Source organism: Acidovorax sp. BL-A-41-H1, assembly GCF_051942715.1.
This window is the reverse complement of record NZ_JBPVJQ010000001.1, coordinates 1-110246: the sequence shown is the minus strand read 5'-3', so window position 1 is coordinate 110246 and position 110246 is coordinate 1. Positions and strand designations below refer to the sequence as shown.

The following is a 110246-nucleotide window of genomic DNA, read 5'->3' as shown; positions in this document are numbered from 1 at the left end:
AGTGTGTGCTCTTCAACGGCAACGAGTGCCTGGAGAGACCGCTGCTGAACCTGCATCCAATCCGTTCCGCCAGCATCGCTTCTAGCTTCTATTGTCCGCCAGGTAATGAGGCAGTCTGCAGGCCTGGAGATGTTTTTGCGCGTTGAGGGAGCCATGGCCCCAAAGCCCCGCACCGCATGAACGGTAGTGCCCAACCGACGGGCGGTATTCGGTCTTTTGACAGATGTTGCGGCTATCGGATGGCATCCACCGCCTGTCCCTTTTCCGCTGTCTGGATGCGCACACAGCCAAGCCCCGGCGATAGGCTTGCCCCCCAACTCGATGGGCAGCGGCAGCCACGAATCGGGTTCAAAAACCAACACCCAACACACCGAGGGACACCCATGATGACAAGGACACCTGACTGCAACTCTCCACGGTTTTTTCAACCCAGGCCGTGGGCCGTTGCCTTGGGGCTGTGCCTGGGCGGAGCCACAGGCCAGGCACTGGCGCAGACCAACCACACTCCACCGGCAGGCTACAAGCTGTGCGCCACTGAGGGGCAGAAATGCAGCTTCAGCGGCACCGCCAACGTGGTTTACGGCGCCGGCACGACCTGGACCCGTCCCCGCAGTTTCACCAACGGGGTCGGTTGCAGCAACGCCACCTTTGGCGACCCCGTGTGGGGCGTGCAGAAGGCTTGTTATGCCAGTGCGCCATCACCTGCTCCAGCTCCGGCGCCCGATCCCGTGCTGACCGCACCTCCACCCGGCTACACCTTGTGCGCTGTTGAAGGCCAGCAATGCAGCTTCACCGGCACGGCCAAGGTGGTCTATGGGGCAGGCACCACCTGGACTGCCGCGCGCGCTTTCACCAACAACGTGATGTGCAACAACGCCACTTTTGGCGACCCCTTGCGGCAGGTGAAAAAGGCGTGCTACGCCAGCAGCCCCGTACCAACGCCCGCCCCTCCCCCACCGCCGCCCGCCCCCCCGGCACCGCCTGCTCCCCCGGCACCTGCGCCAGCACCGGCTCCGGGCGGCTCCGTGACGTACTACTTCTCGGACTGCCAGGCGGGTGCGGCCATCGGTTGTGTGCCTGGGAGCAATTCCAACCCGGGCACCCAGACGGCCCCCAAGCAGAACCTCACGGGCATCAATGTCAACGCCCTGCCTGCGGGCGCAGCACTGCTTTTTGCGCGCGGCGGTGCCTGGGTGGTAGGCGTCACCACGTTCGAGAACACGAACGTTCGCGCAGACGCCCCCCTCACGCTCGATGCGTACGGCGCAGGGCCCGCCCCCTTGCTCACCACCAACAACAATGCCATTGCGCCCTTTGAGCTGGGAGGGCGTTACGCCAACACCACGAACGATGGTGGCTACGTGTTCCGCAACCTGCGCATCCACGGGTCCAACAACTCGGCCTGGGGCTTTTGGCTCAGCGGCAATGTCCGCGACATCGTGATCGAGAACGTGGAGATATCCGGCTTCCAGATCGCCATTCACTCGCAGGCGCGCGCACCGCATGGCGTGAACAACGTGCTGATCCGCAACAACCACATCCATCACAACGGGAGCATGGGCATCTTGGGCCAGTTCCGCAACAGCGTGATCGAAGGCAACCTGATCGAAGCAAACAACTTCAGCGGCAGCGGCTTCAACCACGGCACCTACCTGTCGGGCAGCAACGGACTGAGCGGCACCAACATCACCCTGCGCAACAACCGCTACATCCGCAACTCGGTGGTCAACGGCGTCTGCCAGGGGGGCAACATGACCTTCCACGGCCAGATGGACGGCGTGCTGATTGAGGGCAACCGGATCGAACAGGATGCTGCGACAGAGGGCTGCTGGGAGATGTCGATCACGCAGGGATATGACACAGCCGAGTGGTTCCGCAACTTCGTGGTGCGCAACAACAAGCTCATCAATGCCGGCAACACAGCCATGGCGGTGCAGTCCGCACCCGGCATCGTGATTGAGGGCAATGTCATCATCAACACGCAGACGACCTTCCAGACAGCCATCAATGTGGGCCACACCGAATTCCAGAATGGCGATGTACCCGATGGAAACGCTGTGGTGCGCAACAACATTGCGTGTTTCCCCTCACCCCACGCGGGCAGCACGGTGGTGCGCGTGATTGCACCGAACAGTGTGGTCACGAACAACACCATGGTGACCGGGGCAGCCGCAACGACCGGGGTGTGCGCCCGCTAGAAAAATTTCCTCCGCCTCATTTCGGCCGACCGGGGCCTCGCAGCACGCTGCGAGGCCCTTTTTTGTTTGCACACACCATTTGGGAAGGCAACAAACCGCCCGCCGCTGCAGGCCCCATCAAAGCGGCCCGCACCCTGAACGCCACTGCGCCTGCAAATACGCACTGAGCGCGTGAGCTGCGCGACAAAAAGGGGCCGCATTGTGCACCGTGTTGGAGCACCCTAAATCAGGGATTGCCTGTACAGGATGGAAGACCTGCACAGTGCACGCAAAACAGCATGCCGGTGTACATGGACGAGGCATGGCGCGACTTCCAGAATTCGCCCATTCCTTCATTTCGTGTTCAACCCACCCACCGCCATGCAGCAAGACCGCCACTTCACCAACGCCGCCCTCCTCACCCGCCGCCACGCCGCCGTGGCCCGGGGCGTGGGACAGGCCCACGACCTCTTCATCCAGAAGGCCCGCAACGCCGAGCTGTGGGATGTGGAGGGCCGCCGCTTCATCGACTTTGCCGGTGGCATCGCCGTGCTCAACACCGGCCACCTGCATGCCGGCGTGATTGCCGCCGTGAAGGCGCAGCTCGACCTGTACACCCACACCTGCTTTCAGGTGGTGGCGTACGAGCCCTACGTGGAAGTGTGCGAACGCCTGAACACGCTGGCCCCCGGCGCGTTTGCCAAGAAGAGCCTACTGCTCACTACCGGCGCCGAGGCGGTGGAGAACGCCATCAAGATCGCCCGCGCCTACACCAAGCGCCCCGGCGTGATCGCCTTCACCGGCGGCTACCACGGGCGCACCAACCTCACGCTGGGCCTCACCGGCAAGGTTGCGCCTTACAAGATCGGATTCGGCCCCTTCCCAGGCGAGACCTACCACGCCCTGTTCCCCAACGCGCTGCACGGCGTGAGCGTGGAGCAGGCGCTGCATTCGGTGGAGCTGATCTTCAAGAACGACATCGAGCCTGAGCGCGTGGCGGCCTTCATCGTCGAGCCCGTGCAGGGCGAAGGCGGCTTCTACGTCGCCCCGCCCGAATTCATCAGCGGCCTGAAGGCGCTGGCCGACCGCTACGGCATCCTGCTGATTGCCGACGAAGTGCAGACCGGCGCAGGCCGCACCGGCACCTGGTTTGCCAGCGAGCAGTGGCCCGTGGCGCCCGACCTGATCACCACCGCCAAGTCGCTGGCGGGCGGCTTCCCGCTGGCGGGCGTGGTGGGCCGCGCCGATGTGATGGATGCCCCCGCCCCCGGCGGCCTGGGCGGCACCTACGCAGGCAGCCCCGTGGCCTGCGCTGCCGCGCTGGCCGTGATCGAGGCGTTTGCGCAAGAGAAATTGCTGGCCCGCAGCCAGGACATGGGCGCGCTGCTGGTGCGCGGCCTGAAAGACATCGCAGCCAAGGTGCCCGCCATTGGCGATGTGCGCGGCCTGGGCGCCATGGTGGCGATTGAGTTGTTCGAGAACGGCGACCTGAGCCGTCCCGATGCCGCCCTGACCAAGCAGGTGGTGGCCGAGGCCGCGCGGCGTGGGCTGATCCTGCTGTCGTGCGGCACCCATGGCAACGTGATCCGCATCCTGGTGCCGCTGACCGCGTCGGACGAGTTGCTGCACGAAGGTCTGGCCATCTTGGCCGACAGCCTGGAGGCCGTGGCTGCGGCCACGAACTGACATGCGCCCGGCCCTCCACTCCACTTACCAGGCACCGCCCGCCATGAACCAGCCTGCCGAACCCCTGGTGCGCTTTACCGGCGTGCAAAAGACCTACGACGGCGAACAGCTGGTGGTGCGCGCGCTGGACCTGGACATCCAGCGCGGCGAGTTCTTGAGTCTGCTGGGCCCGTCGGGCTCGGGCAAAACCACCACGCTGATGATGCTGGCCGGGTTCGAGTCACCCACCGCAGGCGACATCCTGCTGGACGGCAAGCAGATCACGCGCACGCCACCGCACAAGCGCAACTTTGGCATGGTGTTCCAGAACTACGCGCTGTTCCCCCACTTCACCGTGGGCGAGAACGTGGCCTACCCGCTGACGGTGCGCAAGGTGCCCAAGGCCGAACAGGCCGAACGCGTGAAGAAAGCGCTGGACATGGTGCGCCTGGGCGGCATGGCCGACCGCTTGCCCGCTCGCCTGTCGGGCGGCCAGCAGCAGCGGGTGGCCCTGGCGCGCGCGCTGGTGTTCAACCCGCAGCTGGTGCTGATGGACGAGCCCCTGGGCGCGCTGGACAAGCAGCTGCGCGAGCACATGCAGATCGAGCTGAAAGAGCTGCACCGCCAGCTGGGCGTGACCTTTGTGTACGTGACGCACGACCAGGGCGAGGCCCTGACCATGAGCGACCGCGTGGCCGTGTTCAACGAAGGCGTGATCCAGCAGCTGGCCGATGTGGAGAGCCTGTACGAAACCCCCAGCAACCGCTTTGTGGCGGGTTTTGTGGGCGACAGCACCATGCTCTCGGGCACGCTGCAGGGCGCGGGGGCCGACGCCGCCATCCAGATGCCCGGCGGTTTTCTGCTGCCCGGCATCAACGTGAACCAGGCCCCTGTGGGCGCGCGGGTACAGGCCTGCGTGCGGCCCGAGCGCATCGTGCTGCACCCGCAGTCCGAATACCCCCGGCCCAACGCCATCCCGGCCACTGTGGCACGCACCATTTACTACGGCGACCACCTGCGCCTGGTCTGCGAGCTGGGCCACGGCCAGGAGCCGGCCACGGTCAAGCGGGCCTTGTCGCCCCTGGGCACCAGCCACGCGCAGCCGGGCGATCGGGTGCTGCTGGAGTTCCCGCCCGCTGCCACGCGCATCTACGCCGTGTGAGGGTGTTGCACAACCCCGCTGCCCCCTCACCGCCCTCTCTTTTCCCTCTCAATTCCCTGTCCCCGTCCCTCCACTACCCAAGGAAATCTGCACCATGAAAAAGAGCCTCATCGCCTGCGCATCCCTGGCTGCCTGCCTGGCCCTGCCCAGCTTTGCGCAACAGCAACTCACCGTCGTGAACTTCGGCGGCGCCAATGCCAACGCGCAGAAAAAGGCGTTCTATGAGCCCTACGAAAAGCAGGGCACCAAGATCGTGGCCGTGGAATACAACGGCGAGCAGGCCAAGGTCAAAGCCATGGTCGAAACCAAGAAGGTCACCTGGGACGTGGTGGAGGTCGAATCGCCCGACGCCGCGCGCGGCTGCGACGAGGGTCTGTATGAAAAGCTCGACTACAGCAAGATCGTTCCCAAGGCCGACCTGCTGCCCGCCGCGGTGAACGAATGCGCCGTGGGTATCTTTGTGTGGTCCACCGTCATGGCCTACAACGGCGACAAGCTCAAGACCCCGCCCACCAGCTGGGCCGACTTCTGGGACACCAAGAAGATCCCCGGCAAGCGCGGCATGCGCAAAGGCGCGCGCTACAACCTCGAATTTGCGCTGCTGGCCGATGGTGTGAAGCCCGCCGATGTGTACAAGGTGCTGGCCACCAAGGACGGTGCTGACCGTGCGTTCAAGAAGCTGACGGAACTCAAGCCCAACATCCAGTGGTGGGAGGCCGGTGCCCAGGCGCCCCAGTTCCTGGTGGCGGGTGATGTGGCACTGACCACGGTGTTCAACGGCCGCATCGACGCCGCCAACCGCGAAGGCCGCAACCTCAAGATCTACTGGCCCGGCGGCATCTACGACCTGGACTACTGGGCCATCCCCAAGGGCACGCCCAACAAGGACGCGGCAGTGAAGTTCATCGCCTTCACCATGCAGACGCCCCAACAGGCGGCCTACGCGCAGAACATCGCCTACGGCCCGGCCAACAGCAAGGCGCTGGCGTCGCTGGACAAGAAGGTGCTGGACGACCTGCCCACCTCGGCCACCAATGCCAAGGAAGCGTTGCAGTTCAGCGTGGGCTTCTGGGCCGACCAGGGGGAGGCGCTGGAGAAGCGCTTTGCCGCCTGGGCCACGCAATAAGCCTCCTGTGTTGCGCCTTTGAAGATGCCCTTGTGAAACGCTGAGAGCAGGACACCCGCATGCAAGCCACCCTGGCCCATCCCCACGCCATTGCCCCCGAAGGCAGCCCCCCCGGCGCGCTGCGCCAGGCCCTGGCGCGCGCCGAGTCGCGCCGCAAATGGCGCGCCTTTGCGCTGACCTTGCCCCTGCTGGTGTTCCTGCTGCTCACGCTACTGGTGCCCATTGCCGCGCTGCTGCAGCGCGCGGTGGAAAACCCCGAAGTCGCCAACGCCCTGCCCGCCACCATGCGCGCGCTGGACGGCTGGGACCGCAAGGACGCCCCCGGCGCGCCCGCTTACTCCGCGCTGGTGCAAGACCTGGCCCGCCTGCCCGACAGCTCCGACGCCGGGGCGCTGGCGCGGCGGCTCAACACCGAAGTGCCCGGTGCGCGCTCGCTCATCATGGGCGCGTACCGCGCACTGCCCATGGAGGGCACGCCCGACGCCATCCGCGCACAGCTGCTGGACAAGGACCCGCGCTGGGCCGAGGCCCCGCTGTGGCAGGCCATTGCCAAGAACGGCGCCCGCTGGACGCCCGACTACCTGCTTGCCTCGGTGGACCTGCAGCGCGACGCACTGGGCCACATCGAACGCATGCCCGAGGAGCAGCGCGCGTTTGGTGGCATCCTGCTGCGCACCTTCCATATCAGTCTGGTGGTCACGCTGGTGTGCCTGCTGCTGGGCTACCCGCTGGCCTGGTGGCTGGCCACCCTGCCCGCCCGCCCGGCCAACGTGCTGATGATTCTGGTGCTGGTGCCGTTCTGGACCTCCATCCTCGTGCGCGTGGCCGCATGGATCGTGCTGCTGCAGTCCGAAGGGCTGGTCAACCGGGGGCTGATGGGGCTGGGCCTGATTGAGCAGCCTCTGGCGTTGCTGTTCAACCGCACGGGCGTGGTGATTGCCATGGTGCACATCCTGCTGCCCTTCATGATTCTGCCGCTGTACAGCGTGATGAAAAGCGTGCCGCCCACCTACCTGCGCGCGGCGGTGTCGCTGGGCAGCTCGCCGGTGGCCGCGTTCTTCCGGGTGTATGTGCCGCAAACCTACCCCGGCATCGGCGCGGGCGCGCTGCTGGTCTTCATCCTGGCCATCGGCTACTACGTCACCCCCGCGCTGCTGGGCGGGGCGGATGACCAGATGCTCAGCTACTACATCGCCCGCTACACCAATGTGGAAGTGAACTGGGGCATGGCCTGCGCCCTGGGCGCCCTGCTGCTGGCGGCCACGCTGGTGCTGTATGGCGTGTACCGGCGCTTTGGCAAGGCCGAGTTGAGCCTGGGCTGACCCCAGGTGGACCCATCTTCTGACGCAGAAAGCCGCTGACCATGTTTCGCCTTCCCTCATTCCCCTTGTATGCCACGCTGGCCGACAAGCTCGGCTGGTGGGCCGTGCGCGCGCTGTGCGTGGCCGTGCTCGTCTTCTTGCTGGCGCCCATTCTGGTGATGGTGCCGCTGTCGTTTTCCGAGAGTTCGTTCCTCGCCTACCCCATCCACGGCTGGTCGCTCAAGTGGTATCAGAACCTGTTCGGATCACCCGAGTGGGCGCGCGCCACGCGCAACAGCTTCATCGTGGCGCCTGCGGCCACGCTGATTGCCACTGTGCTGGGCACCCTCGCGGCCGTCGGGTTGTCGCGGGCGGACTTCCGTTTCAAGGGGCTGCTCATGGGCATCCTGATCGCGCCCATGGTGGTGCCCATCATCGTGGTGGGCGTGGCCACCTACCTGTACTTTGCGCCGCTCGGGCTGGCCGACAGCTACCTGGGTCTCATCGTCGTGCATGCCGCGCTGGGCGCCCCGTTTGTGCTGACCACCGTGCTGGCCACGCTGGCAGGCTTCAACCACAACCTGGTGCGCGCCTCGCTGAGCCTGGGCGAGACACCGCTCAACACCTTCTTCCGCATCACGCTGCCGGTGATTGCGCCGGGGGTGATATCGGGCGCGCTGTTTGCGTTTGCGACCTCGTTCGACGAGGTCGTGGTCACGCTGTTCCTGGCGGGCGCCGACCAGTCCACCCTGCCGCGCCAGATGTTCAACGGCATCCGCGAAAACATCTCGCCCACCATCGCCGCCGTAGCCACGCTGCTGATCCTGTTCACCACCAGCCTGCTGCTGGCGCTGGAGTGGCTGCGCGGCCGCCGCGCATGACCGTCATGCTGCCGGTGACTGCCACCTTGGCGACCAACGCAATACGTCCGGGCGTGCTAGCCTTTGGCTAGACCTCGGCCCTGAGGGCAAACGCGTCAAGCTTTTTAGCGCCTGGCTTTCCTTTCGTCTTTCCTTCGTCACGCCCCTCTTTCTGGAAGCACTCCCATGGACATGAAGACCTCCCCCCTCGCCCTGCTGAACGACCCCACACTGCTCAAGACCGACGGCCTCATCAACGGCCAGTGGGTGGCAGGCAGCAGCCGCTTTGATGTGAACGACCCGGCCACGGGCCTGAAGCTGGCCGACGTGGCCAACCTGGGCCCAGCGGACGCAGAGGCCGCCATTGCCGCCGCCAATGCCGCCTGGGGCCCCTGGAAGACCAAGACCGCCAAGGAGCGCAGCATCATCCTGCGCAAGTGGTACGACCTGCTGATGGCCAACCAGGACGATCTGGGCCGCATCATGACCGCCGAGCAGGGCAAGCCCCTGCCCGAAGCCAAGGGTGAAGTGGCCTACGGCGCGAGTTTTGTGGAGTGGTTTGCCGAAGAGGCCAAACGCATCAACGGCGAGACCCTGCCCCAGTTCGACAACAACCGGCGTCTGCTGGTGCTCAAGCAACCCATCGGCGTGTGCGCGGCCATCACGCCGTGGAACTTCCCACTGGCCATGATCACGCGCAAGGTCGCGCCCGCGCTGGCTGCAGGCTGTCCGGTGGTCATCAAGCCTGCCGAGCTGACGCCGCTCACCGCCCTGGCTGCAGCCGAGCTGGCGATCCGCGCAGGCATCCCGGCCGGTGTGTTCAACATCCTGCCCGCCGACAGCGACAACTCCATCGCCATCGGCAAGGTGCTGTGCGCGAGCGACGTGGTGCGCCACATCAGCTTCACGGGCAGCACCGAAGTGGGCCGCATCCTGATGGCGCAGTCGGCCCCCACGGTCAAGAAGATGTCGCTGGAGCTGGGCGGCAACGCGCCCTTCCTGGTGTTTGACGATGCCGACATCGACAGCGCTGTGGAAGGCGCCTTTGCCAGCAAGTACCGCAACGCGGGCCAGACCTGCGTGTGCACCAACCGCTTTTACGTGCAGGAAGGCGTGTACGACGAGTTCGTGGCCAAGTTTGCGGCCAAGGTCAAGACAGCCAAGGTGGGCAACGGCTTTGAGGCCGGGGTGAACCAGGGCCCGCTGATTGAGGAAGCCGCTCTGGCCAAGGTGCAGCGCCATGTGGATGACGCGCTGGCCAAGGGCGGCCAGGTGGTCGCGGGCGGCCAACGCCTCACCGCCCTGGGCTCGGGCCAGTTTTTTGAACCCACGGTGGTCGCCAACGCCACGGCCGACATGCTGTGCGCCCGCGAGGAAACCTTCGGCCCCTTCGCCCCGGTCTTCAAGTTCAAGACAGAGCAAGAAGCCATTGACGCCGCCAACAACACCGAATTCGGCCTAGCCAGCTACTTCTACAGCCGCGATGTGGGCCGCATCTTCCGCGTGACCGAGGCGCTGGAATACGGCATGGTCGGTGCCAACGTCGGCATCCTGGCCACGGAGCATGTGCCGTTTGGTGGCGTCAAGCAGTCCGGCCTGGGCCGCGAAGGATCGCACTACGGCATGGACGACTATGTGGAGATCAAGTACCTGTGCCTCGGGGACATCCAGAGCGGTAAATAGCCCTGCCCTGTTCACCGTGCCTCATGGTCAAATGCTACTATTTTTATAGCTAATTAGGTAGACGGGGTAGGCGGAGAAGGCTAAAAAAATCAAGATTGGGGTCACCTGAAACCGCTGCGCACCTACACGCAGCGGTAGGCCACTTCAAACCGGCTGACCTGCACAGCCAGCTCCGCCTGCAGGCCATACCGCGCACAGTGTTTGTCGGCCGCCTGCTGGGCACCATCCGGGCCCAGCGTGGAGTTTTCCCAGTTGATGGACACCACCTTGTCATTGCCCACAACGATGAACGGCGCGGGCGGTGAATAGGCGCAGCCGCACAGGCCTGCGGCCATCACCACCAGCCAGCGCCGGGCCATCGGGGTCATCGTGTACGTGCGGGTGCTTGTGCAGGTATCCATGCGGGCCGCAGTGTATCGGACGGCCCTTCACGGCTCTCCTCAGCGCCCGGCGGGCCACAGCCGCTTGAGCCGCAGCCCCGCCCACACGGCCACAAACACGGCCACCCCAAAAACCCAGCCCGACAGGGCCCCCGCCATGCCACCCGACAGCAGCGTGCCGATGGTGCAGCCCAGCCCCGTCATCGCGCCCCAGCCCAGCAGCACGCCACCCGCCAGGCCCCGCATGGCATCGCGCCAGGTGGGCCAGCGCGGCGCAAATTGGCGGCTGGCCAGGGCCGCAACAAACGCCCCCGCCACTAGGCCGGCCAGCAGCAAGGCATTGGGTGTGAACCAGGTGGACTGCGGCGCGGTGGCGCAGCCTGCAAAACCATCCAGCCCCTCCAGCCGATCGGGAATCCAGCCCTGCCCCTGCGCCCACTGGCGCGCCGCACTGCCCAGCGTGGCTGTCACGCCCAGCGGCCGCATGCGCACAATCGCAAACGCACCGATCAGCCCCACCGCCAGGCCCCCGACCCAGTAAGGCCAACGCCCGGCCCACAAGCTGCGCCACACAGCGCCCAGGCTGGGCACCGCGCCCCTTGCCGCCGATTCAGCCGCCGCCTCGCGTGCAAAGCCGCGCCACAACCAGGCCGCCACCAGCGCGAGCCCGCCCAATTGCACCAGCAGCGCCCCGCCATACCCCAGGTGCGCGGGCAGCCAGACCACGGGGGCATCGGCCACGCTCAGGCTGTACAAGGGGTTCCAGGTGATGAAGCCCAGGATGAAACCCAGCGCCGAGCCAATGAGCGCAAACGGCGACACTGGCGAGCCCTCGGCCAGCCGGTACCAGTGCGCGCTGATGCACGAACCCGACACCACCATGCCCGCGCCAAACGACAGCCCCGCCGCCACCAACACCCAGCTCACCGGGCCGATGTGCATGTCGGGCGGCAGCTTGCCCGGCTGGGGCACGGGCAACCAGCTGCCCAGCACCACGGTATAGCCCACCACACCCACAGCCAGCGCCAGCACGATGGCCAGCAGCCCGCGCGGGTTGCCATCTTCAAACCAGTCGCGCGCGTGGCAGTAAAAACAAAACCGCGTGCGCTGCAGCACCAGCCCCAGCACCCCGCCCGTGGCCAGCGCAAACGCCAGCGTGCGCCCGCCGGGCAGCGCCTGCACTGCGTGGTCTGCCACCCCCAGCGCCACCAACAGCGCCAGGGCGCCCGCGTGAGAAAAATTGATCTTGAACGCCATGAACCTCCCAGGCATAAAAAAAGCCCGCATGAAGCGGGCTGTAAAAAGAGACCCCCTACCAAAATCAGAAACTCTCTTTGTTTTGCATTGCACCTTCTTCCCAAAAGGTTCTGTCGGCAAACCCCATCACTTGGCGGCCCAGATGGTGCCCGCCGGGTTGGTGATGGGCACGCCCACCGCGTTGCCATATTCGGTCCACGAGCCGTCGTAGTTCTTCACGCTGTAGCCCAGGATCTTGGACAGCGCAAACCAGGTATGGCTGGAGCGCTCGCCAATGCGGCAGTAGGTGATGATGGGTTTGCTGCCGTCCACGCCTGCGCTGGCATAGAGCTTTTTCAGATCCTCGGCCGACTTGAAGGTGCCGTCCTCCTTCACCGCCTGGCCCCAGGGCACATTGGCCGCACCGGGGATATGGCCTGCACGGATGCTCAGCTCGGGCACACCCGCAGGCGCAAAAATCTTGCCCGTGTATTCGTCGGCCGAGCGGATGTCCACCAGCTTCGCATTGCTCTTGCCTTCGGCAGCCGCCAGGGCGTCGGACAGACGGGCGCGCAGGTCGGTGTTCACCTTGGTCACCTTGTAGCTGGTGGCTGCAAATTCGGGCACGCGGTTGTTCAGCGGCTGGTTCTCGGCCTCCCACTTCTTGCGGCCGCCGTCGAGCAGCTTCACGTTCTTGACGCCATAGATGTCAAACACCCACGCGCCCCAGGCGGCAAACCAGTTGTTGGTGTCGCCGTACAGCACCACCGTGGTGTCCTGCTTTACCCCGGCTTTTGAGAGCAAGGCCTCGAACGCCTCCTTGCCCACGATGTCGCGCCGCACCCGGTCGTTCAGATCCTGGTGCCACGAAAAGTTGACGGCGCCCGGTACATGGCCTCGCTCGTACAGGCCCGGGTTCACGCTCACCTCGACGATGCGCACCTGCGGGTTGTCCAGGTTTTGCGCCAGCCATTCGGTGGTGACCAGGGGGCCTGCGGGGATGGGGGTGGCGGCCAGCAAAGAACCGCTGAACAGCACCACGCCCCCCGCCATGCAGGCGCGCAGCCATTGGCGCCATGGGACTTGCGTTGAAGAACGGTGTGGTGTGGTCATCGGATTCCTTTCGGTGTCTGTGGAGTGCCTGCACCGCAGGGCAGGTGAAAGGAATTTAGAGCCCAAAGACCCTGCGCCCAACCAACAAGATCGGCTATGCATATGCGGTTTGCGCACTTGCACGAACCGCTTTCAAGCTGGAAGCCGGATGCTGCCTATAATCCGAGGCTTCGCGGGTGTAGTTCAATGGTAGGTATTCATCCCTAAATGAAAACACCACCACTCCGCAAAAAGCTACACCAAAAGCTACACCACTTCAGGCGATCAACTCCACCTGCTGCGCCGGATCCTTCGCCCGGTGCACGAACAGCTCCAGCGGGGGCACCTTGATCAGCGCCTCGGCCTGCTCGATGGTGCCGTGCAACCAGGCATCCCAGTCGCCCTTCTCCAGCGGCACCACAGTGCGCTTGTCCTGCATATCGGGCGGGCGCTTGGGGTCGGGCCGGTGCATCAGGTTCAGCACCGGCACGTCGTCGCAGTTCTGGGTCACCATCGTGTAGCTGGGCAGCACCTCACCCGTGGCCGGGTCGGTCCATTCACTCCACAGGCCTGCCAGGCCCCAGGGCTCACCATCAGCTCGCTCAAACTGCCAAGGGATGTGCTTGCCAGTGCCCCAGTAGGGCTCCACGTACAGCTGCGCCGGGATGATGCAGCGTTGCCCCTTGCGCCAGGGGCCGCCGTAGGTCCATGACTTGGCCATGCCTTCGCGCCGGGCGTTGACGGTGGCCAGGCGCTTGCCATCCTTGCCGGTGGGGATGTGCGTTTTGGAGTGCGGCGGGATCATGCCCCACTGCCCCACCACCAGCTCGCGCCCTGCTTCGCCCTTGGCCCGCAAGAACGGCCCACGGTACAGCGGGCTCATCTTGTCGCGCCATTCCTCTTCGGGCACGTCGCCGAAGTGCAGCACCAGCTGCTCGCGGCCCGGGACTTCGTAGTAGGTGCACATGGCAACATCCTGGCAGTTGGATTTATACTGTGATTATGCACAGTGTTTTTGATTCCCCGCTCCCGGTGCCGCTGGACACAGCGGCCCAGGCGCTCGCGCTGCCAGTATGCGGCGTGAGCGTGCGCGCGGGGTTTCCGTCGCCCGCCGATGACTTCGTAGTGGAGCGGCTGGACATCATGCAGTTGCTGGTGAAGCACCCCCAGGCCACCTACTTCTGGCGCGTGCGGGGCGACTCGATGCGGGATGCGGGCATTGATGACGGCAGCATCATCGCGGTGGACCGAGCGATCAAGCCCAAGCACAACAGCATCGTGGTGGCCATTGTGGACGGCGAATGCACCGTGAAGTATCTGCACCAGCGCGCCGGCCGCATCAAGCTGCGCGCGGCCAACCCCACGTACCCCGACATCATCCCCCGCGACAGCCAGACCATTGAGGTGTGGGGCGTGGTGAGTGGGTGCGTGAAGCTGTTTCCCAACTGAGCAGATGGGAGGCCAGCATGTACGCGCTGGTGGACGGGAACAACTTCTACGTGAGCTGTGAGCGGGTTTTCCGCCCCAGCCTGAACGGCCGCCCGGTGGTGGTGCTGAGCAACAACGACGGCTGCGCCATTGCCCGCAGCAACGAGGCCAAGGCCCTGGGCATCAAGATGGGGGCGCCATGGTTCCAGATCCGGCACATGGAGGAAACCCACGGCCTGGTGGCGCTGAGTGCCAACTTCACCCTGTACGGCGACATGAGCGACCGCATGATGAGCCTGGCGGCGGGCCTGGGCCCCACGCAGGAGGTCTACAGCATCGACGAGTCGTTTATCGGCCTGCAGGGCGTGCGCGGCGACCTGACCAAGCGCAGCCAGGCCATACGCGACCGCATCAACCAGTGGGTGGGCATCCCCTGCGGCATCGGCATCGGGCACACCAAGACGCTGGCGAAGCTGGCCAACTACATCGCCAAGACGGCCGAGCGCAAACCCGGCAGCTACCCCGCCGAGCTGGCCCAGGTGTGCAACCTGACCGCCCTGCCCGCCCAGGACCTGGACGACGTGCTGCAAGCCACGCTGGTGGAAGAAGTGTGGGGCGTGGGCCGCAAGATCGCGGCTCAGTTGCATGAGGGCGGCGTGCACACCGTGCTGGACCTGGCCCGACTAGACCCGGCCACCGTGCGCAGGCGCTGGAGTGTGGTGCTGGAGCGCACCGTGCGCGAGCTGCAGGGCATGCAGTGCATCGACCTGGATGACGCACCAGCCCCCAAGAAAGAAATCGCCTGCACGCGGTCATTCGGCCACGCGGTGACCGAGCTGCCGCCACTGGTGGAGGCCGTGAGCGAGTTCGCCAGCCGAGCGGCCGAGAAGCTGCGCAAGCAAGGCAGCCTGGCCAGCCAGCTGCTTGTGTTCTGCCACACCTCCCCCTTCCGCCCCGGGCCCCGCTTCAACCGCAGCATCGTGGTGCCACTGCGCCGCCCCACGGCCGACACCGGCAAGCTGGTATGGGCCGCCGCTGCAGGCATGCGGCGCATCTACGAGCCCGGCTACAAGATGGCGAAGGCCGGGGTGATGCTGCTGGACCTGGTGCCGGGCAGCGTGCTGCAGGGCGAGCTGGATCTGGAGGAAGAAGACCACCGGGACCGCACCAGGCTGATGGTGGCGCTGGACACCCTCAACCAGCGCTACGGCAAAGGCACCGTGCATTCAGGCGCCACGGGTGGCACCAACAAGGGTAAGGACTGGGGGATGAAGCAGGAGAGGCGCACGCCACAGTACACGACGCGGTGGGAGGATGTGCCGGTGGCGCGGGCGTAATACCCATTTTATAGAAATGGGATTTAGTGCTGCTGTATGCACATTCAGTACTAAAATGCGCGAACGCAGAAAAGCCCCACCTATGGCGGAGCTTTTTTGCGCAAGTCCGACATCAACCAGGCTCAACCAGAAGATGTCGTTTTTCAACAGACCTCAATTTTACAGCACTTGCTCAAAAATGAGCAATAAAAATTTTGAGGCATTGCGGAGCAACAACATGGCAATCTGCCAAATTGCGTACATCACCAAAAACCCGCGCATGGATCCGTTCCATCCGATTCTTGAAGTTGGAGGGCCAGCCCATAACGGCTATGGGGCCATCTGGCGATGTTCGCTACAGACAGCGGTCGAGGCGGCCCTCCATCGAGGCGCCCAGTTTTTTACGGTTTTTAACGGTCGCAATACTCCTGTCGAAGTGGCGAGAGGACCGAGCGGCGCATTGCATCTGCGCACCGTGCCGGATTCTTTGCAGAGCAACAATCTGCTTAGCCTACCGGACTTCCCCCCCACCACCCTTCTCGGCAGCACGATCTTCACAGAGCCTGCAGGCCTCGTACCCACCAGCCCCCAAGGTGGTCTTCTCGGGTAACTCGCAGGTTTAATCAATGCGTGGCAGCAGCCCGTCATCCCTTCGGGGGATAGCCTGATGCTGCACTCGCTCCTGCAGCTCCCTGGCCAGCTCGCGCTGGTCGCGGAGCTGCTTTTCCTTCTGGGCCTTGATCGCCTTGCGACCAGCACCAGGGGCGCGGCGCGCCCTTGACGGCATGGCGCTACACGCCAGTGGCGGGCGGCTTTTGTGGCTGGGCTTGGGCGGCGCCGCCCGCAGCCGCAGCGCCAGCAGGCACCACACCAGGCGCCACGGTGGTGGCCGAGCACTGGCCTGTGACGCCGTGCGGGATGTAGCAGGCGGCGCCCACTTTGAAGCTGCTGCAGCCGGACATAGCCACCAGGGCGGCGGCGATGCTGAGGGCGAGAACGGTCTTTTTCATGGTGCTTGCCTTTCGGTTTCGGGTGGTAAGGGGATTGCATTGGCCCATGCGCCCTGCCCGCCCAGGCGGACGGCAAGCCACATCAGGTACTTGTCGAGGTTGTTGACCTCGTTTTTCATGGCGGCGTAGAACACTGCGTCGGCCCAGGCGCGGGGGTACTGGCGCTCATACAGAAAGTCGTGCAGCACGGCCGATCGGCGGGCCTTGCCTTCGAAGGCCAGGAAGATCAGCGGCAACTCTGGGATGCTGGCCAGGTCGGTGATCATTCCCTTGGGCACCGTGATCACCACAGAGTCATCAGCCGAGTCCGTTTCAACCAGCACGACGAAGTCTTCGTGCAGCTCCCACTCGTCGCCATTCCCGTGCGGCTTGAGCAGGGGCTGGTTGAGGAAGGTGACGCGCATGGTCAGTTGTCCTGCGCGGCGTGCCGCAGATTGCCCGCCACGCGGATCGTCCACCCGCGCCCGAAGTTGTCGAAGGTCTTCAGCTTGGCGTAGAACTCCAACCGCTCTGCATTGAACAGCAGCACCAGGTCGGCGGGCTCTTGACGAGCCACTGCGGCCAGGGTGACCGGGCCAATCACTCCATCGTCAGCCACACCAGCCGCCCGCTGCATCCACCGCACCGCATTGCCAATGCCGTGATTCACGGCTGCATCCAGCGCCTGGAAAACAAAGGGCACCGGCAATTTGTCGCCCTGCACGCGCTGCCAGAAGTCGCGCTGGTAGATGGCGATGGCGTCCTGGCGTGTCAGACCCTTGATGTTCAGGTGCGGGTAGCTGCGCTTGCTGATGCCCCACTTGGTTTCACCGCCTGGGTCGTTGGGGTCGTTGACATAGCCGCCTTCGTGCGAGAGCACGCGGTCTACAAGGTCGAGGAACAGAGACATGCGCTACCCCTTCACGAATGGCCCAGGCGCCCCGCCCTGCCAGAAATGGGATGTGACCCACTGCACCTGCACGATGGCCAGCGCCAGCACCACGCCAAACCAGGGCAGCGGCCAGCCCATCAACGGCCAGGCCATGCCCATGGCCGCCACGGTGCCCAAGAGCCAGAACGACAGGCGGATGGCGGTACGTGTGCGCCTGGTGGTTTTCTGCATGCGGCAGAACACGGTGACGAACAGCAGCAGGCATGCCGCCTCGTGTGCGATCAGCAAAGCATTCATGGCTTGGGACCTCCAGCACGGGAGACGACAGCCTGCAGCGCAGCGCCCGCCGCTTCAAACACAGGGCGCCAGCCGTTGCCCAGGGCACCGATGGCGAAGGCCACAGGGGCAAGAGCCTCATTGGCGGGGATCTGCCACTGTTTTTGCAGCCACAGCGACAGCGCCGACGTGAGCACCACAGCCGTGAGCGTGCAACGCAGCAGCAGCCAGGCGCCAGCGCTTCGGGTCATGGTGTCGGCCGCGCTCAGCGGCCACAGCGCGCCAGCCAGGGCCGCGAACACGATCAGGGCATAGGGCCCAGCCATGGGCCCCAGCAGCGCGATGGAAACTGCGGCCAGGCTGATGCCGGATGTTGACGTTGGTTCAGGCATGAATCCCCTCTGTATTGGTTGTTGGTATGGCTCTGCTGTTGCCGCCAGCTCACCGCCCGCGCGGCGTGTAGCGCGGCTGGTTGGGCGGGTGGTACTCGGTGGGGTAGTTCTTGCGCTCGAACTCCTTGGTGTAGGCGTTCTTGCAGTGGCCCGGGCCCTGCCAGAAAAACAGCACATCGATGAGCGGCATGAACAGCCTGCCCAGCACCTTGCCGTCGCGGTGCGCGCGGTAGGCGCGGGCGCTGAGGGTTTCGTCGGCGTAGCTCACGGTGCCGTCAATGGGCGGGATCAGCGCGTTGACCAGCTGGTCGGCCGCGATGAAGACCTGCTCAAAATACGCTCGCGTCAACTGCAAAACCTGCTTCATGGGCTTCGTCCTCAAAAGATGGCGGCCAGCCGCCGGTAAAGTCGTAGCTGCCGGGCTCGGGGCTGGCCTCCATGGCCATGCGGTGCACCTCGGCGGCGGTGAAGATGGCGGTGTCGCTGGCGGCCGTGGCCTGCACGATGGCCACCGCAAGCGCCGGGGTCATGGCCACGAACACCGGCTGGGGCGTGTAGGCCAGGGTCTTCCACTGCAGACCAGCCGGGATGCCCTGCCCCAGCAGCACCAGGCCGAGCTGCTGGGTGCGGCTTTTCTGGTCGCTGTGGAACCAGTGGCCGCCCGCCTTCACGCCCATGGCCGCGCGCCGGTCGCGCTCAACTTTGATCTGGCCCCAGCGGGCACCCGCACGCGCTGCAATGTCTTCGGCGGTCAGCGGCACAACATCCCACGTTGTGCGCCACTCACCTTCTGATGGAGTCGGCTGACCTGCGACCACCTTGAACCCAGCCCCTGCAGCTGGCGCCTCTGTCTCGACAAGCCGGGCATAACCCAGATCAGCGAGGTCCGCACCATCCGGGATGGACACATGCGGGAACAGCGTGCGGACTTCGGCTACCGTGACGGTGGCGCTGGTTGCAATTTCTACATATCGGCCCATGGTCAACCCCCAGGGAATGGCGCCGTAGGTGGCGTGAAGGCGGCGGTGTAGCGGGCGACGCCTTTGGTGATGCGGACTTCTTCCTGGTAGCCCGTGTAGTAGTAAGGGACAGAGCGGCAGTCACGACCCAGGAACAGGTACGACCCCGCCCCAGATCCCTGCGTATTGCTGGACGTAGCCGAGGCCACCAGCACTCCATCGACAAACAGGTAGAAATTGCTGCCGCTGCGCACATAGGCGACGTGATACCAGGTCGAAGTGCTGGAGAAAGAAGCGGAAGAAGCGCAGTTGCCAAACACAGCGCTGGCTGTCTCAGAGGTGTTGCAGTACGCCTGAATGCTGTTGTTGCCATTGAATCGAATCAGCAACAGAGGGGCGTAAGCCGTGCTTTGGTCTTGAGGGCCATACGTGATCAACACCTGCTCGGAATTGACGACACCCCGCCGGACAAAACGCTCAACAGTGAAATCACCCGAACCAAACTCGAATCCACTGTGGCTGGGATACCGCAGGTAGCTGCCAGAACCGTCAAAGTACAGCGACGAACCGCCCCACTTGCTCTGGGCGGTGCTGATCTGGGCACTGCCAAACACCGTCGCCGTTTTGGGCGTTGGGCTACTGTCGATGATGGTCGTTGACCCGTTCGCGCCATCGCCGTGCAGCAGCAGCGAGACATTGGAGTAGTAGGGGTCGCCGTCAAACACCTTTGGCACCAGAACCCCTGCGCGTGTTGCAATAAACATCGGTCAGGCCCTGTTGAAGTTCTGACCGCCAAGAAAGCCGAGCCAGTAGGTGCCGTCGCACACGAACGACACCACATCGGTGCGCCCGGCCGTGGCCGTGATAACCGGCGCCGTGCCGCCCGGCCAACGCACACTGGATGGCCAGGTGACGGTGCGCGAACCCGTACCGTCTTGCTTGAGCAGCAGCGTGAACTGGCCGCCACTGGTCGCCGCCAGGAAGGTGAAGGCGCAGTTGCCGGTCAGCGTGAGGTCGAAAATGGTGCCTTTGGCACCGTCTACCGTGTAGGCCGTGCCGGTGTTCGCCGTCACCACCGTCTCACGGATAGCCGTGAAAACCTGCTCGCTCAGGTGCTTCATGCCGCCACCGTTACACGGTACTGGCCCGAGCTAGGTGCCGTACCAAAAGTGAGCTGCACGGTGTTCACACCATTCGCCACCCAGTCCACCAGCACGCCTGCGTTGGTAGATACCTCCTTGACGCTGACAAGGACATCCTGCGTATTGAGGTTGTGAGTGACGGTGATGGTGGTCGCGCTACCGTCGCCAATGGTGGCGCTGGCTTTGCGGGCCACCACTGCAGGGTCCACCGCGATAACCCCACCGCTGATGCTGATGCCATCGCCTGCGGTGTAGCTGGTGCCACCACCCACCTGAGCCCAGGCGAGTGCCGTAGTGCCCAGCGTGATGGGCGCATCGGTGGTCATCTTGAACTGGGCATTGCCATTGGCCGTGCCCTCAGACACAAACACCGTAGCACCCAGAACTTCTGCAGCCACATCGAAATCGGTGGCGCGGCTCCAGCTGCCCGATGCAGCCACATAGATACCGTTGGCAGAGCCGCTGGATTGTTCCTTGACCAGCACACGGTCACCAGCCACAACACTCACACCATCGATGGTCTGAGCACCCGACAGGGTGATGTTGGCCGTGGTGGCAGCACGTACGGGGTCTTTCCATTTGAAGCCCTGGGCCTGGGCGTCGAGCTGCGCCTTGGTTACCGCATCTTGCGGGCTGACCGCGTCGGCCAGGTTGGAGAGTTTGAAGCCGTTGGCGTCGAGGGTATTGGTGATTTTCATGGTGGTGATACCTCAGTTGCAGTAAGCGAAGCCAGCAAACGGCACGCCGTGGGACACCTGCACGATGTCGTCGTCCAGGTACAAAACATCCGCCACCACCACATTGCCCAGGTGGTCGGTGACGGTGACAGAGGGACGGCGGCCGAGGTTGTGGGCCACCGTCCATACCGACAAGGGAGTGGCTTGGGGGTGAACATAGCCAGCACCCCCTCCCGGCCCTTCAGGCCCACGCGGGCCCACATAGGCCGCCGCAAACTCGGCAACAGCCACGGGCCGGGGCGCAAAGGCAAGCACAAAGGTGGGATGCGTCATGGCGTTGGCACCTCACGGGTAACGTCCTTGACCACGATGAGCTGCGCGCTGGTGGTGCTGATGACATAGCCATCGCCCGCGCGCTTGAACCGCGCGTCGATCAGCACGGGGCCGATGGGCCAGGCGGTGGTGTCCAGGCAGGTCAGGCGCAGGGCGCGGGTGGTGACCGGGTCCACCCACTCGCAGGTGAGGTTGGCCACCAGGGTGCCGTCCAGCGTGCGCACCTGGCTGGCAGGCGTGAAATCGGCAAAGTAGCCATCGGCAAACTGGGATGGGATGACGATCAGCTCGTCAAAGCTGGCGCCGCGCTTGTGGGGCTGGGGGGTGGTGGAGCAAGTCATGCCAAAAGTCCTGTTTCACTCGCCCACGCGGTGGGCACTGAAGCTGATCTGCGCCACCTGCACGGCGCCAAAGAACGCCTGTGCGGTGAGCGTTTCAACCGGCAAATCTCCGAAGCCGGGGTTGATGGCCTGCACCAGCAGCGTGCTGCCCGCCACGGTGACGACGTGGCCCGACGCAGACACCAGCGGGTCTTCTTCGCTGGGCGAGTCCCATTCGGGCAGCCAGGTACATGCAGGCGCCAGAGCCATGAACTGCATGCCCGGGAGCAATTCAGCCCGGCCCACGTCAATGCTCATTTCCACGCAGACAAAGGTGTCGCTCGGAACAGGCAGCGCCCGCCCTTCGCCATCCAGCAAGGCCGGGACGCCCTCCCACATCGATGACACCAGCCCCCGGTAGTCGGCCTCCCCGATTTCGTCGAGCACGCCTTGAATCTCGGTGCGCCCATCGGGCAGCACGTTCACCGCATAGGCATGCGGGGGCGCAAAGCTCAACACCTGCGAGATCCACCCGGTGCAGTAGCCCTCGGGCGGGTCGGGCACCACGGGCGGCGCCACGCTGGCCGCAACCACCGCACCCACTTTTTGCAGACGCACCCCCACCTCGACGGATGCACCGGGCACCGTCTGCACCGCGGCGGATGGGAAGAATCGGCGGCGCTGCGTCATACAACCACCACCGCTTCGGAGGGCTCGTAGCCCGTGGCCTCGATCAGCAGCACATGGCGCCCGCGCACAGCAGGGAACGACACACGCCCTGCCCCATCGGCAATGCGGCTGGCACCACCGTCGAGCGTGATGCGCGCACCAGCCAACGGGCGGCCCTGCTCATCCAGCGCCGTGAAGATGATCTGGCCGTTGGCCACCTCAACCGTGATGCCGGGCTGGATGACCGGGTCGAACGCGGTGGACAGGCGCGTGGTTTCGATGGCGGGCGCCTCACCCACGGGCGCCTCAATGGCGCACGACAGCGTGGCCGCGCCCAGGTCCAGGTCGGCAGACACCAGGCGGTGACGGCCCTGCAGCGGGCTTTGGGGGTGGGCCATGTCCACCCAGGCACCCGTGGGAGTATCGGCAAACGACTGCTGCCAGGTGACGCGCCAGCGCGGGCGGGCCAGCCAGGACAACATGCGCTGGCCCAGGGCTTCGGCATGCCGGGGGCTGCGCAGCCAGGGGGCGGCCCATTCCTGCTCCAGCTCGCCAAAGTCCTTGACCATGTCAGGCGCGCGCAGCTGGATGGCGCGGCGGTAGCGCTGGGCGGCGTGGTCAAAGTCGTACAGCACGCGCAGCACGGTGCACACGCCCTGGGCGCTGGTGGCCGCCTGCAGGCTGGTGGCGGTGAGTTTGTTCACCGGCATGGCAGGCGCAGCGGCATCGGCCAGCGGGGGCCAGGTGGTGGCAATGCCGGGCATGGCGGCTGCCCAGGCACTGCCAGCGCTTTGCATGAGGGCATCCACCGCCGTGCGGATGCTGATGCTGTTGTCGGCCAGCACCCCGCCCAGCACGATGTGCGCCGTTTCGGTGCGGTAGTCGTCCAGGTCGGGCCACTGCACGGGGGCACGGGCCAGGTTGGCCAGCAGGTCAAACAGCACTTCGGCAGGCGTTTGCAGCAGCTGGCCGGTGGTGGGGTGCATGCGGCCGCGCACGGTGGCCGCCAGCCGCTCGCCCTCGGCCAGGGGCTGGGCCAGCTCCAGGAAGGCCACGGCGCGGCCGGTGCTGTCCACCCCGTTGCGCCAGGCCCAGTCCTGCACGGGCACGTCGTCGCGGGTGACTGCATCGACACCGGCCACGGGGTGGTCCGCCAGCAGGTACACGCGCTGGTCGTCGCTGTACTGGATGGGGGCCAGGGTGACGACACCATAGGCCCAGGGAAGCACGCGCACATCGCGCCAGCCACCCCACACGGCGCTGGTGCGCAGGGGCAGGTTGTCAGAAAGGGGGCGATCCAGCCCGGCCTCCAGGCTCAGGCGCAGCTCGTCGCCCAGCTGCAAAGCAGTCACCACGCCCTCGAACAGGGTCTTGCCGGTGCTGGCGTCGGCCACGGTAGCGCGGCGGCGCACGGGCGGGCTCTGGCCCCACAGGGTGGTGAGGTAGCCGTCCTGGTTGCTCAGCTCTGCATCCATGCTGCTGCCGGGCGCCGGGGCAATGCCAGGGATGGACAGGGGTCGCTGCAGGGCGCTCACGGCGCGCAGACGCGGCACCAGCAGGCCGGTGGCTGGCTGCGCACTGCCAGGCGCAGCCAGGGTGTAGGCCGGTGCGGCGTCTGTGGCGGCGATGGTGATGTGGGGCTGCATCATGCCGGGCCGTCAGGTGTAGAGAGGGTCCAGCGTGAGGCTGGCCGACAGCATGCGCTTGGTGCTGGCGTTGGGCTGGTATTCGTGCACGTCGGTCACTTCCAGGGCGTCAGAGCCCGCCATCACCAAGGCGGCGTCTTGGGGGTGCTGGTAGTGGGGCAGGAAGATCAGCGGCTCGTCGTGCTGCTGGGCCCAGTCCACCACGGCCAGCAGGGCCGCCAGTTCGTCCTGTGCGAGGTAGCCGCCCAGCGCGCCGCCTGTGTCCCACCCAACGGCCCAGCCATCACCCGCGCCCGAGTAAAGGGCGGCGCTATTGACGCCCTGCCCGCGCTGCACCGCCCAGCGGCGGGTGCGCTGGCACGATGTGGCGCTGTACCCCATGGACAGCGGCACACCCGCCCAGAGCCAGCCGATGCTGCCGCCCGTGGCGCTGGCCACGTTCACACGCAGGTAGCGCGCGGCGGTGTCATCGTCAAAACTGTGCAGAGCAATGGGGCCCGACACATCCAGCGCCACAGCGGCGGACCAGGTGGCGCCGTCGTCGCTGAGCTGCACGGTGGCGGTAGCACCAGCGGGCAGGTTGTAGCGGGCCATGGCCAGCATGGCCAGGGGCTGGCTGGCGCCAAAGTCCACCGTAGTGCTGGCGCTGGCGCCAGCCCATGCCCACGCGGGCGCGGTGGCCGCCTGCACATGGCTGGCCGCGTTGGGCTGGTACACCGCGAAGGTGTATGCATCGCCCGCCACAAAGCTGGGGGCGGCGCCGGGGGCAAAGGTGGCCTGCAGGCCATCGGCCAGCACAGCAAGGCCGGTGGCGGGGATGTCTGCGGCAGCAGCCCAGGCGCCGCCGTCCTTGCGCCAGCGGTACTGGCCCGCCTCGACCGCAAAGCTGAACTTGTCGCCCAGCGCGTAAGGGATGCCACCCAGCGCCAGCTGCAAGCTGACACCCGCCTGTGTGTAAGTGGGCGCGGCGCTGCCGTCGGTGGGCACCATGTAGTCGGGCAGCGCACCGGCCGCGCTGGCGGCCACGCGCCAGGTTTGCTCGTCGGTGCCGTCCACACCGCCCGTGAGCCAGGCCGGGCCAGCGCCCACGGTTTGCAAAACAGCAGAGTCGCCCACGCTGTAGGGGCGCGCGCTGTCTACCTGAAGGATGCGGATGGTGATTTCATCGCCCAGCGCCAGGCGCTCAGGGCAGGCCACCACCAGGCCAAAGCCGAATTCCTTGGTGGAGTAAGGCACGCCAGTCTCGGTGTTGCGCCGGGCGCTGACGTAGCCTTGGTTGGTGAATGCGGGCAGGTAGTAGCCTTCGGTGTCCACCCACCAGTTGGCACCACCATGGTCAACCCAGCAGCCGCCCGCGACACTGCTACTGGGGTCAGATTTTGGGACGATGCCCGCCAGGGTGCGCACATGGTCCATGCGTGCGGTGTAGCGGCGCATGAACTGGGTGCGGCGCTCGTCGGTGAGCGTCTGGGCGTCTTCACCCGTGAACTTCTGCAGGTTGACCTGGTCGCTGGCGGTTTCGGTCCACAGCTCGTAGTCGAAAGCCCAGGCCACGCTGCCCAGGGTGACAGAGATGGTGAAGGGGGTATCGTCATCCGCCCAGGTGGCGGCGTAGGGGTCGGTCCAGCCCTCAGCGTCTGCAAGGATGGCGGGGCCAAAGGGCACAGCCACCGTATCGCGGCGCACAGCCTTCACCTGGTACTTGCGGCCCACCTGGGTATTGTTGTAGACCACGTTGACAGCGCCGCCCTGGTATTCGACCAGCGTTGCGCCCGCGTTGGGGTACAGGCCCAGCATCCAGGCCAGCTCGGCCTGCATCTCTGTGAGGGCAGTGTCCCATTCAGCGGCTGCAGGCGCTTCGGCGTAGATCTCTGCCAGGGCGGTACCGAAGGTGTCCACCGCAGAATCGACCAGATCCATGTCATCTTTGGCAAACCCCAGGTTGTCGGGGTTTGCGCTGGTGTTGCCAGCCATGAAATCGGATCGCCACCCGAAAAGCGTTTGCAGCCGAGTCTGATACTCGGCATCGAGAGCCATATCGTCTCCTCCATCAATGCCCAAACACTTGAGCGAAACCACGGGGGTGGCCACGTCGCTGCACTTGCAGTCAGCAGGCGGGCGCTTGGAATACCGGAACGTGACAGTGACCGGACGTGCATTGACGCCAAAGCGGAACGGGCGCACGCACACGCTGGGCAGGCCCGCCCCCTCGGCACGGCCTGCGGGGTTGTATTTGAAGGACCACCCACCGCCCGAACCCGCCAGAGGCTTGATCTCGGGCACCGTGAACAGCGCGGCCGCGCTGACGTAGGGGGCCCCGGTGGTGGCCGTGGCCAGCTCGCCAGACACATCGCCCACCACGCTCCAGCGCTCCTGCCCGATCACATCGGCGTTGATGCAGCGCACGGTGACGGCCTGGGTAGGTGCATCGCCCGGGATGACCACGTCCTGCAGCTTGGCTGCGCCAGCCAGCGACAGCAGCCAGGCACTGGTGCGCAAGGGCACATCAATGGCAGCTTGCCCGCCAATGGCGCGATCAGCCGCCACCACACCCGCCACCTCCACCAGGGCCGACGCATCCAGCGCCAACAACAGGTCATGAAAACTGACCACGGGCGGCTGCATGGCCACGGTGTCGCCATAGGTTTCGGTGGTGGTGCCGTTGGTGACGGTGATGACATACCCGCCGGTGACGGAAAACACCTTGGTGCCCGCCGATACGCTGCGCTGCAGCTCGGGCGACACGCCAAAGCGCCACTCGCCATCCTTGAACACGCGGTAAGGGCGGTACACCTGGGGGTCGAAACCGAACTGGATGCGGGGGCCTGTGGCATCCAGCTCGCCAGCTGCAGACAGCGGCAGGCCGCCAAAGTCCCACTGCGGGCCCGACTGGGTGGTGCTGCCGGTGCTCCAGTCGCTGAGCAGCGCCCAGGCCGTTGCCGTGCGCACCAGCTGGGGCTGCACCGTGATGCGAATGCTGTTACCCACGTCGCCAGCCGCCTTGGCGCGGATGCGCACCTCGCGCACATCCAGCCCCGCATTGGCAGTGGGCACGCCCAGGTCGGCCAGCGTGAGGGTGAAGGTTTGCTGAGCGGCGCCCGCGTCCACCCCCACCACGGCCAGCTGGCCGTTGCCCACCCCCACAAACTGCGGCACGCTGGCGCGGGGAATGCCGCCCGCCGCCACCACCTCTACCTGCACCTGCGCGGCCTCGTGGCCGGTGTATGCCCCGCTGAGAAGCACCCGCCCGCCCCCCGCCCGCACGGCGCTGGTGCGCTCGATGGCGGTGCTGGCGGCAACACTGGATGCAGCCAGCGCCGCAGCGGTGCGCACCAGGTTGTTGCGGCCAGAAAGAAAGCGTTGTACGGATGGCATAGGTGTTGGTGGTGGTCAGCGAGCCAGCGCGGCCATGCGCTTGAGTTCGGGCTCCAACATGCGGGCCAGCTTGGCGGGGTCGGTGACGCCGTGGACGTTGATGACGATGGAGTTGGACTGGCCAGCAGGCGCAGCGCCCACGCTGGTGCCCGTGGCGCGCGCAGGGGCGCCAGCCGTTGCAGGCGCACCAGCCCCATTGCCTGCTGCCTGAGGCGTGCTGCGGCGCGCCTTTTCGTAGTCCAGAATCTGCTGGGCCTCCATCTGGCCCTGGTCGGTGTTCTGGAAGTAGTCAGCCATCTTGCCGAGGGCTTCGGACAACGTGCCGTAGCGGCCCGCCCAGCGTTTTTGCACGTCGTTGGCGGCATAGGGCACATTGCCGTTGGCGTCTACAAACTGCTCAGAGAGCTTGCGGGCGATCTGCTCGTCCAGGCCGGACTGGGTGAGGTAGTCGATGATGGCGGCGCGGGTCCAAATGCCTTGGGTTTCGGCCTTGCCGAGGGCGTCGCTGGTGAAGCCGTCTTTGTTGCGGAATCCAGAGCCCACCCTTTGAACACCATCACCAAGGCGTTCCAGCGCACCCGCCTGGGCAAGTAGTGATCCGGTGGCCATCTCGGTGTTTTTCTTCAGATCACCCTGCGCAACCGATAGATCACGCAGTTTGTTTGCCATGGTGTCGGCGATCTGGCCTTCGAGGCGTTTGACCTCGGCGGCCCTCATGGCCGCTTCAATCTCCAGCTTTTTGGCGCCAACATACTCCCCGCTGGCGATAAGTTCTGCACGCTTAGCTTCTGCCGTCGCCAGAGCTGCATCAGCCTCAGCGCGCTTCGCCTGGGCGCTCAAGCGCAGCAGCTCGATTTCCAGACGGCGCATCTCTGTCTGGGCTGCCATGGCTGCGCGCTCATCACCCCGAGCACGCGCCACCTCATAGATAGCGCGCTGCTGCTCAATGGCGAGTTGCACGGTGGCCGCCTGCACGTCCAGATCGGCGCGTTGCACATTGGCCTTAGCCTCTATCGCTCGCAGTTGGTCTTGCAAGGCATCGCGATACACCAAAGCAGCCCTGCCAAGCGCCAGCTCTGCCTGTGTGACCGCTTCAGAGGTTGCCTTGTTTGCCAGCTTGGCCTGGCGCACGCGATCCAGCTCCGCTCTTGCGGCTTCATACGCGGCACGCAACTCACCCACACGCGCCGAGTTGTCACGGCTGGCCTCTGCCTCAGCCCTGGCCTGCTCGGCAGCCAGGCGCGATGCCTGCGCCTGAGCCGTGGCCTTGTCAGCATCCTGCTGGCGCAGGTTTATTTGCTTTTGCAGCTCTTCCAGCTGCTTCGACCGTTCCGCGCTGAGCGTTTTGTTGCCGGCGGCTTCTTGCTGCAAAGCGTCGAGCTGGGCACGCATGGTGGCCAGCTCGGTCTGGCGCAACAGGGCAAGCTTCTGCAGTTCTTGTGCGTTGGCGGCGGCCGCCTTCACTTGGGCGTCGCGCTTTTCCTGTTCGGTACCAAAGGCTGCAGCCAGGGCCAGCGCAGCCCTGCCCTCGGCATCGCGGGCAATAACGCTTTTTTCCTGGGCGTCGATGTTGTCGCGGATGCTCTTGAGAACCTGGTTGTAGCCGCTGCTGAGCTTGACCCACAGATCGGCAGCTGCCGCAGCCTTCTGCCCAGCCTTCTCGGCGGAGTCGCCAGCTTGCTGGGTGGCCAGGGCGGTTTTGGTGGCTTCGTTACCCAGCGTAGCGATGTAGCCACGCAGAACTTCGTTGTTCTTTGCCGCCTTCAGCAAACGGTCGCGGCTTTCGGTCTCAATATCGGCAAAGGCTTTCTTGACACCCGAGAAGTCCAGAGTGGTGATAGCGGCAACCATCACGCCGATAGATTTACCGGTTACCACCAGCGTGTCGCCCAGCAGCGTGATTGCCGTCTGTGCGATCTCTGCCCCTGTTTTCAGCGCCGTAAGGCCACCGGATTCACCGATGGTTGAAGCCATGGCGGTGAATGCGTTCTGAACATTCGTCAGTTCCTGCGAGAGCGTTTGCGCACCAGTGGTTGTGCCGTACAGCTCATTCAACCCCTTGGTTAACGCCGGAAACAGATCTTGCGCCGTGATCTGCCCAGCGCTCACCAGGTCGGTCAGCTCCTTCGTGGTGATACCCAAGCCCTTGGCAGCGGCATTGAGCGCCCCAGGCAAAGCCTCTCCGAGCTGGCCACGCAGCTCCTCCATTTGCACCGTGCCTTTGCCAGCCATCTGGCCCAAGGCGCCCAGCGCATTGACGGTTTCGGCACTGCTCTTGCCCGCCTTCGCCATCGCAATGGTGACGGCCTCGAACACCTGCTGGGTGGCAACACCCTCCACCGCCGTACCTTTGGTTGCAGCGCTGAGGCCCAAGAAGGCACGCCCGGCCTCCACGACATCGACACCCGCCGCATCCGCCATGCGCCGAACGAAATCCAGGCCTTCAGCCGCCTTTTCGGCACTGCCCTCCACGGCGGTCAGGCCAGCCTGCAAGGTCTCCATCTCTGCCGCAGAGCGGGCAAGAGTGCCAATCGCAAACACAGCAGCCAAGCGCCCCGCGAGGCTGTTGGCCATGTCACCAAAGGCCGAAAGCCTGTCGCGCAGACTGCCAATCGCCTGGGACGCGTTGTCCTTGGCGTTGATCAGAATCTCGATGGGCTTGAATGCCATGGCGGGTGGTGTGTTGCGGGCGGTTTAGGCAATGCAGCGGCTTCAACTGCCGCCATTTGCAGGGCGGCACTTGGAGGCGCACGGCGCGCTGGGCGCCGTGGTGGGGGGTGTCGGCTACGCGGCTACTGGGCGGCCGTCGCAGTAGATGGCCTCACCGTTGGCGGGCTTGAGAACTTCCAGACCAAAGTTGAGCTGCACGAAGTCGGTGCCCTCAGCGATGATGGGCAGGTCGCCGTCGGGCGTGAGGGTGACGCGCGGCATGTAGTAGTCGCGGTCGCCGCCGGTGGCGTTGTCCGACACGATGCGCAGGGCGCCACGGATTTCGGAGGTAGAGCCGGTGGTGACACGCTCGAAGCTGGCAGCCACGGGGGTGTAGCCAAACTTCACATTGCCCGCCACGATGGCGCCGCCTTCGACAATCTGCACGCGGCCAGTTTCCAGATCCACGTTGTAGTCGTCGCCCGCGTCGTAGGTGGTGGTGCCCGCTTCGTTTTTGACCGTCACGGCCGTGACGTTGCGCACACCCAGTGGGTTAGCTGCAACAGCACCCAGCTGGTAGAAGCGGCCAGGCTGCACAGCGCGCAGCTCATCCACCACAGCCACAGCAGTTTGAGTGCGGGCAGTGCGCGAGCCAGACAGCCACAGCGCGTAGTTGGCAGCCGACATGTGGTCGCACACCAGGGAGCCAGTGCGGTCGATCTGCACAACCACCGAAGCGTCTTTTTCGCGCAAGCCGGTCATGGACGAGAAGTGTTCGGCCTTTTCTGTGGCAATGGTGACGGTGACGCTCGGGCAATTGCCAAACGCGATTTCACCCGTGAGGTTGCCATTGGCGTCCTCGGGGTCAAAGTACGCACGGCCGCGCGGGATGGTGTACTTCTGCTCTTCGTGAATCAGGGCCATTTCGTTCTCCAGAATGGTGTTGGATGCGTTTGTTACTTGGTGCCGCCCATGTAGCGGGCGGCGGTTGCGAAAGTGATCTGGTAGCCCACCAAACCCTCATCGGCCAGCATGGGCTCGGTGATGCCGTCCAGCGTGAATGGCTCCCATCCGCGACCACCCTGCTCACCAACACGCCAGCCAAACAGCGAACAGATGACGGCGGACAGCGCCTGGTCAATCAGCTCTGGGGCCGTATCGCCTCGACGAACCACCAGGATGACCTGCCAACGCGGCGCCAACATCACAGCCCCCGCCTTGGCATCTGCCACAGCAGCCCCCACACAGCGAACATCAGCCGATGGGATCGACCGCCGGTCAGCGTCTTCGGTGTTGGTGCGCACGTCCCAGCCTTCCAGCTCAGGGAGCTGGGTCAAGCGCAGCTTGATGAGAGGCGCAAGAGCAAGCATGGGTCAGTCCTTGGGGTACACCGACAGCTGAATCCAGCCGCCCGCATCGGGCTGCACCGGGCCAGTGATCTTGTGCACCACGCCGTCGATGGTCAGCTCGCTGCCCTCACGCACGCCCGGCGTGTTGACCACGCAGTAGCCCACCGTGAGCGCCGCCACATCGACCGCCTGGCCGTACGGGTCGGACGCAGTGCGGTCGAAGAGCACGCCGAAGGGGGCGCCGCCCTGGTACACCGCCGTGGCGTTGGCCAGGCGGCGCTGCACCGCGTCGCAGACGCGGGCTTCGAGGGCGGCGAAGGGGGCGAGGGACATGGCCGGGCGCGATCAGGCGTTGATGCTGATTTCGACCGTGGTGGCCCCAGAACCCGCAGCCTTGGCCGCGTAGCCCGCCAGGGTGTTGCCGCTGGCTGTGGTGGTGAGGCGCTTGTTGGTGTTGTCCCAGTACAGCAGTGCGCCCTGGGCGGGTGCGTCTGTACTGAGCTTGGCCACGGTGAACACGCCACGCATCCGCGCGGCACCCGTTGCGCCGTTAGCAATGTTGGTGAGCACGACGCCCACGCGGGCGCCAATAAGCACCATTGCGCCGCTGGCCAGGGCTGAGCCAGTGGTGTTGGTGTAGTCCAGCACGTCGCCGGACACGATGTAGTTGCCTGCCATGATGGTTTCCTTCGGTCAGGGTTTGAGGGTCGGGCCTGTGGGGCTTTGCTGCTGAGGCGGCTGCGATCAGGCGCCTGCGTTGGTGACGGCGCCGCGAAAATCGACTCCGCCCACCGCGTAGTCAAGGCGCGCCTTCCAGCGGGCGCCATCGGTGGTGAAGGCTTCTTCCATCTCGATGAAGGGCGCATCCACCCCATCGAGGAAGGCAACTTCCATCACCGGGGCCTGCACGGGGTCGGCAAAGAAGTACCAGCGGGTACCGCTGAGGCGTGGCGAGCCCACGATGTCGCGCACCATGGCGGCGGCGATGTTGGCGCGCTGCAGCTTGTTGGCGGCGTCGGGGTCGAAGGTGGAGTTGTTAACCACCTTGGCCTGGCCCACGATGCCATCGGGGCCCAGCCACACGTCGGGCGAGATCTCCAGGAAGTCGTTGCCGCCAACGTCCTTCTGGGCGCGCATCAGCACTCGGGCCGCTTCAAACGAAGTGACGGTGGGCGCTGCAGCGGTGCCCGCAATGTTGCCGTGGTCGGCATGGAACAGGGTCTTGCCGTCGTTGAGCACCGGGCCCAGACCGCTGTTGGACAGCAGGGCGGCGTACACATCGGCTTCGATGGTGCGCTTTGCGGCACGGCCCAGGCTGGCGGCCAGGCCCGTGAAGGCGCCCATGTCGTCATCAATGATCATCTCGCGGCTGATGTTGATGATGTTGCCCTTGGTACCGGCCTGAATGGTGGCCTTTTCACCATCGGGGATGGTCTTGCTGCGGTACTCGCCCAGCTCGTTTTTGCTCTCCAGATTGGAGAGGCTGCCCACGCGGTAGCGGTTGTGCACGCGGAAGTCGCTCACAGAGCCACGGGCGCAGAAGCGCGTCCAGGTGTCGGCCTGCAGGGCATAGGCACCCAGCAGGGTTTTGTGGAGGACGTTCTCCAGCAGGATGGGGAAGTCGCTGCGCGAGGTGGTGAAGGCAGCAGCCACCATGGCGCGCTGGTCCATGCCTTCGGTGCGAACACCGGCACGGATCAGGCAGGCTTCGGCAATGGCCAGCAGCTTGCGACCGCGCAGGGGGTTGGCACCCTCGGCACGCACGGGGCCGCTCTTGTCCACCGAGATGTTGCCGCGCGCCAGAACAGCCTGCACGCCTGCAGCGACGAACTTGTCGCGCTCGTCTTCGATGGTGCGCACGTCGGCACCCGCAGCGGGCTGCATGGTCTTGCCCACGTGGGCCAGCAAGCGCAGGCCTGCAGCCTCGGGGGTGGTGGCGTGGTCGTCCTCGCACTGCTGCAGGATGGCCTGCACACCCTCGACATGCAGGTGCGGGCCAAAGGCGGCGCGAATGCCTTCGCGGCGGGCCTTGTCGGCGGCCAGGATGGCGGCGGCATCGGGCACCGTGGCAGCAGCCACAACTGGAGCAGCAGGCGCGGCGGCGCTTCCGCCACCGGCCGCAGCGGCGCCAGCAGCGCCCAGGGCGGCCAGCAGCACGTGGGAACGGAATTTCGTCATGGGATCCTCATCAGCGGAAGGTGCAGCAGCTGCTGCGGAAGTGCCCGCCGCTTGCAGGGATGCAGGCAGCGAACGGAAACGGGACAGGGGCAGATCGCGCGCAGCGCTAGCGGCCACGGGCATGGGGTCGGTCACTGCGTCGATGAACTTGGCATCGAGCGCTTCGGCGGCGGTGTAGTAGTGGTCCTTGCCATCGGTGAGCAGGGCCAGCATGGCGGGCTGGTCGCCCGTGCGGGCGGCGTAGCTGGTGGACATGGCGGCGGCCCAGGTATCGAGCTGGTCGGCCACTTCGCGCAGCTCTGCTGCATTGCCTGCGGCGTACGTCCACGGCGCGTGGATCATCAACATGGCGTTGTCGGCCATGTGCACCTTGTCGCCCGCCATGGCGATCAGGCTGGCGATGCTGAAAGCCATGCCATCCACCTCGGTGGTGATGGTGGCCTTGTGGCGGCGCATGGCGTTGAAGATGGCAAGGCCATCGGGCACGCTGCCGCCGATGCTGTTGATGCGAACGGTGATGGCTTCAGCGTCGAGGGCGTTCAGGTCTTTGACGAACTGGGCTGCGCTGACGGTTTCTTCCCACCAGCTTTCACCGATGTCGCCGTAGATATAGATTTCTGCGGCCGCAGTGACACCCATGGCAGCCGCTGCAAGCGCTGTGCGGCGGCGGATTGCGTACCAGGTGGGTGTGGTGTGGGTCATGGAAACTGCCTTCTTTCAGTCGGTTGGCGCGCAAGGTGCGCACGTCTCGGATAGGGGCAGTTTCTAGAATCGGCTGTCTCATTTACAGGGGGAAAATGAGACAATTTTTAGGGCCCTAGTTTTGGCCGGAATCGTTATCTGGCGCGGGTTTGCGGCCGGTTGAATCTTCGGGCGCTTCGGCCGAGCTGTCTCCCTCTACGCCTTTCATGTACCGCGCATCACTGGTAAAGCGCAGCCCGGCGGCGTCGTTGCCCGCGCGCCATTCCGAAATCTGCTGGCGCACGTCGCGCGGGTTGCCACCTGCGGCGCGGATGGCCTGCTGCTCGCTGGCAAAGCCAGCCTGGGTGCGCTTCTCCCACGCGAGCACTTCCTTGAGCGGGTCGATCCAGGGCATGGACTGGCCCAGGTACAGGGCATCTGCTGCGCGGTCTTCGGGCACATCCCATGGACGCTTGACCACGCCCGAGAGGTGGGCCACCTGCACGAAGCGCTCGTAATCGGGCTGCTTCCACATGCACACGAATTCGTCGGCCAGCACGGCGTAGTGCATCCACTGCTCGACCAGCTCTTGCCGCTGTGCGCTGTAGGTGCCGTCATAGTTGCGGCTGACGCTGGAGTAACCGGCGCCGATGCCAGCTGCAAAGGCCTTGAGCTGGCCAGCGCGCCAGCCGACCAGGTTGGGGTTGGGCCGGTCTGACTTAACCATGCCGATTTCTTCACCCACCAGCAGGTCGTCGAAGACCATGCCAGGCGACATGCGAATGTCACGGGGGATGATGTTGCCCCGTTCGTCGCGGCGGCTCTCAGGGATGCTGCTGGGGTCAAACCCGTCGGGGTGGGTGCGCTTGACGTAGGCCGTCATGGACGCGGCGATTTTGGCGGCGATGCGCTCGGATTCTTCGTAGTCCTTGAGGTCTTCGATGCGGGTGAGCACGCTGGCAAATTCGGACACGCCGCGCCACTGGTGCAGGCGGTCGAGCGTGGCGATGTGCATCATGCGATCGGCAGGGATGGCCTTGATGTCCTGCGGCGAAAGCCAGTTCGCGCCCATGTTGTCGCGCGGGTCGAGCTTGTAAACGTGGTACGCGATGGCCTGCCCCCAGGCGTTGGCCTGGATGCCTTGCTTGATGCGGTTGCCGGGGTCGTTGTAGTCCAGGGGCACGAAGTCGGGCTCGAACAGCTCGATGGAATACGGCACGGCGGTGGAGTGCTTGAGGCCGGGCACCTCGCCATAAATCTGTTGGCCGAAGCCCTCACCATCACGAAACCAGGTGTACGCAATGAGGCGCTGGGCCATGCTGTCGCTGTAGCGGCGGGTTACCTCGGGCCGCTTGCAATGGCGCTTGTAGGCATCGGCCAGCGCCTCGGCATAGGCGGTGTGGATGGTGCCGTCTGCCCGGCGTGGCTGGGGATCCACTCCAATGCCTGTGGCACCGATGGTGCTGTTGACCAGCACGCGCAGCGAACCCCGGAAGATGTCGTGGTTGCGCTCCAGATCACGGGCGATGGCGCGCAGCGTGGCCGCATCGCGCTGCACGATGTCGTTGGGGGCGCGGTTGCTGCGGCGCTTGCTGCGAAACGGGCTGGGCGTGGTGGCCTCATACCGGTTGAGGACCTTGCGGGCATGGGCGCGGCGCAGCCGCTCGGATGGGTCGGTGAGGTACACCCAGAAGTCGAAGGCGTTCATGGTGGAGGCTCCAGGGCGCAGTCAGTTGCAGTCGTTGAAGCTGGCCACGGAGTAGCCGCCTAAGCCGCCACGGCGGCCAGCGGGCTGCGCCTCGGCGCGGGCCTTGGCTTCCCACTCCTGGCGGCCTTTGCGGATGGAGTCCAGGTCTTCCATGGCGACGCGGCGGCCCTGGAAGCTGACATCCTTGCCCAAGAGAATGGCGGTTTCGGCGGCCAGATAGGCCGCATACATGTCGGTGGCTGTGCTCATGGCGGGCCAGCCTACGCGCCCGCCTGTCTCATTTACAGGGGGAAAAGGAGACTATTTGAAGGGCAGCGCCGCACCGCCCTGCCCCAGCCTGGGCGCCGCCGCACTACTGACCCCGATGCTGGCAGCACCAGGCTTGTCCCCCTGCCCCTTGGGCCGCGCCCCACCCACGATGCGGTAGAGGTGCGCGCGGCTGATGCCGTGCCGATTCATCACCTCACGGGCATTGACGCCGTTGAAGTCGCGCAGGATGGCCGCGTTGCGCTCGCTCTTGTCGGGCGCCGGGATCCACAGCTCTTGCCCGCCATGCCGTTCGCGCAGCCCGCGCACGATCTCCTGCGCGTGGATGGTGGCCAGCGTTTCGTTAAGGCCAATGCGCTCGCGGATGATCTCCACAAAGTCGTGTTCGAGCTGGATGGCTGCGTCTTCGGTCTGGGCGGTGGTGTGGTGGGTCATGGTGGGCATGGCGTGCAGGTGTGTCATAGGCGGGCACTCCACTCATCGGAGGCGTGAACGGGGCGGTGTTGCGCTGGTGGGCGCTGCGGTGCAGGGCTGGATACGGTCTTTGATTCGCTATGTTTTTTATAGCTATCAGCGCTTTCTTTGTCTTGTGATTTCGGGGATTTCACCTCTAATTGAGCTGGCTGGCTGAACAGGTCAGGATTCGTCGGCGCGTACTTTTGCTCACGCCGCTCCCAGCTCGGCTCACGATAGGTCTGAATCCCCAGGTGGCAGGCCATGGCGTATGCATAGACAAAGCAATCCCCACCCTCTTCACGGTGACCTGGGGGTGTAATCCACCGCATGCTGGGCTTGCCTTGCACGGTGACGGGCATAAGGCGTGCAGCGGTCATCTGCTCAAACTCATCGGTACCGACCAGGGCCTTTGGGACGTGCACGTAGCCCGGGCCAGCCTGCGTGAGTCGCATGCGCCCATAGATCAGGTGCTTGGCCGTGTCCGTGCCAATGGGCCAGAGCTTGACGCCGTTGGTGATGGTGCGGCCGCGCCAACTGATGTCGATGCCGCTGGGCTTGCCGATGACGGGTTTCCCGTACTGGCTGGCACCCTTGAGCGCCAGCACCTTGGCATGGGCATGGGCACGGCAGTAGCTGTACACGGCGTGGGTATTGTGGCCACCGGTGTCGATGCCCGTGGCCTCGATCAGCATCTGGGTGCCACTCACGGAATGGATGATGGGCGTGCTGCGGATCTCTGTGAGGCGCGTCCAGGGACTGCCCTCGGTGCCCTCGTCCAGGTTGGGGTCACCGTAGATGATGTGGCGGGCCACGAGCCAACTTTCCTCACCCCTGCCCCAGGCCCACACGCGGGCCTCCAGACGGTCGGGCTGGGTGTCCACTCCCATCGTTAGCATCAGGCCACCGCGCGGCACGGCGCCAAAGTCGTAGTCTTCTGCACGGGCAGCCAGTGCGCGGCTGTCGGCGCCGGTACCGACTTCTTCCCATGTCTCGGCCAGGGATGAGTTGAGGAACTTCTTGAGCGGCGCGCTGTTGCCTGAGAGCTTTTCCTTTTGGGCGGTGTTCCATTCTTCGACCAGGCTGGCCCAGCTGCGCCAGCCTAGGGGGCTGTACAGCTTGTTGAGCCAGAATCCGGCGCGCTTGCCCTGACCTGCCCCGGGCGCCTGGGGCACCCAGATGCCGTTGGCCAGCATGCCGTCTTTGGCGCGCTCTTCGATGGCGCCGCCGCAGTGGCGGCAGATGTACACGGCTGTCTCTGGCCTGGGCTCGCCGCTCGGTGTCTTGAGCCACTTGATGCCCCAGTCGGTCTTTGCACCCCACAGCAGGATTTGCGTTTCGCTGCAGTGCGGGCATGGAACGAAATACTGGCGCCGGTCGCTGGCCAGGTATTCCGCTTCGATGATGCTTGTACCTTTAATGTTGCAGGTGCTGGCGATGATGAGTTTGCGCCGCGCAAAGTTGCTCATGCGCTCTTCGAGCAGACCCAGCGGGGGACCTTCGTTGTCCACGTCGGCGGGCCACTTATCCACCTCGTCAGCAACGGCAAAGCCCAGCGGCTTGGAGGCGAGACTGGCGGCGCTGTTGGCACCTGCAAAGAACACGGTGAAGCCGCCTTGTATGCTGCGGCTGCGCCAGCTGGTGGACTCGTCTCGGCTTTTGCGCACCGCCACCTTACCGTGCATGGCAGGGGTCTGCATGATGGTGGGCAGGAAGCGCTGGCTGCTGTGGTCCTGGGCGTCCTGCAGCGTGGGCTGCACCATCATCATGTCCTGCGGATCAGTGTGGATCCGCTGCATGACGGAGTTGTAGAGCACTTCGGACTTGCCGAGCTGGGTTGCAAACCACAGGACCACGCGCTCATACGGCATGTGGCTGCTGGCGCACTGCATGGGCTCCACCAAGTAGGGGGTGCGTTCGTTGCGCCACGGGCCGCGCTCGGGGCCCTTGGCAATGTGCCGATACTGGGCGGCCCAAGCAGCCGTGTCGATGCGAGGCGGCGGCGCCAGGAACTGGGCGCGCACACGCGCCATCACCTCTGCAAACAGCAGATCGGCGTCAGGCACGTCACGGGCGGTCAATCGAAGGCCCCTTCTGCGTTCTTCGCCTGCTCTGCTGTGCCGGCCAGATTGGCCAGGGCCTGGTGCAGCTCGGCGTCCAGCATGGTTTGGATGGCGGCTGTATCGGTCTCGGCCGCCAATAGGGGGGCGATGCGTGCCGGGATCTGCAGGAGAGCGTCACGGGTCGTGGCGTAGTCGGTGGCCAGCTGGCGCTCCACCACAGCCACGTTGATCATCTCGCGCCGCATCTTGGCCTCGTTCATCTCGGCCATGTTGGCTTCGGATATTTTTTCGCGGGTGCGAGCGGCCTTGAAGTCTTCGTCTTCGCCATCTTCATCATCACTGAGCGGGGGGAAGGTGCGCGTGTCTGGCCTGCTGCGGGGTGGTGCCACTGGCACAGCCGATGGGACGGGCACGGCCTCGCGGGTTTCCTTGCGGGCCGCCACGCTCAGGTTCTCATCACGCCAGGCGCGGGCAGCTTCAACGCTGTGCACCGGCATGCCCTGCCCCTTGAGCTTGCTGACCGCCTGCTTTGACAAACCGAGTGCCTTCGCCAGCTCGCTCTGCCTCATTTTTTGTCCACCTCCAAAAGTCCACCGTCCACCGTCCACCCTTTCCAAAACCCCTGCACTAGCGCGACAGCGGGGTGCGAATTACCCGCACGGCAAGGAGCTGGGAAGGACCCGTGAATAAGACAGCGGCCGTTCATTGCGCCGCCCTTCCCCGATGGCTGGGCCAGTCGAACGGGACCACGGCCGCGCCGTCTTCGCGCAGGCGATCCATCACACGTTCGCCCAAGGTGGCCGCCACTTCGTCCTGCGTCTTGTTCGACAGGAACAGCGTTGGCTTGCGACGCTCGTACCGTTCATTGAGCACATCGAACAGCACCTGGCGCTCATAGTCCGACCCGAATTGCACACCCACCTCATCGAGGATGAGGAGATCGGGATAGGTCAGCACGGCCACCGCCTGGGATTCCGTCATGGCACTGCCGCGCGCCCACGTGTCCTTGATGGACCGGACTGCGCGCTGCACGGGCATGAACAGCACAGACGCCCCGTGCCTGCGCATGGCATGCATGCCGATGGCCACAGCCAAGTGCGTCTTGCCCGTGCCCACATTGCCCACGAAGATGGCGCCCCGGCCCGATGCGCGCACCCGCTCAAAGTCGCGGGCGTAGCCCTTGGCAAACTCCAGGGCCTGCACCTGCATGGGGGTGTTGGCCACATACCCGTCAAAGCTGCAGCGCATGAAGCGCTCGGGAATACCGGCACGGCCCAAGCGCTGCGACCACTCAGCATCCGCCAGATCCTTCTGGCGCCTGGCCTCCTGCGCATCCCTGCGCTCTTCAGCCGCACGGGCGCACATGGGGCAGCCAGTCCAGACGCTACCCAGATGGCACAAGGCCACATACGCCCCATGCTCATCACACACATCCTCACGATCCAGCGGCGGCCTGTGGATCACCGGCATCCCCTTGGCAAAGGCATTGGCAAGGTTCATCACACAGCCCTCACCGTTGTACCGTAGTCTTTCTCGGTAAACCGCTCACCAGCCTGGGCACTGGCCACCAGCGCCGCCGCAGCACTCATCGAATCAAGCACCCTATCCACGTAGGCAGGCAGATACGCAATCCCCTCGGTGGCTTCATCCCGCGCCTTGGCAACGGCTGCGCGCATCTGGCCCAGCGTCACGCCAGCCGATACCCACGCCTTAGCCTTGGGCCAGAACTTCTTGCGGTCCTGCAGGTCAGTGTGGTCCACCTCCACGCCGAACTCCGTGCCGAACAGCATGGCCCACTCGCCCTCCGACTTCGGCACTGTGTTGCCTGCCGGTTGCACGGCCGATGGAACGGGCGTTGCACCGTCGTCGGCTTTTGGAGACGAAGTCTCTTTTATATGGTTCTGGTTCTGGTTCTGGTTGGTGGTTCGCCCGTTCAACGGGCGTTCAACGGGCGTTGAACCAGTGCCAGCAGCACCACCGCCACCCGTTGGAGCATCGCCAGACGGATGTGCAACGCCCGCTGCCGGTGGCCTGCCACGCTTCCGTTTGGCCGCAGACGCCCGCCCCGCTTGGCTTTGCTGCTCTCTTTTTGAATGAAACTCAGCAATCTCCCGGTCGCAGCGGTCGTTGTGCCAGCCGTCATCGCGCAGCACAAAGAACTCATCCAGCACCACCTGCAACGCCCCGCGCTGGTCGTCGGTGTGCGCCAGCACGCGCCGCGCAATCTTCGTTACGTCGGCGTTCAACGGGCGTTCGGTGTCGTAATACAAATCCAACAGCTCCCGGTACAACGCCCGTTCAACGAACGTTAAATGCCGGGTGGCATTGTTGAAATCACCGATGTGGTGGGGGTAGTGGTTCATGCCAGCGTGATCCTCAAATGCCCGCCGCCTCGCGGATGCGAAAGCGCAGGCGCCTATCCATGTAAGCCTGCACATCCACCTGGCTGGCAATGCGGTCCATGCTCAGGCGCGGCGTGTAGCTGCCCGCCCGCACAAACATCGCCACAGGCCGCACATCCACGCCGTGCGTGCCCATGGCCGCCCAGATGCCCGGGGCCAGGTGCTGGCCGCGCAGGCGGCCGTATGAAACGAAGTAGCGCCGCCCGGCCGTCTTGGCCGTGCCACGGTGGATGGCGCGCTTGCGCTTGTCCTTCATGTTCGCGCTGTAGCCCTGCTCGGGCGACGCCTGGAAGTAGCTGATCAGCTGCACCATGAACGCCCCGCGCAGATTGCCCCGGCCGTCATCACTGCCAGGGAACGGCGTGGCAGGGATAGCGATCTGCCAACCCGGCGGCAAAATACCCGCCCTGCGCAAAGCCACCTCGCTACGCTTGTCACGGCGCGGCCCACCAAACTCCTGCGCCTGCAGGATCTTCTGCGGGTCAACGCCTGGGCTATCGCGCCGGTTCTCGGGGGCAATGCGCGCGCTCAGCTTGTCAGGCGTGGCCTGCTGCACAAAGCTGCTTTTCAGGATGTACGGCGTGGGGCGGTCAAACACCTTACGCATCTCGGCCTGCATGGCACGCCGCACCTGAAAAGCCGTATCGTTCACCGCCTTGGCATACGCCACGCGCGCCTCGGGCCCGCCCAGCTTCGCCAGCACATCCTTCACAGCGCCCAGGTTCTGCATCTTGATGCTGATCTGCATGGCTCAGCGCTCCCAGCTCATGGGCTCGGCACGCACACGGTGCCACACTGTCCACTCTTCCGCACTCAGCGGGCAGCCATCGCACTCAGCAGGCACCGGCACCGGCACCGGGGCCACCAGAGCAACCGGCGCAGCAGGCGAACCGCGTTCCAGGCCACGATCAAACTCAGCCGCCTGCGCGTGCTGCGGGGCACGCAGCAAAGACTGCACCGTGCCCGCCTCCCAACATGCGGCGCGGGGCAGCAACGGGGCGGGCGCGCTATGCATCACCGCCCTCCCCCTGGGGCGCTGTGGCACGCGAGGCGATGAACGCACCAACGGCATTCACACAACCCAGCACCTCGGCCTCAAAATGCCGCACGCTGCGCAGCCCGTTGACCGACACCGTACCGCCACCCTTCGAGGCCGCATGCGCCGCCTGGGCAAAGTCGGCCAGCGCCACCTGCAGCCGCACCAGCCCGGCCTCCAGGCTATCCACCTCCACAGGGTTCACCTGCAGGCACACATAGCCCTCAGCCGCCGCCAAAAACTGCGTGGGCGACACATCACCCAGCACGTGCTGCACCAGCTGCAGATCACGCACCGAAAACACATGCTTCTCGCGCCCGCTGATCTTCTTCTGCAACGTGCTCTCACTCCAACCCAGGCGCCGGGCCACATAGCCCACCCGCCCTTTCAGCATGTTTGCCACCGCCACCAGCACATCCGGCGCGGGTTGAGTGGCTGGCGGCGGCCCATCTTCGCCATAGGCAAGCGCATCAGGAATTGAGACAGTTATCCCCATGACAAATCACCCCCTCACAACCAAGCCAGCCGCCCCAGGCGGCAACACACCAGCCCCAGACCTGGCCGCCCGCGTGGCGGCGCTGGAACTGTTTGCGCAGCAGCTGGTGTTGGTACTCGACGCCGAAGGCGTGATGAACGCCGACGCACTCACCCGCTGGATGAGCCTGGCCCGCGCCCGCATGCTCGAAACCGGCAGCGTGCCGGCCGCGCACGTGCATGCACTGGCGCAGCTGCAACGGCTGGTGATGGCATGAGGGGCCGCGCCGTGCGAGGCATTGGGCGGGCATCCGCAAACGAAAGACAATGCGATTTCCACGCCACACCTACTTTCGAGAGGGATGCCCATGACTGGACTGCTCGACAACCATCAGGTCGATATTTCCTGCGCCAAGTGCGGCCACAAGTTCAAGGAGACGCTTGGACGGCTCAAGAACAATCCGATGCTCAAGTGCACCCGCTGCGGCACCAACATCCAGATCGATTCGGGTGGACCACAGGGTCTCGCCACTGGACTCAAAAAGATGGACAACGCCCTCGCGGACCTGCAGAGGAGCGTCAAGAAGCTGGGCAAGTAGCGCCTGCGCTGCGCTGGCATCAACGGAGAGCGTCGTGCTGACGCTCGTCTCAGACATGAGCCACCCCCGCCTCAACCAAACAGGGCTGCAATGCTTCGGATTTGATAGCACCACCCGCACACACAGCGGGCGGCGGGGCTTCATTTGGATGGGAATCGGCCAGCTCATCCGCCGTCTTACGCTGAGCAGCTTTGCGCAAGTAGTCCCAATCCAAACCAGGGAACAGCCGCTCGCACCTCAGAACCCCACCACTCTCCCGGTCGAGGTGAATGCACAGCTCCACGCCAAGCTGCTGCCTTGTGGAAACCGCCTTGCGCAGATAGCCAACACTGGTGTGACAGCGCTCGGCAAAGGCTTCGCGCTCAGGTGGCGACAGGCCCCGCAGGTACTCAAGAATCTCTTGCATCGGCTCATATTACTACACGGTAATGTTAAATCCAATACTTTTCAGTGTTTTACTTTGCGGTAATGGATGGAAACAATGAACCCTTCCATGCTGCCGAACGACGATCCCGCCATTGCCAACCGCCGCGCCCGCCTGCGCGAGTGGATAGATACCCACTTCGGCGGGTCACTGACGCTGTTCATTGCGTCAACGAACAATGGCGAAAAGCAGATCAACCAGGGAGAGCTTTCCGCCCTGCTACGCAATAAGACTTTTGGCGAACGCCGGGCCAGATCACTCGAAGTGATGGCGCACATGCCACCCCGCTACCTCGAAGAGCCTGCAAAGAACAAACAGACGGCCCCTACACAGGCCCACCTAGCACGCGACACCCCAAAGGCAAACCCTTTTGCCGACCCTGAAAAAGCCGCGCCCAAACCACCAGTGGGCTGGCCGTTTTCAAAGGTCTCTCTGGCGCGCATCGTTGAGCTGAAAAAACAACTCGGGGCCCGGGCAGGCGTTACAGCGATGCAGGACATTGACGAGACGCTGGATCTGGTGGTGAGCAAATGGGAGCGGCGAGTTGCCGCAGCGCCGGCAAAAAGTGCGGCATAGCACTGCAAAGGTGTATCTCTTCCCGCTCGCGCGCAGACACAACCCAGCCGCCGACCCCACCGGGTCGGCGTAGGCAAAACCCAAAAAACCGGGAAGTCTTAGGCGCCCACCGCCGCCCCTGTCGCACTCACTTTGGTTGACTTTGGCAAAGGCTTGTCCAAAGCGTCGAGCATGGCTTGCTCGCCAGGGTGAATTGTCTTTTGCGTGGCAACGATTTCGCGGCAGGCTTGCGCCGCGCGCTGCGCATCGGCAGGCCGCTCGCGCCTCAACTGGTTGTAGATTCGGACAAAGCTGGTGATGGATGGCAGGTCCACAAAATCGAGCAATTCGCGCACCACGTCAGGCGTCAGGCGGTCATCACCCGTCAACTCTGCGCAGTGCCTGGCAATCACCCGCACTTCAGGGGCCCGCATAGCTCCATCCGCTTTTGCCGCGTAGAGCAGCACCCTCAACAAATCCCGATGCTTCGCGTAAAGCGCATCCAGCACCGGCTCTGGCGATGCCTCCCACTCGGCATTTAACACAGCCTGCAAATTCGAGATCACCTCACCAGTGTCTTCATCAACCACTCGCACCATGCGATCAAACCGAAACGTGCGACGCGCATTGCGCAGGTGACAATGGCCAATCACTAAACCATCAGATCCTGATGGCTCAAAAGCCCGCACATCCACAACACGCTCCGACAGCGCCCCTTCGCCATCGCGGTACACGATGCGCACCGTCTTTTCAATGCTGCGCTGGGCCACTACGTCGTAGAAACTGCCTTCCCAAGCCTCATCAACCTCAGGCGCATGCGCACCAGGCAACACTTGTTGCCCGGGCGGTGTGGCCGATGGCCTGGCCGCCCGCGCCACCGGTGAATTCAGCGGCACCAATGCTTCAGAGCCACACGCACCACACACCTTGTGCTTGCTGCTGTGACGCCAAAGCGAGTAAACCAATCCCGGGACTAAAAAGCAGACCCAAAGGACAACCTCGATCAACAGCGAACCACGTGTTTTGGTCTTCCCGCGCCCCTCGGTGCCGCATGCAGTGCAGTACACAACGGGACCCGAGGAACCACCAGAGCCCTTGATAGCCATGATCAGGCCAATAACGAGAGCCGCAATTAAAAAGGCCACCAGCCCCGAGAAATCACCCGAAGTCTCCGAAGCTGGCACCGGCTGCGATGGCTGCTGCACAGCCGCAGGAGCCTTCACCCCCACTGGACTCTGAACTTTCGGCAACGCCTCAGCCATAGGCACGGGCGTACCGTCCAGTTTTTCAGCAGCCACCGCATCACGCGGACAGCTGCCCAACTGCTGAGTGATCTTGACGCCATTCGGCATCGTGCACCTGAGCTGCGCCTGCACAGCGCCTGGAGCAACGCCAAACAACCCAACCAAAACAGCAAAACTGATCGCCCATCGCACAGTTGAAAGCCGCATGCCACCCCCTTTTGGTGCAGGCTAGCACAGAGCAGCAACATTCACTTACTGAAAAATTGCCACACACAGGCGAGCAATTTTTGCATCACATTACTTTTAAGTATTGACAAAGTATTACCGCACAGTAATATTACCTCCACACGCCACCCCGGCGCCCTGGAGGAACGATGCAGACCACCACCCACACCTACCGCCCAGCAATCTCTCCGGTCGAAGCGCAGCACAGCTACCAGCGTCGCTACGGCTCTAATGCAACAACCTGCTTCGGCCTGGAGGCCACAACAGACAGCGAATACCGGCCAGCGATCACCGTATTCCGCGACAGCAGCGAGGACGTGGCTGAACTGAAGCTGGACCTCGGCTTGTTTTCCAGCGTTCACGCCAAAGTCCGCCTCACGCCCGCAGAGTTGCGCGAGGTGGCCGCCCGCCTGCTGGATGCCGCGCACGACATCGAAACCCTGCCCGCTGCAGTGTTGACACAGGCGGCCGCATGAAGGTCACTCAGCCCCCCAACGGCAACTTCAGCTACGTGCTGACCGCCGAGACAGATGCCGACCGCGACCTGCTGGACGCCATCCACATGCACGGCGAGCAATCCATTGCCCGCGTCGCAACGCACCGCACGCCGCAGGGCCCCGGCTACATCACCACCGGCATGACGCTGGCTGTAGACCGCAAGCACCCCCAGGCGCTAGAAGCCAAGACGGCCCGCCAGCTGCTCAGCACCTTCCGCGATCTGTGCCGCCTGGGCCTTGCTGAGGCGGCAGAGCACCGGCATGTTGGCGCCGATACCGCCAATCCACAGGCGCAGGAACAACTCGCCGCCAGTCTCGTACAGCTCCAGCTCATGTTGCAGACCCTCGGTGAAGTGATCTTGCAGCATCGTGCCGTGCTCCAGGAAGTGCAAAGCGCCCATGGTGCCTCCAGTGGTGAAGAGGCCATTCTGACGCCACAAGGCGGTGCCGCATGACCACCAATCTCCGCCCCTACCTGGTCCGCTGCGCCGGCCTGGAGTTCATCACCATGGCCACCAGTGCAGGCATGGCGTGCATCGACGCCATGGAACTGCACGGCGTGCACGCGGCCACGGCTGCCCCCATCACCACAGGGATGCTGGCATGAAGCACCCCGCACACCAACACCTGGGCAAGCCCGCCCCGCTGCCCACCGTGCGCAGCCAGGACGCCGACGCCGCATGGGTCGCGGGCTGGTGGCAAGGCAAGGTCACTGGCTATTTTTTGGGCCTGGCCACCGCCGTGTTGCTGGGGTGGCTTCGATGAGCAACCCCACCCACACCACCGCGCAGCCCGCCGAGCGCCGGACCCGCCAGCGCCCCGCCCTGCCCGCGTGCAAAGCCAGCCACTGCCACCAGGGCCGCCGCGCGTGCCCCTGCCCGCAAGCCTGCGAGCTGCCCGCCCCCGCCACCGACCCGCTGGGCGATGAGCCCGCCAGCGCCATGGAGCTGCTGGCCCTGGCCCTGGGCGTTGTGGCCGTGGTGCTGATCGTCGTGTTTGCAATCAAAGCCTGCGCCACCGCCTGATGGGCTTGGATTTTTAGCTATCAATTTCATACCACCACCAACCGGGAATCACCCCATGACCAACACCACCGCCAACAGCAGCACCAGCGCCGCCACCGACGTGGCCGAGTTCATCACCGACCTCGACGGCGGGCAGTTCGACCGCATGTTGTCCATCGCCCTGAGCCAGGTGGCCGCAGGCACCTGCGACAACGACGGCAAGGGCGAAGTGAACGTGAAGTTCACCTTCACCAAAGTGCCCGGCGCCTCGCAGGTCATCTGCACGCACCAGCTCAAGTTCAGCCGCCCCACCCTGGGTGGCCGCGCCAGCGAAGAAACCACCCGCAAAACCGCCCTGCACGTCGGCAAGTTTGGCCGCCTCACCCTGGCGCCCGAAAACCAGATGGCCATGTTTGGCCGCGACGGCACGCCCGCCACCCCACCCAGCGGCCCCAGCGCGTAAGCCCTGCGGCCACATCACCCCGCCACCGCCCCTTCCATCCACCCACAAAGGAATCACGTCGCCATGACCACCGACAACCCAACCCAACACACCGCAGCCACTGCAGAGCTGCAAGCCACTCCAAGCGTCATCACCACCACCATCAACGTGCCAGACCAGTTTGTGCAGGCGCTCAAAGAAGGCCAATCCATCATGGCCGCCGAAATGGCGCTGGGCGGCGCACTCGTCGGCGATGGCGGGGCAGTCGTCGCCCTGCCCAAAGACTTCGATATTCACGACCTCGAAGCCCAGAAGCCCAACCGCCGCCGTGCGCGCGGCGCCATGTCAACAGCCTACGTGACACCGTTTGCGCAGTACGCCATCGCCTACCGCCAACCCGGCGCGGCCGTGTTTGTTGACGCATCCACCATGCAGGCCCGCGCCGTGCTCGACCTGGGCACGCTCGAAAGCCCAGGCCACGCCGACAACACGGCCGAACTCAAGCCCATCAAAACCGCTGCGTTCGACGCCCTGCTGCAGCTCAACGGCCGCGCACGCGGCCAGCAAGAGCTGGCCGAGTTCATCGAAGACTGGGGCATCGTGGCCCGGCTGCAGTTTTTCCGCGAAGCCGAGGAAGTGACCCTGCCCAAGGCCCTGGCCGCCATCCGCAGCATCACCATCGAAAGCGCGCGCAAGCAAGACAGCGAGGTGCAGCAGCTCAGCGCCAGCCGCACCGCTTTTGAAAGCGTGCAGGCCACCAGCGCCAACCCCATCCCCACCCTCATCTACTACACCACCAAGCCCTACGCCGACCTGGAAGAGCGCACCTTCGTGCTGCGCCTGTCCATCTTGACCGGCGAGAAGGCTCCCATGCTGGTGCTGCGCATCCAGAACCTGGAGGCTCACACCGAGGCCATGGGCAACGAACTGGCCGAGCTGGTGCGCACCGCCATCAAGGGCGAAATGCCCGTGCTGCTGGGCAGCTACCGCAAGGCAGAGTAAGCACCTGCAGCTATCAAAACAGCAGCACCCGGAGCCCACCATGCACCACACCGGCACCCTCTTCATGAGCAAGCAGCGCCCCACCGTGGACCAAGACAGCGCGGGCGCGTTCCGCCTGGAGCTGGTGCTGGTGGACAACCTGGGCCGCAACCCGCAGACCGGCAAAGACATCAAGGAGGCCTACCGCGTGCAGTGGACAGGCCCCGAGGCCCAGACCTTCTGGACAGCCCACCGCGCCGACCTCACCGCAGGCGCTCCGCTGGATGTGTCGCTGGAACGGCTGCGCGCCCACCCCGGGCCGCAGGCCTTCCCACCCATGCCCGAACTGCGCGGCCGCGTGCTGCGCCTGCGGTTGTTGCCGCGCCGGGCAGGTGCCAGCACCGCAAGCACCGAGGCAGCCACAGCGTGAGCCAGCTCGTCACCGCATCCAACAACCCCGCCATTCCCATGATCGTCAGCAAAGCCACCATCGAAAAGCAGGCCACCGAAGCGGCAGGCAAGGGCCAGAGCATCAACGACGCCTGCCCCTACCCCTTCGGCACCGAGGCCGCCGACCACTTCAAGGCGGTGTATCTGCTGGCGCTGCCCAAGCAACCCACCCAACAAGGCGCCGCAGCATGACCACCGCCCCCTGGATCGTCACCCAAGACGGCACCGACCAGCCCATATCCGGCATCCACCTGCTGGTGCACGGCAAGGTGCCGCGCATCGAGGTCATTGCCCACAGCCTCGCGCAGATCAACCGCTACACCGGCCACGCCGCGCGGCCCTACAGCGTGGCCGAGCACAGCCTGCTGGTGGCCGACATCCTGGCCGCGCAGGGCTTCGACCACCACGCGCAGCGCCTGGGCCTCATGCACGACGCGCACGAATGCCTCAGCGGCGACGCCGCCAGCCCTGTCAAATGGGCACTGGGCGCTGCGTGGCTGGAGTTTGAGAACCCCCTGGCCGCCCTGGTGCGCACCCAGTACCACCTCAAGACCGCGCACGCCGCCTACAAGGGCGCCGTCAAGCACGCCGACCTGGCCGCCCTGGCCACCGAGCGCCGCGACCTCATGCCCTACGACCCCCAGCGCAACAAGCTCTGGCCCGTCATCGACACCCCCGGCGCCGAAGTGCGGCCGCTGGACAACGTAGACCTCAACAGCACCGTGCGCGCCTCCATGAGCTGGCGGCACCACCGCGATGCGTTTTTGGAGCGGTACCGGGTGCTGGCGGCGCAGTGCGGAGCACTCAGCAAGGTGCCCGCATGAGCAAAGAGCGCCCCATCCTTTTCAGCGGGCCCATGGTCCGCGCGCTGCTGGATGGCAGCAAGACGCAGACACGGCGGGAGTGCAAGCCGCAGCCGATTGCCGATCGGAGATTTGTCGGCGGCCACTACATCCCAGCGACAAAACGCAACCCTGGGCAGGAGCTTTCAGTATGGGCGCCGTATGTGCACATTGCCTGCCCCTACGGTCAGCCCGGCGACAGCCTCTGGGTGCGCGAAACCTTCTACGCCTGGGGCCACTGGACCAAGCGGCTCAACAAGAAGAAGGGCCGCGAGGAATGGCATTTCGCTGATGAAACGGTGGGCACCAGTAAGGCCTACCGATACGAGGTCGATGAAAAGCTGCCCCGCCGCAAGCGCGAATTGCACGAGGTGGGCTGGTGGAAACGCCCGGCGATCTTCATGCCCCGGGCGGCCAGTCGCATCACCTTGCAAATCACCAGAGTGCGCGTGGAGGGCCTGCAAAACATCAGCGATGCTGATTGCGTTGCCGAGGGCTGCGGTGCACTGCGTTCTGCCATCGGTTGCCCGATGACCAGCCCCCCAGACGAGACGGTCCCGCGCGCCATGTTTCGCGCCCTGTGGAAATCCATCAACGGCCCCGAATCATGGGCTGCCGACCCCTGGGTGTGGGCCATCAACTTCTGCAGGCTGACATGACCCACCCCACCCCCGAACCCGGCAGCTACGAGGCCCGCCACAAGACCCCCATGCAAAAGCGCGCCGCCACCCTGGCCGCCGCTGCAGCCCGCCGCAAGGCCAAAGCCGCCCGCATCGACCAGGCCAGCCGTGACCGCAGCGCCATGCTGCACGGCGACCACTACCCCTGCCCCGAGCTGGGCCGCAACCCCGGCCTGACCGATGACCGCTTTGCAGCCTTCGCCCTGCCCAGCCGCGTGGGCAACCGCCTGCACTACCCCGACGGACGCATTCAAGAGGTAACCCAGCCATGAACCGCGAACAAAAACGCGCCGCCCAGTTCAAGCACGGCCAGCGCTACACCCCCCACGGTACCCGCGCAACCGAGAACGACCTGGCGCACAACCGCATTGCCCACGCCCTGGTGCGCGCCCGCATCATGGACGAAGTGCGCCAGATGCGCACCCGCGCAGGCATCCACGCCTACACGGGCGACGACGCCGCCCAGGTGGCCGACGCCATGGGCCGCCTGGTCTTCACCGTGGCGCACGCCACAGGCATGCACAGCCTGGGCGAAACACCCGAGGCGCGCATCCTGCTGGGCACCGCCAACGCCCTGGGCGACGTGGCCGCCACCCCCGCCGCACTGAAGCAACAGCGCGGCGCCATCACCAGCGGCCTGGCCGCCATCGAGCGCCTGCTGCCCCTACTGTCCGAATCCAGCCTGGCCGCTGGTGCGCTGGAGCTGGAGTACCTGCTGCGGCGCGGCGACGTGGGCACGGCCAGTGTGGAGAGAGCGCTGCGGCCTGAGCCGGCCACCGCCTAACCCCCAATCACCCCCGAATCACCCACCACCAAGGCACCCACCATGCACATCAACACCCTCAACATCAACCTGCTGCACACGGGGGAGCCCGTGCTCCCCTCACAAATCGGCATCGACTTGGTGCGGCAGACCCTCGAAGCGCTGCAGCTCCTTGCGAAAGGCGGCAACACCATGCGAACCGCCGTGGCCGCCCCATCGGCACCAGCACCCGCTGACACCGCCGCACTCACCCCACCCGCACCCGGCCAGCCATGGGCCGGCCAGGGCGGCATCTACATCTGCACCCTGCCCGCCCAGTTTGGCCTGCCAGCGCGCCACCTGTTGGTGGGCACCAACGAGGCCGAAGACCTGAAGTGGGGCCCTTACGACAAAGAAGCCACAGGCGCCACCAGCCAGACAGACGGCCGCGCCAACACCGCCGCCCTGGTGGCCGTCAGCGACGAGCACCCCGCAGCCGAGTGGGCCGCCAAGTACACCGAAGACGGCCACACCGACTACTACCTGCCCAGCCGCATCGAGCTGCTGATGTGCTACCTGCACGCGCCACAGGTGTTCAAGACCTCGGGCTGGTACTGGAGCAGCTCGCAGTACTCGAGCAACCGCGCCTGGTGCCAGGACTTCGAGTACGGCAACAGCGACGCCACCCTCAAGGGCAGCGAGTTCCGCGCCCGTCCTGTCCGCAGCATTCAACTCTAGCCCTCCAGCCCTTCGCCACTTTCACCCACCCACCACCGGCGCGCAGCGCCGGTCCGACGCAATTTTTTGAAAGGCAGCACCCCATGCGCACCATCACTCTCCCCCTGTTCGGCGCCCTCCTTGCCACCCACGGCGGCCACTTTGGCGCCATCCTGCGCGGCGCAGCCGCTGACGGCAGCCAGGACTACGCCCTGATCGTGTCCGAGGCATCGGCCGACATTGAAGACACCACCTGGTCGGAGGACTACACCACCATCGCGGGCGCTGATAGCAAGACTGACGGCCAGGCCAACACCGACGCCATGGCCGCCGCAGGCCTGCAGTTGGCCCTGCGCATCAAGGCCCTGGACCTGGGTGGCCATACCGACTGGTACCTGCCCGCCGCCGCCGAGCTGCGCGCCCTGTCGGCCACCGTGCCCGAACTGTTCCAGCAGAAGGACTGGTACTGGAGCAGCACGCAGTACTCGAGCACCAGCGCCTGGTGCCAGGTCTTCGAGTACGGCGACAGCAGCGCCTACGGCAAGGACTGCGAGTTCCGCGCCCGTCCTGTCCGCAGAGTTCAACTCCAGCACTTGAGCACTTAAACCGTTCCGCCCACCCACCGGCGCGAAGCGCCGGTCGCGCGTGATTTTTCTTGGCCCACCAGACCCCGCTTTGCACCATGGCCCTCGCCACCGACCTTGAAATCCACAAGCACGGCACCGCCCTGCTCGACCTGTGCACCGACGTGCAGGCCCGCATACCCCGCGCCTTCCGCGCGTCCATGGGTTACCGCATTGCGGACGAGTGCGTGGAGATTCTGGTGCTTATCGGCCGTGCCAACGCTGCCCGCCTGCCGCAAGACCGCGCCACCCACCTGGAGCAGCTGCTGGAGCGCCTGCAGGTCGCGCAGATCCTGCTGCGCACTGCGCACGCCAAGCGGCTGATCGCCACCACCTTGTGGGCCAACAGCATTGAGCTGACCGACGCCATCGGCAAGATGGCCAACGGCTGGCTCAAGTCCGCCCGGGCCCGCCTCACCGGCAGCCCGGTGGGCGATGGCATCGCGCCCCAAGCCACCGCCACCCCGTCAGCAGAGCCACAGGGCTACACGCCCGGCCTGTTCGACACCGCAACCAGCGCCGCAGCGCCTGCAGCATGACAGCCAAGGCCGCCATGCCCGTGCGCTTTATGAATCTGGTCGAGCCGCTGGGCGCCAGCAGCACCAGCACCCCAGCGGTGCTGACTGCCAGCCCCACCGCCAGGCGCACCACGGATACCACCGCGCGGCACACCAGCGCGGCCCGGTCCGGCGCAGTTACCCCGCTGATCGAAGCCCCTGCGCGCCTTCGGCAGGGCGACGTAGATAGCTCGACGCTTCGCAGTACTCGAGCAACAACGCCTGGTGCCAGGACTTCGAGTACGGCAACAGCAACGCCAACAACAAGGACAACGAGTTCCGCGCCCGTCCTGTCCGCAGATTCATGCCCCACAAAGGGACACCAAGATGTGTCAGTTAGGAACGAACCACTGACCGTTCTCTGCCCTTTCATAGACGATCGCTGTCGCTGCGTGCGCACGCAGCGACAGGATTCCATTCACCGCATCTGCACGGTTGTGATAGCCCTCCCCACCGATGGCGATGGACTTGCCGTTTGCAGCCACGAAACGCCAATACCACTGCTGGTTTTCGGGCGACTTGAAAAGCTCGAACTTCATGCAACAACTCCTATGAAACCATCATTGAGTCAGCTGCACAGGGAAAGCGCAACAAAAGAAGCGCCACAGCCCACCCTCAACACCCTCCTGCAGGCCTACATCGACTGCCGCCAGCACAAGCGCAACACCGCCAGCGCCCGCGAGTTTGAGCAGCACCTGGAGCGCAACCTGTGCGACCTGCACGCCGAGCTGCTGGACGGCAGCTACAGGCCCGGGCGCAGCATCTGCTTTGCCATCACCCGCCCCAAGCCGCGCGAGGTGTGGGCCGCGCAGTTCCGCGACCGCATCGTGCACCACCTGCTCTACAACCACATCGGCCCGCGTTTCGAGGCCGCGTTTGTGGCCGACTCCTGCGCCTGCATCCCGGGCCGGGGCACGTTGTACGGCGCCCAGCGGCTGGAGGCCCAGGTGCGCAGTTGCACCCACAACTGGGCCCGCCCCGCCTTCTATCTGAAGTGCGACTGCGCCAACTTCTTCGTCAGCATCCACAAACCCATCCTGCTGCAGCGCCTGGCCGCCCGCATCCATGAGCCCTGGTGGCTGGCCCTGGCCACCACCATCCTCATGCACGACCCGCGCAGCGACGTAGAGGTGCGCGGCAAGGCCAGCACCCTGCGCCGCGTGCCCGCGCACAAGAGCCTATTCAACGCGCCAGCCGACACCGGCCTGCCCATTGGCAACCTGAGCAGCCAGTTCTTTGCCAACGTGCTGCTGGACGGCCTGGACCAACACGCCAAGCACCAGCTGCGCGCGCCGTACTACGTGCGCTATGTGGATGACTTTGTGCTGCTGCACCCCGATGCACAGTGGCTCAGCGCCGCGCTGCGCGACATCACCGCCTGGCTACCGGCCCACCTGGGCGTGCAGCTCAACCCCAGCAAGACCATCCTGCAGCCGGTAGACCGGGGCATTGACTTTGTAGGCCAGGTCATCAAGCCCTGGCGCCGCACCACCCGCCGCCGCACCTTGGCCAGCGCCCTGCAGCGCATCGAGCACCTGCCAGCCGCCGAGGTTTTCAGCGCAGGCAACAGCTACCTGGGTCTGGTGCGCCAGGCCAGCCACAGCCACAAGGAGCGCGCGGCGGTGTGCCGAGCGCTGCTGAAGCGTGGGCACGCGGTGGAGGGGATGAATTTGAGCAAGGCATTCAGGAGGAATGAGGCATGACCAGCGCCACAGTGACCATCAAGCCCCTGTATCTCGACCGCGAGGCTGCTGCCGCCTTCCTGTCGCTGTCGTCCACCCAGCTGGAAAAGATGGCATCCAAGGGCCTTGCGCCCAAGCCCCGCAAGCTGTCTGCAGGCCGCAGCGCATGGCTTGTGGAAGAGCTGGAAGACTGGGGCCGCTCGCTACCCGTGTCAGACCTCAAGCCCGCGCGCAACTCCGGCTATGGCCGCGCCGGGGCACCAGACGACGCGAGCGAATCCAAGTGATCGCACAGCCGCCGCAGCCACACCAGCCGCTCCTGGTCGTAGGTGTGCACGTTGTAGGTGGCCTCTATCTCTGCGGGCATGTGGCCCACGATGGCTTCGGCAATCTCCGCCGGGCACCCCAGGGCGGCCAGCATGGTGCGGCCGGTGCGCCGCAGGTTGTGCGGCGTCCAGTCGGTCACGGGCAGCTGCTGCGCCGGGTTATCCCGGCGTTTTGCCTTGGGGCTGTAGGGCTGCAGGTCGTACACATAGGTGCTGAAAGCGTGCTGGGTGTACGGCTTTCCCCTGGTGTCTTCAAACAGGTAGCCGGACTGCCCCACACTGGCCAGCCGCCTCTCCACCACCTGGCGCGCGCGACCCCATAGCGGCACGCGCAGATCCACAGCATCGGCGTGCCGGGCGTTTTTGGTTTGCGCCTTGGGGATGGTCCACCACAGCACCGCATCATCACCATCACCTTCCACCGCCAGGTGCTCGGGCCGCAGACCAAATATCTCGCTGCCGCGCGTGCAGGTCCACAGGTACATGACCACCGCATCCTGGCCCACCTGATGCATGTTGCCCAGCCAGGCCAGCAGCGCGCGCACCTCGTCATCCCGTAGCGCCCGCCGCCTCTGGCCCACGTGCTGGCCCGCCATCACCTTGCCCTTGCTTTTCAGGCGCCCCTTCATCACCTGGCGCCACCAGTTGGGCGTGTTGCCGTCCAGGCGCCCAGCGTCCAGCGCGTATTCCCAGGCAGAGCCCAGCATGGACCGCAGCTTTGCTGTGGCCATGGGCGTGGACTTGCGGGCCTCCAGCACATCAAAGCACTGCGCACGGGTCACCAGGTTGGCATCCATACCAGCCAGCTCGGGCTCTTGCTCGATCATCCGGTCCAGCGCCTTGCGCGCCGCCTCGGCGCCAGCGGCCTTGCGGCTGACCAGCAGATGCCCCTTCACATAGTCCGCTACCAGCTTTGCAACGGTGTAGGTTTTTTGGGTTGTCGGTGTAGCTTTTGCAGCCGCACGTAGCGCCTTGCGCTGGGCAACCGGGTCAATGCCCTCCGACTTCTGCCCCCTCAGCTCCATCCACCTGGCCATGGCATCGTGCAGCGACAACGCAGGCCATGGCCCAATGGCCACCTGGCGCAGCTTGCCGTCTGGCGTCTTGTAGCGGTAAGTCCAGGTCTTGAGGTTTTTGGTGGCCAGCAGCCGCAAGCCAGGGCAACCAGGCACTGCCATCGCATCGCCCGCCTGCAGCGCTTTCGCAGCCCTCGCATCAAAAACCATATACTCCCCACCTGTTGAGTGCGCCCCGTGCAGAGCAGTGTAGGTTTCGGACCACCAGAAACTACACTTAAACTACACCGGGAGTATATGCAGCGGGGTGTGAATGGGGGCAGATGTAGGGAGCATCAAAAGCCTCACCATCAGAAAACCAGCTGTAAAATCAAGCACTTAAAGCAATTTACCGTTTCAAATCAACGGGTTGCGAAATGCGGGTGTAGTTCAATGGTAGAACGGCAGCTTCCCAAGCTTCATACGAGGGTTCGATTCCCTTCACCCGCTCCAAATACAAAACCCGCCAGGCTCCACAGCTTGGCGGGTTTTTTCATGGGTGGACGCATTCAGCCCCGAATGGATGTCGCATCCTGCCCCAGGTTGAACCGCGCAATCGCCTCCACCATCTGCTGCGCCTGCGTGCGCAGGCTGCTGGCGGCAGCGGCCATTTCTTCCACCAGGGCGGCGTTCTGCTGCGTGGTCTGATCCAGCTGTGTGACGGCTTCACCGACCTGGCCCACACCGGCGGTCTGTTCGTTGCTTGCGGCGCTGATTTCAGAAACCATGTCGGCCACGCGCTGGATCGAGCGGACCACCTCCTGCATGGTGGTGCCTGCCTGGTCGGCCAGCACCGACCCCTGCTGCACCATCGCGCTGCTCGCACCAATCAACTCCTTGATGGCCTTGGCCTCGGCGGCGGTGCGCTGGGCCAAGTTGCGTACTTCTGCCGCCACCACCGCAAAGCCACGGCCTTGTTCACCCGCACGGGCGGCCTCCACGGCAGCGTTCAGCGCGAGGATATTGGTCTGGAATGCAATGCCGTCGATCACGCCGATGATGTCGGCAATCTTCTGGCTGCTGCTGTTGATGTCCTGCATGGTGCTGACCACCTTGGACACCACCTCCCCGCCCTGCTGCGCCACGCGGCTGGCGCCCACTGCGAGCTGATTGGCCTGGCTGGCGCTGTCGGCGTTGTGGCGGATGGTGGCGCCCAGCTGTTCCATGCTCGCGGCCGTCTGCTCCAGCGCACTGGCCTGGCTCTCGGTGCGGCCCGAGAGGTCCTGGTTGCCCTGGGCGATTTCCGTGCTGGCGGCCGAGACGCTGTCGGCACTGGTGCGCACGGTGCCCAGGCTTTCCACCAAGCGGGCTCGAAAGCCTTCCATCGCCTGGGCCAGCGTGCCAATTTCGTCGCGGGACCGCACCGACACCGCATGCGTGAGATCGCCCTGCGCCAGGTAGGCCAGCGCGGCGCTCAGCTGCTGCACAGGCGCGCCCACCAGGCGGCGGGTGGCCATCACCAGCACCATCGTCAGCAGGGCGAGGGCCACCACCACCCCCAGCCATAGCCAGGCCAGCACATTACGGGCCTCGCTCATCATTTCCGTCAGGGGCGCCTCGGCTACGATGGCCCAGTTCCAAGGCTTGTAGTGTTCCACCGCCAGGTAGCGCGTGGCACGGTCACCCTCGCTGCTGCGGCGGGGGGACCATTCCGACTCCAGATCCCCCGCCTGCCCCGCCTGCCCCACCGCCGCCAGCGCCGCCATCCAGGCCTTGGCCTGCTCGTCCTTCTCGTCCACCTTGAGGGCCTTGCCCGCGCCCGGCAGGCCAAAAATGCTGCCCCGCGCGGGACCCGCCGAGAGGTTGACCGCATAGACCGCCCCCGTGGCAAACAGCTTTTGCCCCGCCATCACGGTGTCGAGCTTGCCCAGAATGGCGCCCATATCGGAGCCGATGAACAGAATGCCGATGGTGCGGTTGCCCTCGCGAATGGGCTCGTACACGGTCATGTATTCCCGGCCAAACAGGCTGGCGCGGCCAATGTAGGTCTTGCCCTCGTTCATCAGGGCATAGGCCGGGTGCTTGCGGTCCAGCAGGGTCTTGTAGGCGCGCTCACCATCCTGCTTTTTGAGCGATGTGGTCACGCGGATGAAGTCATCCCCCGTGCGCGCAAAAATGGTCGCCACCGCGCCCATGCTGTCCTTGGAAAAGCGGTCCACCACTTCGAAATCGCCATTGACGGGCGCCCCCTGGAACGACAACACGGCCTCGGGCTTGCCGTCGGCCCCGGGCGCCTCGGCCACCGAGAACTGGCCGGGGAAATTCGCCTTGAACAGGGAAAAGTCTCGCTTGGCCTGCTCTTGCGCGGTTTCGTCAAAGGTCTGCACCAACGTGCGCACCTGGGCGGCGTACTGCGTAGCATCGTCCCGCGAGAGGCGGCCAAAGTCTTTCCAGAGCAGGCCGCTGACGATGCCCATGGTGGCCAGCAAGACCACCAGCAGGCTGAACAAGGCGGTTGCCGACAGTTTGAAGGCCACTGAATGGCGGGTGTTTGACGAAATCATCTGGTGCTTTTCTGTAATTTATGCAAAGGCGTGCATATACGACAGACAAAGTACCTGATCTGCGGACGAACGCCAAACAGCGCAGCCACCAATGGCCCGTTCACACCAAGGGAAAACCCTTGCATTCAACAGCGAGGACCTGCAGGCACAGCTACGCCCCGCCAGCCCCTGGGTGCATTAATCGAACCCCTATCCGCCCACGGGCAGGTGCAGCGACTGCCGGCTCTCAAACACCCGCTGCGCCCCGGTAACCGGGTCCACAAACGCCAGCGACCGCGCCAGCAATTGCAGGGGCTTCGAGTAGTCGCCCTCGGGCGGGTCGTTCACCACCGGGTAGAACGGGTCATTGCGCAGCGGCAGCCCCAGCGCCGCCATGTGCACGCGCAACTGGTGCCGCTTGCCGGTGATGGGCGACAAACGGTAGCGCGCCCAGCTGCCTGCCGCCTCCAGCACCTGCATGTGGGTATGGCTGTTGGGCTCACCGGGCACCTCCTGCATGCGAAAGAACTGCGGGCTTTCCTCCAGACGGCTGACATGCTCCCGGGGGAAGAACACATCCGCACGCCAGGGCGCGATCGCGTCGTAGTGCTTGGTGATCTGCCGGTCGCGGAACAAGGCTTGGTAGGCACCGCGCGTGCGCTTCTGCACCGACAACATCACCAGCCCGGCCGTGTCGCGGTCGATGCGGTGCAGCGGTGACAACTCGGGCACACCAAGCTGGCGCTTGAGCCGCACCAGCAGCGTGTTGTGCAGATACCGGCCCGAGGGCGTCACGGGCATGAAGTGCGGCTTGTCGGCCACCACCAGGTGCTCGTCCTGGTACAGCACCACCTCGCTGAAAGGCAACACGGGCTCTGCGGGCAGGCTGCGGTAGTAATACAGGCGCAGCCCGCCCTCAAACGACCGCTCGGGCACCACCGGCTGGCCGCGCTCGTCCACCACGTCGCCCGCCAGCATGCGCTGGCGCCATTCATCGCGGGCCACCACCGGCAGCCGCTGGGCCAGAAAGTCCAGCATGCTGCCCTGCCCGTGTGTGGGCAGAACCACGCAGCTGGGGCTGACGCCGTCGCGCACGGGCAGGACATGGGGGTGGTGGGGGTTGTGCATGGGGCGGGGATTTTAGGGTGCGCTGGCTACATCGATACGTAGAGGGCTCCTCATTCGCCACCGGGGCACTGCCTCAATGAAAATCCCGGCTGCCCTGCAGCACCTGCGCCATGCGGCCGAGCAGCGGGGTCAGGTCCTTGAAGCGCTGGGCCACGAGGTGGCGCACCACGGCGGGGGCCTGGCCTGAGGCGGTGGCATGCGCGTGGCCCCCCTCGGGCACGCTGCACTGCCACAGGCCTTCCACGGCCAACAGCTGGGATCTGAGCAGCGCGTTGCGCCAGCGGTCCACCATGTCGGGCCAGACGATGACGTTGACGGGGCCGGTTTCGTCTTCGAGGGTGACGAACATCGTGCCCTTGGCGGTGCCGGGGCGCTGGCGCACGGTGACGATGCCGCAGGCGCGCACCTTGCGGCCATGGGGAATGGCCATGAGTTGCAGCGCGGTCTGCAGGCGCCAGCGGGCCAGGCGCGGGCGCAGCAGGGCCAGGGGGTGGCGGCGCAGGGTGAGGCCGGTGGCGGCGTAGTCGAACAGGATTTCTTCGCCCTCGGGGGCGGCTGGCAGCGCCAGCGGTGCTTCGAGCACGGGCACGTCGCGCAGCAGGGCCGGGGCGCTGTGCTGGGCGGCGGCGTCCCACATCTGCTGGCGCCGGTGGCCTGAGAGGCTGGCCAGTGCGTCGGCGGCGGCCAGGGCCTGCACATCCTGCTGGCTCAGCTGGGCGCGCAGGGCCAGGTCTTCGGTGGTGCTGAAGGGCGATGTGGCGCGAGCCAGCACCAGGCGGTCTGCCGCCCCTTTGCCCAGGCTGGCGACCAGGCACAGGCCCAGGCGCACAGCGGGCTGCGGCTGCTGTGGCCGGGGCAGCCCCTTGGCAGGCAGCAGGTGTTCGGCGGGGCATTCCAGCGTGCAGTCGTGGTCGCTGTGGCTCACGTCGATGGGCAGCACGCGCACGCCGTGGCGGCGCGCGTCCTGCACCAGTTGCGAGGCGGTGTAGAACCCCATGGGCAGCGAGTTGAGCAGCGCGGCCAGAAAACACGCGGGCTCGTGGCACTTGAGCCAGCTGCTGGCGTAGGCCAGCAGGGCAAAGCTGTGGGCGTGGCTTTCGGGAAAGCCGTATTCGCCAAAGCCCAGCATCTGCTGGAAGATGGCCTGGGCAAATTCAGGGCGGTAGCCCTTTGCCAGCATGCCGTCCAGCAGGGGTTTTTCGAAGCGGTGCACGCCGCCCTTGCGCTTCCAGGCGGCCATGGACCGGCGCAGGTCGTCGGCCATGCCGGGGGTGAATCCGGCGGCGATCATGGCGATCTGCATGACCTGCTCCTGGAAGATGGGCACGCCCAGCGTGCGCTGGAGGGCTTCTTCCAGTTCGGGCTTTTCCAACTCCAGCGGCAGGCCCTGCCGCCTGCGCTCGCGTGCCTTGAGGTACGGGTGCACCATGCCGCCCTGGATGGGCCCGGGCCGCACGATGGCAACCTCGACCACCAGGTCGTAGAACTCGCGCGGGCGCAGGCGCGGCAGCATGCTCATCTGGGCGCGGCTTTCGATCTGGAACACGCCCACGGTATCGGCGGCGCAGATCATGTCGTAGGTGGCGGGGTCTTCGCGCGGGATGTCCTTGAGGCCCCAGTGCTCGCCGCGCAGCACGGCACGTAGTTGCAGGCAGCGGCGCAGCGCGCTGAGCATGCCCAGGGCCAGCACATCGACCTTGAGCAGGCCCATGTCGTCAAGGTCGTCCTTGTCCCACTGGATGACGGAGCGGTCTTTCATGCTGGCGGGCTCGACCGGCACCAGCCGCGTGAGCTTGCCCTGGGTGAGCACGAAGCCGCCCACATGCTGGCTGAGGTGGCGCGGAAAGCCCTGGAGGTCGGCCGCCAGCTCCAGCCACAGCGTGGCGGTGTGCCGGTGCAGCGCGGCGCCGACGGCCTGCGCCAGCTCTTGCAGGCGGTCGGCAGCGAAGGTCTCGTCAAACCAGTGGTGGTCCTTGGCAAACGCATCGACCAGCGCGGGCGCCACGCCCAGGGCCTTGCCCACGTCGCGCAGGGCGCTGCGCGTGCGGTAGCTGGTGACGACGGCGGCAATGGCGGCGCGGTCGCGGCCGTATTTGTCGTAGATGTACTGGATGACCTCCTCGCGCCGGTCGTGCTCGAAGTCCACGTCGATGTCGGGCGGCTCCTTGCGCTCCTTGCTGATGAAGCGTTCGAACAGCAGGTGGGAGTTCTCGGGCGGCACGGCCGTGATGCCCAGCATGTAGCAGACCACCGAGTTGGCGGCGGAGCCGCGCCCCTGGCACAGGATCTTCTGGCTGCGGGCGTAGCGCACGATGTCGTGCACGGTGAGGAAGTACATCTCGTACTGGCAGTGCGCGATCAGATCCAGCTCTTTGCGGATCTGGTCCAGCACCCGCTGGGGAGCGCCCTGCGGGTACTCGCCCTCCACGCCGGTCTGCACCAGCCAGGCCAGCGCCTGGGCGGGGGTCATGCCTTGGGGCACGGTCTCCAGCGGGTACTGGTAGCGGATCTCGTCCAGCCGGAAGGTACAGCGCCCGGCCACCGTGAGCGTGGCCGCCAGCAGGTCGGGCGGATAGATGCCTGCCAGCCGCACGCGCTGGCGCAGGTGGCGCTCGGCGTTGGGCTGCAGCGCAAACCCGCACTCGGCCACGCTGCAGCCCAGGCGCACGGCGGTGATCACATCCTGCAGCGGCTTGCGCGAGCGGGCGTGCATGTGCACGTCGCCCGCCGCCACCAGCGGCAGGCCCAGCTGTGCGCCCACACGCTGCAGCGTGGCCAACCACAGGCCGTCGTCGGGGGCGAGGTGCAACTCGACTGCCAGCCAGATGTGTCCGTCAAAATCAGAGTCAAAACAGGCCTTTGCGCTCGACAGATATGCCTCAATAGCTATCAAATCAGTAGCATCAAAGCGTTTACGGCAAGGCGCCAGCAGCAGCTCGCACCCCTGCAGCAGGTGCCAGGGGCTGGCCGGGCCCACGTGGTACTGGCCCTTGGGCGCCGCACTGCGCGCGGCCGAGATGAACTCGCACAGGTTGCCCCAGCCCTCGGCGTCCCGCGCCAGGGCCACCAGCCGCAGGTCGCCCCACAGGAACTCGCTGCCCACGATGAGGTGCAGTCCCGTGGACTGGGCGGCCTTCCAGGCGCGCACCACGCCGGCCACCGAACATTCATCGGTCAGCGCCAGGGCCTGGTAGCCCAGCTTGGCGGCGCGTTCGACCAGCTCGTGCGGGTGCGATGCCCCGCGCTGAAAGCTGAAGTTGGACAGGCAGTGCAGCTCGGCATAGCCCGGCAAGAATGCAGTCATCTCCGTTCTTTCTCTATGGCGCTGCGCGCCACCCACCGGGCTTGAAACCGTGCCCCAGGCGGAGGCCGCCACACAAGGGCCACCCCGCCGCGCTGGCGGCATCCTCCTGCCCGCAGCACACAGCGCTGCGAGAGCGGGGGAAGCCGTACAAGGGGTGCTTCAAAACACACCATGCAGAAACCAGCGGGGAGGCCGCGCCAGCCCCTGCGCGCCATCGGGCGGTGGCGCCAGCCGCTCGCGGAACACCCACACCAGGCCCGCCACCGCGTTGTGCGCCACAAAGTAGTCGCGCAAGGCCAGGCCGGTGTGTGTGGGGTCGTCTGCCCCGCCATCGCCCGCAGCCCACCAGCCCGCCTCGAAGCGGTGGGGCCCGGCCAGCAGGCGCAGCAGGCCGTGGTGGCAGGGGCGGTTGCCCTGCACGGCCAGCCGCTGGGGCGGGTTCAGCAGCCAGGGGGGCAGCAGCAAGGCGTCGGGGCTGGCATCCAGCGCGGCCTCGGCCCCGCCGCCTGCGCTGGTGGCGGCAGAGCGCCGGGTGGATGGGCGGCCCAGCACCTCGGCTGCGGGGCGCCACTGCTGCATAAGCTCGGGGCGGTGGTCGGCCATCAGCACGGGGGCCTGCACCTGTTCGGGCCCCAGGCGGGCCGACAGGCGCTCCAGCAGCTGGTGCAAGGCTTCGCCTGGGGACGCAGGGTTGTCGGCACCGCCAGGGCAACCGCCACCATGATCGCCGGGCGGCAGCAGGCTGGCACTGCGGTGCGGCAGCGGGGCCGACTCCAGCAGGCGCAGCGTGATCTGGTTGGCCGGTGCGGCCAGGGTGGTGCGCGCCAGGTTCTCAGCCAGCAGACGCCGCAGGTGCGCCATGTCCTGCGTGGCCTGGGCGGTACGCACCTGCAAGGCCTGCGTGGGGACAATCACCACCCCGTCGATGCGCCGCAGGTCATGGCGCCAGGCCAGCTCCAACGCCAGCGCCCCCTGCTGGCGCGCCTGCAGCCAGCCCTGCAAGGCCGTGAGGCAGCGGTGGGCGCTCCACAGCAGGGCATCGGCCGAGGTGGCCAGCGCAGGCAATTCGGCGGCCAGCGCAAACTGCTCGGGCAGCTCCAGCCAGGCATGGGCTTCGGGGGCTTCGCCCAGGGCCTGGTCCAGCACCCGCAGCACCCCGGCCCCCAGGCGCCGGGCCAGCCCGGCACGCGGCAGCGCCCGCAAGGCGCCCCAGGTGCGGCAGCCCATGCGTTCCAGGCTGGCCACATGCGGGCGCAAGGCGGTCAGGGTGTGCAAAGGCAGGGTGTGCACCGCTGGCTCTTGTTGCCCCCGTGGTGCATGCCCGGCCAGCGCCATGCGCAGCCAGGCTTGCGCCACCAGCGCGGTGGGGCCGCTGCCCCAGGGGGGCTGCATGCCCGGGGGTTGCGGCAGAGCGCCCTGCCCCCCAGCGGCTTCGGCCCAGGCCTGCAACACCAAGACCCGCAAGGCATCGCGCCCGCCCCAGAGGCGCTCAGTGGTCGAAACCTCCAGCAGCACGGTGTCACCATCCGCCAGCGCCACACGCGGGGTAAAGCGCAAGGCCCACCAACCTGCGGCAGGCGCAGCCATCGTGCCAGCCGCAGCCGCCGCCCCGGTACTAGCCGGGCTGGTGGCGGGCTCATCCCGCCATGGCAGCGGCAATGCGATCCAGTGCATGCCCCCTCCCCTGCAGCGCCACCACTGCGGGCTCCGCGCGCATGGGCGCCGCCTGCCCCCCCGGGGCCGCTGCGTTGTAGCGCGCCACCATGGCGCGGGCCACCACCTGCGCGGCGTGGCGGCGCTCGGCCTGCGCCTCCAGGGCCAGCGCCAGCCGGGGATGGCAGCCCGGCAGATCCAGCGCCTGCACCAGGGGCGGCCCCCGGCGCTTGAGAATCTGCACCTGCATACCGGGCGCGGCAGGCGCGGATGTATCGGCAGACAGCCACCGCCCCTGCACCTGAAGCCGCAGCAGGGCTGGCGATGCCTGTGGCGCGGCGCTGATCGGGCGAAACACCCACAGCAGTTGCTGTTGCTGCGCCGCCGCCAGCTGCAATCTGCGCAAGGCTGCAGCGGGTGCCTGCGGCAGCCAGGCCATGACGGCCAGCACATCGCCGCACCGCAGCGCCTGCTCGGCCGCCCAGAATGCCGCACGGGCGCTGTCGGCCCGCACCACACACAGCCGCTCGGGCGGCAGCCCCTGCGCTTTCAGTGCCGGGCCAAAGGGCTCGCAAGGGGGCGCCACCGCCACCACGGCCCCTGCGCGGCGGGCCGTGGCCTGCGCCAGCGCGGGCAATACCAGTTGCCATTCATGCAGGCCCGCCAGAGGCTGCAGCACCTCGCACAACGCCCCCACCGGCCAGCCCCCGCCGGGCAGTTGGGCGTCCAGCAGCGCATGCCCCGTGGGCTGGGCTGCCTGCGGGCCCGCACCCAGGGCATCGGCATGCCAGACACCGGGCACGGCAGAGGGCAGATCGGGCGCAATCCGCAAGGACAGGCTGGGCGCGGGCATGGCGGGGGCAAGGCTTCAAAGAACAGGAATACTGTAAATATAACCAGTATTTTGAAGCGTGGAGAGCCAGGCGGGGAAGGCCACAGGATCGAAAGGGCTCGGGCCTGCGGGTGCTGACGGGCAAGGCCAAGGAGACCTGAGGGCTGCCTGCCACGGTCAAGCCAACCGGTTGACTCCGTGGCGACGGGGAAACGATTCAGCCTGCGCGGCAGGGGATCACCCGGGTGCCCTCTGCACGCGCCTTGGGGCGTATCAGAGCCGCCGAAGCGCCCAATCGCACCAGTCGGCCACGGCCGCATCCATGGGCGTGGTGCGGTCCGACAGCTGAGGCCAGCGGCGGTGGCTGGCGTTCAGAATGCTTTGCAGCTGCCACAGCGCCTCCCGCCCCACCAGGGCCACTTCGGCCATGCCGATGGCATCGCCCTGCAACTGCGCCAGCAATTCGCCCTGGTGCCGGGGGTGGGAACCCGCTTCGATCAAGGCTTTCTGCAAGGCCAGCAAGCGGGAGTCGGTGAATGCAAAGGCGCTGTCTGCAGGGACCTTGGCAGCCCCTGGGGGCAAGGCGGCCTTGAGCTGGTCCCAATAAGTGAAGGCTTCTGCGAGCAGGTCAATCTGGCGCGGAGCATCATTGCCCAGCGGCATCAGGGCCGATTCGCGCGCCACCTCTTCCTGCAGCAGCGGCAGGATGTGGGCCACGAGCGCGGAAGGGAATTTGCGGTGGTTGAGCCGCAGTACCAGCGACAGCCGCTGCGCGGGCATGTCTTCGTATTTTTCGTAGAACGCTGTCACCACCTCGGCCAGCAACAGGATGCGCCCCATGGGCGTGATGTCGGCACCGGCCAGGCCACGCGGGTAGCCGCTGCCATCCATGCGCTCGTGGTGCTCCAGCACCGCCACCTCGGCGGCACGGGCGTACACCTTGGTGTCGCGGATCATCAGCATGGCTGTGATGGGGTGCGCCACCAGGTGCTTGCGCTGCACACCCACCACCTTGTGGTCGGGGTCGCTCCAGGCCGGGTCCATGTGCAGCACGCCCAGGTCGTGCAACAAGGCCGCAGCCGCCAGGGTGCCGCAGTCGCGCTCTGCCAGACCGCTCTTGATGCCCAGGAACATGGCCACGGTCATCATCTGCAGGCTGTGCTCGAACAACTCGGGGCGCTGGTCGCGCATGACCGTGAGCTTGCAGGCCATGGGCGCTGGCAGAGGCAAGGAGCGCAGCGGCGCCAGCAGGCGGGCCGCCGAGGGGCCCAGCGCCTCGGCCAGCATGTTGGGCAAGGCCTCCTCTGCAATGAGCGCCTGCCCGGCTGCCAGCAGGGCGGGCACGTCCACAGGGTTTTCTATGGACAGGTGGCGGTCGATGGGCTCGCGCAACTTGTGCTGAACCAAGCGGTCATACAGGCGACTGTCGATGCGGGCGCCCTTCTCCACCAGCTTGATGCCGTTGTCGGTGTAGATGGCAGCGTCCGCGACCACCGTGCGGCGGTCGGCCATGTCGGTCAGCGCGCGCAGGTAATGGGGGCTGTCGGCGGTGTCAATGTCCGCCGAATCGAGGGGGTCTGTCATGCGAGGAACAACAAATCGTTACCTCGGACTATATGACGTTCTCTTGCAGGGCACTCAAACAAAACGCTCTTCGGCACGGCACTGTCTTGATGCATATCAAGCGCTGCCCACGGCCTGCCAAGGGCGGTATTACACGGCCTGGGCTCGCACGATCACCTGCTGCGACAGCGCTTTTCGCGCAGGAAAACCGCCGATCCTACCGTTCCAAATTGGCATCAGGGTTTCCATGGGATATGGGTGGCCAAAGCCCGCTTTTTGCCCTCTCCGGACAGTCAGGCTTGGGTAAACCCTAAAAAGTTCCGCCATGATTGTTTCCAATACTGGAACAGTTAGTTCGCGACTCGGTGGTTTTTCTGTGACCTTTACCCGCGTACAGTTCATCCCATCGATGAGCCGAACCCGCAAGGCGACTCACCGAACCCGGTTCAGGAATGGTTTTTTGACCCGGCTTTTTTGAGACGCTTTTTTAACTTCAAGGACTTATCCATCATGAACAACACCGCACGTTTCCTCTCCATCGCCGCTGTCGCTGCTTTCGCCTCGTTTGGCGCCCACGCTGACGAAGCCGATGCTTCGCAGTTCGCCACCCAATTCGAAACCAACCGCACCCGCGCCGAAGTACAAGCGGAAGCCGCTACCGTGGCCCAGACCCGCTCGATCGAGCCCGCTGGTTCGCGTGTGGTGACCTACAAGAGCACCGCCGACCGCGCTGCTGTGCGTGCCCAGGCTGCTGACGCTGTGCGCACCGGCCAGATCGCCTACGGCGAGCGTGGTTGATCGGTCAGCGCCTGATTCGCTGAATCCACCGCTCTTGCTGTTTCGTATTGCCCAGTACATCCCTGTTTTTTGAATTTCACCGGAGTTTCACCATGAACAAGACCGCTCGCATCATCTCCATCGCCGCTGTGGCTGCTTTCTCTGCCTTTAGCGCCCACGCTGACGAAGCCGACAGCTCGCAATTTGCCCTGAAGTTCGACACGAACCGCACCCGCGCTGAAGTGGCTGCCGAAGCCACTACCGTGGCACAGACCCGCAGCCAGGAGCCTGCTGGTTCGCGCGTGGTGACCTACAAGTCCACGGCTGACCGCGCTGCTGTGCGTGCCCAGGCTGCTGAAGCCCTGCGCACCGGCCAGATCCCTTCGGGCGAATTCAGCGCCATGTAAGCCACCGGCTGCCTGCCAGGATGTCGCAGGACATGGCTGGCAGCACCACAAAGACAACGGGCTCCTTCGGGAGCCCGTTGTCTTTGTATGTGACAGATGTACGGCAGGAGCACAGCCCACAGCCCAGGGGGTGCTAAGTTGTCGTCTGCACGTGCAGCCGACTTGATTTACAGCGGTGCAAGGCGTTGTAGTACTCCAGGCGCCGGCCATTGGCGCCATAGGCGATGGACTCGATGCGCAGCAGCGGCTCAGGGGTTTCCAGCTGCAGCAGGCCGCAAGTCTCGGCATCGGGCAGCACGGCGTCGATCCAGCGCTCGGCGCGCACCAGGCGCACGCCATACTGGCGGCGCAGCACGTCGTAGAGCGAGCGGTCGTCCAGGCGCATGCGGTGCAGGCCGGGCGCCAGGTCGGCGGGAACCACGGTCTCCACCAGCAGGCGCAGTTCGCCGTCCACGCTGCGCAGCCGCTTCAGGGCCACGACCTGGGTGTCGTCGGTGAGACCCAGCGCGCTGATCTCCTGCGGCGTGGGGTCGCGCAGTTGCTGCGACAGGATCTGCGTGCGCACCGAGCGGCCCTTGCGTTCCATTTCGTCGGAAAAGCCGAGCACGGTGGAGACGAAATCCTCGTCGCGCTCACGCGCCGCGACAAAGGCGCCACGGCCCTTGATCTTGTAGATCAGGTTGTTGCGCACCAGGTCGGCCAGGGCCTCGCGCACCACGATGCGCGAGATGCCGAACTGCTCGCCCAGTTCGGCCTCGGAGGGCAGCTTGGCACCGATGGCCAGATCACCCTGCAGGATCTGCAGGCGCAGGGCATCGCGGAACTGCGCCCACAGGGGCGATTCGGAATTGCGGTCGAGCAGCGGCTGGAGTTCGTTCGGAGAATTCACGTCATGTCGGGCTCAGGGCCGGATGGGGGGTCGATAGTGCATGAAAAGCCGGCACGGCATCGGAATCGGGGGCTGCGGGGGCCAGGCGCACGCCATGGCGCTCGCGCAGTGCAGTGCTGCAATTGTGCAACTCCTGCCGCTCGCGCCCTGCATCCCAGCCCAAAGCCTCTGCGGCAATGCCGGCCATCTCGGCCAGCGCGGCATCGGTGACCAGGCCGCGAATGGCCAGCAGCGTGCGGCGGATCACGAGGTCGTCGAGGTGGATCACACCGGTTTCGGTGCACAGCCAGGCCACCTCGACCGCCGAGTAGTCAGGTGCATGCAGCAGCGGCACGTCGCCCGCCACCTTGAAATGCGAGGCCATGCACAGGGCCTCGGAGCCATAGCGGCGCAGCAGTGCCTGGGCGCGCTCGCGTGCCAGGCCCGCATCCCGGGCAATGCGCTCGATGAAACGCTCGGTCGCCTGAGCGTCCTGCGGCATGCCCGAGCCCCCGCCAATCGGCAATTGCCGCGTGGAGGCCGTGCGCTCCCGCCCCAACAGATGCAGCACCTCGTTGGTGGCCTCTTCGGCCAGCGCACGGAAGGTGGTCCACTTGCCGCCCACCAGGCCCACGACCGGAATGTCGCGCGAAGGAGACGGCGGGTCGATCACCACCGAATGGTCGCGCGAGATCTGCCCGGGCTTGTCCGCATCCGAGCGCGCCAGGGGCCGCACACCCACATAGGTGTAGACCACATCCTTGCGCCCGAAGGACAGGTTGGGGAAGACCTCGCCCAGCACCTCCAGCAGGTAGTCCACCTCGGCCGGCTCGGTGGCGATCTGGTCGGGGTCGTCCACCGGGATGTCGGTGGAACCCACGAGCACGCGGTCCAGGAAGGGGTAGACGATGCACACGCGGCCATCCAGCGCCTCGAAATACGCCATCCGCCCCTGCAGGGCATCGCGCAGCGCCGGGTGGTCGAGCACCAGGTGCGAGCCCTTGGTGCCCATCACGCGCGGCACGGCGCCACCAAGCAGTACCGTGCTGCGGTCCAGCCAGGCGCCGCTGGCATTGACCACCGCATCGGCCGTCACCTGCACCACCTCGCCCGTGGTCTCGTCGCGCAGCGTGAGGGTCTTGCCCGCGCAGCCCATCACCCGGCAGTGGTTGGCCGCAGCAGAGCGGGGCTGGTCGCGGCAGGCATCGCGCACCAGCTCCAGCACCAGCCATTCGGGGTGGCTGATCCAGGCGTCGAAGAACGTTGCGGTCCAGCGCACGGCGGCGCGGAACAGCTGGCGGTCGGCCGGCTGCACGCGGCTGATGCGGTGGTTGGGCATCACGCGCTGGCGCCGGCCCAGCAGGTCGTACAGGCGCAGGCCCGTGGCCACGGCCAGCAGGCCACGCGTGCGCTGGGGCGGCGTGCGCCCCAGGAACTTGAGCGCACTGCTCATCAGCCCGCCGAAGAAGCTCGACAGCGGCACCACGGTCTTGAGCGGCTGCACCAGGTGCGGCGCATTGCGCAAAAGCAGGTTGCGCTCGCGCGTGGCCTCGGCCACCAGCGAGAAGCTGCCGCTCTCCAGGTAGCGCAGGCCGCCGTGGATCATGCGCGAGGGCGCGCTGCTGGCACCCGCGCTGAAGTCGCCCTTGTCGACGATGAGGCAGTCCACCCCCTGCAGCGACAGGTCGCGGAACACGCCCACGCCGTTGATGCCCGCGCCCACGATCACCGTGGAGAAGTGGCGGCCGGCCACGGCGGCCGGGCGCACGAAGGGCAATGCCGACGTGGTGCTCATGGCAATGCCTCCACCTGCTGCACAGGAACAGGCGCCGGGATCGGCGTGGCGGGTGCGGGCGCGCGCTCTGGCGCATGGCCGGCCAAGTGGCCGAAGACAGGGGACATGGTGGTGATCAGCTCGTTGAAATCGGCGTTGAAATCCGCATGGGCCCGGGCCTGGCCGGCATCGGGCTCGACCGTGTCGCACGGTGCGCACAAGGGGGCCGCGTCGATGCCCTGCGACATCGCGGCGTAGATTGCCGCCCCCCGTGCACCGGTCTCGTCGTCGGCGCAGCGCTCCACCGGGTGCCCCAGCAGACCGGCCAGCAAGCGCACCAGGCGCGTATCGCTGGCGCCGCCGCCCAGCACGGTGGACGCCGAAACCGGCAGCCCCCCGGCAGCCAGCCGGGCGGTGTGGCGCGCATGCAGCGCCGCCACTGCATCGACCACGGCCCGCGCCATGTCACCGCGCGTGTGGTGGCTCTTGAGGCCCACGAAGCCCGCGGTGACGCCGCCGCCGCCGTTCACGAAGGGCAAGAAGCGCAGGCCCCCGGCCCCCAGCGGTACCGACATCGCCAGATCGACCACTGCGCGCGCATCGGGCAGGCCCAGCACACCGGCCAGCCAGGCGATGTTGGCCATCGACGAAGGGCTGTTTTCCATGTACAGGCGCCGGTCGTGCGGGCCGAAATTGACGGTGGAGGCCACGTCCGGCCCGGGCGACAGCACCGGGCCGATGACGGCGTTCACGCACCAGGTTCCCAGCACGGAGACCGCACGGCCCCGCTCCTCGGCCCGCACCGCCGTCATCGCGGCCAGGAGGTCGATGGCGCCCATGGCCACCGGAATACCGGCCGGCAGGCCGTAGACGGACGCTGCTGCCGACTGCACCGTGCCGATGACCTCGCCACTGCGCACCAGCGGCCCGAAGGCCTGGGGCGCCAGGCCGGCAATGCCCGACGCGGCAAAGGCCAGCGGCGACCAGGTTCCCGTGGCCACCGACAGCAGGCCTGCGGTGCTGGCATCGCTGGCATCGGTGGCGATCTCGCCGCTGAGCAGAAAGCCCACGTAGTCCTTGGCAAACATCAGCCGCTGCAGGGCGCCGCTGCGCACCGCATCGCGACCCAGCAGTTCGGCGGCAATCACGGTCGGCTGGCCCGGCCAGGGCTGGCAACCCACCTCGGCCAGGAGCTCAGGCCCGCGGCTGGCGGCAAGCGACTGGGCCCGCGCCGCGGCGCGCTGGTCGGTCGAGGCCACGGCACGGCCGCCGGCCAGTTCATGGCGTGCATCCAGCGCGTACAGGCCGGCGCCATGCCCGGTGCAGCCGATGGCGCGGACATCGTCCACCCGGCTGCCCAGCTGGTGCGCCACATCGCGCAGCACGCTGGACAGGGCCGAGCGGATCATGGGCGCCCCCACTTCGCAGCCACCGCCGGGCAGGCGGTCGTGCTGCAGGGGCATGCGGGACAGGGCCACGGCGCGGCCGCTCGCGGCCTCCAGGGCCAGGGCTTTGAGGCTGCTCGACCCGAGGTCGATGCCGATCAGTAGTTGGGTCTTCATGTCATAACAGCTTCCGTCGAACCAGCGGGCTTATCCAGTAGTGTTTCCCCTAACTATCTGGCAATTCGATCCACGCTTACATTCTACCTGTCATAACAACTGTCGTGACACCAAGCACCCCATCCCAGCCCTGGAGAAAGCAGCACCATGCGCTGCCCCGTTCAACAAGAGGAGACAAAAAATGAGGCGTAATTTCCTGAAGTCCGCAGCAGCCGCCGGCATCGGCCTGGCCGGTACCAGCGCATTCGCGCAGCAGCCCGCAGCAGCCCCCGCCGCGGCGGGAGGGCTGCGTGGCAACCCCAGCGACGTCTACGTGATGAACGTGATGGTCTCGGGTGTGGAGTACTGGTTCCCGGTCTACGAAATGATGAAGCAGCTCGGACGCACCCTGGGCGTGCGCACCCGCTACACCGGCACGCCCGAATACGACGTGAACAAGCAGCTGGCCTCGTTCGAGCAGGAGCTGGCACGCAAGCCCGCCGGCATCCTGCTGCACCCCATGAACCCCGATCCGTTCATCGAGCCCATCAACCGCGCCGCGGCCATGGGGATCCCGGTGGTCACCTTCGCGGCCGACTCGCCCAACTCCAAGCGCACCTCCTTCATCACCTCGGACAACGAGCGCGAAGGCGCGCAGGCGGCCGACGCCATCGCCGCGTCGATGAATGGCAAGGGCGAGTTCGCCGTGCTGGAGAACCCCGGCCAGGACAACCACGACCGTCGCATCGCCGCCTTCATCAACCGCATGAAGACCAAGCACCCCGGCATGAAACTGGTGGGCCGCGCCGCCAGCAACCAGGACCCCAACAAGGCCTACCAGGCCGTGCAGAGCCTGGCGCAGGCCAACCCCAACCTGGGCGCCCTGTTCATGCCCGAGGCCAATTCGGCCCTGGGTGCCGCCCAGGCCAAGGTCGAGAGCAAGAAGAACATCAAGGTGATGTGCTGCGACGTGAACGCCAAGATCCTGGACATGATCAAGTCCGGCGACGTGTTCGGCGCCATCAACCCCAACCAGGGCATGCAGGGCTACATGGGCATGATGATGCTGTTCCTGGCCAAGAACCCCGGCCTCATCGACCCGATGAACGATGCCAAGCGCAACGGCACCAACCCCATGGCCGTGCCCTTCCTGGACAACGGTCTGGCCGTGGTCAGCAAGGCCAACGCCGACGACTTCTACTGGGACAAGTACCTCGCGCGCCGCGGCACCAAGGGCATCAGCGAGTGAGCACCACCACCATGGATGCCCCCCTGCTCGCGCTGCGCGGCATCTGCAAGCGCTTCGGCGCTTCGCATGCGCTCTCGGGCGTGGACTTCTCGCTGCAGGCGGGCGAGATCCACGCCCTGTGCGGCGAGAACGGCGCGGGCAAGTCCACGCTGATGAACATCATCGATGGCATCCACCAGCCGGACGCGGGCGAGATAGCGCTCGACGGCCGCGTGGTCACCATCGATGGGCCGGCCCAGGCCATGCGCCTGGGCATCGGCCTGGTGCACCAGGAAATCGCCCTGTGCGCCGACGCCACCGTGGCCGAGAACATCTTCATGCCCGAGATCAATGCAGGTCGGCAGGCATGGATGGACTACGCCAGCCTCAACGAGCGCGCAACCCGGGTGCTGCAGCGGCTGGGCCAGGACATCGACCCTGCGGCCTGCGTGGGCGACCTGCCCATCTCCAGCCAGCAGTTGATCGAAATCGCCAAGGCGCTCACGCTCGACTGCAAGGTGCTGATTCTCGATGAGCCGACCGCCGCGCTCACCGACAACGAGTCGGCCGCCCTCTTTCGCGTGCTGCACGACCTCAAGGACCAGGGCATCGGCATCATCTACATCAGCCACCGCATGGCCGAGATCTTTGCCCACTGCACGCGCGTGACCGTGCTGCGCGACGGGCGCAACGTGCATTCGGGCCCGCTGGCCGAACTCGACGCCGACGGCCTGGTGCGCCGCATGGTCGGGCGCGACCTGGGCAACTACTACCCGCCCAAGCAGCAGGAGGCCGATGCCACAGCCCCCGTGCTGGAGGTGCAAGACCTGGCCGATGGCGAGCGCGTGCACGGCGTCTCGTTCACCGTACAGCGCGGCGAGGTGCTGGGCATCGCCGGGCTCATGGGCGCCGGGCGCAGCGAGATGGCGCAGACCCTGTGCGGCCTGCGCCCCACCACCGGCGGCAGCGTGCGCCTGAACGGCAAGCCGCTGGCGATTCGCAAGTACAGCGACGCGCTGCGCGCCGGCATCGCCTACCTCAGCGAAGACCGCAAGGCCGCGGGCGTCTACCTGGACCTGCCGATCGCGCAGAACATCGCCTCGATGGCGCTGGCACGCGTGAGCTCGCGCTTCGGTCTGCTGCAACGCGCCAGCGAACACCGGCTGGCGCAGGAGTTGGGCACGCGCCTGAAGCTCAAGTCCGATGGCGTGCAGATCGAGGTGGCGAGTCTTTCGGGCGGCAACCAGCAGAAGGTGGCGATTGCCAAGCTGCTGGCCACCAACCCGGCCGTGCTGCTGATGGACGAGCCCACGCGCGGCGTGGACGTGGGGGCCAAGTCGGAGATCCACCACATCCTGCGCGACCTGGCCTGCCAGGGCGTGGGCGTGGTGGTCATCTCCTCGGAGCTGCCCGAGATCATCGGGCTGTGCGACCGGGCCCTGGTCATCCGCGACGGCCGCGTCGCGGGCGAGGTGCAAGGCAAGGACATGACGGAAGAGGCCCTGCTGCGGCTGGCCTCGGGATTGGAATGACAACACGAGGAAATGGCATGAATCACCCCGCACAACTGGATGCCGGCAGCGTGGCCGGCCTGCAGCCCCTGCGCGAGACCCAGCAACCGGGAGGGCCCGGAAAGCCGGGCGGAACCAAGCTCACGAGCATGCGCGAGATGGGCCTCCTGGTCATCATCCTGGCGCTGTGCGTGGGCATGAGCTTCGCCTCGCCCTACTTCCTGACCTGGGACAACATCCGCGCCATGCTGCTCTCGTTCTCCATCGAGGGCATCGTGGTGGTGGGCATGACCATTTTGCTCATCGTGGGTGGCATCGACCTGTCGGTGGGCTCCGTCGTCTGCTTTGCCATGGTGGTCACGGGCAAGCTGTTCCTGATGGGCATGGACCCGTGGACGGCCGGCCTCATTGCGATCGCGGCCAGTGCCCTCATCGGCGCCATGATCGGCGGCTGCGTGGTGCGCATCGGGCTGAACCACTTCATCGCCTCGCTGGCCTTCATGGTCATCGTGCGCGGCCTGTGCCTGGCGCTCACCCAGGGCACGCCGCAGTCGCTGTTTTCGCTGCCGGCCTCGTTCAAGTTCATCGGCCAGGGCAACCTGTTCGGCATTCCGGCGGTGATCCTGATCTTTCTGTTCATCGTGGTGGTCAGCGACTTCGTGCTGCGCCGCGCCAGCCTGCTGCGCCGCGTGTTCTACACCGGCAGCAACGAGAAGGCGGCGCTGTACTCGGGCATCCGCGTGGGCCACGTGAAGTTCTGGGTCACGGTGCTGTGCGCGGCCTCGGCGGGCCTGGCCGGCGTGATCTACACCGCACGCTTCGGCGCCGCCACGCCGACCTTCGGGGTGGGCATGGAGCTCAACGTGATCGCGGCTGCCGTGATCGGCGGCGCCAGCCTCAAGGGCGGCTCGGGCACGGTGCTGGGCGCCGTGCTGGGCCTGGCCCTGCTCTCGGTGGTGACCAGCTCGCTGATCCTGCTGGATGTCTCGCCCTACTGGCAGGACGTGATCAAGGGCCTGATCCTGCTGGCCGCCGTGACCATCGACCACCTCATGAACACCCGAAAGACCAAGCGATGAATGCCGTGATGATGAACGCAGCGATGAAGACCACCACCCTGGGCCCCTCGGGCATCCAGTGCTCGGCCATTGGCCTGGGCACCTGGGCCATGGGCGGCTGGATGTGGGGCGGACAGGACAGCGCTGCCGCCACGCAAGCCATACACGCCTCGCTCGACGCAGGGGTAACGCTGATCGACACCGCGCCGGCCTACGGCCTGGGGGCCTCCGAACGCCTCGTGGGCGCCGCGCTCAAGGGCCGCCGCCACGAAGCCGTGATCGCCACCAAGTGCGGCCTGGTCTGGCACACGCAGCAGGGCACGCACTTCTTCGACGAAGACGGCCACCCGGTCTACCGCCACCTGGGCCGCGCGTCGATCTTCCACGAGGCCGAGGAGAGCTTGAAACGCCTGCAAACCGACTACATCGACCTGTACATCACCCACTGGCAGGACAGCACCACGCCCGTGGAAGAGACCATGGACGCCCTGCTCGACCTCAAGAAGCAAGGCAAGATCCGCGCGATCGGCGTGAGCAATGTGGACGCCCCGACGCTGGCCGAGTACCTGCGCCATGGACCCGTGGATGCCGCGCAGGAGCGCTACAGCCTGATCGACCGAGAGATCGAGCAGACCCTGCTGCCCCTGTGCGGCCGCAACAACGTGGCCATCCTGGGCTATTCCTCGCTGGCGCTGGGCCTGCTGGCCGGCCCCATCGACCCGGCACGCCAGTTCACGGGCGACGACCAGCGCGCCACCAACCCACGCTTCAGTGCGGCCAACCGCACACGGCTCCAGGCCTTCTTCGATGAGCTGGAGCCCCTGCGCCGGCAGTTCGGCTGCTCCTTCGGGCAGTTGATGATCGCCTGGACGCTGGCCAGCGGCAGCGTCTCGGTGGCGCTGTGCGGTGCGCGCACGCGGGCGCAGGCCACCGAGAACGCAACCGCCGGTGCCCTGGATCTGCCCGAGGAGGCCGTGCAGCGCATCGACGATGCCGCCAGCGCCCACCTGAAGGCGCTGGCCTGACCCCTCTGCATATTCCCCAACACCCCAACCCAAGGATTTTTTCGTATGTCGAAAGACAAGACCGCGCGCCTGAACCGTTTGCTGACCCATGGGCGCTGCCTGGACATCGCTCTGGACCACGGCGTGTGCAACGAACCGAGCTTCCTCAATGGCCTGGAGGACATGCCCGGCGTGATGGACAAGCTCGTCGCCGCCGCGCCCGATGCCATCCAGCTCAACTACGGCCAGGCCGACCTGCTGCAGGAGCGCCCGGGCCGCAACAAGCCCGCGCTGGTGATGCGCCTGGACATGGGCAACCCCTACAACGCCACGGCCCACCGCGTGATGTGGGCCGTGCTGCAGAACGAGCACGACCCGGTGCTGCCCGCCGTGCAGCGCGACGCGGCCTGCGTGGTGGTCAACCTGTTCATGCTGCCCAATGAGCCCGACCTGTTCCGCCAATGCGTGCAGAACATCGCGCGCGTGCGCGCCGACTGCGACCGCTACGGCATGCCGCTGATGATCGAGCCGCTGGTGATGCGCCCGCACAGCGACCAGGGCGGCTACATGGTCGATGGCGACGCCGAGAAGATCGTCACCCTGGTGCGCCTGGCGCGCGAGATGGGCGCCGACATCGTGAAGGCCGACCCCACCACCAACCCCGCCGACTTCCACCGCGTGGTGCAGGCCGCGCGCTGCCCTGTGCTGGTGCGCGGCGGCGGCCGCGAGGACCTGCAGCAGGTGTTCGCCCGCTCGCGCGTGCTGCTGGACCAGGGCGCCGTGGGCATGGTCTATGGCCGCAACGTGTACCAGCATGCCAAGCCCTCGGCGGTGGTCGATGCTCTGATGGCCATGATCCACCGCGGTGCGAGCGCTGCGACTGCCTGGGACATCTACAGCACGGGGACGCACGCGTCCTGAGGCCACAAGCGCATTGCGCGCAGAAGACTGCGCACCGACGAGAGCAGAACAAGAAGAGAGGGCCCCAGGAGAAAGCCCGGCGGCCGGTGGCGAGGGAGCCACCGGCCTGGCGCACCTGTGCGCGCCTGCGGCGGGCGATCACGAGGATCGAGGAAGAAGGTTCAGACAGAACCGCTCAAACAGGAGACGACGATGAAAATCCGGTATTACCTGATGGCACTGCTGCTGCCGTTCGCCACCTTGCTCACGCATGCGGCGATCACGGGGGTCAGCCCCATGACCACCCTCACCACCATGGCGGCAGCGGTCACGCGGGCCGGCGAGGTTCCTCTCCCACTGCAAGGGCCAGGCCTGGGCAATCTCACCTACACCTCGGCCGAGCTGTTCAAGCCGGTCTCCATGATCACCCGGGCCTCGGGCGACGTGCCGGCCACCTACCCCGGCCGCAAGGACTACGGGCTGAACGTGGGCATCATGCTCAACGGCTATTTCCTGACCTCCTTCGCGCCCGACAGCGGCCTGGGCCCGGGGGGCTTTCTGCTCTACGACGTGTCCAACCCGCGCGCCATCGTGCTCGTCAAGAAGATCTACGAGCCCGAAGGGCGCACCAAGGAGTTCCGCGAGGCACACGCCTTCGGCACGGCCAAGATCGGTGGCCGCCAGTACGTGGTGGTGCCCAGCATCAAGGGCATCGAGTTCTGGGACTTCACCGACATCAACAACATCCAGCAGGTCAAGAAGCTCTCCCTGCCCACGGTGAACGGCGGCGACTACACCAACGTGGCCTGGCAGCTGTGGTGGCAGGCCCCCTATGTGTACGTGGCATCGGCCAACGACGGCGTCTACATCGTGGACGCCAGCGACCCGGCCAATGCCGTCATCGCCAACCGCGGCGCGGGCAAGCCCAACCCGGTGCCCACGGGCGAGCTCGGCGGCTTTCGCGTCGGACCCATCTTCACCATGGGCAACCACATGGTGCTGACCTCGATGGACAACACCGATGGTTTTGCCAGCCTGGACATCTCCGACCCGCTCAACCCCAAGGTGCTGGACACCGTGGGCTCCAACCCCAACTACTACGCCACCTGCTTCGATGGCCGCAACCTGCATGCCTCGGCCCGCGGTGGCGGCGCCAGGATGTACAGCTACGACCTGCTGGACCGCACGCGGTTCATGGCGGAGGACAACCGCCTGGTCATTGACGAGCAGCTGTACTGCGGCACGCAGGACCACTACGTCTTCCAGGGCGCGCAGTTCAAGGTGCACAAGGTGGACGTGAGCAACCCACTCAACCATGTCGAGGTGGGCCAGGGCAGCCTGTTTGCCACCAACGACCCCGAATACTCGCACGCCGATCACGGCCAGGTCGCGCCCATGGGCAACCTGCTGTTCATCGGCAACGACCACGGTTCGGGCAGCGGCTTCATCGTTCACCAGACAGCACCCGACACCACGCCGCCCGCCGTCAAGCAGACCTCGCCCGCCCACGGTGCGAAACAGCAGGCACTGACCTCGCGCATCGGTGTGGGCCTGACGGACAGCATCCGGCCCGAGAGCGTGAATTCCGCCACCTTCATCGTGCGCCCGGTCAACGGCAACACCTTGCAGGGCACCTACAGTGTGCAGTTGGGCATCATCAACTTCCATCCTGCCCAGCCACTCTCAGCGGGCACCAGCTACGAGATCCTGCTGCCCGCTGGAGGCGTGAAGGACTACGCAGGCAATGGCATCGCCACCCAATACCGTGCGGTGTTCCACACCGGCAACGCCACCGATATCAGCCTGATGAACCACTGGCCACTGACCCGCAGTCTGGTCGATGAAATCGGCGCCAACAACGGCACGACCTCGGCCGCCGACCGCTTCGAAAGCATCGGACTGAACTTCGCGCAGCGCAACGCCGGTGTCGTTCTCAAGAACGACAGCGTGGCCACAGCCCTGGGGGGCACGGCGTCTGTAGCCTTCTACATGAAAACCACACAGAACGGATCGCCCAACCCCTGGACGGCTCCTGGCATCTTCGGGCGCGACCAGGCAGGGGGTGCAGACGATGTGTTCTGGGGCTGGATCGACAACAACGGCCGTCTGAATCTGTCGGTAGGAAACGTGGCGACCAACAACCCCGGCACACGCTCCGGGGCGCCGGTCAACGATGGCAACTGGCACCACGTGGTGATGACGCGCGACGCGGCCTCAGGCGTGCAGACGATGTACATCGACGGCGTGAAGACCACGTCCACCGGCCTCACCGGCACCAAGGGCTTGAACAACAAGTTTGCGCTGCTGGGCCAGCTCCAAGGCACCAGCGACTTCTTCCGGGGCACCCTGGCCGACCTGCGTGTGTATGGCCGTGTGCTCAGCGATGCCGATGTCACGCAACTGCAGTCACAGGCTCTCATCGGCGATGCCGGGGTGAGCAACGGGACACAGTTCGTGAACGGGCAACTCACCTTCGACCCAAGCCGGCTGGGCGGGGGCAGCGGCGCCACCTACCGCTGGAACTTCGGCAACGGCACACAGACGGATTTCCTGAGCCAACCCCGAGTCACCTACAGCTACAACCGCCCGGGCCATTACACCGTCACGCTGACGGTGCGCGACGCGGGTGGCCAGGAGACCTATTACACGTTCACCGTGACGGTGGTGTTCCCGACAACTGCCGTGGCACCCACACACTCCAGCAACATCGTGGGAGATGCCAACACCGTCTACAGCGTTAACCCGGACAGCGGCACGGTGGCCGCCATCGATGCCCAGGCACTTACCAAGCGCTGGGAGCAGCGGGTGGGCGACGAGCCCAAGACCCTGGCCCGCGCGCCCGACGGGCGCATCTGGGTGACAGTGCAGGGCGAAGACAAGCTGGTGGCGTTGAATCCGTCCGATGGCACCGTCGCCGCCACCGTGGCACTGCCCTACGGCAGCGGCCCGTACGGCGTGGCCTTCACCCCCAACGGAACCACCGGCCTGCTGACGCTGGAGAGCAAGTCCACGCTGATGGCATTCGACCCCACCACTGGCAACACCACCGGCACGCTGGTTCTCGACGGCGACGTGCGCGGGATTGCGGTGGCGGCAGACTCGCAGACGGCCTACGTCACCCGCTTCAAATCGAAGATGACGGGCGGCCAGCTGCACAAGGTGGGACTCAATGGACTGCAACTGCTGTCCACGATTGCCCTGCCGGTGGACACCACCACCGTGGACACCGAGAACAGCGCGCGTGGAGTGGCCAACTACCTGAGCCAGGTGGTGATCTCGCCCGATGGATCGCGTGCGGTGCTGCCCGGCAAGAAGGACAACGTCGTGCGTGGCCGGTTCCGCGACGGTAAGGATCTGCTGCACGATCAGACGGTGCGCTCCATCCTCTCGCAGGTGGATCTGGCGCAGGCCACGCACCTGCTGCCCGAGCAGATCGACTTCGACGACCGGGCCCCGGCACGCGCCGCCCTCTTCTCCCCTGCGGGCGACTATTTGTTCGTGGCGCAGATGGAGGGCAACAACATCGCCATCGTCGATGCCTACACCCGCGCCGTGCGTGGCGAGATCAATGCCAGCAGCGCGCCGCATGGCCTGTACCTGGACGCCACGCGCAAGCGCCTGTTCGTGAACAACTTCCTCGCACGCTCGGTCACCGTGCACGACGTGGCCGACGTGCTGGCCTCGCGCAGCGCTGCAGCGGTGTTCCTGCAGAACATCACCACCGTAGCGCAGGAGCCCCTGGCGGCAGCCGCGCTGCGCGGCAAACTGGTGTTCTACAACGCGGCGGACCGGCGCATGAGCAAGGACAACTATATGTCCTGTGCCAGCTGCCATGCCGACGGCGGCGACGACGGTATGGTCTGGGACTTCACCCAGCGGGGCGAGGGCCTGCGCCGCACCATCAGCCTGCAAGGCAGGCGCGGCACCGGCCATGGCAAGCTGCACTGGAGCGCCAACTTTGACGAGGTGCAGGACTTCGAGAACGACATGCGCAGCGCTTTCGGTGGCACTGGCTTCCTGAGCGATGCCGACTTTGCCGCCACGGCCGATCCGCTAGGCGCCCCCAAGGCCGGACGCAACGCGCAGCTCGACGATCTCGCAGCCTACCTGGCCTCGCTCAACAAGTACCTGCGCAGCCCGGCGCGTGCGGCCGATGGCAGCCTGACAGTGGAGGCCGCACGCGGTCAGACCCTGTTCGCCAGCGCCAACTGCGCCAGCTGCCATGCGGGCGGCACCTTCCAGGATGGCCTCCGGCACGATGTGGGCAGCATCCAGCCCTCGTCGGGCAAGGGCGGCAACCAGCCGCTGGCTGGCATCGGTTTCGACACACCCACCCTGCTGGGTAGCTGGGCGGCCAAGTCCTACCTGCACAACGGACAGAAGGCCAGCGTGCTGGATCTGATCACCGATGGCCACGGTAACGCCGCAGGTTTGCCAGCCGCGGACCGGCAGGCGCTGGCGGCTTATGTGCGCTCGCTAGACACCGCTGCCGACTACACCACGCGCCTGCGCTCCAACCACAGCAATCTGTGCGTCAACATCCGAGGGGCATCGGCCAATGTCGGCGCAGTGGCCATCCAATGGCCCTGCGGCACGGCCAGCAATGAAACCTTCACCGTGCGCAGCGTGGCAGGCGGCTATGTACAACTGGTCGCACGCCACAGCAACCTCTGCCTGGCACAGGACAGCATGGCGGCAAGTGGCGCCGGTGTGGTGCAGCTGGCCTGCACGGTGGGCAACACGGCGCAGTGGACGTTGTCCGGATCGACGCTGCGCAACCGCGCATCGGGCGCCTGTCTTGATGTGCCCAACAACTCGACTGCGCAGGACATCCCCCTGCTCACTTGGACCTGCAACGCGGGCAACAACCAGAATTGGCTCCAGTTGCCCTGACCGTTACCCCCAGACTCTGGGGACTCCACGAGCAAAAAAAGCCGGGGCCCTCAGGCCCCGGCCTCATGCGATGGGCTGTCGCCAGACCATTCACGGAAAAGTGCAGCCTTTGTTACTGCAGGATGGTCACACCGGTCTTGGCTTGCAACGCCTCAAACGTTACTCCTGGTGCCAACTCCACCAGCTTGAGACCTTGTGGCGTCACATCCAGCACGGCAAGGTCGGTGATGATGCGGTCCACCACACCCACGCCCGTGAGCGGCAACGTGCAGGCGGGCAGGATCTTCAGGTCTTCAGTGCCGTCCTTCTTCTTGGCGACATGCTCCATGAGCACGATCACGCGCTTGACGCCGGCCACCAGGTCCATCGCACCGCCCATGCCCTTGACCATCTTGCCGGGAATCATCCAGTTGGCCAGGTCGCCCTTTTCGCTGACCTGCATGGCGCCCAGGATGGACAGGTTGATCTTGCCGCCACGGATCATGGCAAACGACTGGTCGCTGCCGAAGATGGACGAGCCCTTGATGGTGGTCACCGTCTGCTTGCCCGCGTTGATCAGGTCTGGGTCCACCTTGTCTTCGGTCGGGAAGGGGCCGATGCCCAGCATGCCGTTCTCGGACTGCAGCCACACTTCCTTGTCACCGGTGAAATTGGCCACCAGCGTGGGAATGCCGATGCCCAGGTTCACATAGAAACCGTCTTCGAGTTCTTGTGCCGCACGGGCGGCCATCTGGTCTTGGGTCCACGGCATGGTCAGGCTCCTGCTTTCTCGGTGATCGTGCGCTTTTCGATGCGCTTTTCGGGGTTGGCATTGAGCACGATGCGGTGCACATAGATGCCGGGCAGATGGATGTCGTCGGGGGCCAGCTCGCCCACTTCCACGATCTTTTCCACCTCGACGATGCAGACCTTGCCTGCAGTGGCGGCGGCGGGGTTGAAGTTGCGCGCCGTCAGGTTGAAGCGCAGGTTGCCCGACTTGTCGGCCACGTCCGCCTTGACCAGCGAGACTTCAGGCACCAGGGAACGCTCCATCACGTAGGTTTCGCCGTCAAATTCGCGCAGCTCCTTGCCCTCGGCCACGATGGTGCCCACGCCGGTCTTGGTGAAGAAGGCCGGGATTCCCGCGCCGCCAGCGCGCAGCTTTTCGGCCAGCGTGCCCTGGGGGGTGAATTCCAGCTCCAGCTCGCCCGCCAGGTACTGGCGCTCAAACTCCTTGTTCTCGCCCACATAGGACGAGATCATCTTCTTGATCTGGCGGGTTTCCAGCAGCTTGCCCAGGCCGAAGCCGTCCACGCCCGCGTTGTTGGAGATCACGGTGAGGCTCTTCGCACCCGAATCGCGCAACGCGTCGATCAGGGCCTCGGGAATGCCACACAGCCCGAAACCGCCCACGGCCATGAGCTGGCCGTCTGCAACCACGCCCTTCAGGGCCTCGGCTGCGGAGGGGAATATCTTGTTCACCACGATCTCCTTATGAATTGGGATGCGCTACGATACTACGTATCTAAATAAGTAGTTTCTCGTAAAGACTTGCACTATGGACGTTGACTACCGACTGGCTTTCGACATGGCCCCCGTGGGGCTGGTGCTGTCACGCAACCGCACCATGGTCGACTGCAACCGCCATGTCTGCGAGATGTTCGGCGCCTCGCGCGAGGTGCTCATCGGCCAGTCGTTCCAGATACTGTACCCAAGCGCCGACGAGTATGAACGCCTGGGCGCGCACATGGAGCCTATCCTGAACGCCAAAGGCCACTATGCGGACAACCGCATCATGAAGCGCGCCAACGGCGAGGTGTTCTGGTGCCATGTGTCGGGCCGCGCGCTCAACCGCGAAAATCCGCACGCTTCTGGCATCTGGAGCTTTGAAGACCTGAGTTCGCAGCGCACCGTGAAGGCCGAACTCACAGGCCGCGAGCGCGAGGTGGCCGCACGCCTGCTGGAAGGCCTGACCTCCAAGGAGATCGGCCGGGCGCTGGAGATCAGCCACCGCACCGTGGAGATCTACCGCGCGCGCCTCATGCGCAAGTACAACGCATCCACCGCCGCCGACCTGGTGCACAAGCTGCTGGCGGGTGGATAGGCTCCCACGGTGGCACTGGCTGGGTACAGCCAGTTCTATGGGCGACAGGCAGCAGTCCAAACCAAAGACCGCATCGTCAGCCCCTCTTGGGCCCGTCGATCACCTCGGCCGCCGTGCGGAAGGCCTCCACGGCTGCAGGCAGGCCGCAGTAGATGCTGGCGTGCAGCAGCACTTCCTGAATCTCTGCCGACGTGGCTCCGTTGTTGAGCGCGCCGCGCACATGGCCCTTGAGTTCGTGCTGCTTGCCCAGCGCCGTGAGAAAAGCCACGGTGATCAGGCTGCGCGTCTTCATGTCCAGCCCCGGCCGCTGCCACACATCGCCCCAGGCATTGCGGGTGATGAACTCCTGGATCGGCTGGGTGAATTCGGTGGCATTGCCAAAGGCATTGGCCACAAAGTCCTCGCCCATGACCTGCTTGCGCGTGGCCAGGCCTTTGTCGAAGTCCTTGGTGGAGGGGGTGGGTGGTTGCGTCATGCGGCTCTCTGGTTCGGTTCTTTGGGGGCCACCATCGTAGCGGCCCCGTCCACGCACAAAGAAAAACGGCCCCTGCAATTTCCATCAGGATCTGCAGGAGGCATCGGCACAACGCTCAGGCCTTGGCGGCCGCCAGGTCAAACCGGTCCAGGTTCATCACCTTGGTCCAGGCGCGGACGAAGTCCTGCACAAACACCGCCTGCGCATCGCTGCTGGCATAGACCTCGGCCAGCGCGCGCAGCACGGAGTTGGAGCCAAACACCAGATCGGCCACCGTGCCGGTCCATTTTTTGGCACCTGTGCTGCGATCCACACCTTCCAGCACGCCCGCCGAGGTGGCGGACTTCTGCCACTGGGTGCGCATGTCGAGCAGGTTCACGAAGAAATCGTTGCTCAAGGTGCCGGTGCGCTGCGTAAAGACACCATGGGCCGTCTGCCCTACATTGGCACCCAGCACGCGCAGGCCACCCACCAGCACCGTCATTTCCGGCGCGGTCAAGGTGAGCTGGTTGGCGCGGTCCACCAGCAACTCGGCCACAGCGCCTTCCAGGCCGGGGCGCACGTAGTTGCGGAAACCATCGGCCACAGGCTCCATGACCTCGAACGACGGCACATCGGTCTGGTCCTGCGAGGCATCGGTGCGGCCGGGGGTGAAAGGCACGGTCACGCTCTGCCCGGCATGCTTCGCTGCGGCCTCGACGGCGGCGCCACCGGCCAGCACGATAAGGTCGGCCAGCGATATCTTCTTGCTGCCGGTCTGCGCGGCATTGAAGTCGCGCTGGATGGCTTCGAGCTGGCCTAGCACCTTGGCCAGTTGCGCAGGCTGGTTCACAGCCCAGTCCTTCTGCGGCGCCAGACGGATGCGTGCGCCATTGGCACCGCCGCGCTTGTCGCCGCCCCGGAAGGTGGAGGCCGAGGCCCACGCCGTGGACACCAACTCCGAAATGGACAGGCCCGATGCCAGCAACTTGGCCTTGAGCGCAGCAATGTCCTGTGCATCGACCAGTGCGTGGTCCACGGCCGGGACCGGGTCTTGCCACACCAGCACCTCGGCAGGCACTTCGGCGCCCAGGTAACGCGCACGCGGCCCCATGTCACGGTGCGTGAGCTTGAACCAGGCGCGCGCAAACGCATCGGCAAACTGCTCGGGGTGCGCCAGAAAGCGGCGCGAAATCTTTTCGTAGGCCGGGTCAAAGCGCAGCGACAGGTCGGTGGTGAGCATGGTGGGCACCAGTTTTTTCGACGGATCGTGCGCGTGCGGGATCGTCGCCGCAGCTCCCTTGGCCGTCCACTGGTGGGCGCCCGCCGGGCTCTTGGTCAGCTCCCATTCGTAGCCAAACAGGTTTTCGAAGAAGTTGTTGCTCCACTGCGTGGGCGTGGTGGTCCAGGTGACTTCCAGGCCACTGGTGATGGTGTCGCCACCCTTGCCAGAGCCATGGCTGCTTTTCCAGCCCAGGCCCTGTTCCTCAATGCCCGCGCCTTCGGGCTCCTTGCCCACCAGGGCCGCATCGCCCGCACCGTGGGTCTTGCCAAAGGTGTGGCCGCCAGCAATCAATGCCACGGTCTCTTCGTCGTCCATGGCCATGCGTGCAAAGGTGTCGCGGATGTCACGGGCGGCGGCGACGGGATCGGGGTTGCCATTGGGGCCTTCGGGGTTCACATAGATCAGGCCCATCTGCACGGCGGCCAGCGGGTTGGCCAGATCGCGCTCGCCGCTGTAGCGCTTGTCGCCAGCCAGCCAGGTGCTTTCAGCACCCCAATACACGTTTTCATCGGGCTCCCACACATCGGGGCGGCCACCAGCAAAGCCAAAGGTCTTGAAGCCCATGGATTCCAGCGCCACGTTGCCCGCCAGAATCATCAGGTCGGCCCACGAAATCTTGCGGCCGTATTTCTGCTTGACGGGCCAGAGCAGGCGGCGCGCCTTGTCCAGATTGGCGTTGTCGGGCCAGCTGTTGAGCGGTGCAAAACGCTGCTGCCCTGCCCCGGCGCCACCACGCCCGTCTGCCAGGCGATAGGTGCCCGCACTGTGCCAGGCCATGCGCACAAACAGCGGACCGTAGTGGCCAAAGTCTGCGGGCCACCAGTCCTGCGAGTCGGTCATCAGGGCGCGCAGGTCGGCCTTGAGCGCTGCAAGATCGAGGCTCTTGAATTCCTCGGCGTAATTGAAGCCGTCTCCCATCGGGTCGGTCAGCGGCGAGTTCTGGTTCAGGGGGCGGAGATTGAGCTGGTTGGGCCACCAGTCGGCATTGCGGGGGCCCGTGGGCACGGCCTTGGTGTGGTCAAAGGGGCACTTGGCTTCGGTGGTCATGGGGCATCTCCTGTAAGAACGTGAATGAACGCATCAACAGGGCAGATGGTAGGAAGCAATCGATGACAGGTAAATTGAATCGATTGAATCCCATTAATAGCCAATTTCAATAGAACATTGAAACACCATTGATTTCCCTGAACCCCAGGTTGGCTGAAGCTGTGTTGCCAGCTTCAACGCAAGCGCGCCAGCGGCAGTCCGGGTGCACCCATGTCAGCCCGCAAGATGCGCCCATGGGTGGAGTCCGTGACATACACCGTGGTGCGCCCTGCCCCGCCAAAGGCGAGATTGGTGGTGGAACTACCCGGCGCGCCGCGCAGCACCTGCACTGGCTCCGCCCGGTGGTTCAGCACCCACACATAACCCAGGCCGGGGTTGGCCACCAGCAGGCGGCCTTCGGCATCCACGGCCAGGCCGTCGGGGCCGCTCGGACCGTAAGAGGTAAAGAACTGGCTGACCTTGGCCACGCTGCCATCGGGCAGCAGGGGCACACGCCACACGCAGTTGCCACGCGTCACGGCCAGGTAGAGCACTCGCCCGTCGGGCGACAAGGCCACGCCGTTAGGGCTGGGAACGTTGTGCAGCAGCAAGTCCAGTTGGCCGTTGGGGCGCAGACGGTACAGGCGACCACTCGGATCGTGCAGGCCGCTCTGCCCTTGGTCGGTGAAATACAGGTTGCCTTCCGCGTCGAAGATCAGGTCGTTCACGCCCTTGAAGCGCTCGCTGTTGCGGCGCTGAAGGTACGGGGTGACAGCACCCGTGGCCACGTCCAGCTGCATCAGGCCGTTCTTGTAATCGGTGATGAGCAGCGCGCCAGGCTTCAAGAACTTCAGGCCGTTGGGCTCACCGTCGTACTCGGCCACGAGCGTCCATTCGCCTTGGGGGTTGATGCGGAAAACGCGACCCCAGGGGATGTCGCTGACGTACAGGTTGCCAGCCTCATCGAACACCGGGCCTTCGAGGAACGAATCGGTGATGGTGCCGCCCCGGTTGGCATCGGCCCAATCGCTGCGCTCGCGGCGGCGAAAGTGCTCGGGCATGGTGGTGAAGACGTCGAGGTCCCGGACCTCAGGGGCTTGCAGCAAAAACATGGCGAGGGCTTTCAGGTTCGTTCAGTCAGGGTCGCTCAGGCAGCGGGAGCGGCATCGAAACCATACAGCCGCGCCGGGTTGTCGACCAAGATGCGGTCCATGGCCGCGTTGCTGCCAGCCCAGGCCTGGAGCAGGTCCACCAGATCGGCGTCGTTCACGGTGCCAGGCGTCTCGGTGGTGTGCGGCCAGTCACTGCCCCACACCAGTCGCTCGGGCGCAGCCTGCACCAGGGCCTGGCCCAGCGGCAGCGTGTCGGCGTAGCTGGGGCCATGCACGGTCGATCGCATGTAGGCGCCCGAGAGCTTGACCCAGGTGTTGCCCCCATCCAGCAGGCCGCGCACCACGCCATAGGCCTGTGCAACGGGGCCTTGGGCCGGATCAATGCGGCCCAGGTGGTCGATGACCACAGGCATAGGCAAGGTGCGCAACTGGGGTGCGAGTTGGATAAGTTGCTCAGGGTGCACAAAAATCTGGATATGCCAGCCCGCGCAGGCCGGGTGCTCGGCCACCTTGCGCGCCAGGGTGGCCAGCATGGCGGGTGTGGTGGTGCCCCACGATTGCGGCGAGACAAAGTTGACCCGCAGCCCGCGCACGCGGCGTACGGCCAGATGGGCCAGTTCATCCGCGCTCACATCCTCACCCACCACGGCCACGCCGCGCGCAGCGTCGCCCAGCTGGTCCAGCGCATCCAGCGTGCAGGCGTTGTCGGTGCCGTAGGTGGATGGCGTGACCACCACCGTGCGCGTGGTGCCCAGGCGCACCTGCAGCTGCCGATACGCGGCCACAGGCGCCACCGGCGGCGTGCGCGGCCAGTGGCTTGATGGCGCAAAGCGCGGGTCAAAGATGTGCATGTGGCTGTCGCACGCGCCGGGCGGCAACTGGCGCTGCGGGCGGTTCAGGCCCACCGAGTGGGGCACCGGATTCATTGCTTCTCAATACCCACTTTGACCGCCACCGACTCCCACAGCTGGGCATCTGCCTTCAGTTTGTCCGCAAAGGCGGTTCCACTGAGCACGCTGGGCACAGCACCGAGGTCAGTGGCAAAGGTCTGAAGATCGGCACTGGCCATGGCTTTGGTGATTTCCTGGCGCAGCTTGTCCAGCACCGCCTCTGGCGTGCCCTTGGGAGCCCACAGGCCGGTGAAATTGACCACTTTGTAGCCCGGCGCACCCGCTTGGGCAAACGTGGGCACATCGGGCACGGCCTTGAGCCGCTGCTCGCCGCTCACTGCCAGCAGGCGCACCTTGCCGCCACGCACCTGCCCCATCACGCCTGGGGTCGATGCAATCTGGAAGTCGATGGTCCCGCCCAGCAACGCCAAGGTCGCTTCCCCAGCGCCTTTGAAGGGCACGTGGGTGGCCTTGAGGCCGCTGGCACCTTGCAATGCTTCTGTGGCGAAGTGGGGCATGGTGCCCGCTCCACCGGTGCCGTAGTTGAGCTTGCCCGGGTTGGCTTGGGAATATGCCACCAGGTCGCCCAGCGTTTTGAACGGGGAGTTGGCGGCCACCACCACGGTGGTGGGGGCGAAGTTGAAACCGGCCACAGGCACCAGGTCGTTGGCGTAGTCCCAAGGCAGCTTCTTGAACACCTGGGGCAGGATGGAGTACGTGGTGTCATTGGCCAAAAGCGTGTAGCCATCGCCCGGCGAACGCGCCACCTGGTTGGCACCGATGGTGCCCGTGCCACCCGCCTTGTTTTCGACAAAGAAGCTCTGGCCGGTTTGCTCTGTGAGCTTTTGGGCAATGCGCCGGGTCACCTGATCGACCGCACCGCCGGGTGGGTATGGCACCACGATCTTGACGGCTTTGTCCGGGTAGCCGGTTTGTGCCATGGCATGGGCCACGGCGAAGGTCAGCGCAAGGGCTGCGCCCAGTGAGGTGTGAATGCGTTGCATGAGAGTCTCCTTGTATGTAGCTCAATCTGCTTTGAGGTCGAGCGCTTTGGCCATCTGGCCATAGGTGGTCACTTCGCGGGCCACGCGGCTGGCAAAGGCATTGCCGCAGACCGACTCAGCGTCCAGCCCCAGGCCGCGCAGCTTGTCGATGGCCGATGCGCTCTTGGCAAAGTCGGCCGCCGTGCGCTCTAGCGCCTGGGCAATGGGCTCGGGCAGGCCTGCGGGGGCCAGCGCGCCGTACCACACGTCGGCAGCGTAATTGCCACCGCCTGCCTCGGAAAACGTCGGCACGTCGGGCACCAGGGCTGAGCGCTTAGGTGCGCCCACGGCCAGCGCACGCAGCTTGCCGCTTTGGATCTGCGGCAGCACCGAGCCCAAGGTGGCGAACGAACTGTCAAGCTGGCCGCCCATGAGGTCCGTCACCACGGGTGCAGCGCCCTTGTAGGGCACATGGTTGAGCTGCAGGCCCTGGGCGCGGGCAAAGATCTCGGTGGCGAAATGGCCTGAGCTGCCCGCCCCGGCCGTGCCTGCGGTCACGCGGCCGGGCTCGGCGCGGGCCTTGGCCTGGTAGTCAGCCAGGGTCTTCACCGGCAGGCTGGGAGCCACCACCAGCACCGTGGGGCTGCTGGCCACCGTGCACAGCGGGCGGAAAGACTTCACCGCGTCAAACTTGATACGGCCCTGGTACAGCCCCGGAATCATGGCGTGGTTGGTGGCGCCGAACAGCAGCGTGTAACCGTCGGCCGGTGCACTGGCCACGGCCTGCGCGGCAATGATGGTGCCCGCGCCCGGCTTGTTGTCGATGATGAACGGCTGGCCCAGCGCGCGGCTGGCGTGGTCGGCAAATGCGCGCGCCACCACATCGGTGGGGCCGCCTGCGGCAAAGCCCACCACCAGCTTCACGGGCTTGGTCGGGTAGGTCGCTGCGCCCGTTTGCGCATGGGCGGCGCCAGATGCTACCAAAACAATAGCTACCAGCGCTTGACTGATAGGCGCCAAAGGCATTTTTTGCTCCAACATGGCGAAGTCTCCTTCAATCCATGCGGATGCCAGCAGTGCGAATCACCTCGGCCCACTTGATGGCTTCGGCCTTCAAGAAGGCGCTGAACTCCTGCGCGCTGGAGCCCACGCCCTGCACGCCCAGTTCGGCAAAGCGCTTCTTCATCTCGGGGCTGGCCACGATGGCACGGGTTTCGGCCTCCAGCCGCTCCAGCACAGGGCGCGGTGTGCCTGCGGGGGCGAACAAGCCGTTCCACTCGCTGACCTGGAAGCCGGGCACGCCAGACTCGGCCACGGTGGGCACAGATTCCCATCCCTCGGCGCGGCGGGGCGACGAGATGGCCAGCGCCCGCAGCTTGCCGCTTTTGACGAATGGGCCGCTGGCCGTGGTGGCGCTGAACATCACGTCCACCTGCCCACCGATCAGATCAGTGAGCGCTGGTGCCCCGCCCCGGTACGGGATATGGGTGATGGCCACTTTTTGTCCCTGCTTGAACAGCTCGCCCGCCAGATGCTGCGCGCCGCCGTTGCCCGCCGATGCGTAGGTCAAGTGGCCTGGCCGCGCCCTGGCGGCCTTGGCCACATCGGCCACCGACTGGAAGGGCGAGTTGGCGGGCACCACCATGAGCAGTGGCACCTGCAGCACCAGCGAGATGGGTGCAAAGTCTTTGGTCGCATCAAACGGCAGCTTGGGGAACAAGCTGGGGTTGACGGTGAAAGCCGTGGCATCGAGCAGCAGCGTGTAGCCATCGGCCGGGGCCTTGGCCACAGCCGTGGCACCAATCGTGCCGCTGCCGCCAGGGCGGTTGTCCACCACCACCTGCTGGCCCAGGCGCTGGCCGAGCTGCGTGGCCAGCAGGCGGGCGGTGTTGTCGGCATTGCCACCGGCCGGGTACGGCACTACGAGCTTGAGCGGCTTGTCCGGCCAGGCTCCTTGGGCCTGCGCAGGCGTTGCGCCTAGCGTGCCTGCAGCGCCGGTTACTACCAAAACCATAGCTGCCAGCGCTTTATTTACGAGCGCTATCGGCCTATTTTTCTTGAAGTTTTGTTGCATGTTTCTTGTCTCCAGGGGGCCGGTGCCGCACAACGCTTCAGCGTGCGCGGCACCGGCACCTTCGTTGTTGTGGATGGAAATCTGCGATCAGGCAGCCACGGCGCTGCGGGCCAGCACGGCCAGCAGATTCTTCGCGGCGCCCACGCCCATGTTCACGTAGGCATCGCTCGTCACACCGCCGATGTGGGGGCTGAGGACGAAGTTCTTCTCGCCCTGGAATGGGTGGCCTGCCGTCATGGGCTCCACCGCAAAGCTGTCGAGCCCCGCAGCCATGACCTGGCCCGAGCGCACGGCCGCCAGCAACGCAGCCTCGTCGATCAGACCGCCACGTGCGGTATTCACCACGATCACGCCGCGCTTGCATTGCGCCAGCGTGGTGACGTTGAGCATGCCCCGGTTATCGTCGGTCAGCGGGCAGTGCAGCGAAATCGCATCCGATTCGCGCCAGATCGTTTCCAGATCCACCGCCTGCACGTACGCGGGCAGGTTCTTGGCAAACGGATCGAAGCCGATCACACGCATGCCCAGGGCGTCGGCCATCTTGGCAAAGCGCAGGCCAATCGCGCCCAGGCCCACCAGGCCCACGGTGCGGCCACCCAGTTCCAGGCTCTTGTGCGTGGCTTTGTCCCAATGGCCAGCGTGCATGCGCGCATCGAGTTGCACCACCGATTTGGCGCAGGCCATCAGCAGAGCCAGCGCCTGCTCGGCCACGGCGGCGGCGTTGGCGCCCACGGCGGCCACCACTTCAATGCCACGGGCTTTGGCGGCGACCTTGTCGATGGTGTCGGTGCCGCTGCCATGCTTGGAGATGACCTTGAGCGCGGGGGCTGCGTCCATCACCGCAGCGCCGACCTTGCCGTAGCGCACGATCATGGCTACGGGGTTGTGCGTGCGGCACAAGGCCACCAGGTCTTCTTCCGTGGGCGCCTTGCCTGCGTAGACGATTGCGTAGCCCGTGAGCAGGTCGAGGGCTTGTTGCGCCAAGTCGGCGCCAGTCACGATGATGGTAGGTTGGCTCACAGGGTTTCTCCTTCTTTCAGCACGCCCGCGGCGCGCAGGGCGGCGGGCAGCCACTTCGCGGCGGTGTCGCCCCGGGCAATGGCTTCGATGCGGGCGGCTTCGTCGGCCACCTTCTTGTCTGCCAGGGCCATCATGGCGGGGGCTTTTTCGCGCTCGATGACGACCACGCCATCGGCGTCGCCCACCACCAGGTCACCGGGGTTCACGGTGGCGCCACCGGCGCTGATGGGGTGGTTGATGCGGCCGGGTACAAATTTGGTGGGGCCTGCGGGGTTGAAGCCCGCGCTGAATACGGGGAAGTCCAGCTCCAGAATTTCGAGCTTGTCGCGGATGGACGCATCCACGATCACGCCGGCCAGGCCGCGCTTCTTGCACGCGCTGAGCATCAGCGTGCCCATCAGCGCGGCGGTCTGGTCGCCCTTGCCGTCGATCACCAGCACATCGCCCGGCTGGGCGAGCGCGATGGCGGCGTGGATCATGAGGTTGTCGCCGGGGCGCACTTCCACGGTGAAGGCGGGGCCCGCCACCTTCATGCTCTGGTGCACAGGCGCCACGCGGCCATGCATGGTGCCGCGGCGGCCTGCCACGTCGGACAGGATGGCGGCCTGGAAGGTGGAGGCTTTGGCCACGACGTCGGCGCCCACACGCTCGATGGTGCGGATGATTTCAGGGAGTTGGTTCATGGTTGTTCCATCAGGTAGAAAAGTAAAAGGGGTGGAGGGGGCTGGCAGGCGCGCCCATCAGTCGGCCTGGATGTTTCCGTCTTTGATCACCTTGGCCCACTTGGCGGAGTCGGCCTTTTGCAGGTCGCCCAGTTGCTGGGGCGTGCCCCCCACCAGCGTCACGCCCAGCTTGTCGGCCAGGGCCACCACGGCAGGGTCTTTCAGGGCCTTGTTGATTTCCTGGTTCAGGCGCTGCACCACGGCCGTGGGCGTCCTGGCGGGCGCGAAAACGGCCTGCCACTGCTCCACCACAAAGTCCTTCATGCCCACCTCGCCCATCGTGGGCACGGATGGCAGGGACTTGAGGCGCTGGGCCGACGTGACGGCCAGCGCACGCAGCTTGCCCGCCTGTACATGGGGCAGCGCGGCGGCGGCCGGTGCAAACATGAACTGCACCTGCTCGGCCAGCGTGTCCTGCAGCGCCGGTGTGTCGCCCTTGTAGGGCACATGGATGAAGCGCGCGCCGGTCTGTTGCTGCAGCAACTCGCCCTGCATTTGCAGGATGGTGCCGTTGCCGCCCGAGGCAAACGCCAGCTTGCCCGGCTGCGCCTTGGCTGCTGCCAGCAGGTCGGCCACGGTCTTGAACGGCTGGTTGGCCCCCACCACCAGGATGTGCGGGATGGTGCCCACGGTGACCACGGGCTCGAACGCCGCAATGTGGTCGTAAGGCAGTTTGGGCATGAGGTGCGGCGCAATCGCCTGCGGGCCGATGGAGGTGCCCAGCAGCGTCAGGCCGTCTGGCTGCGCCTTGGCCACAAAGGCTGCGCCAATGGTGCCGGTGGCGCCCGCCTTGTTGTCCACGACCACGTTGGTGGCCAATGCCGGGCCCAGGCGCTGCGCGATGTTGCGGCCCAGCACGTCGGTGCTGCCGCCCGCAGGGTACGGCACCACCCAGGTAATGAGTTTGCCGCCGGGCCAGTCGGCCTGCGCCCATGCAGGGGCGGCCAGCATGGCGCCCCCCAGGGCCAGCAGGCTGCGACGGGAGATGTGATGGAGGGGGCGTGAAGTGGGGGTCATGGCAATGCCTTCCAAACAATCAAACAAGGGGTTTCACAGCGGTCGGCCGAAGCCGTAGAGCGCCTGCGGGTTATTCACCAGCACCTGGCGCAGCAGCGCGGGGCCGCCGCAGGCTGCGGTCCAGTCCACCAGCCGGTCCACCTGGCGGGCGTCATCGGGCAGGGGCTGTACGCCAGCCGTTGCCGTGGCGTGCGGCCAGTCGCTGCCCCACAGCACACGCCCGGGCGCACAGTGCAGGTAGCTGGCGGCAAGCGCGTCCAGCAGCGGGTCTTCCACCGAATGCATGCTGCTCACGATGTAGCCGCCGGACAGCTTCACCCACGCCTGCCCGCTGTGCAGCAGCTCCAGCAGCACCGCATGTGCGGCATGGTGCGCTGCCTGCTCGGGGGGAATGCGCCCAAAGTGGTCAAACACCAGCGGCACGGGCAACTGCCGCAGCACGGCGCCCAGCCCTGCCAGCAGATCCGGCGGCATCAGCAGCTGCAAATGCCAGCCCCAGGGCGCAATGCGCCGGGCCAGCGGCACGATGGAATCCACCGAGCCGGACACACCCAGCGACAGGTTCAGCCGCACGCCGCGCACGCCGGCGGCGTGCAGCTGCTGCAACTCGGCATCGCTTTCTTGGCCGTCGATCACCGCCACGCCACGTGCCTCCACGCCCATGGCTGCGAATGCGGCCAGCCCTGCAAGCAGGCAGCGGTTGTCGGTGCCATAGGTCGAGGGCGTGACCAGCACCACCCGCGTGGTGCCGATGCGCCGCTGCAGCGCGCGGTAGTCCTGCGCTGACGCATCGGGCGGCAGCAGCCTGGCACCGGGTGCGGCAGGAAAGCGCTGGTCGTACACATGCACATGGCAGTCGCAAGACCCGGCGGGCAGTGCCGTGCGCGGCACGGTGGCGCCCGCCGAGAACGGTACGGGCGTGACAAGGCAATCGCGGGACATGGCGATGGCTGTGTGAGCGTGGGTGGGGCTGCGGCGCGGGCGACGCTGTCAGTCCAGGCTGGCGCCCGAATCCTTCACGATCTTGGCCCAGCGCGGCACTTCGGCTTTGAGCAGCTGGCTGAACTGCTCGGCCGTGCCGCCCAACACCTCACCGCCTTCAGAACGCAGCTTGTCAGCCACATCGGGCTGCTGCAGGGCCGCGTTGATGGCCTTGTTGAGCTGCGCCACGATGGGGGCTGGTGTACCGGCGGGTGCCAGGATGCCGAACCAGGTCACAGCCTCGAAGCCCTTGTAGCCGGACTCGGCCAGCGTGGGCACATCGGGCAGCTGGGGCGAGCGCTTGGCCGAGGTGATGGCAATGACCTTGAGCTTGCCGTTGCGCACCTGGCCCAGCAGCGTGGGCACGGACGACATGTACAGGTCGATCTGCCCGCCCACCAGGTCCGTCATGGCCTGGGCGGCGCCCTTGTAGGGGATGTGGCGCAGCTTGATGCCTGCCGCGTCTTCCGCCAGTTCGCCCGCCAGGTGGGCCACGGTGCCGTTGCCCGAGTAGCCCAGCGTGAGCGCATCGGGCTTGCCCTTGGCGGCGGCCACCACATCGGCATACGACTTGAACGGCGAATTGGCGGGCGCAGCCATCACGATGGGCGAGGACGACACGAGGGCCACAGGCACCAGATCCTTGATCGGGTCGTAGGGCAGCTTGGGGTAGAGCGTGGGGTTGATGGCCAGGTTGCTCGTCTGGCCCATGACCAGCGTGTAGCCATCGGCAGGCGACTTGGCGGCGGCGTCCACCCCCAGGTTGCCGCCTGCGCCGGGGCGGTTGTCCACGATCACGTTCCACTTGTTCTGGTCGGTGAGCTTTTGCGCCACGGTGCGCGCAATCATGTCGGTGCCGCCGCCGGGCGGGAACGGCACGATGAGGCGGATGGGCTTGCCCGGAAAGGCCTGCGCCAGAGCGGCCCCGGTGGGCACTGCAGCGGCGGCCAGGCCCAGAATGGCAGCGCACAAGGAGCGCGAAAGTGAAGTGAAGGCGGTCATGGATTTGTCTCCGTTGTGGTGGTTCGTCACGCCGGTCTGCAGGGCCTTTGTTGTGATCCGTGTTCTGGTCCAGCGCCGTGGGTGCGACTGTACGCAGACGTTTCAACCCATACAATGCAGTTGCATACAATGAAACGAATTGCGCCATGAGCAACCGTCCCACCAAGCCCTCCCAGCCCCCCGCCCCCACCCTCGCACTTACGCCCGCGCCCCGCCCCATGGCTCCGGCCGATGCAGAACCTGGCGGTGGTGTCATCGCCGTCACGCGCGCCCTGCAGGTGCTGGAGGCGTTTGCACTGGGTGAATCGAGCCTGTCTCTGGCCGAGCTGAGCCGCCGCTGCAGCCTGCACAAGACCACCGTGCTGCGCCTGGCACGCACGCTGGCGCAGTCGGGCTTCATGGTGCAGCGCGAAGACGGCGACTGGCGCCTGGGGCCCGCTGCTGGCTGGCTGGGCGCGCGCTACCAGGCCGGTTTTGATGTACAGAACGTGCTGGAGCCCGCGCTGCGTGAGCTGACCCTTGCCACGGGCGAAAGCGCTGCCTTTTACGTGCGTGAAGGCAATGTGCGGACCTGCCTGGTGCGCGTGGAAGGCCCGCAGGCTCTGCGCCACCACGCCCGCATAGGCGAAGGCCTGCCACTCGACAAAGGCTCGCCAGGGCGCGTGATCCTGGCGTTTTCGGGCGAGCCGGGCAAGGCCTACGAAGAGATCCGCAGGAAGGGCTACCACTGGTCGATTGGCGAGCGCGAACAGGGTGTGGCCACCGTGTCCGCGCCAGTCTTCGGCATGCACTGGCGGCTGATGGGCTCGGTATGCATCTCGGGCCCGGCATCGCGCCTGCCCGCGGAAAAACTAGAAGCGCTGGCGCAAACCGTGATGGCTGCTGCCACGCAGCTGTCGTATGCACTGGCGGGCAACTCGGCCGCACCCGCACAAAGCCCCGTACGAGCCACCCAGTGGCATCCCTGATACTTGCCCCGCAACCCGAACCACAAAAAACCATAGGAGACCGCCGTGAGCCGCTACCCCTTCCCCGACCTGAACACCCTGCCCGAAGACATCCGCGCACGCATCGTGGAAGTGCAGGAGAAGGCGGGTTTCATCCCCAACGTGTTCCTGGCATTTGCGCGCCGCCCGGCCGAGTGGCGCGCGTTCTTCGCGTACCACGATGCACTCATGCTGAAAGAAGAAGGCAGCCTGACCAAGGGCGAGCGCGAGATGATCGTCACCACCACCAGCGCGGCCAACCAGTGCCTGTATTGCGTGGTGGCGCACGGCGCGATCCTGCGCATCTATGAAAAGAAACCCCTCATTGCCGACCAGGTGGCCGTGAACTACCGCAAGGCCGACATCAGCCCACGCGAACGCGCCATGCTCGACTTTGCGATGAAGGTCTGCCAGCGCTCGCACGAGATCGAGGACGCCGACTTCGCTGCGCTGCACGCCCACGGCTTTGACGACGAGGACATCTGGGACATCGCGGCCATCACCGCGTTCTTTGGGCTGAGCAACCGCATGGCCAGCTTTGCGGGCATGTTGCCCAACCCCGAGTTCTATCTGATGGGACGGGTGCCGAAACAAAAAACCTGACACCCGGCCTGACGACCGCTCCTGCGCCTCACCCGCAAGCAATGGAGCCCTTGCAAGGAGAGCCCATCAATGCTGAACGAGCTGGAGTACCAGACTTTTTTCCAGGGATACAGCCTGACAGACGCCGCTGTCAGGTCGCGTGACACGTTCAGTTTTCTGCTCAGGGAAAACCAGCCAGACGAGGGGTGTTCACAAGACTCAGACACCGGCAAACAAATTCGTCTGATCAACTTCTTTGTCAATGCCGAGCCCACACGCCGCATCGGTTGCGGTCAGTACCTGGGATTTCTACGCTCCAAGCTGGCCGTTGCCCATCACCCTGTCGAACAGGCTGTGTTGATTGACAGCACGGGCGAAGTGGCCGTTCTGGGTGGTGGCAAAAATGACATGGAGCAGCAAATTGAGTATGGCCCCGATGGGCCTCGTCGTGGCTCCATCACGTGCGCCTCGACACTGTTTGGCCATGTGTATGTGGCGGGGCCATGGCGCACCATCGCCCGCCGAGTCGGCGTAGATCAATGGGAATCACTGTGCGCCAATTCCATCCTTCCCAAACCCGGCACGGGGAAAAGCCTCGAATTTGGCACGGACTGGGGCCTCCATTCCGTGGACGGGTTTGCATCCAACGATCTGTATGCCGCTGGCGGCTACGGAGACCTATGGCGATACAACGGGCATCGCTGGCTGCAGTGCGCGTTGCCGTCCAGAATGCTGCTGCACAACGTGTGTTGCGCAGGTGACGGCCATGTTTATGTTGGCGCCCAGGGCGGCTCGGTGCTGCGAGGCCGGGAAGACCGTTGGGAAATCATCCACGAGGGCCGTATGACGCTGCCGTTCAAGGACATGGTCTGGTACGGCGGCAGGGTCTGGTGCACCTCGGACTATGGCCTTTGGCAGATCGCCGGGGGCGAACTGGTAGAGGCGGACGTGCCGCACGCGGTGCATTCCTGCGCAGGCAATCTGTCAGTGGGTGACGGCGTGATGCTCCTGGCGGGCATCTACGGCGCCACGGTCTTCGATGGCCAGCGGTGGACGCCGGTCATAGACAGGCTCGCTTTCACCAAGCAGGGCTGACAAGGCCTACGCGTCAGCCGCAACCAGCGCCCGCATCCAGTCCGGTAGCGGTGCCGCCTTCTGCTGCGGGAAGTCCACCCAGATGGTGGTGGCCCCGCCTGCCGCGCAGATCACGCCCGGCTGGTCGGCGCGTTCCATCGTGCCCCAGGTCTCGAACGTGGTGCGGCCCGGGTCGCTCACATAGAGCTTGAGCAGCACATCGGCCGGGTATTCGAGCTGCTTGTAGAAGTTGCAGAACGCATTGACGATGACCGGCCCCTGCCCGCGCGGGTCGGGGTTGCAGCCCACCGACACCATCCAGTCGATGCGCGCGGTTTCCAGGTACCTGAAGTACACCGTGTTGTTGACGTGACCCATTGCGTCCATGTCGCCCCAGCGCACGGGGAAGTGCGTCTCAAAGACCAGCTTTTTGACCTCGGGGATTTCGATCTTCATACAGCGAAGCCATCGTCCGCCGCAATCACCGCGCCGTTGATGAAATGGCTCTGGTCGCTGGCCAGCATGATCAGCAGCGCGTCCAGGTCCTGCGGGCTGCCCACGCGCTTGCGCGGCAGCATGGCGATGAGTTTCTGGCCTTGCTCGGTATCCCAGTGATGGTGGTTGATTTCGGTGTCGATGTAGCCAGGGCAGATGGCGTTGGTGTTGATGCCGAACTTGCCCCACTCCATGGCCATCGCCCGGGTCATCTGCACCACGGCAGCCTTGCTCATGCAGTAGGCGCCGATCTGCGGCAGCACCTTGAGGCCTGCCATCGAGGCGATGTTGATGATGCGCCCACCGGTGAAGCTGCCCGGCGCCGCACCGCGCGAGCGGGCCAGCATGCGCTTGCCGACCTCTTGCGCCACAAAGAAAGCGCCCTTCACATTGGTGTCGAAGATGAAGTCGTAGTCCTCGGGCGTCACATCCTGCAGGCGTTGCGTGGTACTCACGCCCGAGTTGTTGATCAGGATGTCGATGGAGCCCATCTCGGTCTCGGCATGGGCCACGGCGGATTTGATGGAGGCATGGTCGGTCACGTCCAGCTCGATCACATGGGCGTCGCCGCCCTCGCCTTCGATGCGGGCGCGCAGTTCCTTGAGCTTTTCTACCCGGCGGCTGGCCAGCACCACCCCGGCTCCGGCACGCGCCAGGGTGCGCGCAAACTGCGCGCCCAGGCCACTCGATGCGCCGGTGATGAAAGCGACGCGGCCCGACAAGTCGATGCTGTATGCCATTTAGAGTCTCCCCACTGATCAAAAAAGAACGGTCGTTCGATTGTCCATATTCCGTGAATACAATCAGTCGCCAGACAGACAGGGTCTGGCCCATGCTCTGCCGACAATAGTCCATTATCAAACGCCCGACGAGAAGCCCATGACAAACGAAGAAATCCTCGCCCAATATGGCCCCCGCGAATCCATGGAATACGACTTGGTGGTCGTTGGCGGCGGCCCTGGCGGCTTGGCCACAGCCATCCGCCTGAAGCAATTGGCGGCCGAAAAAGGCCAGGATGTCTCGGTCGTGGTGCTCGAAAAAGGCTCCGAGCCCGGCGCGCACATTCTGTCGGGCGCCATCATGGACCCCAAGGCCCTCACCGAGCTGATCCCCGACTGGAAAAAGCGCGGCGCCCCGCTCAACCAGCCCGTCACCGACGACGCCTACATCTTCCTGTCTGAAAAATCGGGCTTTCGCGTGCCCAACATGTTCCTGCCGCCGTTTGCGCAGAACCATGGCAACTACATCATCAGCCTGGGCAACCTGACCAAGTGGCTGGGCGAACAGGCCGAAGCCCTGGGCGTGGAGATCTTCCCCGGTTTCACCGCTGCCGAAGTGCTCTACAACGACAACGGCTCCGTCAAGGGCGTGGCCACCGGCAACATGGGGATCGGCAAGGACGGCGAGCCCACCGAGAACTTCCAGCTGGGCATGGAGCTGCTGGGCAAGTACACCGTGTTCGCCGAAGGTGCACGCGGCCACCTGGGCAAGCAGCTGATCGCCAAGTTCCACCTCGACAAGGACCGCGACCCCCAAAGCTTCGGCATCGGCGTGAAGGAACTGTGGGAAATCGACCCCAAGAAGCACCAGCCTGGCTTTGTGATGCACACCGCGGGCTGGCCCATGGAGAACGACACGTACGGCGGCGCCTTCCTGTACCACCTGGAGGGCAACAAGGTGGCCCTGGGCTTCGTCACCGGCCTGGGTTACGCCAACCCCTACCTGAGCCCGTTCGAGGAATTCCAGCGCTGGAAGACGCACCCCAACGTCCGCTACTACTTCGAGAACGAGAAGGGCGAGATCACGGCCAAGCGCCTGTCCTACGGCGCACGTGCCATCAACGCCAGCGGCATCAATGCCCTGCCCAAGACGGTGTTCCCGGGCGGCGCACTGGTGGGCTGCAATGCCGGTTACCTGAACGTGGGCCGTATCAAGGGCAGCCACGCCGCCATCAAGACCGGCATGCTGGCCGCCGAAGCCGCCTACGACGCCGTGGTGGCAGGCCGCCAGCACGACGAACTGACCGCCTACCCCGAAGCCTTTGAAAAGAGCTGGCTCTACACCGAGCTGAACAAGGACCGCAACTTCAAGAACTGGTTCAAGTACGGCCTGACCACGGCCACACTGATGAACGGTTTGGAGCAGTTCGTGCTGCGCGGCCACATCCCCTGGACGCTGCACCGCGACAAGCCAGACCACGCCTACCTGAAGCCCGCTGCCGAGTGCAAGCCCATCGTCTACCCCAAGCCCGATGGCAAGCTCACGTTTGACCGCCTCTCCAGCGTGTTCATCAGCAACACCAACCACGAAGAAAACCAGCCCGCCCACCTCACGCTCAAGGACGCGAGCGTGCCGGTCAACATCAACCTGAGCAAGTACGCAGGCCCCGAGGCCCGCTACTGCCCTGCCGGGGTGTACGAGTTTGTGGCCGACGAAGCCAAGGGCGGCAACGCCCAACGCCTGCAGATCAACGCGCAGAACTGCGTGCACTGCAAGACCTGCGACATCAAGGACCCCACGCAGAACATCGTGTGGGTCACCCCTGAAGGCGGCGGTGGCCCGAACTACGCAGGCATGTAATCAAAATTGATAGCAAACAATGCTTGAGGGGCCCGCGCAGGGCCCCTTTTTTATCGATTTTTACACTGCCCGGGCGAGCTGAAACTGCCCCATGGCCCCGGCCAGCCGGTTGGCCTGGTCCTTGAGGCTTTGTGCCGCCGCCGCGCCCTCTTCCACCAGCGCGGCGTTCTGCTGGGTCATGTGGTCGAGCTGGTCCACCGCCTGGCTCACCTGGCCGATCTGTGTGCTCTGCTCGCTGCTGGCCTCGTTGATCTCGGACATCAGCGTGGTCACGCGCTCCACGCTGTGCACGATGTCACCCATGGTGGATCCCGCAGTCACCACCAGTTTGGCGCCATCGCTCACCTTGGCCACGCTGTCAGAGATGAGCGCCTTGATCTCGCGCGCCGCATTGGCGCTGCGCCCGGCCAGGCCGCGCACCTCGCTGGCCACCACGGCAAAGCCACGCCCCTGCTCGCCCGCGCGCGCGGCCTCCACGGCAGCGTTGAGCGCCAGGATGTTGGTCTGGAACGCAATGCCGTCGATGATGCCCACGATGTCGGCAATCTTCTTGCTGCTGGCGTTGATCTCTTCCATGGTCTTGACCACCTGGTGGACCACTTCGCCCCCCTTGCTGGCCACCTCGGTGGCATTGAGCGCTAACGCGTTGGCTTGGCGCGTGCTGTCGGCATTGGCGGCCACCATCTGCGCCAGCTGGGCAATGCTGGCCGCCGTCTGCTGCAGGTTGCTGGCGGCGTGTTCGGTGCGCATGCTCAGGTCGGTGTTACCCGCCGCCACTTCGGAGCTGGCCACATGGATGGATTCGCCCGAGTCGCGCACTTCGGTCACCACGTAGTGCAGCGACTCGACCATGCTGTTGAGCGCCATGAGCAACTGGCCGATCTCGTCGGTGCGCTGCGTGTCCATGCGCACCGTGAGATCGCCCCGCGCCACCACGGCAGCGGCGTCGGACGCCTGGCGCAGCGGCAACACGATGGAGCGGCGCAGCAGCCAGCCAAACAGCGCCGACAGCCCCACCACCACCAGCACGGCAATCGCGCTGATCCACTGCGCGCGTGAGGCGTCGCTGATCATGCTGTCGCCCGCCCGCAAAGACGCCTGCTCCGACGCCGCGAGCAACTGGTCGATGGCCGTGAGGTACTGGGCCAGGGCGGCAGCATGCTCCTGCAGCTCCTTCTGGCTGATGATCTTGGCTTCGAGCGCGTTCTGCACCAGCGCATCGCGCAGCACCGCATAGCGCTGCCGCTGCGCCTGGGCCTGGGCCCACAGGGGTTTGGTGCTTTCGGCGGTCGATGCCTGGGCCAAGGCCGCCTCGATGCGCTTGCGCTGGGCATCTTCGGCAGCCAGCTGCGTGCGCATTTCGGCCACCAGCGGGAACACATCCGACGACAGCGTGGCGCGCAGCGCAATCTGGCCGATGGCCACCGACTGCGTTTTCCAGTCGCGCACCGAGCGTTCGATGGGCAGCTGCTCCGCCGTCAGCAGAGCGGCCTGGCGGCCCGTGCCCTCACCCGTCAACCAGGTAGTGGCCCCCAGCAGCGCCACGGCCAGACCCAGGATGCCAAAGCTGGCGGCGAGCTTCTGGCCCACGCTCAGGCTGCGGCTGCGCCGCCGGGTCGCTGTGGGCGCCTGTGCCGCGTCGGCCCGTGGTACCGGATGGGCCGCATCCACACGGGTTCCAGACAGGGAGGTGCCTTGAGACACACCAGATGTAGCGGGCAAGTAGTTCATGCGTGTTCTCCTGGTTCATCCATGCCCCGCACCCGGCGGAACCGGGGCGAGGCCGAGGGCAGCGCTGGCGGCAAGTGCGGCAAGTGCAGCCAGCGCCCCACCCTCACCGCTGCGGTCAGTGCGCGACGCACTCTCCAAATCCGCCACCGCCGGGCGTGGAGATCTCGAACACATCGCCCGGCTCCATCAATGCAGCGCCGATGTGGCCCAGCTCCTCGACCTGGCCATTGGCGCGCAGCACCCGGTTGGCGCCCGCGCGCCCAGGCTGGCCGCCCGCCATGCCGAAAGCGGGGTTCAGGCGCCCGTTGGAGAGAATGCTGGCCGTCATCGCCTCCAGGAACCGCACCCGGCGCACGCCGCCGTCGCCGCCCGCCCAGCGGCCTGCACCGCCCGAGCCGCGCTGGATCTCGTAGCTGTCGAGCACCACCGGGAAGCGGAACTCCAGCACCTCGGGGTCGGTCAGGCGCGAGTTGGTCATGTGGGTCTGGACCACGCTGGTGCCGTCAAAGCCACGCACCGCCCGGCCCGATGCATCGAGCACCGCGCCCGCACCACTGCCACCGGCAATGGTTTCGTAGTACTGGTACTGCGCATTGCCGAAGGTGAAGTTGTTCATGGTGGGCTGGCTGCCCGCCATCACCCCCAGGGCGCCAAACAGCGCGTTGGTGATGCAGGTGGACGTCTCCACGTTGCCTGCCACCACCGAAGCGGGCGGGTTGGGGTTGAGCATGGAGCCCTGCGGGATGATCACCTGCAGCGGCTTGAGGCAACCGGCGTTGAGCGGGATGTCGTCGTCCACCAGCGTGCGGAACACATACAGCACGGCCGCCATGCACACGGCACGCGGGGCATTGAAGTTGTTCATCTGCTGCGGGCTGGTGCCCGCAAAGTCGATCACCGCGCTGCGCTCGGCCACGTTGACCTTGACCGACACGCTGATCTGCGCGCCGTTGTCCAGCGGCAGGGTGAACTGCCCGTCTTTCAGCTGCGTGATCACGCGGCGCACCGATTCTTCGGCGTTGTCCTGCACGTGGCACATGTAGGCCTGCACGACATCCAGGCCAAACTGGTCCACCATCTTCGACAGCTCTTGCACGCCCTTTTCGTTCGCTGCGATCTGCGCACGCAGGTCAGCCAGGTTCTGCTCGGGGTTGCGGCTGGGGTATGGCGTGGTGCCGCCACCCGTTGCCAGCAGGTTGCGCACGGAATCTTCCAGGAAGATGCCACGGTCCACCAGCTTCACGTTGTTGATCTGCACGCCCTCCTCGTCAATGCGTGTGGAGAACGGTGGCATGGAGCCCGGCGTGGTGCCACCGATGTCGGCATGGTGGCCCCGGCTGCCCACATAAAAGGTGGGCTCGGCGCCTTCGGCCACGTACACCGGGGTGATCACCGTCACATCGGGCAGGTGCGTACCACCGTGGTACGGGTCGTTGAGCATGTACACATCGCCCGGGTGCATCTTGCCCGCGTTCTCGCGGATCACGGTCTTGATGCTCTCGCCCATTGATCCCAGGTGAACGGGCATGTGGGGTGCGTTGGCGATCAGGTTGCCTGCGGCATCGAACAGCGCACAGCTGAAGTCCAGGCGCTCCTTGATGTTGACCGAGTAGGCGGTGTTCTGCAGCTGCAGCCCCATCTGCTCGGCGATGTTCATGAACAGGTTGTTGAACACTTCAAGCAGCACCGGGTCCACCGTGGTGCCTGCGGCGTACTGCACCTTGCGCGCCGTGACGCGGTCCAGCACCAGGTGGTCCAGGTCGGTCAGACGCGCAGACCAGCCGGGCTCCACCACCGTGGTGGTGTTCTTCTCGGCAATGATGGCGGGGCCCGGGATCACATCGCCGGGGTGCAGGTCTTCGCGCACCACCAGCGCGGCGGTGTGCCATTCGCCGCCCGAGTACATGCGCACGCTCTCGCGTTGCGGGTGCTTGCGGTGCGGGTGCACAGGCAGGCGCGGCTCGGCGGGGGCATCGCCTGCAATCATGGCTTCGACCGACACGGCCTCCACCACCAGGCCCTTGCCCGCCATCAGGAAGGCAAAGCGCTGGCGGTAGGCCTTTTCAAAGGCGGCCTGAATGCTGGCCAAGTCGCCAAACGGCACCACCAAGGCCGAGTCGGTGCCTTCGTAGCGCACATGCACGTTGTGGCGCACCTGCACCGGGTTGGCGCTGACCTGCTGGCGCTCCAGTTCGGCCTGGGCAGCAGCGCCCAGGGCCTCCAGCCGCTCGGCAATAAGGGGTAGCGAGGCAGCGGCCAGTGGCATCTCCACGGCTTGTTCGCGGATCACGGTCTGGTCGGCCAGGCCCATGCCGTAGGCGCTGAGCACACCCGCCAGCGGGTGCACAAACACGCGCGACATGCCCAAGGCGTCGGCCACCAGGCAGGCGTGCTGGCCGCCTGCGCCGCCAAAACACTGCAGGGTGTAGCGTGTCACGTCGTAGCCGCGCGCCACGCTGATCTTCTTGATCGCGTTGGCCATCTGCTGCACGGCGATCTGGATGAAGCCTTCGGCCACTTCTTCGGGCTGGCGCTGGGTCTGGGTGGCAATCTCCTGGAAGCGGGCACGCACCGCATCGGCGTCCAACGTTTCGTTGGCTGCCGGGCCAAACACACTGGGAAAGTAGCGCGGCTGCACCTTGCCCACCATTACGTTCGCATCGGTCACGGCCAGCGGGCCGCCCCGGCGGTAGCTCACCGGGCCGGGGTTGGCACCTGCGCTCTCGGGGCCTACGCGGAAGCGCGATCCGTCATACGCCAGCACCGATCCGCCTCCCGCCGCCACCGTGTGGATGCTCATCATGGGCGCGCGCATGCGCACACCGGCCACATGGGTCTCGAACTCGCGCTCGAAAGCACCTGCGTAGTGGCTCACGTCGGTGCTGGTGCCGCCCATGTCAAAGCCGATGACCTTTTCATGCCCGGCCAGGCCCGCCGTGCGCGCCATGCCCACAATGCCGCCCGCCGGGCCGGACAGGATCGCGTCCTTGCCCTGGAAGGTGCCCGCATCGGTGAGCCCGCCGGACGACTGCATGAAGAACAGCTTGACACCCGGCATCTCGCTGGCCACCTGCTCTACATAGCGGCGCAGGATGGGCGAGAGGTAGGCATCCACCACCGTGGTGTCGCCCCGGCTCACGAACTTCATCATCGGGCTGGTTTCGTGCGAGGTGCTGATCTGCGTGAAGCCCACTTCTTTGGCAATGCGCTTGGCCGCCTGCTCGTGCTGGGTGTAGCGGTAACCGTGCATGAACACAATGGCTACGCTGCGCAGGCCACGCCCATAGGCCGCCAGCAGGTCACCGCGCAAGGTGGCCTCATCCAGGTTCTGCAGCACGCCACCATGGGCGCCCATGCGCTCGCGGGCTTCGATGACCTCGGTGTACAGCAGCTCGGGCAGCTGAATGTGGCGGTCAAACAGGCGCGGGCGGTTCTGGTAGGCGATGCGCAGCGCATCGCGAAAACCGCGTGTGGTGACCAGCAGCGTGGGCTCGCCCTTGCGCTCCAAGAGCGCGTTGGTGGCCACGGTAGTGCCCATCTTTACGCATTCCACCAGCGCCGGGGTGACGGGCTCGCCGGGCTGCAGGCCCAGCAGGTGGCGGATGCCCGCCACGGCCGCGTCTTTGTACTGCTCGGGGTTTTCGGACAGCAGCTTGTGGGTGGTGAGCGAGCCATCGGGCCGCTTGGCCACGATGTCGGTGAAAGTGCCGCCCCGGTCGATCCAGAACTGCCAGCGGTTGCCGGCCGGTGCGGTGGTCATGGTGGTGGGTGCTTGCATGGTGATAGGACTCACTGGTTAACGGATGAACTGACGGACTAACGGACTAGCGTTGGAAGTAGTAGGGAATGAAAATCTTGTTGGCCTCGTTGCCCACCGACTGCACCCATTCGCGGGAGAAGCGTTCGCCCAGGCGCTTGAGTTCGGTGTCTAGCTCGGCGGATGCACGTTCGACCTTGATGCCCTTGCGCTGCAGCTCGCCCACCGACTCTTCGGCCACGGCGGCACTCAGGGCCCAGCCACGTGTTTCGGCCTGTGCCGCCGCCTGGGTCACGGCCTGGCGCGCAGCGGGTGGCAGCGCATCAAAAGCCTGCTGGTTCACAAACACGATGTTCTTGGGCAACCAGGCATTGATGCCGTAGTACTGCTTGATCTGCCCCCAGACCTGGTTCTCCACCCCGGTCAGGGCCGAGGTGATCATGGAGTCGAGCTTGCCCGCCGACAGCGCCTTGTTGACTTCGACCATGGGCACGTCCACCGGTGTGGCGCCCAGCAGCTCGGCAATGCGCACGGTGGCCGGGTTGTAGGTGCGCATGCGCGTGCCCTTGAAGTCGGCCGACGAGCGCACCGGCCCAATGGAGAACAGCCCCTGGGGCGGCCAGGGCACGGCATACAAGGCCTTGAGGCCCTTGGCTGCAAAGTGCCCGTCGATCAGCGGGCGCTGCAGGTCCCACAGGCGGCGCGCATCGGCGTAGCTGCGCACCAGAAATGGCACGGTGTCAGCCCCGGCAATGGGCATACCCTGCACCAGGCTGGTCATGATGGTTTCGCCCGCCTGGGCCTTGCCGTCCTGCACGGCTTGGGGAATCTCGCCCAGCTTGAACAGCGTGTTGTTGGCATGGACCTCGATGCGCAACGCCCCGCCCGAGGCGCGCTCCACGTCTTGCGCAAACTGCACCACATTGCGGGTGTGGAAGGACTCTGCGCGGTAGCCCGTGGCCAGTTTCCACTGGGTCTGGGCGTGCGCCATCGGGGCCACGGCAAGCGCGGCCAGCAACACAACGGTTTTCATGGGGACTCCTGTGCAGGCTGGGAAGCAGTGCGGTGGATCAGCCCTGCATCTGGCGCGGCAGCCAGAGCACCACGTCGGGCACGAAGTAAGTCATGATGACCGCGACGATCATCAGGGCAAACAAGGGCAGCGCGGTGCGGGCGATCCAGGTGACTTCACGGCGCGTCATGCCCTGCAGAACGAACAGGTTGAAGCCCACGGGCGGCGTGATCTGCGCCATCTCGACCACCAGCACGATGAAGATGCCGAACCACACCAGGTCAAAGCCCGCAGCCTCCACGGTGGGCAGCAGCACGGCAATGGTCAGCACCACCATGGAGATGCCATCCAGGAAGCAGCCCAGCAGGATGAAGAACACGATGAGCAGCAGCATCAACGCAAACGGCGAGAGGTGCAGCGCGCCGATGAACTCGGCCAGGTGACGAGGCAGGCCG

General features: G+C 65.7%; 112 protein-coding genes and 1 tRNA gene. 45 read left to right on the top strand and 68 right to left on the bottom strand.

Annotation, left to right across the window (positions count from 1 at the left end; translation table 11 throughout):
- The first annotated feature begins 383 nt into the window (after positions 1–383).
- From ACTPOI_RS00565 to ACTPOI_RS00535, 7 genes are all read left to right on the top strand, one after another.
- Positions 384–2198 carry a right-handed parallel beta-helix repeat-containing protein gene (locus ACTPOI_RS00565; protein WP_440105478.1) on the top strand — a complete coding sequence of 605 codons (1815 nt, stop codon included), beginning with the start codon at positions 384–386 and terminating at the stop codon, positions 2196–2198.
- 360 nt (positions 2199–2558) lie between these two features.
- A complete protein-coding gene (gene gabT / locus ACTPOI_RS00560) occupies positions 2559–3863 on the top strand; it encodes a 4-aminobutyrate--2-oxoglutarate transaminase (protein ID WP_440105476.1) in 1305 nt (434 codons plus the stop codon).
- 43 nt (positions 3864–3906) lie between these two features.
- Entirely contained in the window at positions 3907–5004 is a 1098-nt protein-coding gene (locus tag ACTPOI_RS00555; RefSeq protein WP_440105475.1) for an ABC transporter ATP-binding protein, read from the top strand.
- Between the two features lie 94 nt (positions 5005–5098).
- Positions 5099–6130 carry an ABC transporter substrate-binding protein gene (locus ACTPOI_RS00550; RefSeq protein WP_440105473.1) on the top strand — a complete coding sequence of 344 codons (1032 nt, stop codon included), beginning with the start codon at positions 5099–5101 and terminating at the stop codon, positions 6128–6130.
- A gap of 59 nt (positions 6131–6189) precedes the next feature.
- Positions 6190–7452 (top strand): ABC transporter permease, encoded by a 1263-nt coding sequence (locus ACTPOI_RS00545; protein WP_440105471.1) that lies wholly within the window; start codon positions 6190–6192, stop codon positions 7450–7452.
- Positions 7453–7493: 41 nt separating this feature from the next.
- Positions 7494–8312 (top strand): ABC transporter permease, encoded by an 819-nt coding sequence (locus ACTPOI_RS00540; RefSeq protein WP_440105469.1) that lies wholly within the window; start codon positions 7494–7496, stop codon positions 8310–8312.
- Positions 8313–8477: 165 nt separating this feature from the next.
- Positions 8478–9974 carry an NAD-dependent succinate-semialdehyde dehydrogenase gene (locus ACTPOI_RS00535; protein WP_440105467.1) on the top strand — a complete coding sequence of 499 codons (1497 nt, stop codon included), beginning with the start codon at positions 8478–8480 and terminating at the stop codon, positions 9972–9974.
- Positions 9975–10096: 122 nt separating this feature from the next.
- On the opposite strand, the gene ACTPOI_RS00530 is transcribed toward ACTPOI_RS00535, so the two are convergent.
- The 4 genes from ACTPOI_RS00530 to ACTPOI_RS00515 all read right to left on the bottom strand — a co-directional run bounded on the left by ACTPOI_RS00530 (position 10097) and on the right by ACTPOI_RS00515 (position 13649).
- Positions 10097–10375, bottom strand: a complete 279-nt coding sequence (locus tag ACTPOI_RS00530; protein WP_440105465.1) for a hypothetical protein — start codon at positions 10373–10375, stop codon at positions 10097–10099.
- 39 nt (positions 10376–10414) lie between these two features.
- On the bottom strand, positions 10415–11611 hold the full coding sequence (locus ACTPOI_RS00525; RefSeq protein WP_440105463.1) for a YeeE/YedE family protein: 1197 nt from the start codon (positions 11609–11611) through the stop codon (positions 10415–10417).
- Between the two features lie 126 nt (positions 11612–11737).
- Entirely contained in the window at positions 11738–12703 is a 966-nt protein-coding gene (locus ACTPOI_RS00520; protein WP_440105461.1) for a sulfurtransferase, read from the bottom strand.
- A gap of 256 nt (positions 12704–12959) precedes the next feature.
- Positions 12960–13649: an SOS response-associated peptidase gene (locus ACTPOI_RS00515; RefSeq protein WP_440105459.1), complete on the bottom strand. Its 690-nt coding sequence runs from the start codon at positions 13647–13649 to the stop codon at positions 12960–12962.
- A 35-nt stretch (positions 13650–13684) separates the two neighbouring features.
- Here ACTPOI_RS00515 and ACTPOI_RS00510 point away from each other — a divergent pair, with 35 nt between their 5' ends.
- From ACTPOI_RS00510 to ACTPOI_RS00500, 3 genes are all read left to right on the top strand, one after another.
- Positions 13685–14131, top strand: a complete 447-nt coding sequence (locus ACTPOI_RS00510) for a LexA family protein (protein ID WP_440105457.1) — start codon at positions 13685–13687, stop codon at positions 14129–14131.
- A gap of 17 nt (positions 14132–14148) precedes the next feature.
- Positions 14149–15447: a Y-family DNA polymerase gene (locus ACTPOI_RS00505; protein ID WP_440105455.1), complete on the top strand. Its 1299-nt coding sequence runs from the start codon at positions 14149–14151 to the stop codon at positions 15445–15447.
- A 133-nt stretch (positions 15448–15580) separates the two neighbouring features.
- The gene (locus ACTPOI_RS00500) at positions 15581–16036 is read left to right on the top strand and encodes a DUF3892 domain-containing protein (protein WP_440105453.1); all 456 of its coding nucleotides are present in this window, start codon (positions 15581–15583) and stop codon (positions 16034–16036) included.
- A gap of 181 nt (positions 16037–16217) precedes the next feature.
- Here ACTPOI_RS00500 and ACTPOI_RS00495 read toward each other — a convergent pair whose 3' ends face one another.
- The 31 genes from ACTPOI_RS00495 to ACTPOI_RS00345 form a co-directional block, all read right to left on the bottom strand.
- Positions 16218–16436 (bottom strand): hypothetical protein, encoded by a 219-nt coding sequence (locus tag ACTPOI_RS00495; RefSeq protein ID WP_440105451.1) that lies wholly within the window; start codon positions 16434–16436, stop codon positions 16218–16220.
- A complete protein-coding gene (locus ACTPOI_RS00490) occupies positions 16433–16840 on the bottom strand; it encodes a DUF1353 domain-containing protein (protein WP_440105449.1) in 408 nt (135 codons plus the stop codon). The genes ACTPOI_RS00495 and ACTPOI_RS00490 overlap by 4 nt, the downstream gene beginning before the upstream one ends.
- 2 nt (positions 16841–16842) lie before the next feature.
- Positions 16843–17325: a glycoside hydrolase family 108 protein gene (locus tag ACTPOI_RS00485; protein ID WP_440105447.1), complete on the bottom strand. Its 483-nt coding sequence runs from the start codon at positions 17323–17325 to the stop codon at positions 16843–16845.
- Between the two features lie 3 nt (positions 17326–17328).
- Complete coding sequence (locus ACTPOI_RS00480; protein WP_440105445.1) at positions 17329–17604, bottom strand: hypothetical protein; 276 nt, start codon at positions 17602–17604, stop codon at positions 17329–17331.
- Positions 17601–17975: a hypothetical protein gene (locus ACTPOI_RS00475; RefSeq protein WP_440105443.1), complete on the bottom strand. Its 375-nt coding sequence runs from the start codon at positions 17973–17975 to the stop codon at positions 17601–17603. The genes ACTPOI_RS00480 and ACTPOI_RS00475 overlap by 4 nt, the downstream gene beginning before the upstream one ends.
- 49 nt (positions 17976–18024) lie before the next feature.
- On the bottom strand, positions 18025–18342 hold the full coding sequence (locus tag ACTPOI_RS00470; protein ID WP_440105441.1) for a hypothetical protein: 318 nt from the start codon (positions 18340–18342) through the stop codon (positions 18025–18027).
- Complete coding sequence (locus tag ACTPOI_RS00465) at positions 18305–18955, bottom strand: DUF4376 domain-containing protein (RefSeq protein WP_440105439.1); 651 nt, start codon at positions 18953–18955, stop codon at positions 18305–18307. Before ACTPOI_RS00465 ends, ACTPOI_RS00470 begins: the two co-directional genes overlap by 38 nt.
- A gap of 2 nt (positions 18956–18957) precedes the next feature.
- Entirely contained in the window at positions 18958–19698 is a 741-nt protein-coding gene (locus tag ACTPOI_RS00460; RefSeq protein ID WP_440105437.1) for a LamG domain-containing protein, read from the bottom strand.
- A gap of 3 nt (positions 19699–19701) precedes the next feature.
- Positions 19702–20055, bottom strand: coding sequence for a hypothetical protein (locus ACTPOI_RS00455; RefSeq protein WP_440105435.1), 354 nt, complete (start codon positions 20053–20055; stop codon positions 19702–19704).
- Entirely contained in the window at positions 20052–20774 is a 723-nt protein-coding gene (locus ACTPOI_RS00450) for a head decoration protein (protein WP_440105433.1), read from the bottom strand. The genes ACTPOI_RS00455 and ACTPOI_RS00450 overlap by 4 nt, the downstream gene beginning before the upstream one ends.
- Positions 20775–20786: 12 nt before the next feature.
- On the bottom strand, positions 20787–21086 hold the full coding sequence (locus ACTPOI_RS00445) for a hypothetical protein (protein WP_440105431.1): 300 nt from the start codon (positions 21084–21086) through the stop codon (positions 20787–20789).
- Entirely contained in the window at positions 21083–21427 is a 345-nt protein-coding gene (locus ACTPOI_RS00440; RefSeq protein WP_440105429.1) for a hypothetical protein, read from the bottom strand. The genes ACTPOI_RS00445 and ACTPOI_RS00440 overlap by 4 nt, the downstream gene beginning before the upstream one ends.
- A gap of 15 nt (positions 21428–21442) precedes the next feature.
- Complete coding sequence (locus tag ACTPOI_RS00435; protein ID WP_440105427.1) at positions 21443–22096, bottom strand: hypothetical protein; 654 nt, start codon at positions 22094–22096, stop codon at positions 21443–21445.
- The gene (locus tag ACTPOI_RS00430; protein WP_440105425.1) at positions 22093–23724 is read right to left on the bottom strand and encodes a carboxypeptidase-like regulatory domain-containing protein; all 1632 of its coding nucleotides are present in this window, start codon (positions 23722–23724) and stop codon (positions 22093–22095) included. The genes ACTPOI_RS00435 and ACTPOI_RS00430 overlap by 4 nt, the downstream gene beginning before the upstream one ends.
- A 9-nt stretch (positions 23725–23733) precedes the next feature.
- Positions 23734–27096: a discoidin domain-containing protein gene (locus tag ACTPOI_RS00425; protein WP_440105423.1), complete on the bottom strand. Its 3363-nt coding sequence runs from the start codon at positions 27094–27096 to the stop codon at positions 23734–23736.
- Positions 27097–27111: 15 nt separating this feature from the next.
- Complete coding sequence (locus ACTPOI_RS00420) at positions 27112–29766, bottom strand: tape measure protein (RefSeq protein WP_440105421.1); 2655 nt, start codon at positions 29764–29766, stop codon at positions 27112–27114.
- A gap of 114 nt (positions 29767–29880) precedes the next feature.
- Complete coding sequence (locus ACTPOI_RS00415; protein WP_440105419.1) at positions 29881–30669, bottom strand: hypothetical protein; 789 nt, start codon at positions 30667–30669, stop codon at positions 29881–29883.
- 32 nt (positions 30670–30701) lie between these two features.
- On the bottom strand, positions 30702–31115 hold the full coding sequence (locus ACTPOI_RS00410; protein WP_440105417.1) for a hypothetical protein: 414 nt from the start codon (positions 31113–31115) through the stop codon (positions 30702–30704).
- 3 nt (positions 31116–31118) lie between these two features.
- Positions 31119–31427 (bottom strand): head-tail joining protein, encoded by a 309-nt coding sequence (locus ACTPOI_RS00405; protein ID WP_440105415.1) that lies wholly within the window; start codon positions 31425–31427, stop codon positions 31119–31121.
- A 12-nt stretch (positions 31428–31439) separates the two neighbouring features.
- A complete protein-coding gene (locus ACTPOI_RS00400) occupies positions 31440–31772 on the bottom strand; it encodes a DUF2190 family protein (protein WP_440105413.1) in 333 nt (110 codons plus the stop codon).
- A gap of 66 nt (positions 31773–31838) precedes the next feature.
- On the bottom strand, positions 31839–33974 hold the full coding sequence (locus tag ACTPOI_RS00395) for a ClpP-like prohead protease/major capsid protein fusion protein (protein WP_440105411.1): 2136 nt from the start codon (positions 33972–33974) through the stop codon (positions 31839–31841).
- A gap of 115 nt (positions 33975–34089) precedes the next feature.
- Positions 34090–35661, bottom strand: a complete 1572-nt coding sequence (locus ACTPOI_RS00390) for a phage portal protein (RefSeq protein ID WP_440105409.1) — start codon at positions 35659–35661, stop codon at positions 34090–34092.
- A gap of 21 nt (positions 35662–35682) precedes the next feature.
- Positions 35683–35910 carry a hypothetical protein gene (locus ACTPOI_RS00385; protein WP_440105407.1) on the bottom strand — a complete coding sequence of 76 codons (228 nt, stop codon included), beginning with the start codon at positions 35908–35910 and terminating at the stop codon, positions 35683–35685.
- Between the two features lie 51 nt (positions 35911–35961).
- On the bottom strand, positions 35962–36390 hold the full coding sequence (locus tag ACTPOI_RS00380; RefSeq protein ID WP_440105405.1) for a Mor transcription activator family protein: 429 nt from the start codon (positions 36388–36390) through the stop codon (positions 35962–35964).
- Positions 36387–38462 carry a phage terminase large subunit family protein gene (locus tag ACTPOI_RS00375; RefSeq protein ID WP_440105403.1) on the bottom strand — a complete coding sequence of 692 codons (2076 nt, stop codon included), beginning with the start codon at positions 38460–38462 and terminating at the stop codon, positions 36387–36389. The genes ACTPOI_RS00380 and ACTPOI_RS00375 overlap by 4 nt, the downstream gene beginning before the upstream one ends.
- The gene (locus tag ACTPOI_RS00370; protein ID WP_440105401.1) at positions 38459–39013 is read right to left on the bottom strand and encodes a hypothetical protein; all 555 of its coding nucleotides are present in this window, start codon (positions 39011–39013) and stop codon (positions 38459–38461) included. The genes ACTPOI_RS00375 and ACTPOI_RS00370 overlap by 4 nt, the downstream gene beginning before the upstream one ends.
- Before the next feature lie 133 nt (positions 39014–39146).
- Entirely contained in the window at positions 39147–39944 is a 798-nt protein-coding gene (locus ACTPOI_RS00365) for an ATP-binding protein (protein WP_440105399.1), read from the bottom strand.
- Complete coding sequence (locus tag ACTPOI_RS00360) at positions 39944–40807, bottom strand: YdaU family protein (RefSeq protein WP_440105397.1); 864 nt, start codon at positions 40805–40807, stop codon at positions 39944–39946. The genes ACTPOI_RS00365 and ACTPOI_RS00360 overlap by 1 nt, the downstream gene beginning before the upstream one ends.
- A 13-nt stretch (positions 40808–40820) precedes the next feature.
- Entirely contained in the window at positions 40821–41594 is a 774-nt protein-coding gene (locus tag ACTPOI_RS00355) for a hypothetical protein (protein ID WP_440105395.1), read from the bottom strand.
- Positions 41595–41597: 3 nt separating this feature from the next.
- The gene (locus ACTPOI_RS00350) at positions 41598–41861 is read right to left on the bottom strand and encodes a hypothetical protein (RefSeq protein ID WP_440105393.1); all 264 of its coding nucleotides are present in this window, start codon (positions 41859–41861) and stop codon (positions 41598–41600) included.
- Positions 41854–42378: a phage regulatory CII family protein gene (locus ACTPOI_RS00345; protein ID WP_440105391.1), complete on the bottom strand. Its 525-nt coding sequence runs from the start codon at positions 42376–42378 to the stop codon at positions 41854–41856. Before ACTPOI_RS00345 ends, ACTPOI_RS00350 begins: the two co-directional genes overlap by 8 nt.
- On the opposite strand from ACTPOI_RS00345, the gene ACTPOI_RS00340 reads away from it, so the two are divergent.
- Both ACTPOI_RS00340 and ACTPOI_RS00335 read left to right on the top strand, forming a co-directional pair.
- The gene (locus ACTPOI_RS00340) at positions 42377–42634 is read left to right on the top strand and encodes a hypothetical protein (RefSeq protein ID WP_440105389.1); all 258 of its coding nucleotides are present in this window, start codon (positions 42377–42379) and stop codon (positions 42632–42634) included. The two genes, ACTPOI_RS00345 and ACTPOI_RS00340, sit on opposite strands and share 2 nt — an antisense overlap.
- A 90-nt stretch (positions 42635–42724) precedes the next feature.
- Entirely contained in the window at positions 42725–42955 is a 231-nt protein-coding gene (locus ACTPOI_RS00335; protein ID WP_440105387.1) for a hypothetical protein, read from the top strand.
- A gap of 49 nt (positions 42956–43004) precedes the next feature.
- Here the strand turns inward: ACTPOI_RS00335 and ACTPOI_RS00330 are convergent, their stop codons facing one another.
- Entirely contained in the window at positions 43005–43361 is a 357-nt protein-coding gene (locus ACTPOI_RS00330; RefSeq protein WP_440105385.1) for a hypothetical protein, read from the bottom strand.
- A gap of 87 nt (positions 43362–43448) precedes the next feature.
- Between ACTPOI_RS00330 and ACTPOI_RS00325 the strand changes: the two genes are divergently transcribed.
- Positions 43449–43955 (top strand): hypothetical protein, encoded by a 507-nt coding sequence (locus tag ACTPOI_RS00325; protein ID WP_440105383.1) that lies wholly within the window; start codon positions 43449–43451, stop codon positions 43953–43955.
- A gap of 98 nt (positions 43956–44053) precedes the next feature.
- Here the strand turns inward: ACTPOI_RS00325 and ACTPOI_RS00320 are convergent, their stop codons facing one another.
- Entirely contained in the window at positions 44054–45385 is a 1332-nt protein-coding gene (locus ACTPOI_RS00320) for a WYL domain-containing protein (protein WP_440105381.1), read from the bottom strand.
- A gap of 167 nt (positions 45386–45552) precedes the next feature.
- Between ACTPOI_RS00320 and ACTPOI_RS00315 the strand changes: the two genes are divergently transcribed.
- The 16 genes from ACTPOI_RS00315 to ACTPOI_RS00240 all read left to right on the top strand — a co-directional run bounded on the left by ACTPOI_RS00315 (position 45553) and on the right by ACTPOI_RS00240 (position 52920).
- Positions 45553–45879 (top strand): hypothetical protein, encoded by a 327-nt coding sequence (locus ACTPOI_RS00315; protein ID WP_440105379.1) that lies wholly within the window; start codon positions 45553–45555, stop codon positions 45877–45879.
- On the top strand, positions 45876–46355 hold the full coding sequence (locus tag ACTPOI_RS00310) for a hypothetical protein (RefSeq protein ID WP_440105377.1): 480 nt from the start codon (positions 45876–45878) through the stop codon (positions 46353–46355). Before ACTPOI_RS00315 ends, ACTPOI_RS00310 begins: the two co-directional genes overlap by 4 nt.
- Positions 46352–46507, top strand: coding sequence for a hypothetical protein (locus ACTPOI_RS00305; RefSeq protein WP_440105375.1), 156 nt, complete (start codon positions 46352–46354; stop codon positions 46505–46507). The genes ACTPOI_RS00310 and ACTPOI_RS00305 overlap by 4 nt, the downstream gene beginning before the upstream one ends.
- Positions 46504–46665, top strand: a complete 162-nt coding sequence (locus tag ACTPOI_RS00300; protein ID WP_440105373.1) for a hypothetical protein — start codon at positions 46504–46506, stop codon at positions 46663–46665. The genes ACTPOI_RS00305 and ACTPOI_RS00300 overlap by 4 nt, the downstream gene beginning before the upstream one ends.
- A complete protein-coding gene (locus ACTPOI_RS00295) occupies positions 46662–46925 on the top strand; it encodes a hypothetical protein (protein ID WP_440105372.1) in 264 nt (87 codons plus the stop codon). The genes ACTPOI_RS00300 and ACTPOI_RS00295 overlap by 4 nt, the downstream gene beginning before the upstream one ends.
- Before the next feature lie 55 nt (positions 46926–46980).
- Complete coding sequence (locus ACTPOI_RS00290) at positions 46981–47367, top strand: hypothetical protein (protein WP_440105370.1); 387 nt, start codon at positions 46981–46983, stop codon at positions 47365–47367.
- Between the two features lie 63 nt (positions 47368–47430).
- Entirely contained in the window at positions 47431–48348 is a 918-nt protein-coding gene (locus ACTPOI_RS00285; protein WP_440105368.1) for a DUF2303 family protein, read from the top strand.
- Between the two features lie 40 nt (positions 48349–48388).
- Positions 48389–48757 carry a hypothetical protein gene (locus ACTPOI_RS00280; RefSeq protein ID WP_440105366.1) on the top strand — a complete coding sequence of 123 codons (369 nt, stop codon included), beginning with the start codon at positions 48389–48391 and terminating at the stop codon, positions 48755–48757.
- Positions 48754–48969, top strand: coding sequence for a hypothetical protein (locus ACTPOI_RS00275; protein WP_440105364.1), 216 nt, complete (start codon positions 48754–48756; stop codon positions 48967–48969). The genes ACTPOI_RS00280 and ACTPOI_RS00275 overlap by 4 nt, the downstream gene beginning before the upstream one ends.
- Entirely contained in the window at positions 48966–49601 is a 636-nt protein-coding gene (locus ACTPOI_RS00270; RefSeq protein WP_440105362.1) for a hypothetical protein, read from the top strand. The genes ACTPOI_RS00275 and ACTPOI_RS00270 overlap by 4 nt, the downstream gene beginning before the upstream one ends.
- Complete coding sequence (locus ACTPOI_RS00265; protein WP_440105360.1) at positions 49598–50278, top strand: hypothetical protein; 681 nt, start codon at positions 49598–49600, stop codon at positions 50276–50278. The genes ACTPOI_RS00270 and ACTPOI_RS00265 overlap by 4 nt, the downstream gene beginning before the upstream one ends.
- On the top strand, positions 50275–50571 hold the full coding sequence (locus ACTPOI_RS00260; protein ID WP_440105358.1) for a hypothetical protein: 297 nt from the start codon (positions 50275–50277) through the stop codon (positions 50569–50571). Before ACTPOI_RS00265 ends, ACTPOI_RS00260 begins: the two co-directional genes overlap by 4 nt.
- A complete protein-coding gene (locus tag ACTPOI_RS00255; RefSeq protein WP_440105356.1) occupies positions 50568–51083 on the top strand; it encodes a hypothetical protein in 516 nt (171 codons plus the stop codon). Before ACTPOI_RS00260 ends, ACTPOI_RS00255 begins: the two co-directional genes overlap by 4 nt.
- A gap of 42 nt (positions 51084–51125) precedes the next feature.
- Positions 51126–51779 (top strand): DUF1566 domain-containing protein, encoded by a 654-nt coding sequence (locus ACTPOI_RS00250; RefSeq protein WP_440105354.1) that lies wholly within the window; start codon positions 51126–51128, stop codon positions 51777–51779.
- 83 nt (positions 51780–51862) lie between these two features.
- Positions 51863–52363 carry a DUF1566 domain-containing protein gene (locus ACTPOI_RS00245; protein ID WP_440105352.1) on the top strand — a complete coding sequence of 167 codons (501 nt, stop codon included), beginning with the start codon at positions 51863–51865 and terminating at the stop codon, positions 52361–52363.
- Positions 52364–52440: 77 nt separating this feature from the next.
- Positions 52441–52920, top strand: a complete 480-nt coding sequence (locus ACTPOI_RS00240) for a four helix bundle protein (protein ID WP_440105350.1) — start codon at positions 52441–52443, stop codon at positions 52918–52920.
- Positions 52921–53270: 350 nt separating this feature from the next.
- On the opposite strand, the gene ACTPOI_RS00235 is transcribed toward ACTPOI_RS00240, so the two are convergent.
- On the bottom strand, positions 53271–53477 hold the full coding sequence (locus tag ACTPOI_RS00235; protein ID WP_440105348.1) for a YegP family protein: 207 nt from the start codon (positions 53475–53477) through the stop codon (positions 53271–53273).
- 12 nt (positions 53478–53489) lie between these two features.
- Between ACTPOI_RS00235 and ACTPOI_RS00230 the strand changes: the two genes are divergently transcribed.
- Positions 53490–54641, top strand: coding sequence for a reverse transcriptase domain-containing protein (locus tag ACTPOI_RS00230; protein ID WP_440105346.1), 1152 nt, complete (start codon positions 53490–53492; stop codon positions 54639–54641).
- Positions 54638–54907 (top strand): helix-turn-helix transcriptional regulator, encoded by a 270-nt coding sequence (locus ACTPOI_RS00225; RefSeq protein WP_440105344.1) that lies wholly within the window; start codon positions 54638–54640, stop codon positions 54905–54907. The genes ACTPOI_RS00230 and ACTPOI_RS00225 overlap by 4 nt, the downstream gene beginning before the upstream one ends.
- Here ACTPOI_RS00225 and ACTPOI_RS00220 read toward each other — a convergent pair.
- Positions 54862–56124, bottom strand: a complete 1263-nt coding sequence (locus ACTPOI_RS00220; RefSeq protein WP_440105342.1) for a tyrosine-type recombinase/integrase — start codon at positions 56122–56124, stop codon at positions 54862–54864. The genes ACTPOI_RS00225 and ACTPOI_RS00220 overlap by 46 nt on opposite strands.
- A 256-nt stretch (positions 56125–56380) precedes the next feature.
- On the opposite strand from ACTPOI_RS00220, the gene ACTPOI_RS00215 reads away from it, so the two are divergent.
- Positions 56381–56454 (top strand) — tRNA-Gly (locus tag ACTPOI_RS00215).
- Between the two features lie 56 nt (positions 56455–56510).
- Here the strand turns inward: ACTPOI_RS00215 and ACTPOI_RS00210 are convergent.
- The 6 genes from ACTPOI_RS00210 to ACTPOI_RS00185 form a co-directional block, all read right to left on the bottom strand.
- Positions 56511–58505, bottom strand: a complete 1995-nt coding sequence (locus ACTPOI_RS00210; protein WP_440105340.1) for a Cache 3/Cache 2 fusion domain-containing protein — start codon at positions 58503–58505, stop codon at positions 56511–56513.
- A 189-nt stretch (positions 58506–58694) separates the two neighbouring features.
- A complete protein-coding gene (locus tag ACTPOI_RS00205) occupies positions 58695–59612 on the bottom strand; it encodes a pseudouridine synthase (RefSeq protein WP_440105338.1) in 918 nt (305 codons plus the stop codon).
- Positions 59613–59685: 73 nt separating this feature from the next.
- Positions 59686–62916, bottom strand: a complete 3231-nt coding sequence (locus tag ACTPOI_RS00200) for an error-prone DNA polymerase (RefSeq protein ID WP_440105336.1) — start codon at positions 62914–62916, stop codon at positions 59686–59688.
- 159 nt (positions 62917–63075) lie between these two features.
- Positions 63076–64590: a DNA polymerase Y family protein gene (locus ACTPOI_RS00195; RefSeq protein ID WP_440105334.1), complete on the bottom strand. Its 1515-nt coding sequence runs from the start codon at positions 64588–64590 to the stop codon at positions 63076–63078.
- Positions 64553–65422 carry a translesion DNA synthesis-associated protein ImuA gene (gene imuA, locus ACTPOI_RS00190; protein ID WP_440105332.1) on the bottom strand — a complete coding sequence of 290 codons (870 nt, stop codon included), beginning with the start codon at positions 65420–65422 and terminating at the stop codon, positions 64553–64555. Before imuA ends, ACTPOI_RS00195 begins: the two co-directional genes overlap by 38 nt.
- Positions 65423–65674: 252 nt before the next feature.
- Positions 65675–66985 carry an HD-GYP domain-containing protein gene (locus ACTPOI_RS00185; protein WP_094290673.1) on the bottom strand — a complete coding sequence of 437 codons (1311 nt, stop codon included), beginning with the start codon at positions 66983–66985 and terminating at the stop codon, positions 65675–65677.
- Positions 66986–67474: 489 nt separating this feature from the next.
- Between ACTPOI_RS00185 and ACTPOI_RS00180 the strand changes: the two genes are divergently transcribed.
- Both ACTPOI_RS00180 and ACTPOI_RS00175 read left to right on the top strand, forming a co-directional pair.
- Positions 67475–67762, top strand: coding sequence for a DUF4148 domain-containing protein (locus ACTPOI_RS00180; protein ID WP_094290672.1), 288 nt, complete (start codon positions 67475–67477; stop codon positions 67760–67762).
- 92 nt (positions 67763–67854) lie between these two features.
- Complete coding sequence (locus tag ACTPOI_RS00175; protein ID WP_440105329.1) at positions 67855–68148, top strand: DUF4148 domain-containing protein; 294 nt, start codon at positions 67855–67857, stop codon at positions 68146–68148.
- A gap of 133 nt (positions 68149–68281) precedes the next feature.
- Here ACTPOI_RS00175 and ACTPOI_RS00170 read toward each other — a convergent pair whose 3' ends face one another.
- The 3 genes from ACTPOI_RS00170 to ACTPOI_RS00160 are packed head-to-tail and all read right to left on the bottom strand — an operon-like array spanning position 68282 to position 72352.
- The gene (locus ACTPOI_RS00170; protein WP_094290671.1) at positions 68282–69037 is read right to left on the bottom strand and encodes a GntR family transcriptional regulator; all 756 of its coding nucleotides are present in this window, start codon (positions 69035–69037) and stop codon (positions 68282–68284) included.
- Position 69038: 1 nt separating this feature from the next.
- Positions 69039–70811: a glycerol-3-phosphate dehydrogenase/oxidase gene (locus ACTPOI_RS00165; protein ID WP_440105327.1), complete on the bottom strand. Its 1773-nt coding sequence runs from the start codon at positions 70809–70811 to the stop codon at positions 69039–69041.
- Complete coding sequence (locus tag ACTPOI_RS00160; RefSeq protein ID WP_440105324.1) at positions 70808–72352, bottom strand: FGGY family carbohydrate kinase; 1545 nt, start codon at positions 72350–72352, stop codon at positions 70808–70810. Before ACTPOI_RS00160 ends, ACTPOI_RS00165 begins: the two co-directional genes overlap by 4 nt.
- A 181-nt stretch (positions 72353–72533) precedes the next feature.
- Here ACTPOI_RS00160 and ACTPOI_RS00155 point away from each other — a divergent pair, with 181 nt between their 5' ends.
- The 6 genes from ACTPOI_RS00155 to ACTPOI_RS00130 all read left to right on the top strand — a co-directional run bounded on the left by ACTPOI_RS00155 (position 72534) and on the right by ACTPOI_RS00130 (position 82925).
- The gene (locus ACTPOI_RS00155; protein ID WP_184865503.1) at positions 72534–73580 is read left to right on the top strand and encodes a substrate-binding domain-containing protein; all 1047 of its coding nucleotides are present in this window, start codon (positions 72534–72536) and stop codon (positions 73578–73580) included.
- 11 nt (positions 73581–73591) lie between these two features.
- On the top strand, positions 73592–75091 hold the full coding sequence (locus ACTPOI_RS00150) for a sugar ABC transporter ATP-binding protein (protein ID WP_440105480.1): 1500 nt from the start codon (positions 73592–73594) through the stop codon (positions 75089–75091).
- A gap of 17 nt (positions 75092–75108) precedes the next feature.
- Positions 75109–76149: an ABC transporter permease gene (locus ACTPOI_RS00145; RefSeq protein ID WP_440105322.1), complete on the top strand. Its 1041-nt coding sequence runs from the start codon at positions 75109–75111 to the stop codon at positions 76147–76149.
- Positions 76146–77153, top strand: a complete 1008-nt coding sequence (locus ACTPOI_RS00140; protein WP_440105320.1) for an aldo/keto reductase — start codon at positions 76146–76148, stop codon at positions 77151–77153. The genes ACTPOI_RS00145 and ACTPOI_RS00140 overlap by 4 nt, the downstream gene beginning before the upstream one ends.
- Positions 77154–77198: 45 nt before the next feature.
- Positions 77199–78053 carry a class I fructose-bisphosphate aldolase gene (locus ACTPOI_RS00135; RefSeq protein WP_440105318.1) on the top strand — a complete coding sequence of 285 codons (855 nt, stop codon included), beginning with the start codon at positions 77199–77201 and terminating at the stop codon, positions 78051–78053.
- 192 nt (positions 78054–78245) lie between these two features.
- Positions 78246–82925, top strand: coding sequence for an Ig-like domain-containing protein (locus tag ACTPOI_RS00130; protein WP_440105316.1), 4680 nt, complete (start codon positions 78246–78248; stop codon positions 82923–82925).
- Positions 82926–83037: 112 nt separating this feature from the next.
- Here ACTPOI_RS00130 and ACTPOI_RS00125 read toward each other — a convergent pair whose 3' ends face one another.
- The gene (locus ACTPOI_RS00125) at positions 83038–83676 is read right to left on the bottom strand and encodes a 3-oxoacid CoA-transferase subunit B (protein ID WP_108617554.1); all 639 of its coding nucleotides are present in this window, start codon (positions 83674–83676) and stop codon (positions 83038–83040) included.
- 2 nt (positions 83677–83678) lie between these two features.
- Positions 83679–84386 carry a CoA transferase subunit A gene (locus ACTPOI_RS00120; protein WP_440105314.1) on the bottom strand — a complete coding sequence of 236 codons (708 nt, stop codon included), beginning with the start codon at positions 84384–84386 and terminating at the stop codon, positions 83679–83681.
- 76 nt (positions 84387–84462) lie between these two features.
- Here ACTPOI_RS00120 and ACTPOI_RS00115 point away from each other — a divergent pair, with 76 nt between their 5' ends.
- Positions 84463–85008: a PAS and helix-turn-helix domain-containing protein gene (locus ACTPOI_RS00115; RefSeq protein WP_137748992.1), complete on the top strand. Its 546-nt coding sequence runs from the start codon at positions 84463–84465 to the stop codon at positions 85006–85008.
- Positions 85009–85084: 76 nt separating this feature from the next.
- Here the strand turns inward: ACTPOI_RS00115 and ACTPOI_RS00110 are convergent, their stop codons facing one another.
- From ACTPOI_RS00110 to ACTPOI_RS00055, 12 genes are all read right to left on the bottom strand, one after another.
- Positions 85085–85483: a carboxymuconolactone decarboxylase family protein gene (locus ACTPOI_RS00110; protein ID WP_440105312.1), complete on the bottom strand. Its 399-nt coding sequence runs from the start codon at positions 85481–85483 to the stop codon at positions 85085–85087.
- Positions 85484–85598: 115 nt separating this feature from the next.
- A complete protein-coding gene (gene katG / locus ACTPOI_RS00105) occupies positions 85599–87794 on the bottom strand; it encodes a catalase/peroxidase HPI (protein ID WP_440105310.1) in 2196 nt (731 codons plus the stop codon).
- Between the two features lie 173 nt (positions 87795–87967).
- A complete protein-coding gene (locus ACTPOI_RS00100; RefSeq protein ID WP_440105308.1) occupies positions 87968–88885 on the bottom strand; it encodes an SMP-30/gluconolactonase/LRE family protein in 918 nt (305 codons plus the stop codon).
- A gap of 35 nt (positions 88886–88920) precedes the next feature.
- Entirely contained in the window at positions 88921–89811 is an 891-nt protein-coding gene (locus ACTPOI_RS00095) for an amidohydrolase family protein (protein ID WP_440105306.1), read from the bottom strand.
- Positions 89808–90779: a Bug family tripartite tricarboxylate transporter substrate binding protein gene (locus tag ACTPOI_RS00090; protein WP_440105304.1), complete on the bottom strand. Its 972-nt coding sequence runs from the start codon at positions 90777–90779 to the stop codon at positions 89808–89810. Before ACTPOI_RS00090 ends, ACTPOI_RS00095 begins: the two co-directional genes overlap by 4 nt.
- Before the next feature lie 21 nt (positions 90780–90800).
- Positions 90801–91799, bottom strand: coding sequence for a Bug family tripartite tricarboxylate transporter substrate binding protein (locus tag ACTPOI_RS00085; RefSeq protein ID WP_440105302.1), 999 nt, complete (start codon positions 91797–91799; stop codon positions 90801–90803).
- A gap of 13 nt (positions 91800–91812) precedes the next feature.
- Entirely contained in the window at positions 91813–92772 is a 960-nt protein-coding gene (locus ACTPOI_RS00080) for a Bug family tripartite tricarboxylate transporter substrate binding protein (protein WP_440105300.1), read from the bottom strand.
- Between the two features lie 147 nt (positions 92773–92919).
- Complete coding sequence (locus ACTPOI_RS00075; protein WP_440105298.1) at positions 92920–93852, bottom strand: NAD(P)-dependent oxidoreductase; 933 nt, start codon at positions 93850–93852, stop codon at positions 92920–92922.
- Positions 93849–94535 carry an RraA family protein gene (locus tag ACTPOI_RS00070; protein ID WP_252659568.1) on the bottom strand — a complete coding sequence of 229 codons (687 nt, stop codon included), beginning with the start codon at positions 94533–94535 and terminating at the stop codon, positions 93849–93851. Before ACTPOI_RS00070 ends, ACTPOI_RS00075 begins: the two co-directional genes overlap by 4 nt.
- Positions 94536–94592: 57 nt before the next feature.
- A complete protein-coding gene (locus tag ACTPOI_RS00065; protein WP_094290738.1) occupies positions 94593–95591 on the bottom strand; it encodes a Bug family tripartite tricarboxylate transporter substrate binding protein in 999 nt (332 codons plus the stop codon).
- A 33-nt stretch (positions 95592–95624) separates the two neighbouring features.
- Positions 95625–96533: an amidohydrolase family protein gene (locus tag ACTPOI_RS00060; protein WP_440105295.1), complete on the bottom strand. Its 909-nt coding sequence runs from the start codon at positions 96531–96533 to the stop codon at positions 95625–95627.
- Between the two features lie 48 nt (positions 96534–96581).
- Complete coding sequence (locus ACTPOI_RS00055; protein ID WP_094290651.1) at positions 96582–97574, bottom strand: Bug family tripartite tricarboxylate transporter substrate binding protein; 993 nt, start codon at positions 97572–97574, stop codon at positions 96582–96584.
- Positions 97575–97720: 146 nt separating this feature from the next.
- Between ACTPOI_RS00055 and ACTPOI_RS00050 the strand changes: the two genes are divergently transcribed.
- The 3 genes from ACTPOI_RS00050 to ACTPOI_RS00040 all read left to right on the top strand — a co-directional run bounded on the left by ACTPOI_RS00050 (position 97721) and on the right by ACTPOI_RS00040 (position 100237).
- Entirely contained in the window at positions 97721–98542 is an 822-nt protein-coding gene (locus ACTPOI_RS00050; RefSeq protein ID WP_435366950.1) for an IclR family transcriptional regulator, read from the top strand.
- Between the two features lie 45 nt (positions 98543–98587).
- Positions 98588–99163, top strand: coding sequence for a peroxidase-related enzyme (locus tag ACTPOI_RS00045; RefSeq protein WP_440105292.1), 576 nt, complete (start codon positions 98588–98590; stop codon positions 99161–99163).
- 69 nt (positions 99164–99232) lie between these two features.
- Positions 99233–100237: a hypothetical protein gene (locus tag ACTPOI_RS00040; RefSeq protein ID WP_440105290.1), complete on the top strand. Its 1005-nt coding sequence runs from the start codon at positions 99233–99235 to the stop codon at positions 100235–100237.
- A gap of 6 nt (positions 100238–100243) precedes the next feature.
- Here ACTPOI_RS00040 and ACTPOI_RS00035 read toward each other — a convergent pair whose 3' ends face one another.
- Both ACTPOI_RS00035 and ACTPOI_RS00030 read right to left on the bottom strand, forming a co-directional pair.
- Entirely contained in the window at positions 100244–100672 is a 429-nt protein-coding gene (locus tag ACTPOI_RS00035; RefSeq protein ID WP_440105288.1) for an acyl-CoA thioesterase, read from the bottom strand.
- A complete protein-coding gene (locus tag ACTPOI_RS00030) occupies positions 100669–101451 on the bottom strand; it encodes an SDR family oxidoreductase (protein WP_440105286.1) in 783 nt (260 codons plus the stop codon). Before ACTPOI_RS00030 ends, ACTPOI_RS00035 begins: the two co-directional genes overlap by 4 nt.
- A gap of 139 nt (positions 101452–101590) precedes the next feature.
- Between ACTPOI_RS00030 and ACTPOI_RS00025 the strand changes: the two genes are divergently transcribed.
- Positions 101591–103291 carry an electron transfer flavoprotein-ubiquinone oxidoreductase gene (locus ACTPOI_RS00025; RefSeq protein ID WP_440105284.1) on the top strand — a complete coding sequence of 567 codons (1701 nt, stop codon included), beginning with the start codon at positions 101591–101593 and terminating at the stop codon, positions 103289–103291.
- Between the two features lie 60 nt (positions 103292–103351).
- On the opposite strand, the gene ACTPOI_RS00020 is transcribed toward ACTPOI_RS00025, so the two are convergent.
- The 4 genes from ACTPOI_RS00020 to ACTPOI_RS00005 all read right to left on the bottom strand — a co-directional run.
- Positions 103352–105022 carry a methyl-accepting chemotaxis protein gene (locus tag ACTPOI_RS00020; RefSeq protein WP_440105282.1) on the bottom strand — a complete coding sequence of 557 codons (1671 nt, stop codon included), beginning with the start codon at positions 105020–105022 and terminating at the stop codon, positions 103352–103354.
- 115 nt (positions 105023–105137) lie between these two features.
- On the bottom strand, positions 105138–108800 hold the full coding sequence (locus ACTPOI_RS00015; RefSeq protein WP_440105280.1) for a hydantoinase B/oxoprolinase family protein: 3663 nt from the start codon (positions 108798–108800) through the stop codon (positions 105138–105140).
- A 46-nt stretch (positions 108801–108846) separates the two neighbouring features.
- Positions 108847–109812 (bottom strand): TRAP transporter substrate-binding protein, encoded by a 966-nt coding sequence (locus ACTPOI_RS00010; RefSeq protein ID WP_440105278.1) that lies wholly within the window; start codon positions 109810–109812, stop codon positions 108847–108849.
- A gap of 37 nt (positions 109813–109849) precedes the next feature.
- The coding region (locus tag ACTPOI_RS00005; RefSeq protein ID WP_440105276.1) for a TRAP transporter large permease subunit at positions 109850–110246 on the bottom strand (397 nt) is incomplete at its 5' end.

What these genes read in the sequence shown, in the direction of transcription:
- ACTPOI_RS00505 (WP_440105455.1), top strand. Translation starts at nt 14,149, where the DNA reads ATGTACGCGCTGGTGGACGGGAACAACTTCTACGTGAGCTGTGAGCGG.
- ACTPOI_RS00095 (WP_440105306.1), bottom strand. Translation starts at nt 89,811, where the DNA reads ATGAATCCGGTGCCCCACTCGGTGGGCCTGAACCGCCCGCAGCGCCAG.
- ACTPOI_RS00420 (WP_440105421.1), bottom strand. Translation starts at nt 29,766, where the DNA reads ATGGCATTCAAGCCCATCGAGATTCTGATCAACGCCAAGGACAACGCG.
- ACTPOI_RS00130 (WP_440105316.1), top strand. Translation starts at nt 78,246, where the DNA reads ATGAAAATCCGGTATTACCTGATGGCACTGCTGCTGCCGTTCGCCACC.
- ACTPOI_RS00270 (WP_440105362.1), top strand. Translation starts at nt 48,966, where the DNA reads ATGACCACCGCCCCCTGGATCGTCACCCAAGACGGCACCGACCAGCCC.
- ACTPOI_RS00535 (WP_440105467.1), top strand. Translation starts at nt 8,478, where the DNA reads ATGGACATGAAGACCTCCCCCCTCGCCCTGCTGAACGACCCCACACTG.
- ACTPOI_RS00555 (WP_440105475.1), top strand. Translation starts at nt 3,907, where the DNA reads ATGAACCAGCCTGCCGAACCCCTGGTGCGCTTTACCGGCGTGCAAAAG.
- ACTPOI_RS00325 (WP_440105383.1), top strand. Translation starts at nt 43,449, where the DNA reads ATGCTGCCGAACGACGATCCCGCCATTGCCAACCGCCGCGCCCGCCTG.
- ACTPOI_RS00460 (WP_440105437.1), bottom strand. Translation starts at nt 19,698, where the DNA reads ATGTTTATTGCAACACGCGCAGGGGTTCTGGTGCCAAAGGTGTTTGAC.
- ACTPOI_RS00425 (WP_440105423.1), bottom strand. Translation starts at nt 27,096, where the DNA reads ATGCCATCCGTACAACGCTTTCTTTCTGGCCGCAACAACCTGGTGCGC.
- ACTPOI_RS00160 (WP_440105324.1), bottom strand. Translation starts at nt 72,352, where the DNA reads ATGAAGACCCAACTACTGATCGGCATCGACCTCGGGTCGAGCAGCCTC.
- ACTPOI_RS00290 (WP_440105370.1), top strand. Translation starts at nt 46,981, where the DNA reads ATGACCAACACCACCGCCAACAGCAGCACCAGCGCCGCCACCGACGTG.
- ACTPOI_RS00410 (WP_440105417.1), bottom strand. Translation starts at nt 31,115, where the DNA reads ATGCTTGCTCTTGCGCCTCTCATCAAGCTGCGCTTGACCCAGCTCCCT.
- ACTPOI_RS00085 (WP_440105302.1), bottom strand. Translation starts at nt 91,799, where the DNA reads ATGTTGGAGCAAAAAATGCCTTTGGCGCCTATCAGTCAAGCGCTGGTA.
- ACTPOI_RS00035 (WP_440105288.1), bottom strand. Translation starts at nt 100,672, where the DNA reads ATGAAGATCGAAATCCCCGAGGTCAAAAAGCTGGTCTTTGAGACGCAC.
- ACTPOI_RS00030 (WP_440105286.1), bottom strand. Translation starts at nt 101,451, where the DNA reads ATGGCATACAGCATCGACTTGTCGGGCCGCGTCGCTTTCATCACCGGC.
- ACTPOI_RS00545 (WP_440105471.1), top strand. Translation starts at nt 6,190, where the DNA reads ATGCAAGCCACCCTGGCCCATCCCCACGCCATTGCCCCCGAAGGCAGC.
- ACTPOI_RS00210 (WP_440105340.1), bottom strand. Translation starts at nt 58,505, where the DNA reads ATGATTTCGTCAAACACCCGCCATTCAGTGGCCTTCAAACTGTCGGCA.
- ACTPOI_RS00065 (WP_094290738.1), bottom strand. Translation starts at nt 95,591, where the DNA reads ATGACCCCCACTTCACGCCCCCTCCATCACATCTCCCGTCGCAGCCTG.
- ACTPOI_RS00010 (WP_440105278.1), bottom strand. Translation starts at nt 109,812, where the DNA reads ATGAAAACCGTTGTGTTGCTGGCCGCGCTTGCCGTGGCCCCGATGGCG.
- ACTPOI_RS00145 (WP_440105322.1), top strand. Translation starts at nt 75,109, where the DNA reads ATGAATCACCCCGCACAACTGGATGCCGGCAGCGTGGCCGGCCTGCAG.
- ACTPOI_RS00405 (WP_440105415.1), bottom strand. Translation starts at nt 31,427, where the DNA reads ATGTCCCTCGCCCCCTTCGCCGCCCTCGAAGCCCGCGTCTGCGACGCG.
- ACTPOI_RS00260 (WP_440105358.1), top strand. Translation starts at nt 50,275, where the DNA reads ATGACCCACCCCACCCCCGAACCCGGCAGCTACGAGGCCCGCCACAAG.
- ACTPOI_RS00355 (WP_440105395.1), bottom strand. Translation starts at nt 41,594, where the DNA reads ATGCAGATCAGCATCAAGATGCAGAACCTGGGCGCTGTGAAGGATGTG.
- ACTPOI_RS00350 (WP_440105393.1), bottom strand. Translation starts at nt 41,861, where the DNA reads ATGCATAGCGCGCCCGCCCCGTTGCTGCCCCGCGCCGCATGTTGGGAG.
- ACTPOI_RS00020 (WP_440105282.1), bottom strand. Translation starts at nt 105,022, where the DNA reads ATGAACTACTTGCCCGCTACATCTGGTGTGTCTCAAGGCACCTCCCTG.
- ACTPOI_RS00175 (WP_440105329.1), top strand. Translation starts at nt 67,855, where the DNA reads ATGAACAAGACCGCTCGCATCATCTCCATCGCCGCTGTGGCTGCTTTC.
- ACTPOI_RS00565 (WP_440105478.1), top strand. Translation starts at nt 384, where the DNA reads ATGATGACAAGGACACCTGACTGCAACTCTCCACGGTTTTTTCAACCC.
- ACTPOI_RS00335 (WP_440105387.1), top strand. Translation starts at nt 42,725, where the DNA reads ATGACTGGACTGCTCGACAACCATCAGGTCGATATTTCCTGCGCCAAG.
- ACTPOI_RS00395 (WP_440105411.1), bottom strand. Translation starts at nt 33,974, where the DNA reads ATGACCCACACCACACCCACCTGGTACGCAATCCGCCGCCGCACAGCG.
- ACTPOI_RS00385 (WP_440105407.1), bottom strand. Translation starts at nt 35,910, where the DNA reads ATGAGCACAGCCACCGACATGTATGCGGCCTATCTGGCCGCCGAAACC.
- ACTPOI_RS00310 (WP_440105377.1), top strand. Translation starts at nt 45,876, where the DNA reads ATGAAGGTCACTCAGCCCCCCAACGGCAACTTCAGCTACGTGCTGACC.
- ACTPOI_RS00150 (WP_440105480.1), top strand. Translation starts at nt 73,592, where the DNA reads ATGGATGCCCCCCTGCTCGCGCTGCGCGGCATCTGCAAGCGCTTCGGC.
- ACTPOI_RS00280 (WP_440105366.1), top strand. Translation starts at nt 48,389, where the DNA reads ATGCACCACACCGGCACCCTCTTCATGAGCAAGCAGCGCCCCACCGTG.
- gabT (WP_440105476.1), top strand. Translation starts at nt 2,559, where the DNA reads ATGCAGCAAGACCGCCACTTCACCAACGCCGCCCTCCTCACCCGCCGC.
- ACTPOI_RS00370 (WP_440105401.1), bottom strand. Translation starts at nt 39,013, where the DNA reads ATGAGGCAGAGCGAGCTGGCGAAGGCACTCGGTTTGTCAAAGCAGGCG.
- ACTPOI_RS00070 (WP_252659568.1), bottom strand. Translation starts at nt 94,535, where the DNA reads ATGAACCAACTCCCTGAAATCATCCGCACCATCGAGCGTGTGGGCGCC.
- ACTPOI_RS00040 (WP_440105290.1), top strand. Translation starts at nt 99,233, where the DNA reads ATGCTGAACGAGCTGGAGTACCAGACTTTTTTCCAGGGATACAGCCTG.
- ACTPOI_RS00475 (WP_440105443.1), bottom strand. Translation starts at nt 17,975, where the DNA reads ATGCCTGAACCAACGTCAACATCCGGCATCAGCCTGGCCGCAGTTTCC.
- ACTPOI_RS00525 (WP_440105463.1), bottom strand. Translation starts at nt 11,611, where the DNA reads ATGGCGTTCAAGATCAATTTTTCTCACGCGGGCGCCCTGGCGCTGTTG.
- ACTPOI_RS00235 (WP_440105348.1), bottom strand. Translation starts at nt 53,477, where the DNA reads ATGAAGTTCGAGCTTTTCAAGTCGCCCGAAAACCAGCAGTGGTATTGG.
- ACTPOI_RS00550 (WP_440105473.1), top strand. Translation starts at nt 5,099, where the DNA reads ATGAAAAAGAGCCTCATCGCCTGCGCATCCCTGGCTGCCTGCCTGGCC.
- ACTPOI_RS00300 (WP_440105373.1), top strand. Translation starts at nt 46,504, where the DNA reads ATGAAGCACCCCGCACACCAACACCTGGGCAAGCCCGCCCCGCTGCCC.
- ACTPOI_RS00435 (WP_440105427.1), bottom strand. Translation starts at nt 22,096, where the DNA reads ATGACGCAGCGCCGCCGATTCTTCCCATCCGCCGCGGTGCAGACGGTG.
- ACTPOI_RS00115 (WP_137748992.1), top strand. Translation starts at nt 84,463, where the DNA reads ATGGACGTTGACTACCGACTGGCTTTCGACATGGCCCCCGTGGGGCTG.
- ACTPOI_RS00015 (WP_440105280.1), bottom strand. Translation starts at nt 108,800, where the DNA reads ATGCAAGCACCCACCACCATGACCACCGCACCGGCCGGCAACCGCTGG.
- ACTPOI_RS00080 (WP_440105300.1), bottom strand. Translation starts at nt 92,772, where the DNA reads ATGGTTTTGGTAGTAACCGGCGCTGCAGGCACGCTAGGCGCAACGCCT.
- ACTPOI_RS00185 (WP_094290673.1), bottom strand. Translation starts at nt 66,985, where the DNA reads ATGACAGACCCCCTCGATTCGGCGGACATTGACACCGCCGACAGCCCC.
- ACTPOI_RS00515 (WP_440105459.1), bottom strand. Translation starts at nt 13,649, where the DNA reads ATGTGCACCTACTACGAAGTCCCGGGCCGCGAGCAGCTGGTGCTGCAC.
- ACTPOI_RS00165 (WP_440105327.1), bottom strand. Translation starts at nt 70,811, where the DNA reads ATGAGCACCACGTCGGCATTGCCCTTCGTGCGCCCGGCCGCCGTGGCC.
- ACTPOI_RS00490 (WP_440105449.1), bottom strand. Translation starts at nt 16,840, where the DNA reads ATGCGCGTCACCTTCCTCAACCAGCCCCTGCTCAAGCCGCACGGGAAT.
- ACTPOI_RS00245 (WP_440105352.1), top strand. Translation starts at nt 51,863, where the DNA reads ATGCGCACCATCACTCTCCCCCTGTTCGGCGCCCTCCTTGCCACCCAC.
- ACTPOI_RS00400 (WP_440105413.1), bottom strand. Translation starts at nt 31,772, where the DNA reads ATGGCAGGCAACTACATCGTGTCCGGCGACGTGCTGGACTACACCAAC.
- ACTPOI_RS00255 (WP_440105356.1), top strand. Translation starts at nt 50,568, where the DNA reads ATGAACCGCGAACAAAAACGCGCCGCCCAGTTCAAGCACGGCCAGCGC.
- ACTPOI_RS00265 (WP_440105360.1), top strand. Translation starts at nt 49,598, where the DNA reads ATGAGCAAAGAGCGCCCCATCCTTTTCAGCGGGCCCATGGTCCGCGCG.
- ACTPOI_RS00140 (WP_440105320.1), top strand. Translation starts at nt 76,146, where the DNA reads ATGAATGCCGTGATGATGAACGCAGCGATGAAGACCACCACCCTGGGC.
- ACTPOI_RS00090 (WP_440105304.1), bottom strand. Translation starts at nt 90,779, where the DNA reads ATGCAACGCATTCACACCTCACTGGGCGCAGCCCTTGCGCTGACCTTC.
- ACTPOI_RS00110 (WP_440105312.1), bottom strand. Translation starts at nt 85,483, where the DNA reads ATGACGCAACCACCCACCCCCTCCACCAAGGACTTCGACAAAGGCCTG.
- ACTPOI_RS00440 (WP_440105429.1), bottom strand. Translation starts at nt 21,427, where the DNA reads ATGACTTGCTCCACCACCCCCCAGCCCCACAAGCGCGGCGCCAGCTTT.
- ACTPOI_RS00495 (WP_440105451.1), bottom strand. Translation starts at nt 16,436, where the DNA reads ATGAAAAAGACCGTTCTCGCCCTCAGCATCGCCGCCGCCCTGGTGGCT.
- ACTPOI_RS00465 (WP_440105439.1), bottom strand. Translation starts at nt 18,955, where the DNA reads ATGGGCCGATATGTAGAAATTGCAACCAGCGCCACCGTCACGGTAGCC.
- ACTPOI_RS00530 (WP_440105465.1), bottom strand. Translation starts at nt 10,375, where the DNA reads ATGGATACCTGCACAAGCACCCGCACGTACACGATGACCCCGATGGCC.
- ACTPOI_RS00200 (WP_440105336.1), bottom strand. Translation starts at nt 62,916, where the DNA reads ATGACTGCATTCTTGCCGGGCTATGCCGAGCTGCACTGCCTGTCCAAC.
- ACTPOI_RS00230 (WP_440105346.1), top strand. Translation starts at nt 53,490, where the DNA reads ATGAAACCATCATTGAGTCAGCTGCACAGGGAAAGCGCAACAAAAGAA.
- ACTPOI_RS00345 (WP_440105391.1), bottom strand. Translation starts at nt 42,378, where the DNA reads ATGGGGATAACTGTCTCAATTCCTGATGCGCTTGCCTATGGCGAAGAT.
- ACTPOI_RS00205 (WP_440105338.1), bottom strand. Translation starts at nt 59,612, where the DNA reads ATGCACAACCCCCACCACCCCCATGTCCTGCCCGTGCGCGACGGCGTC.
- ACTPOI_RS00305 (WP_440105375.1), top strand. Translation starts at nt 46,352, where the DNA reads ATGACCACCAATCTCCGCCCCTACCTGGTCCGCTGCGCCGGCCTGGAG.
- ACTPOI_RS00055 (WP_094290651.1), bottom strand. Translation starts at nt 97,574, where the DNA reads ATGACCGCCTTCACTTCACTTTCGCGCTCCTTGTGCGCTGCCATTCTG.
- ACTPOI_RS00415 (WP_440105419.1), bottom strand. Translation starts at nt 30,669, where the DNA reads ATGGCCCTGATTCACGAAGAGCAGAAGTACACCATCCCGCGCGGCCGT.
- ACTPOI_RS00225 (WP_440105344.1), top strand. Translation starts at nt 54,638, where the DNA reads ATGACCAGCGCCACAGTGACCATCAAGCCCCTGTATCTCGACCGCGAG.
- ACTPOI_RS00180 (WP_094290672.1), top strand. Translation starts at nt 67,475, where the DNA reads ATGAACAACACCGCACGTTTCCTCTCCATCGCCGCTGTCGCTGCTTTC.
- ACTPOI_RS00480 (WP_440105445.1), bottom strand. Translation starts at nt 17,604, where the DNA reads ATGAATGCTTTGCTGATCGCACACGAGGCGGCATGCCTGCTGCTGTTC.
- ACTPOI_RS00240 (WP_440105350.1), top strand. Translation starts at nt 52,441, where the DNA reads ATGGCCCTCGCCACCGACCTTGAAATCCACAAGCACGGCACCGCCCTG.
- ACTPOI_RS00330 (WP_440105385.1), bottom strand. Translation starts at nt 43,361, where the DNA reads ATGCAAGAGATTCTTGAGTACCTGCGGGGCCTGTCGCCACCTGAGCGC.
- ACTPOI_RS00025 (WP_440105284.1), top strand. Translation starts at nt 101,591, where the DNA reads ATGACAAACGAAGAAATCCTCGCCCAATATGGCCCCCGCGAATCCATG.
- ACTPOI_RS00470 (WP_440105441.1), bottom strand. Translation starts at nt 18,342, where the DNA reads ATGAAGCAGGTTTTGCAGTTGACGCGAGCGTATTTTGAGCAGGTCTTC.
- ACTPOI_RS00250 (WP_440105354.1), top strand. Translation starts at nt 51,126, where the DNA reads ATGCACATCAACACCCTCAACATCAACCTGCTGCACACGGGGGAGCCC.
- ACTPOI_RS00135 (WP_440105318.1), top strand. Translation starts at nt 77,199, where the DNA reads ATGTCGAAAGACAAGACCGCGCGCCTGAACCGTTTGCTGACCCATGGG.
- imuA (WP_440105332.1), bottom strand. Translation starts at nt 65,422, where the DNA reads ATGCCCGCGCCCAGCCTGTCCTTGCGGATTGCGCCCGATCTGCCCTCT.
- ACTPOI_RS00510 (WP_440105457.1), top strand. Translation starts at nt 13,685, where the DNA reads ATGCACAGTGTTTTTGATTCCCCGCTCCCGGTGCCGCTGGACACAGCG.
- ACTPOI_RS00450 (WP_440105433.1), bottom strand. Translation starts at nt 20,774, where the DNA reads ATGAAAATCACCAATACCCTCGACGCCAACGGCTTCAAACTCTCCAAC.
- ACTPOI_RS00430 (WP_440105425.1), bottom strand. Translation starts at nt 23,724, where the DNA reads ATGATGCAGCCCCACATCACCATCGCCGCCACAGACGCCGCACCGGCC.
- ACTPOI_RS00315 (WP_440105379.1), top strand. Translation starts at nt 45,553, where the DNA reads ATGCAGACCACCACCCACACCTACCGCCCAGCAATCTCTCCGGTCGAA.
- ACTPOI_RS00455 (WP_440105435.1), bottom strand. Translation starts at nt 20,055, where the DNA reads ATGAAGCACCTGAGCGAGCAGGTTTTCACGGCTATCCGTGAGACGGTG.
- ACTPOI_RS00195 (WP_440105334.1), bottom strand. Translation starts at nt 64,590, where the DNA reads ATGCACTGGATCGCATTGCCGCTGCCATGGCGGGATGAGCCCGCCACC.
- ACTPOI_RS00445 (WP_440105431.1), bottom strand. Translation starts at nt 21,086, where the DNA reads ATGACGCATCCCACCTTTGTGCTTGCCTTTGCGCCCCGGCCCGTGGCT.
- ACTPOI_RS00380 (WP_440105405.1), bottom strand. Translation starts at nt 36,390, where the DNA reads ATGACACACCTGCACGCCATGCCCACCATGACCCACCACACCACCGCC.
- ACTPOI_RS00100 (WP_440105308.1), bottom strand. Translation starts at nt 88,885, where the DNA reads ATGTTTTTGCTGCAAGCCCCTGAGGTCCGGGACCTCGACGTCTTCACC.
- ACTPOI_RS00540 (WP_440105469.1), top strand. Translation starts at nt 7,494, where the DNA reads ATGTTTCGCCTTCCCTCATTCCCCTTGTATGCCACGCTGGCCGACAAG.
- ACTPOI_RS00520 (WP_440105461.1), bottom strand. Translation starts at nt 12,703, where the DNA reads ATGACCACACCACACCGTTCTTCAACGCAAGTCCCATGGCGCCAATGG.
- ACTPOI_RS00365 (WP_440105399.1), bottom strand. Translation starts at nt 39,944, where the DNA reads ATGAACCTTGCCAATGCCTTTGCCAAGGGGATGCCGGTGATCCACAGG.
- ACTPOI_RS00485 (WP_440105447.1), bottom strand. Translation starts at nt 17,325, where the DNA reads ATGTCTCTGTTCCTCGACCTTGTAGACCGCGTGCTCTCGCACGAAGGC.
- ACTPOI_RS00390 (WP_440105409.1), bottom strand. Translation starts at nt 35,661, where the DNA reads ATGAACGCCTTCGACTTCTGGGTGTACCTCACCGACCCATCCGAGCGG.
- ACTPOI_RS00295 (WP_440105372.1), top strand. Translation starts at nt 46,662, where the DNA reads ATGAGCAACCCCACCCACACCACCGCGCAGCCCGCCGAGCGCCGGACC.
- ACTPOI_RS00155 (WP_184865503.1), top strand. Translation starts at nt 72,534, where the DNA reads ATGAGGCGTAATTTCCTGAAGTCCGCAGCAGCCGCCGGCATCGGCCTG.
- ACTPOI_RS00285 (WP_440105368.1), top strand. Translation starts at nt 47,431, where the DNA reads ATGACCACCGACAACCCAACCCAACACACCGCAGCCACTGCAGAGCTG.
- ACTPOI_RS00220 (WP_440105342.1), bottom strand. Translation starts at nt 56,124, where the DNA reads ATGGCAGTGCCTGGTTGCCCTGGCTTGCGGCTGCTGGCCACCAAAAAC.
- ACTPOI_RS00360 (WP_440105397.1), bottom strand. Translation starts at nt 40,807, where the DNA reads ATGAACCACTACCCCCACCACATCGGTGATTTCAACAATGCCACCCGG.
- katG (WP_440105310.1), bottom strand. Translation starts at nt 87,794, where the DNA reads ATGACCACCGAAGCCAAGTGCCCCTTTGACCACACCAAGGCCGTGCCC.
- ACTPOI_RS00050 (WP_435366950.1), top strand. Translation starts at nt 97,721, where the DNA reads ATGAGCAACCGTCCCACCAAGCCCTCCCAGCCCCCCGCCCCCACCCTC.
- ACTPOI_RS00500 (WP_440105453.1), top strand. Translation starts at nt 15,581, where the DNA reads ATGTCGTTTTTCAACAGACCTCAATTTTACAGCACTTGCTCAAAAATG.
- ACTPOI_RS00340 (WP_440105389.1), top strand. Translation starts at nt 42,377, where the DNA reads ATGACAAATCACCCCCTCACAACCAAGCCAGCCGCCCCAGGCGGCAAC.
- ACTPOI_RS00125 (WP_108617554.1), bottom strand. Translation starts at nt 83,676, where the DNA reads ATGCCGTGGACCCAAGACCAGATGGCCGCCCGTGCGGCACAAGAACTC.
- ACTPOI_RS00320 (WP_440105381.1), bottom strand. Translation starts at nt 45,385, where the DNA reads ATGCGGCTTTCAACTGTGCGATGGGCGATCAGTTTTGCTGTTTTGGTT.
- ACTPOI_RS00060 (WP_440105295.1), bottom strand. Translation starts at nt 96,533, where the DNA reads ATGTCCCGCGATTGCCTTGTCACGCCCGTACCGTTCTCGGCGGGCGCC.